General features: G+C 68.2%; 98 protein-coding genes, 1 pseudogene and 2 riboswitches (2 of these 101 cut by a window edge). Of the genes and pseudogenes, 56 read left to right on the forward strand and 43 right to left on the reverse strand.

The features are described 5' to 3' along the window. Both LMJ29_RS17695 and LMJ29_RS17700 read left to right on the forward strand, forming a co-directional pair. Positions 1–872, forward strand: the 3' portion of a protein-coding gene (locus LMJ29_RS17695; protein WP_229606842.1) for a lipid A biosynthesis lauroyl acyltransferase. Its footprint begins 61 nt before the window's first position; the window shows 872 of its 933 coding nt (coding positions 62–933); its start codon lies off the left edge, out of view; its stop codon occupies positions 870–872. 2 nt (positions 873–874) lie between these two features. Then, positions 875–2,062 carry a patatin-like phospholipase family protein gene (locus LMJ29_RS17700; protein WP_229606843.1) on the forward strand — a complete coding sequence of 396 codons (1,188 nt, stop codon included), beginning with the start codon at positions 875–877 and terminating at the stop codon, positions 2,060–2,062. Positions 2,063–2,064: 2 nt separating this feature from the next. On the opposite strand, the gene LMJ29_RS17705 is transcribed toward LMJ29_RS17700, so the two are convergent. The 4 genes from LMJ29_RS17705 to LMJ29_RS17720 form a co-directional block, all read right to left on the reverse strand. Further along, a complete protein-coding gene (locus LMJ29_RS17705; RefSeq protein ID WP_229606844.1) occupies positions 2,065–2,925 on the reverse strand; it encodes a pirin family protein in 861 nt (286 codons plus the stop codon). Between the two features lie 102 nt (positions 2,926–3,027). Beyond that, entirely contained in the window at positions 3,028–3,735 is a 708-nt protein-coding gene (locus tag LMJ29_RS17710; protein ID WP_229607225.1) for an MlaA family lipoprotein, read from the reverse strand. Positions 3,736–3,802: 67 nt separating this feature from the next. After that, the gene (locus LMJ29_RS17715; protein ID WP_229606845.1) at positions 3,803–5,098 is read right to left on the reverse strand and encodes a lipase family protein; all 1,296 of its coding nucleotides are present in this window, start codon (positions 5,096–5,098) and stop codon (positions 3,803–3,805) included. Between the two features lie 286 nt (positions 5,099–5,384). Next, complete coding sequence (locus tag LMJ29_RS17720; RefSeq protein ID WP_229606846.1) at positions 5,385–5,729, reverse strand: pilin assembly protein; 345 nt, start codon at positions 5,727–5,729, stop codon at positions 5,385–5,387. Between the two features lie 126 nt (positions 5,730–5,855). Here LMJ29_RS17720 and ppc point away from each other — a divergent pair, with 126 nt between their 5' ends. From ppc to LMJ29_RS17755, 7 genes are all read left to right on the forward strand, one after another. Continuing rightward, on the forward strand, positions 5,856–8,492 hold the full coding sequence (gene ppc / locus LMJ29_RS17725) for a phosphoenolpyruvate carboxylase (RefSeq protein WP_229606847.1): 2,637 nt from the start codon (positions 5,856–5,858) through the stop codon (positions 8,490–8,492). Between the two features lie 304 nt (positions 8,493–8,796). Continuing rightward, positions 8,797–9,444 (forward strand): adenylate kinase, encoded by a 648-nt coding sequence (gene adk, locus LMJ29_RS17730; protein ID WP_229606848.1) that lies wholly within the window; start codon positions 8,797–8,799, stop codon positions 9,442–9,444. A 90-nt stretch (positions 9,445–9,534) separates the two neighbouring features. Next, a complete protein-coding gene (gene tsaB, locus LMJ29_RS17735) occupies positions 9,535–10,209 on the forward strand; it encodes a tRNA (adenosine(37)-N6)-threonylcarbamoyltransferase complex dimerization subunit type 1 TsaB (protein WP_229606849.1) in 675 nt (224 codons plus the stop codon). Between the two features lie 7 nt (positions 10,210–10,216). Next, positions 10,217–11,071, forward strand: a complete 855-nt coding sequence (locus LMJ29_RS17740) for a DUF72 domain-containing protein (protein ID WP_229606850.1) — start codon at positions 10,217–10,219, stop codon at positions 11,069–11,071. Between the two features lie 189 nt (positions 11,072–11,260). Then, positions 11,261–12,109, forward strand: coding sequence for a DMT family transporter (locus LMJ29_RS17745; RefSeq protein WP_229606851.1), 849 nt, complete (start codon positions 11,261–11,263; stop codon positions 12,107–12,109). 50 nt (positions 12,110–12,159) lie between these two features. After that, positions 12,160–12,933 carry a class I SAM-dependent methyltransferase gene (locus LMJ29_RS17750; RefSeq protein WP_229606852.1) on the forward strand — a complete coding sequence of 258 codons (774 nt, stop codon included), beginning with the start codon at positions 12,160–12,162 and terminating at the stop codon, positions 12,931–12,933. 57 nt (positions 12,934–12,990) lie between these two features. Then, positions 12,991–13,782, forward strand: coding sequence for an NYN domain-containing protein (locus LMJ29_RS17755; RefSeq protein ID WP_229606853.1), 792 nt, complete (start codon positions 12,991–12,993; stop codon positions 13,780–13,782). 71 nt (positions 13,783–13,853) lie between these two features. On the opposite strand, the gene LMJ29_RS17760 is transcribed toward LMJ29_RS17755, so the two are convergent. After that, positions 13,854–14,513 (reverse strand): class I SAM-dependent methyltransferase, encoded by a 660-nt coding sequence (locus LMJ29_RS17760; protein WP_229606854.1) that lies wholly within the window; start codon positions 14,511–14,513, stop codon positions 13,854–13,856. Positions 14,514–14,518: 5 nt separating this feature from the next. Continuing rightward, on the reverse strand, positions 14,519–14,824 hold the full coding sequence (locus LMJ29_RS17765; protein WP_229606855.1) for a hypothetical protein: 306 nt from the start codon (positions 14,822–14,824) through the stop codon (positions 14,519–14,521). Between the two features lie 117 nt (positions 14,825–14,941). On the opposite strand from LMJ29_RS17765, the gene LMJ29_RS17770 reads away from it, so the two are divergent. Then, entirely contained in the window at positions 14,942–15,265 is a 324-nt protein-coding gene (locus tag LMJ29_RS17770) for a ComEA family DNA-binding protein (RefSeq protein ID WP_229606856.1), read from the forward strand. Between the two features lie 72 nt (positions 15,266–15,337). Here LMJ29_RS17770 and LMJ29_RS17775 read toward each other — a convergent pair whose 3' ends face one another. Both LMJ29_RS17775 and LMJ29_RS17780 read right to left on the reverse strand, forming a co-directional pair. Further along, on the reverse strand, positions 15,338–15,787 hold the full coding sequence (locus LMJ29_RS17775) for a bacteriohemerythrin (RefSeq protein WP_229606857.1): 450 nt from the start codon (positions 15,785–15,787) through the stop codon (positions 15,338–15,340). A gap of 370 nt (positions 15,788–16,157) precedes the next feature. Then, on the reverse strand, positions 16,158–16,607 hold the full coding sequence (locus LMJ29_RS17780) for a bacteriohemerythrin (RefSeq protein WP_229606858.1): 450 nt from the start codon (positions 16,605–16,607) through the stop codon (positions 16,158–16,160). Positions 16,608–16,894: 287 nt separating this feature from the next. After that, positions 16,895–17,179, forward strand: a riboswitch (cobalamin riboswitch). Between the two features lie 248 nt (positions 17,180–17,427). On the opposite strand from LMJ29_RS17780, the gene cobO reads away from it, so the two are divergent. The 9 genes from cobO to LMJ29_RS17825 all read left to right on the forward strand — a co-directional run bounded on the left by cobO (position 17,428) and on the right by LMJ29_RS17825 (position 26,060). Then, positions 17,428–18,030, forward strand: a complete 603-nt coding sequence (gene cobO, locus LMJ29_RS17785) for a cob(I)yrinic acid a,c-diamide adenosyltransferase (RefSeq protein WP_377655741.1) — start codon at positions 17,428–17,430, stop codon at positions 18,028–18,030. 121 nt (positions 18,031–18,151) lie between these two features. After that, a complete protein-coding gene (locus LMJ29_RS17790) occupies positions 18,152–19,447 on the forward strand; it encodes a cobyrinate a,c-diamide synthase (protein WP_229606859.1) in 1,296 nt (431 codons plus the stop codon). Positions 19,448–19,490: 43 nt separating this feature from the next. Next, positions 19,491–20,171 carry a 5,6-dimethylbenzimidazole synthase gene (gene bluB, locus LMJ29_RS17795; RefSeq protein ID WP_229606860.1) on the forward strand — a complete coding sequence of 227 codons (681 nt, stop codon included), beginning with the start codon at positions 19,491–19,493 and terminating at the stop codon, positions 20,169–20,171. Continuing rightward, positions 20,168–21,076, forward strand: coding sequence for an adenosylcobinamide-phosphate synthase CbiB (gene cbiB, locus LMJ29_RS17800; protein WP_229606861.1), 909 nt, complete (start codon positions 20,168–20,170; stop codon positions 21,074–21,076). Before bluB ends, cbiB begins: the two co-directional genes overlap by 4 nt. Beyond that, positions 21,069–22,103 carry a threonine-phosphate decarboxylase CobD gene (gene cobD, locus LMJ29_RS17805; RefSeq protein ID WP_229606862.1) on the forward strand — a complete coding sequence of 345 codons (1,035 nt, stop codon included), beginning with the start codon at positions 21,069–21,071 and terminating at the stop codon, positions 22,101–22,103. The genes cbiB and cobD overlap by 8 nt, the downstream gene beginning before the upstream one ends. A 148-nt stretch (positions 22,104–22,251) precedes the next feature. Beyond that, positions 22,252–23,718 carry a cobyric acid synthase gene (locus LMJ29_RS17810; protein ID WP_377655863.1) on the forward strand — a complete coding sequence of 489 codons (1,467 nt, stop codon included), beginning with the start codon at positions 22,252–22,254 and terminating at the stop codon, positions 23,716–23,718. Between the two features lie 208 nt (positions 23,719–23,926). Further along, on the forward strand, positions 23,927–24,448 hold the full coding sequence (gene cobU, locus LMJ29_RS17815) for a bifunctional adenosylcobinamide kinase/adenosylcobinamide-phosphate guanylyltransferase (RefSeq protein ID WP_229606863.1): 522 nt from the start codon (positions 23,927–23,929) through the stop codon (positions 24,446–24,448). Next, on the forward strand, positions 24,445–25,500 hold the full coding sequence (gene cobT / locus LMJ29_RS17820) for a nicotinate-nucleotide--dimethylbenzimidazole phosphoribosyltransferase (RefSeq protein WP_229606864.1): 1,056 nt from the start codon (positions 24,445–24,447) through the stop codon (positions 25,498–25,500). The genes cobU and cobT overlap by 4 nt, the downstream gene beginning before the upstream one ends. Continuing rightward, positions 25,497–26,060, forward strand: a complete 564-nt coding sequence (locus LMJ29_RS17825) for a histidine phosphatase family protein (protein WP_229606865.1) — start codon at positions 25,497–25,499, stop codon at positions 26,058–26,060. The genes cobT and LMJ29_RS17825 overlap by 4 nt, the downstream gene beginning before the upstream one ends. Before the next feature lie 124 nt (positions 26,061–26,184). Here the strand turns inward: LMJ29_RS17825 and LMJ29_RS17830 are convergent, their stop codons facing one another. The 12 genes from LMJ29_RS17830 to LMJ29_RS17885 all read right to left on the reverse strand — a co-directional run bounded on the left by LMJ29_RS17830 (position 26,185) and on the right by LMJ29_RS17885 (position 42,247). After that, positions 26,185–27,018, reverse strand: a complete 834-nt coding sequence (locus LMJ29_RS17830; protein WP_229606866.1) for a DUF4824 family protein — start codon at positions 27,016–27,018, stop codon at positions 26,185–26,187. Then, complete coding sequence (locus LMJ29_RS17835; protein ID WP_229606867.1) at positions 27,015–28,088, reverse strand: DUF2157 domain-containing protein; 1,074 nt, start codon at positions 28,086–28,088, stop codon at positions 27,015–27,017. Before LMJ29_RS17835 ends, LMJ29_RS17830 begins: the two co-directional genes overlap by 4 nt. Positions 28,089–28,238: 150 nt before the next feature. Next, the gene (locus tag LMJ29_RS17840) at positions 28,239–30,569 is read right to left on the reverse strand and encodes a xanthine dehydrogenase family protein molybdopterin-binding subunit (RefSeq protein WP_229606868.1); all 2,331 of its coding nucleotides are present in this window, start codon (positions 30,567–30,569) and stop codon (positions 28,239–28,241) included. Then, positions 30,566–31,036, reverse strand: a complete 471-nt coding sequence (locus tag LMJ29_RS17845; protein ID WP_229606869.1) for a (2Fe-2S)-binding protein — start codon at positions 31,034–31,036, stop codon at positions 30,566–30,568. The genes LMJ29_RS17840 and LMJ29_RS17845 overlap by 4 nt, the downstream gene beginning before the upstream one ends. Positions 31,037–31,324: 288 nt before the next feature. Beyond that, positions 31,325–31,771, reverse strand: coding sequence for an azurin (gene azu, locus LMJ29_RS17850; RefSeq protein WP_229606870.1), 447 nt, complete (start codon positions 31,769–31,771; stop codon positions 31,325–31,327). A 186-nt stretch (positions 31,772–31,957) separates the two neighbouring features. Further along, positions 31,958–33,763, reverse strand: coding sequence for an allophanate hydrolase (gene atzF / locus LMJ29_RS17855; RefSeq protein WP_229606871.1), 1,806 nt, complete (start codon positions 33,761–33,763; stop codon positions 31,958–31,960). A 474-nt stretch (positions 33,764–34,237) separates the two neighbouring features. Next, complete coding sequence (gene uca / locus LMJ29_RS17860) at positions 34,238–37,849, reverse strand: urea carboxylase (RefSeq protein ID WP_229606872.1); 3,612 nt, start codon at positions 37,847–37,849, stop codon at positions 34,238–34,240. Between the two features lie 196 nt (positions 37,850–38,045). Then, entirely contained in the window at positions 38,046–38,681 is a 636-nt protein-coding gene (locus LMJ29_RS17865) for an urea amidolyase associated protein UAAP2 (protein WP_229606873.1), read from the reverse strand. 9 nt (positions 38,682–38,690) lie between these two features. Further along, positions 38,691–39,419 (reverse strand): urea amidolyase associated protein UAAP1, encoded by a 729-nt coding sequence (locus LMJ29_RS17870; protein ID WP_229606874.1) that lies wholly within the window; start codon positions 39,417–39,419, stop codon positions 38,691–38,693. A gap of 12 nt (positions 39,420–39,431) precedes the next feature. Next, entirely contained in the window at positions 39,432–40,271 is an 840-nt protein-coding gene (locus tag LMJ29_RS17875) for an ABC transporter ATP-binding protein (RefSeq protein ID WP_229606875.1), read from the reverse strand. Then, complete coding sequence (locus LMJ29_RS17880; RefSeq protein WP_229606876.1) at positions 40,268–41,080, reverse strand: ABC transporter permease; 813 nt, start codon at positions 41,078–41,080, stop codon at positions 40,268–40,270. Before LMJ29_RS17880 ends, LMJ29_RS17875 begins: the two co-directional genes overlap by 4 nt. A gap of 99 nt (positions 41,081–41,179) precedes the next feature. Beyond that, positions 41,180–42,247, reverse strand: coding sequence for a putative urea ABC transporter substrate-binding protein (locus LMJ29_RS17885; protein WP_229606877.1), 1,068 nt, complete (start codon positions 42,245–42,247; stop codon positions 41,180–41,182). A 63-nt stretch (positions 42,248–42,310) separates the two neighbouring features. Further along, positions 42,311–42,419, reverse strand: a riboswitch (guanidine-I (ykkC/yxkD leader). Between the two features lie 209 nt (positions 42,420–42,628). Between LMJ29_RS17885 and LMJ29_RS17890 the strand changes: the two genes are divergently transcribed. The 5 genes from LMJ29_RS17890 (at position 42,629) to LMJ29_RS17910 (ending at position 51,750) form a co-directional block, all read left to right on the forward strand. Beyond that, the gene (locus LMJ29_RS17890) at positions 42,629–43,402 is read left to right on the forward strand and encodes an adenosylcobinamide-GDP ribazoletransferase (protein WP_229606878.1); all 774 of its coding nucleotides are present in this window, start codon (positions 42,629–42,631) and stop codon (positions 43,400–43,402) included. 170 nt (positions 43,403–43,572) lie between these two features. Beyond that, positions 43,573–46,929 carry a transglutaminase family protein gene (locus LMJ29_RS17895; protein ID WP_229606879.1) on the forward strand — a complete coding sequence of 1,119 codons (3,357 nt, stop codon included), beginning with the start codon at positions 43,573–43,575 and terminating at the stop codon, positions 46,927–46,929. 241 nt (positions 46,930–47,170) lie between these two features. After that, positions 47,171–49,714: a circularly permuted type 2 ATP-grasp protein gene (locus LMJ29_RS17900; RefSeq protein WP_229606880.1), complete on the forward strand. Its 2,544-nt coding sequence runs from the start codon at positions 47,171–47,173 to the stop codon at positions 49,712–49,714. Beyond that, positions 49,711–50,625 carry a transglutaminase family protein gene (locus LMJ29_RS17905; RefSeq protein ID WP_229606881.1) on the forward strand — a complete coding sequence of 305 codons (915 nt, stop codon included), beginning with the start codon at positions 49,711–49,713 and terminating at the stop codon, positions 50,623–50,625. The genes LMJ29_RS17900 and LMJ29_RS17905 overlap by 4 nt, the downstream gene beginning before the upstream one ends. Positions 50,626–50,910: 285 nt before the next feature. Continuing rightward, complete coding sequence (locus tag LMJ29_RS17910; protein WP_229606882.1) at positions 50,911–51,750, forward strand: mechanosensitive ion channel family protein; 840 nt, start codon at positions 50,911–50,913, stop codon at positions 51,748–51,750. Between the two features lie 61 nt (positions 51,751–51,811). Here LMJ29_RS17910 and LMJ29_RS17915 read toward each other — a convergent pair whose 3' ends face one another. Then, a complete protein-coding gene (locus LMJ29_RS17915; RefSeq protein WP_229606883.1) occupies positions 51,812–53,719 on the reverse strand; it encodes an ATP-binding protein in 1,908 nt (635 codons plus the stop codon). A gap of 259 nt (positions 53,720–53,978) precedes the next feature. On the opposite strand from LMJ29_RS17915, the gene LMJ29_RS17920 reads away from it, so the two are divergent. Beyond that, entirely contained in the window at positions 53,979–54,299 is a 321-nt protein-coding gene (locus LMJ29_RS17920; protein WP_229607228.1) for an EthD family reductase, read from the forward strand. Between the two features lie 303 nt (positions 54,300–54,602). Continuing rightward, positions 54,603–55,667, forward strand: a complete 1,065-nt coding sequence (locus LMJ29_RS17925; RefSeq protein ID WP_229606884.1) for an AraC family transcriptional regulator — start codon at positions 54,603–54,605, stop codon at positions 55,665–55,667. Between the two features lie 39 nt (positions 55,668–55,706). On the opposite strand, the gene LMJ29_RS17930 is transcribed toward LMJ29_RS17925, so the two are convergent. The 4 genes from LMJ29_RS17930 to LMJ29_RS17945 form a co-directional block, all read right to left on the reverse strand. Then, a complete protein-coding gene (locus LMJ29_RS17930; protein ID WP_319942233.1) occupies positions 55,707–56,939 on the reverse strand; it encodes an OmpP1/FadL family transporter in 1,233 nt (410 codons plus the stop codon). A 204-nt stretch (positions 56,940–57,143) separates the two neighbouring features. Further along, positions 57,144–57,917, reverse strand: coding sequence for a pseudouridine synthase (locus LMJ29_RS17935; protein WP_229606885.1), 774 nt, complete (start codon positions 57,915–57,917; stop codon positions 57,144–57,146). A gap of 73 nt (positions 57,918–57,990) precedes the next feature. After that, positions 57,991–58,464 (reverse strand): GNAT family N-acetyltransferase, encoded by a 474-nt coding sequence (locus tag LMJ29_RS17940; protein ID WP_229606886.1) that lies wholly within the window; start codon positions 58,462–58,464, stop codon positions 57,991–57,993. A 197-nt stretch (positions 58,465–58,661) separates the two neighbouring features. Beyond that, entirely contained in the window at positions 58,662–59,099 is a 438-nt protein-coding gene (locus LMJ29_RS17945) for a GNAT family N-acetyltransferase (protein ID WP_229606887.1), read from the reverse strand. 99 nt (positions 59,100–59,198) lie between these two features. Here LMJ29_RS17945 and LMJ29_RS17950 point away from each other — a divergent pair. Then, a pseudogene (locus LMJ29_RS17950) lies at positions 59,199–59,352 on the forward strand (IS110 family transposase); the annotation flags it as partial. Positions 59,353–59,643: 291 nt separating this feature from the next. On the opposite strand, the gene LMJ29_RS17955 reads toward LMJ29_RS17950, so the two are convergent. From LMJ29_RS17955 to LMJ29_RS17970, 4 genes are all read right to left on the reverse strand, one after another. Beyond that, positions 59,644–60,159 (reverse strand): M23 family metallopeptidase, encoded by a 516-nt coding sequence (locus LMJ29_RS17955; RefSeq protein WP_229606888.1) that lies wholly within the window; start codon positions 60,157–60,159, stop codon positions 59,644–59,646. 249 nt (positions 60,160–60,408) lie between these two features. Next, positions 60,409–60,666 (reverse strand): hypothetical protein, encoded by a 258-nt coding sequence (locus LMJ29_RS17960; RefSeq protein ID WP_229606889.1) that lies wholly within the window; start codon positions 60,664–60,666, stop codon positions 60,409–60,411. Positions 60,667–60,831: 165 nt separating this feature from the next. Continuing rightward, entirely contained in the window at positions 60,832–61,509 is a 678-nt protein-coding gene (locus tag LMJ29_RS17965) for a TSCPD domain-containing protein (RefSeq protein WP_229606890.1), read from the reverse strand. Positions 61,510–61,644: 135 nt separating this feature from the next. After that, positions 61,645–63,786, reverse strand: coding sequence for an adenosylcobalamin-dependent ribonucleoside-diphosphate reductase (locus LMJ29_RS17970; RefSeq protein ID WP_229606891.1), 2,142 nt, complete (start codon positions 63,784–63,786; stop codon positions 61,645–61,647). A 644-nt stretch (positions 63,787–64,430) separates the two neighbouring features. On the opposite strand from LMJ29_RS17970, the gene LMJ29_RS20990 reads away from it, so the two are divergent. The 11 genes from LMJ29_RS20990 to LMJ29_RS18030 all read left to right on the forward strand — a co-directional run bounded on the left by LMJ29_RS20990 (position 64,431) and on the right by LMJ29_RS18030 (position 78,829). Then, complete coding sequence (locus LMJ29_RS20990; RefSeq protein ID WP_406640273.1) at positions 64,431–66,578, forward strand: catalase; 2,148 nt, start codon at positions 64,431–64,433, stop codon at positions 66,576–66,578. 48 nt (positions 66,579–66,626) lie between these two features. After that, a complete protein-coding gene (locus LMJ29_RS17985) occupies positions 66,627–67,247 on the forward strand; it encodes a DUF892 family protein (RefSeq protein WP_229606892.1) in 621 nt (206 codons plus the stop codon). A gap of 1,334 nt (positions 67,248–68,581) precedes the next feature. Beyond that, positions 68,582–69,733: an ABC transporter substrate-binding protein gene (locus LMJ29_RS17990; protein ID WP_229606893.1), complete on the forward strand. Its 1,152-nt coding sequence runs from the start codon at positions 68,582–68,584 to the stop codon at positions 69,731–69,733. A 166-nt stretch (positions 69,734–69,899) separates the two neighbouring features. Further along, positions 69,900–70,937 (forward strand): branched-chain amino acid ABC transporter permease, encoded by a 1,038-nt coding sequence (locus LMJ29_RS17995; RefSeq protein WP_229606894.1) that lies wholly within the window; start codon positions 69,900–69,902, stop codon positions 70,935–70,937. Next, positions 70,934–72,736 (forward strand): branched-chain amino acid ABC transporter ATP-binding protein/permease, encoded by a 1,803-nt coding sequence (locus LMJ29_RS18000; RefSeq protein WP_229606895.1) that lies wholly within the window; start codon positions 70,934–70,936, stop codon positions 72,734–72,736. Before LMJ29_RS17995 ends, LMJ29_RS18000 begins: the two co-directional genes overlap by 4 nt. Next, the gene (locus tag LMJ29_RS18005) at positions 72,736–73,527 is read left to right on the forward strand and encodes an ABC transporter ATP-binding protein (RefSeq protein WP_229606896.1); all 792 of its coding nucleotides are present in this window, start codon (positions 72,736–72,738) and stop codon (positions 73,525–73,527) included. The genes LMJ29_RS18000 and LMJ29_RS18005 overlap by 1 nt, the downstream gene beginning before the upstream one ends. Positions 73,528–73,875: 348 nt before the next feature. Next, positions 73,876–74,799, forward strand: coding sequence for an ABC transporter ATP-binding protein (locus tag LMJ29_RS18010; protein WP_229606897.1), 924 nt, complete (start codon positions 73,876–73,878; stop codon positions 74,797–74,799). Continuing rightward, positions 74,796–75,530, forward strand: coding sequence for an ABC transporter permease (locus LMJ29_RS18015; RefSeq protein ID WP_229606898.1), 735 nt, complete (start codon positions 74,796–74,798; stop codon positions 75,528–75,530). Before LMJ29_RS18010 ends, LMJ29_RS18015 begins: the two co-directional genes overlap by 4 nt. Before the next feature lie 10 nt (positions 75,531–75,540). Continuing rightward, a complete protein-coding gene (locus tag LMJ29_RS18020; RefSeq protein WP_229606899.1) occupies positions 75,541–77,373 on the forward strand; it encodes a GldG family protein in 1,833 nt (610 codons plus the stop codon). A gap of 44 nt (positions 77,374–77,417) precedes the next feature. Next, entirely contained in the window at positions 77,418–78,395 is a 978-nt protein-coding gene (locus LMJ29_RS18025; protein ID WP_229606900.1) for a DUF4340 domain-containing protein, read from the forward strand. Between the two features lie 224 nt (positions 78,396–78,619). Beyond that, positions 78,620–78,829: a cold-shock protein gene (locus tag LMJ29_RS18030; protein WP_229606901.1), complete on the forward strand. Its 210-nt coding sequence runs from the start codon at positions 78,620–78,622 to the stop codon at positions 78,827–78,829. Positions 78,830–78,881: 52 nt separating this feature from the next. Here the strand turns inward: LMJ29_RS18030 and LMJ29_RS18035 are convergent, their stop codons facing one another. The 6 genes from LMJ29_RS18035 to LMJ29_RS18060 form a co-directional block, all read right to left on the reverse strand. After that, positions 78,882–79,337, reverse strand: a complete 456-nt coding sequence (locus LMJ29_RS18035) for a barstar family protein (RefSeq protein WP_229606902.1) — start codon at positions 79,335–79,337, stop codon at positions 78,882–78,884. Further along, a complete protein-coding gene (locus tag LMJ29_RS18040) occupies positions 79,334–79,999 on the reverse strand; it encodes a ribonuclease domain-containing protein (RefSeq protein WP_229606903.1) in 666 nt (221 codons plus the stop codon). Before LMJ29_RS18040 ends, LMJ29_RS18035 begins: the two co-directional genes overlap by 4 nt. Positions 80,000–80,089: 90 nt before the next feature. Continuing rightward, entirely contained in the window at positions 80,090–80,461 is a 372-nt protein-coding gene (locus tag LMJ29_RS18045) for a hypothetical protein (RefSeq protein WP_229606904.1), read from the reverse strand. A gap of 39 nt (positions 80,462–80,500) precedes the next feature. Continuing rightward, positions 80,501–81,304, reverse strand: coding sequence for a putative RNA methyltransferase (locus LMJ29_RS18050; RefSeq protein WP_229606905.1), 804 nt, complete (start codon positions 81,302–81,304; stop codon positions 80,501–80,503). A 3-nt stretch (positions 81,305–81,307) separates the two neighbouring features. Further along, positions 81,308–82,450: a succinyl-diaminopimelate desuccinylase gene (dapE, locus tag LMJ29_RS18055; RefSeq protein ID WP_229606906.1), complete on the reverse strand. Its 1,143-nt coding sequence runs from the start codon at positions 82,448–82,450 to the stop codon at positions 81,308–81,310. 125 nt (positions 82,451–82,575) lie between these two features. Continuing rightward, positions 82,576–85,167 carry a glycosyltransferase gene (locus tag LMJ29_RS18060; protein WP_229606907.1) on the reverse strand — a complete coding sequence of 864 codons (2,592 nt, stop codon included), beginning with the start codon at positions 85,165–85,167 and terminating at the stop codon, positions 82,576–82,578. A gap of 188 nt (positions 85,168–85,355) precedes the next feature. Here LMJ29_RS18060 and tcdA point away from each other — a divergent pair, with 188 nt between their 5' ends. Beyond that, entirely contained in the window at positions 85,356–86,165 is an 810-nt protein-coding gene (gene tcdA / locus LMJ29_RS18065) for a tRNA cyclic N6-threonylcarbamoyladenosine(37) synthase TcdA (protein WP_229606908.1), read from the forward strand. A gap of 242 nt (positions 86,166–86,407) precedes the next feature. On the opposite strand, the gene LMJ29_RS18070 is transcribed toward tcdA, so the two are convergent. The 8 genes from LMJ29_RS18070 to map all read right to left on the reverse strand — a co-directional run bounded on the left by LMJ29_RS18070 (position 86,408) and on the right by map (position 94,640). Beyond that, positions 86,408–86,824 (reverse strand): SufE family protein, encoded by a 417-nt coding sequence (locus tag LMJ29_RS18070; RefSeq protein ID WP_229606909.1) that lies wholly within the window; start codon positions 86,822–86,824, stop codon positions 86,408–86,410. After that, positions 86,821–88,026 carry an aminotransferase class V-fold PLP-dependent enzyme gene (locus tag LMJ29_RS18075; RefSeq protein ID WP_229606910.1) on the reverse strand — a complete coding sequence of 402 codons (1,206 nt, stop codon included), beginning with the start codon at positions 88,024–88,026 and terminating at the stop codon, positions 86,821–86,823. The genes LMJ29_RS18070 and LMJ29_RS18075 overlap by 4 nt, the downstream gene beginning before the upstream one ends. Before the next feature lie 265 nt (positions 88,027–88,291). Next, a complete protein-coding gene (gene dapD, locus LMJ29_RS18080) occupies positions 88,292–89,326 on the reverse strand; it encodes a 2,3,4,5-tetrahydropyridine-2,6-dicarboxylate N-succinyltransferase (protein WP_229606911.1) in 1,035 nt (344 codons plus the stop codon). 37 nt (positions 89,327–89,363) lie between these two features. Continuing rightward, positions 89,364–89,714, reverse strand: a complete 351-nt coding sequence (locus LMJ29_RS18085; RefSeq protein WP_229606912.1) for an ArsC family reductase — start codon at positions 89,712–89,714, stop codon at positions 89,364–89,366. Between the two features lie 17 nt (positions 89,715–89,731). Next, positions 89,732–89,899: a hypothetical protein gene (locus tag LMJ29_RS18090; RefSeq protein WP_229606913.1), complete on the reverse strand. Its 168-nt coding sequence runs from the start codon at positions 89,897–89,899 to the stop codon at positions 89,732–89,734. Further along, positions 89,899–91,101, reverse strand: coding sequence for a succinyldiaminopimelate transaminase (gene dapC / locus LMJ29_RS18095; protein WP_229606914.1), 1,203 nt, complete (start codon positions 91,099–91,101; stop codon positions 89,899–89,901). Before dapC ends, LMJ29_RS18090 begins: the two co-directional genes overlap by 1 nt. A 13-nt stretch (positions 91,102–91,114) precedes the next feature. Then, positions 91,115–93,826 (reverse strand): [protein-PII] uridylyltransferase, encoded by a 2,712-nt coding sequence (locus tag LMJ29_RS18100; protein ID WP_229606915.1) that lies wholly within the window; start codon positions 93,824–93,826, stop codon positions 91,115–91,117. 31 nt (positions 93,827–93,857) lie between these two features. Then, on the reverse strand, positions 93,858–94,640 hold the full coding sequence (gene map, locus LMJ29_RS18105) for a type I methionyl aminopeptidase (protein WP_229606916.1): 783 nt from the start codon (positions 94,638–94,640) through the stop codon (positions 93,858–93,860). A 263-nt stretch (positions 94,641–94,903) separates the two neighbouring features. Here map and rpsB point away from each other — a divergent pair, with 263 nt between their 5' ends. The 17 genes from rpsB to LMJ29_RS18190 all read left to right on the forward strand — a co-directional run. Beyond that, on the forward strand, positions 94,904–95,641 hold the full coding sequence (rpsB, locus tag LMJ29_RS18110) for a 30S ribosomal protein S2 (protein WP_229606917.1): 738 nt from the start codon (positions 94,904–94,906) through the stop codon (positions 95,639–95,641). A gap of 127 nt (positions 95,642–95,768) precedes the next feature. After that, complete coding sequence (tsf, locus tag LMJ29_RS18115) at positions 95,769–96,638, forward strand: translation elongation factor Ts (protein ID WP_229606918.1); 870 nt, start codon at positions 95,769–95,771, stop codon at positions 96,636–96,638. A gap of 209 nt (positions 96,639–96,847) precedes the next feature. Next, positions 96,848–97,582 carry a UMP kinase gene (gene pyrH / locus LMJ29_RS18120; protein ID WP_229606919.1) on the forward strand — a complete coding sequence of 245 codons (735 nt, stop codon included), beginning with the start codon at positions 96,848–96,850 and terminating at the stop codon, positions 97,580–97,582. Positions 97,583–97,584: 2 nt separating this feature from the next. Further along, positions 97,585–98,142 (forward strand): ribosome recycling factor, encoded by a 558-nt coding sequence (gene frr / locus LMJ29_RS18125; RefSeq protein WP_229606920.1) that lies wholly within the window; start codon positions 97,585–97,587, stop codon positions 98,140–98,142. Between the two features lie 16 nt (positions 98,143–98,158). After that, entirely contained in the window at positions 98,159–98,917 is a 759-nt protein-coding gene (uppS, locus tag LMJ29_RS18130; RefSeq protein WP_229606921.1) for a polyprenyl diphosphate synthase, read from the forward strand. Further along, positions 98,911–99,726 (forward strand): phosphatidate cytidylyltransferase, encoded by an 816-nt coding sequence (locus LMJ29_RS18135; RefSeq protein ID WP_229606922.1) that lies wholly within the window; start codon positions 98,911–98,913, stop codon positions 99,724–99,726. The genes uppS and LMJ29_RS18135 overlap by 7 nt, the downstream gene beginning before the upstream one ends. Next, the gene (gene ispC / locus LMJ29_RS18140; protein ID WP_229606923.1) at positions 99,723–100,904 is read left to right on the forward strand and encodes a 1-deoxy-D-xylulose-5-phosphate reductoisomerase; all 1,182 of its coding nucleotides are present in this window, start codon (positions 99,723–99,725) and stop codon (positions 100,902–100,904) included. The genes LMJ29_RS18135 and ispC overlap by 4 nt, the downstream gene beginning before the upstream one ends. 16 nt (positions 100,905–100,920) lie before the next feature. After that, positions 100,921–102,273, forward strand: coding sequence for a sigma E protease regulator RseP (gene rseP / locus LMJ29_RS18145; RefSeq protein ID WP_229606924.1), 1,353 nt, complete (start codon positions 100,921–100,923; stop codon positions 102,271–102,273). A gap of 76 nt (positions 102,274–102,349) precedes the next feature. Continuing rightward, positions 102,350–104,695: an outer membrane protein assembly factor BamA gene (gene bamA / locus LMJ29_RS18150; RefSeq protein ID WP_229606925.1), complete on the forward strand. Its 2,346-nt coding sequence runs from the start codon at positions 102,350–102,352 to the stop codon at positions 104,693–104,695. Between the two features lie 44 nt (positions 104,696–104,739). After that, positions 104,740–105,243, forward strand: a complete 504-nt coding sequence (locus tag LMJ29_RS18155) for an OmpH family outer membrane protein (RefSeq protein WP_229606926.1) — start codon at positions 104,740–104,742, stop codon at positions 105,241–105,243. Then, positions 105,243–106,304, forward strand: a complete 1,062-nt coding sequence (lpxD, locus tag LMJ29_RS18160; protein ID WP_229607231.1) for a UDP-3-O-(3-hydroxymyristoyl)glucosamine N-acyltransferase — start codon at positions 105,243–105,245, stop codon at positions 106,302–106,304. Before LMJ29_RS18155 ends, lpxD begins: the two co-directional genes overlap by 1 nt. Positions 106,305–106,349: 45 nt before the next feature. Then, entirely contained in the window at positions 106,350–106,790 is a 441-nt protein-coding gene (fabZ, locus tag LMJ29_RS18165; RefSeq protein ID WP_229606927.1) for a 3-hydroxyacyl-ACP dehydratase FabZ, read from the forward strand. Beyond that, positions 106,787–107,563, forward strand: a complete 777-nt coding sequence (lpxA, locus tag LMJ29_RS18170) for an acyl-ACP--UDP-N-acetylglucosamine O-acyltransferase (protein ID WP_229606928.1) — start codon at positions 106,787–106,789, stop codon at positions 107,561–107,563. Before fabZ ends, lpxA begins: the two co-directional genes overlap by 4 nt. A gap of 4 nt (positions 107,564–107,567) precedes the next feature. Beyond that, on the forward strand, positions 107,568–108,701 hold the full coding sequence (lpxB, locus tag LMJ29_RS18175) for a lipid-A-disaccharide synthase (RefSeq protein WP_229606929.1): 1,134 nt from the start codon (positions 107,568–107,570) through the stop codon (positions 108,699–108,701). Beyond that, complete coding sequence (gene rnhB / locus LMJ29_RS18180; RefSeq protein ID WP_229606930.1) at positions 108,701–109,300, forward strand: ribonuclease HII; 600 nt, start codon at positions 108,701–108,703, stop codon at positions 109,298–109,300. Before lpxB ends, rnhB begins: the two co-directional genes overlap by 1 nt. Before the next feature lie 73 nt (positions 109,301–109,373). After that, on the forward strand, positions 109,374–112,892 hold the full coding sequence (gene dnaE, locus LMJ29_RS18185; RefSeq protein WP_229606931.1) for a DNA polymerase III subunit alpha: 3,519 nt from the start codon (positions 109,374–109,376) through the stop codon (positions 112,890–112,892). Positions 112,893–112,998: 106 nt separating this feature from the next. Next, positions 112,999–113,187, forward strand: the start of a protein-coding gene (locus LMJ29_RS18190) for an acetyl-CoA carboxylase carboxyltransferase subunit alpha (RefSeq protein ID WP_229606932.1). 762 nt of this gene lie beyond the right edge of the window; the window shows 189 of its 951 coding nt (coding positions 1–189); the start codon lies at positions 112,999–113,001; its stop codon lies off the right edge, out of view.

The following is a 113,187-nucleotide window of genomic DNA, read 5'->3' on the forward strand; positions in this document are numbered from 1 at the left end:
GGCTGGCGCTGCTGTGGCTGGTGGTGCAACTGCCGTATGCCTGGCTGCTCGGGCTGGGGCGTGGCCTGGGGGCGCTGATGCTGATGGGCGCCAGGTCGCGCCGGCAGATCGCCGCGCGCAACCTCGAGCTGTGCTTCCCCGAACTGTCCGCCGCCGAACGGGCGCGCCTGCTGCGCGACAACTTCGCCTCCAACGGCATCGCGTTCTTCGAGATGGCCATGAGCTGGTGGTGGCCGCGCGCGCGGCTGGCGCGACTGGCGCACATCGAGGGCCTGGAGCATTTGCAGGCGGCGCAGCGCGACGGGCAGGGGGTGATCCTGATGTCCCTGCACTTCACCACCCTGGAGATCGGCGCCGCGCTGCTCGGCCAGCGCCACACCATCGACGGGATGTACCGCGAGCACGACAACCCGCTGTTCGACTACATCCAGCGCCGTGGCCGCGAGCGTCACAACCTCGATGCCACCGCGATCGAGCGCGAGGACGTGCGCGCCATGCTCAAGGTGCTGCGCGCCGGCCGCGCCATCTGGTACGCGCCGGACCAGGACTATGGGCGCAAGCAGAGCATCTTCGTGCCGCTGTTCGGCGTGCCCGCGGCCACCGTCACCGCCACCACCAAGTTCGCCCGCCTGGGCAAGGCACGCGTGGTGCCCTTCACCCAGCAGCGGCTGGCCGACGGCTCCGGCTACCGTCTGGTGGTGCATCCGCCGCTGGAGGACTTCCCCGGCGACAGCGAGGAGGCCGACTGCCTGCGCATCAACCAGTGGATCGAGCAGGTGGTGCGCGATTGTCCCGAGCAGTACCTGTGGGCGCACCGTCGCTTCAAGACGCGCCCGGAGGGCGAGGCCAGCCTGTATCGCCGGGAGGCTTGAGCATGGCGGACGGAACGGTGCCGGCGACGGCCGACACCGCCCTGATCCTGTCCGGGGGCGGCGCGCGTGCCGCCTACCAGGTCGGCGTGCTCAGCGCCATCCGCGAGCTGCTGGCCGAGGATGCCGACAACCCCTTCCCGGTGATCGTCGGCACCTCGGCCGGCGCCATCAATGCCGTGGCGCTCGCCTGCGGCGCGCAGCGCATGCGCGCCAGCATCGAACGGCTGACCCATATCTGGCGCGGTTTCAGTACCGACCGCATCTACCGCAGCGATCTGCCCGGAGTGGCGCGCCAGGCGGCCGGCTTCGTCGCCAACAGCCTGCTCGGCCTGGACCGCGAGGTGCCGGTGGCGCTGCTCGACAACCGTCCGCTGGGCGAGCTGCTGCGCCGCGAGCTCGACCTCGACGGCATTCCCGCCGCCCTGGCCAGCGGCCAGCTGCGCGCGGTGGCGGTGACCGCCTTCGGCTACAGCTCGGGGCAGGCGGTGACCTTCTACCAGGCGGCCGGACCGATCGCGGCCTGGCGGCGACACCGGCGGCTGGGCGTGCCGGCGCAGCTGAGCCACGCCCATCTGCTGGCCAGTTCGGCGATTCCGCTGCTGTTCCCGCCGGTGCGGGTGGGACGGGAATTCTTCGGCGACGGTGCCATGCGGCAGAGCGCGCCGATCAGCCCGGCGCTGCACCTGGGCGCGCGCCGCGTGCTGGTGGTCGGCGTCAGCGGCCAGCCGCTGGCCGGCGCGGGCGATGCGGCGGCGGGCGGACCGCCGCTGCCCAACCCGCCGAGCCTGGCGCAGCTGGGCGGTCACCTGCTCAACAGTACCTTCATCGACAGTCTGGAGAGCGATATCGAGCTGCTCGAACGCCTCAACCAGGTCAGCGGCCTGGTGGCGCCGGAGCAGCGCGGTTCGTACATGCAGCCGGTGGACGTGCTGGTGATCGCGCCGAGCCGGCCGCTGGAGGAAATCGCCATGCGCCACCGCCAGCTGCTGCCGCGCGCGCTGCGCCTGTTCCTGCGCGGCCCGGGGGCGACCCGCGCCGGCGGCGCCACGGTGCTCAGCTATCTGCTGTTCGAGGCTGGCTACTGCAACGAGCTGATCGAGCTGGGTTACCAGGACGCCATGAACCGCCGGGCCGAGCTGGAGCGCTTCCTCGGCCTGCCGGTGCTGCACGCCCAGCCGGCGATGGCCTGAGGTCAGGCGAAGCGGCCGTCGCGGAAGTCCGCCAGCGCCTGCTCGATCTCCTCGCGGCTGTTCATCACGAACGGGCCGTACTGCACCACCGGCTCGCCCAGCGGCCGGCCGGCGATCAACAGGGCGCGTGCGCCCGTCGCGCTGGTCAGGTGCAGGCTGTCGCCTTCGCTCAGGCGGGCCAGCTGGCCGGCCCGCACGTTCTGGTCGCGCTGGCCGCGCACCGTCAGTTCGCCGTCGAACACGTAGACCAGCACGTTGTGGCCGCGCGGCAGCTCCGGCATCAGGCAGGCGCCGGCCGGGAAGGAGAGGTCGAACAGGTGCGGCTCGGTGTGTGGGCGCTGCACGGCGCCGGCTTGCTGCTGTTCGCCCTCGTGGAAGCTGCCGGCGATCACCCGCACGCCCACCCCGCGGCTGCTGGTCAGCCGGGGGATTTCGGCGGCGGCGAAGTCACGGTAGCTGGCCGGGCCCATCTTGTCGGCGGCCGGCAGGTTGAGCCACAGCTGGAAGCCGAACAGCCGCCCCTGCTCCTGCTCGGGCATCTCGCTGTGCACGATGCCGCGCGCGGCGGTCATCCACTGCACGCCGCCGGCCTCGAGCAGGCCGCGATTGCCCAGATGGTCCTCGTGGCGCATGCGCCCCTCGAGCATGACGGTCACGGTCTCGAAGCCGCGGTGCGGGTGGGACGGGAAGCCGCCGATGTAGTCGCGCGCATCGAACGAGTCGAAGGCGTCCAGCATCAGGAACGGATCGAAGCGCTCCAGTCCGGGGCCACCGATGATGCGGGTCAGGCGCACGCCGTCGCCGTCGGAGGTGGCGCGGCCCTGGTGCAGGTCGAGCACGTCGCGGTAGTGGGGGTAGCTCATGGCGCAGCTCCTCGATTCGGGGTGTGCGACCATTCTGGTTCAATTCGCCGGATGGATGGGTGCTGATTTTGCGTCCGAATCATCGGCTGGGTCGATCAATACTCACTCCGCGATCTGCAGGCGTCGCGCCTCGGTGTACACGTAGCGCACCTTCTCGTACTCGAACGGTGAGTTGAGCTCGCCGTAGCGGAAGGGGTTGATGTAACGGCGATCGAGGGCCATCACCCCGTAGTAGGGCGTCGCCTGCTGGGTGGCGCCGGCTTCCGCGGCGGGATCGAGGGCCGCGCCGATAGCGAAGTCGAACGCCAGTCCGCCGGTATCGCGCAGGTTCGACGGGCCGAGCAGCGGGAGCACCATGTAAGGGCCTTCCTCGACGCCCCAGTAACCGAGGGTCTGGCCGAAATCCTCGCTGCGCCGGGGCAGGCCCATACGGCTGGCCGGGTCCCACAGCCCGCCGACCCCCAGGACGGTATTGAACAGCAGGCGCGCCGTGGTGTGCAGGGCGTCGTGGCCCTGCAACTGCAGCAGGTGGTTGGCCAGGCTGGGGATTTCGCCGAGGTTGGCGAAAAAGTGGCTGACGCCGCTGCGCACGAAGCGCGGGGTGACCGTGCGGTAGACGTCGACCGCCGGCAGGTAGACCCACTCGTCGAAACGCTGGTTGAAGTGATAGACGCGGCGGTTCCAGCCTTCCCAGGGATCGTTGTTGACCAGGGCGACCAGCGTGGCGCGCTCGAATTCGCGCTGGTTGAGCTGCGGATTGAAGCGCAGCAGCTCCAGCGGACGGGTGAAACCGTCGGCGTCGGGTGTCATGTCTCCGGCGGAGGCGTCAGCGCCGAGGACCAGCAGGCCGGCCAGCAGCAGGGCGGAGAGGGAGCGCTCAGTCACGGAGGAACTCCAGCATGGCCTGGGTGTTGACGCGGTACTCCATGTTGCCGCAATGGCCGCCGCGCGGGAAAAGCGTCAGCCGCTCGCCGAGGGTCTGGCGCAGGAAGCCGAGGTCGCCGGGACCGAGGATCAGGTCGTCGCGATTGTGGAACACGGCGATCTTGCTGCTGCCGGCTAGGTAGTCACGCAGGGCGTACAGGCTGATCTGGTCGACCAGCTGGACGATGCTGCCGCCGCGCTCGCGTTTGCGCCAGAAGGGCAGCAGCTGCTCGCGGATATAGCAGTCGAAGTCGCAGAGCAGGGCGCGCTTGAAGAAGGGGGTCAGGCTGGTGCCCTCGTCCATCGGGTAGGTCGGCGGCACTATGGCGCCGCGCTGGTTGATCAGGTCGGAGGTGAAGGCCATGTCGGCGGCGGTGAAGCGGAACACCGCGCCGATCAGCATGGCCATCTCCTCGTTGGACAGGCGCTGCTGCGAGCGCTGGAAGTCGTAGAGCAGCGCCATATCGATCTGCGCCGAACCGTGCTCCTCGAAGTAGCGCGTCAGCTTGGCGAGGATCAGGTCGTAGAAGGTCTGGCTGTTGGTGATGCCCTTGACCTCGGTCTGCACCAGGCGGTCGAGGTTGGTGACCGCGGAATACACGTTGACCGGCGGATTGATCATCAGCACCCGGCGGAAGCGGAAGGCGCCCTCGCGTTCGTCGAGGTGGCTGACGAAGGCGGCGTTCAGGCCGCCCAGGCTGTAGCCGACGAGGGAGTAGTCGGTTACCGGCAGGTCCCGTTGCTGCTTGCGGATCTTGCGCATCGCCCGGTACAGGTCGACGGCGTCGCGGTCGGAGATGCCCGGCGTGGCGTCGCGCGAGGCGGCGGCCATGAAGTCCTGGCTGCACGGCGAGGACAGTTGCACGACGTGATAGCCGGCGCCGTAGAACAGGCGCTTGAGATCCTCGGTCTTGCTGTTGGTGTAGTGCGCGCCGGTGCCGGAGATGATGAACACCAGCGGCGCCGGGCCTTTCTGGCGGGCCAGGCGGTACTTGAGGGTCTTCACCGCCCAGAAGTTGTCCGGCAGCTCGCGGTGCGGGCGCAGGCGCAGGCTGTAGTCCGCCTGATCGATGTCCTCGTCGTCCGGTAGCGCGGGGCGTAGTGGCTCGGGCGTGCCGGCGATGGTCGCCTCGAAGGGATTGGCCAGTGGATAGCCGTATTCGTCCGCGCCTATCTCGCGGGCGGCCGTCGCGGCAGCAGCCAGGCCGAGGCCGGCGAGGAGGACGAGGAGGCGGACGATCAGGGGCATGCGGTCACCTTCCGTGGGAACGGGGCGTGGACAGCTTCAGACCCGGCCGCGCGCCGCGAGTTGCAGTGCGACGCGGATTCGCATTGGTGCAGCCTGCACATCGCATTGTGCCGCGCTGCGCGGCCCGGGGCAGCAGGGGCGGCGGAAAATCCCGGCCACGACCACTGGCCGGGGCGGCAATCTCCGGCCCGGCGACAACCCCCCGTGGGGCCTGTTGCGCTGCGGGCTCCGCCGGAAAATGCCCAGCGCTCGGGCAGGGTTCCGTACGGAGCCGGAAATACGACGGTCAGAAGTCGTTGTCGTCGTCGCGTTGGCTCAGCTCCTCCATATGCTTGCGCGACAGGGCGAGGAAGCGCGGCGTCAGGCCGGCATCCTCGTACACGGGATCGCCCTGTTCGTCGGTGGCCACCACCTTCTGCCCCTTGATGTAGGGAAAGCTCGCCTCCAGTTCCTGCAGGGCGACGCCGACCAGTTCGCCGAGCAGTTCCTCGGGGCGGCGCCTGGGATACATTTCGCCGAGCGCCGCCAGGCGGGCGGCCGACTCCAGATCGAGGGGAATGTGGTAGGTGGTCTTGCTAAGCCGCCCCTTGGCGCTGAGTTCCCACTCCTTCACCAAATCGCGGATCTTCATGCATGCCTCCCGGCCTTGGGCTGCCGCCCGATGGCGTTCCGTCACAGGGGTGTCCACTAAAAAGCCTAGACTGCCGGTAAGATCTTGCCGCACCAGTGGTAACGGCCGAACAGAAGGAGAGTCGCCATGGCTGAGATAGATCCACGGCTGCGCGAGGATGTGCACCTGCTCGGCGAAATGCTGGGCGATACCTTTCGCGCCGAGCGCGGCGCGGCGTTCCTCGCCAAGATCGAACGTATCCGCAAGGGCGCCAAGGCCGCGCGACGCGGCTCGGAGGAGGGCGCGCGGCAGCTCGGCGAGACCCTCGACGCTCTCGCCGAGGACGAACTGCTGCCAGTGGCGCGGGCCTTCAACCAGTTCCTCAACCTGGCCAACATCGCCGAGCAGCACCACCGCATCCGCCGTCGCCGGCCGCACGAGGCGCAGCCATTCGAGGAGCGCGTGCTCGGCGAGCTGCTGCAGCGCCTGCAGGCGGCCGGCCACGCGCCGGCGCAGCTGACCGCCCAGATCGCCGCGCTGGACATCGAGCTGGTGCTCACCGCGCATCCCACCGAGGTGACCCGGCGCACCCTGATCCAGAAGTACGACGAGATCACCGCCTGCCTGGCGGCGCGCGACCACGGCGACCTGTCGGCGCGCGAGAAGGCGGCTCTGCACCGCGATCTCTCCCGCCTGCTCGCCGAGGTCTGGCACACCGATGAGATCCGCCGCCGCCGGCCGACGCCGCAGGACGAGGCGCGCTGGGGCTTCGCGGTGGTCGAGCAGTCGCTGTGGCGAGCGTTGCCGGACTTCCTGCGCGGTGTCGACGACCTGCTCGCCGGCTGCTGCGGCACGCGCCTGCCCCTGGATGCCGCGCCGCTGCGTTTCGCCTCGTGGATGGGCGGCGACCGCGACGGCAATCCCAACGTCACCGCCGCGGTCACTGCGCAGGTGTTGCTGCAGGCCCGCCAGCTGGCCGCCGAACTGCACCTGCGCGACGTCGAGCGGCTGATCACCGAGCTCTCCATGCATCAGGCCAGCCCGGCGTTGCGCGCGCGGGTCGGCGAGGCACCGGAACCCTACCGCGCCCTGCTGCGCGAGCTGCGCGCCCGGCTGATCGCCAGCCGCGACTGGGCGGCCGCCAGCCAGCGCGATGGCCGCGCGCCGGATGCCCTGGTGCTGCAGGACAACGCCGAACTGATCGAACCGTTGCTGCTCTGCCACGCCTCGCTGACCAGCTGCGGCATGGCCAGCATCGCCGATGGTCCGCTGCTCGACAGCCTGCGCCGCGCCCACTGCTTCGGCCTGTTCCTGGTGCGCCTGGACATCCGCCAGGACGCCGGTCGCCACGTCGCGGCGCTGGACGAGATCACCGCCTGGCTCGGCCTCGGCCACTATGCGCAGTGGGACGAGGCGCAACGCCTCGAATTCCTGCAGCGCGAGCTGGCCAGCCCGCGGCCGTTGCTGCCGCAGCACTATCGGCCGGCGGCGGACACCGCCGAGGTGCTCGCCACCTGCCGGGTGGCGGCCGCCGCGCCGGCAGCGGCGCTGGGTTCCTATGTGATCTCCATGGCGGGGGCGCCGAGCGACGTGCTGGCCGTGCAGCTGCTGCTCAAGGAAGCCGGCCTGCTGCGGCCGATCCGCGTGGTGCCGCTGTTCGAGACGCTGGACGATCTGGAGCACGCCGGCGCGGTGATCGACCGCCTGCTGGCGCTGCCGATCTACCGCGCGAGCCTCGCCGGGGCCCAGGAAGTGATGATCGGCTACTCCGATTCGGCCAAGGATGCCGGTACCGTAGCGGCGGCCTGGGCGCAGTACCGCGCCCAGGAGACGCTGGTCGAGGTGTGCGCGCGCCACGGCGTCGAGCTGCTGCTGTTCCACGGCCGCGGTGGCACCGTGGGCCGTGGTGGCGGGCCGGCCCACGCCGCCATCCTCTCCCAGCCGCCGGGTTCGGTGACCGGGCGCTTCCGGGTCACCGAGCAGGGCGAGATGATCCGCTTCAAGTTCGGCCTGCCCGGCGTGGCCGAGCAGAACCTCAACCTCTACCTGGCCGCGGTGCTGGAGGCCACCCTGCTGCCGCCGCCGGCGCCCACCGCGCAGTGGCGCACGCTGATGGAGCACCTGGCCGCGGACGGCGTGGCCGCCTACCGCGAGGTGGTCCGCGAGCACCCGCAGTTCGTCGACTACTTCCGCCAGGCCACCCCCGAGCAGGAACTCGCCCGCCTGCCGCTGGGCAGCCGGCCGGCGCGCCGGCGCAGTGGCGGGGTGGAGAGTCTGCGGGCGATTCCGTGGATCTTCGCCTGGACGCAGATGCGCCTGATGCTGCCGGCCTGGCTGGGCTGGGAAACCGCCCTGGCCCGCGCGGTGGAGCGTGGCGAGGCGCAGTTGTTGCATGAGATGCGCGAGCAGTGGCCGTTCTTCCGCACACGCATCGACATGCTGGAGATGGTGCTGGTCAAGGCCGACGCCGGCATCGCCCGGCTGTACGACCAGCGTCTGGTGGCGGAGGAACTGCGCGAGTTGGGCCGCCAGTTGCGCGACCTGTTGTCGCAGGCGGTGAGCATGGTGCTGGCGTTGACCGGGCAGGCACAACTGCTGGAAGGCGACCCGGTGCTCAGACAGTCGATCAAGGTGCGCGACGCCTACCTGGACCCGCTGCATCTGCTGCAGGTCGAGCTGCTCGCCCGTTCGCGCCGGCTCGCCGTGGAGGAGGGCAGCCAGCTGGAACGGGCCCTGCTGGTGACGGTCGCGGGGATTGCCGCCGGGCTGCGCAACACGGGGTGAACCATCAAGCATGGTGGATACCCCATCTTGTGTCAGGTATGGTAGCTGTGTATTTTGGTCTGCTTTTTCACCGTCCCGATTTGTGCTACGGGCGGCTCGCGAACTCCCTGCCCGGTCCCATGAGGACCGGGCGAAGACGTGACATAGACGGCGCGACGGCCTGTCCCGGCGGCGACTCACCCAGAGGTGGATTCCCGTGCGGAAGGACCAGTCGCCTGCGGCCATGGAAGGGCCACTGTTTTCTCCCCGGCCTGCCAAGGCGTATCCGGGATAATTTTCTTACTGTTCCAGGAGCAACAAATCGATGCGAGTCATTCTGCTGGGGGCACCCGGTGCCGGCAAAGGTACCCAGGCGCGTTTCATCACCGAGAAGTTCGGTATTCCGCAGATCTCCACCGGTGACATGCTGCGCGCCGCGGTCAAGGCCGAAAGCCCGCTGGGCCTGCAGGTCAAGGAAGTGATGGCCAGCGGTGGCCTGGTCTCCGACGAGATCATCATCGGCCTGATCAAGGAGCGCATCGTCGCTGCCGACTGCGCCAACGGTTTCCTGTTCGACGGCTTCCCGCGCACCATCCCGCAGGCTGAAGCCCTGCGCGACGCCGGCGTGGAAATCGACCACGTGCTGGAAATCGCCGTGGAAGACCAGGAGATCATCAGCCGCATGTCCGGTCGCCGCGTGCACCCGGCCTCCGGCCGCACCTACCACCTGCAGTACAACCCGCCGAAGGTGGCCGGCAAGGACGACGAGACCGGCGAGGACCTGATCCAGCGCGAAGACGACCAGGAAGAGACCGTGCGCAAGCGTCTGGACGTCTACCATGCCCAGACCCTGCCGCTGGTCGGCTTCTATCAGGATCTGGCGCAGACCGCCGGCAAGCCGAAGTACTCCCGCGTCGAGGGTGTCGGCAGCGTCGAGGAAATCACCGCCAAGGTGTTCGCCGCGCTGAGCTGATCCGCTCCCGTGCTGCACGCGACGGCCCGCCCTGTGCGGGCCGTTTGCATTTACAATGCCCGCCCGTTCGCCACCCACCGGATACCCGTCATGACCACCCTGCTGGCCCTGGATACCGCCACCGAAGCCTGTTCCGTCGCCCTGCTGCACGAGGGCCGCGTGCTCAGCCGCTACGAGGTGATCCCGCGCCTGCATGCCCAGCGCGTGCTGCCGATGGTCCAGGAGCTGCTGGGCGAGGCCGGCATCCCCCTCGCCGCGGTGGATGCCATCGCCTTCGGCCGCGGCCCGGGCGCCTTCACCGGCGTGCGCATCGCCGTCGGCGTGGTCCAGGGCCTGGCCTTCGCCCTCGGTCGCCCGGTGCTGCCGGTGTCCAACCTCGCCGTGCTCGCCCAGCGCGCCCACCGCGAACATGGCGTCGGTCAGGTCGCGGCCGCCATCGACGCACGCATGGACGAGATCTACTGGGGCTGCTATCACTTGAAAGACGGCGAGATGCGCCTGGCCGGCAGCGAGGCGGTGCTGCCGCCGGAGCGTGCCGCCCTGCCGCGCGATGCCGGCGGCGAGTGGTTCGGTGCCGGTACCGGCTGGGGCTACGCCGCGCGCATCGGAGTGCCGGTCGTCGGCATGGATGCCGGCCTGCTGCCGCACGCCGAGGATCTGTTGACCCTGGCGCGCTTCGCTTGGGCGCGCGAGGAGGTGGTGGATGCCGAGCACGCCCAGCCGGTCTACCTGCGCGACAACGTGGCGACCCCCAAGCGGAGCTGAGCCCGTCGTGCGGCCGTACTTCCTCGGCTGCCCCTCATGGAGCGAGCAGGCCTGGCGTGGCGCCCTCTACCCCGCCGGACTGGCCAGCCGCGAATTCCTGCCCGCCTACTGCCGGGTGTTCAACGCGGTGGAGGGCAATACCACCTTCTACGCCCGCCCGGCCGCCACCACCCTGGCGCGCTGGGCGCAGGTGATGCCCGAAGATTTCCACTTCTGCGCCAAGCTGCCGCGCGATATCAGCCACGAGGGCGACCTGCGCGACAACCTCGGCGCCGCCGGCGACTTCCTCGCCCTGCTGGCACCCTTGGGCGCCCGCGTCTCCCCGCTGTGGCTGCAACTGCCGGCCAGCTTCGGGCCGCCGCGCCTCGCCGAACTGGCGATATTCCTCGACGGGCTGAGCGTGGCCCACGGCCTGGCGGTGGAGGTGCGCCATCCGGCGTTCTTCGCCCGCGGCGACGAGGAGAAGATGCTCAATCACCTGCTGCGCGACCGCGGCGTCGAACGCATCTGTCTCGATTCGCGCGCGCTATTCAGCTGCACCGCGCGCGATCCGGCGGTGCTCCATGCGCAGAGCCAGAAGCCGCGGGTGCCGCCACGGCCGGCGGCCTTCACCCAGTTTCCCCAGGTGCGCTTTATCGGTCATCCCGAACTGGCGGCCAACGACCCCTTCCTCGCTCCGTGGCTGGACAAGGTCGCGACCTGGATCGAGGAGGGGCGCCGGCCGCATGTGTTCCTGCACACCCCGGACAATCACCATGCTCCCGACCTGGCGCGGCGCTTTCACGAGCAGCTGACGACGCGCCTGCCGGGGTTGCCGCCGCTGCCCGAAGGTGGTGGAGGCGAACAGCTCGGTCTGCTGTAGGGGCGAATTCATGCGTCTACGCGGCCCCGTCGGGCGAATGCATGCGCCCTACAGGTCTACGCCATGCCGCGCCAAAGCGACCGAGTGGTGGGCATAACCGGCCTGCTCGCTGCCGCACCGCCCGGCCCATCGCGTGCCCAGCCCTTTCGCGCTACCCTCGGCGCACGACCACAGACCGGGAAGTCTGCCATGCCCCTGCCGCGCCTCGCGCTGCTCACCGCCCTGGCCATGCTGGCCTTCGCCGCCAACTCGATCCTCTGCCGCGTCGCCCTGCGCGATGGCCATATCGACGCCGCCAGTTTCACCGCCATCCGCCTGCTCGGCGGCGCCCTGGCGCTGTGGCTGATCGTCCGCCTGCAGGCCCGCGCGGCCCGGCCGCTGGCGGGCAACCTGCCGTCGGCGCTGGCGTTGTTCGTCTATGCCGCGGGCTTTTCCTGGGCCTATCTGCAGCTGTCCGCCGCCACCGGCGCCCTGTTGCTGTTCGGAGCGGTGCAGGCCAGCATGATCCTCTGGGGCCTGTGGCGTGGCGAGCGGCTGTCGCTGGGGCAGGGCTGCGGCCTGCTGCTGGCCTTCGTCGGCCTCGGTGTGCTGCTGTTGCCCGGCGCCAGTGCGCCGGGAGCGCTGCCTGCGGGGCTCATGCTGCTGGCCGGGGTGGCCTGGGGCGTCTACTCGCTGCGTGGCCGCGGGGTGGGCGATGCCACCGCGCATACCGCCGGCAACTTCATCCGCAGCCTGCCGCTGGTCCTGCTGCTCGGTCTTGGCGGCCTGCCCTGGGCGCATCTCGATGGCGCCGGCGTGCTCTACGCGTTGCTCTCCGGCGCGCTGGCCTCGGGCGTCGGCTACGCGCTGTGGTATGCGGTGCTGCCGGCCTTGCGTGCCACCCAGGCGGCCACCGTACAGCTCAGCGTGCCGCTGATCACCGCATTGCTCGCCGTGCTGCTGCTCGGCGAGCCCTTCAGCGCGCGCCTGCTGCTCGCCTCGGCGCTGCTGCTCGGCGGGGTGGCCTGGGTGCTGCTCGGGCGGGCGCCTGCGCGCTGAGGCGATCTTTGGCAGAATGGCGCCCCTTTCTCCGCCGTCCGGAAGTCCCGATGTCCGCCAGTCCCGTTCGCGTTCGCGTCGAAGCCCTGAGTCCCACCCATGCCGCTGCCGCACATGAATGGGCCGCGCGCCTGGGTCTGGCTGAAGCGGGCGAGGCCGAGTTCGCCCTGCAGCTGGGCGATGCCGGCCTGCAGCTGGTCGACCTCGGCCCGGACGCCCCGGGGCCGGTGCGCGTCGACTTCGTCGAGGGCGCGGCCGCCCACCGCCGCCTGTTCGGCGGCGGCAGCGGGCAGATGATCGCCAAGGCCGTCGGCATCCAGAGCGGCGTGCGCCCACGCATCCTCGACGCCACCGCCGGGCTGGGACGCGACGCCTTCGTGCTGGCCAGTCTCGGCTGCGAACTCACCCTGATCGAGCGCCAGCCGCTGGTCGCCGCGCTGCTCGAGGACGGCCTGGCGCGCGCCGCCCGCGATCCCGAGGTGGCGCCGATCGTCGCGCGGATGCAGCTGCTGACCGGCAACGCGGTCGATCTGCTGCGCGCCTGGCTGGGCGAGCCGCCGCAGGTGGTCTACCTCGACCCGATGTTCCCGCACCGCGACAAGAGCGCGCTGGTGAAGAAGGAAATGCGCCTGTTCCGTCCGCTGGTGGGCGACGATCTCGACGCGCCGGCGCTGCTCGCGGCGGCGCTGGCGCTGGCCAGCCATCGGGTGGTGGTCAAGCGCCCGCGCAAGGCGCCGTGCATCGACGGAGCCAAGCCGTCCCACCAGCTGGAGGGCAAGTCGAGCCGCTACGACATCTACCCGAAGAAGGCGCTCAAGGCCTGAGCGACGCGGGTCGGCCTGCTAGGCTGGTCGTATCGGTCCAGGGAGGAGGGCGTCCCCGTGCAGAACGTCCGCGTAGCGCTGTTCATCGATGCCGACAACTCGCCGAGCCGCAAGATCGAGGCGATCCTCGCCGAACTGGCGGTGCTCGGCGTGGTGTCCATCCGCCGCGCCTACGGCAACTGGAGGAGTCCGCGCCTGGAGTCCTGGATGCATGTGCTGCACGAGCACGCCATCCAGCCGGTCCAGCAGTTCGACCTGATCAAGGGCAAGAACGCCACCGACATGGCGATGGCCATCGATGCCATGGACGTGCTGCACGGCAAGCCGGTCGAGGTGTTCTGCCTGGTCTCCTCCGACTGCGACTTCACCCCGCTGGTGACCCGCCTGCGCGCCGAAGGCAAGCAGGTGATCGGCTTCGGCGAGCGCAAGTCGCCGGAGCCCTACGTCAATGCCTGCTCGCGCTTCGTTTATCTCGACGACATGCCGGTCGAGGTGAGCATCCAGCCGGCCGGCACCAGCGCCCAGCCCGCCGAGGCCGAGGCGCTGGAGGTGCCTTGCGTGCCGCCGGCGGTGGCGGTGGTCGGCCGGCGCAGCAACCAGGAACTCAAGGGCGACAGCAAGCTGCTGAACCTGCTGCGCAACGCCGTGCTCTACGCCGCCGATGAAGACGGCTGGGCGCCGCTCAGTCTGGTCGGCTCGCGGATCGCCAACCAGGCCTCCTTCGAGCCGCGCAACTACGGCTATTCGCGGTTGTTCGACCTATTCGCCGCCATCGACCTGTTCGAGGTCCGCCGTGTCGGCAGCCATCCGCAGGTACGCTACAAGCGGCGCAGCGTACCGGTCGCCTGAGCGCCATTAGGAGCGATTGGGGGGGCACGCCTAGCTCTAGTCGCAGGCGGCGACGGCAGGATCTGTCGGGCTCAGGAACGCGCCGAGAACAGCGCTGCGCAGCCGACCACTTCCAGCGTGACCTGATCGAAACGCCGCTCCAGCTCGTGGCGCAAGCCATCGAGATCGTCCGCCTGGTTGGCGAAGATGCCCTTGCGGTTGTAGAGCGCCATCAGGCGCTGCGCCAGCGGGCTGCGCGGCACGCCGCCGTGCAGGAGGGTCGAGCCGAACAGGCGGGCGCCCGGTTTCATCAGCGGCTTGAGGTGATCGAACAGCACCGCCTTGTCGGCGATGCCGCCGGGCAGGCAGTGCAGCAGATAATTGATCCCGATGGAGTCGAACGGTTCGTCGGTGAAGGCGATGGGTTCCAGCACGTTGCGCCGGTAGCGTTCCGGGCGGTAGCGGGCGATGCGCTGCGCAGCGTGGGCCAGGGTGTCGGCATTGAGATCCATCAGCGCCACGCGCGGGGCGGGGACCGGGAAGCGGCAGCGATCGAGGAAGTAGCCGGTGCCCACGCCGACATCCAGGTGGTTGGCCGACAGGTGCTGCTCGTAGTGCGCCTCCAGCCGTGGCGTCGGGCACTTCCAGATGAAGCGGTTGGACACGCCCAACACCACGAAATCGTAGAGCGGCAGGGTGCGCCGGGTGTAGACGGCCTGGCCGGCCTGGACCTGTTCGCGGCTGGGGGTCATGGGGCTCAGGTTTGCGGTTCGCTTTTCTGCTGGCGCAGGTTGTCGAGTTCCTTGGCGAACACTTCGTCCTGCACGCTTGGTTTCTTGCGCCAAGGGCGTTTTTCTGGCGCCAGTTGTGCAGCGTAGAGGGTGATTTCCCCCTGCTGCTCGCTCTGGAACTGTTCGACTGCCTGGGTGAGTTGGGCGCGCAACAAATCTTTCGGGTTTTGCATGAAGCCTGGTACGTAAATAAACAGGAAATACATGGATGTGTTGCAATTCTGCCAGCCTTGCAGTGGCCTCGCAAATGTCGACTGGATCAACTTGCCCATATTTCCATTATATTTTATGTGGTCTTTGAATTGACTTTCCGTTGACCTGTTTTAGTGTCGTTTGGCCGCCCGTTGTAGCGGCGGCTTTCCGCCAACCGACAAAAGGAACTGTCGATCATGTCGAAACTGCGTTATTGCGCCGCACTGCTGGCCCTGCTTTGCGGTTTTTCCCTGTCCGCCACCGCCGCTGAATCCTCCGCTGCGCCGCAGCCCGCGGCCGTCGCGGCGCCCGCTGCTCCCGCCGCCAAGGTGGATCTGAACAGCGCCGATGCCGAGACGCTGGCGCGCGAGTTGAACGGTATCGGCGAGACCAAGGCTCACGCCATCGTCGAATATCGCCAGGCGAACGGTGCGTTCGAGTCGGTGGACGAGTTATTGGAAGTGAAGGGGATCGGCGAGGCGACCCTGGAGAAGAATCGCGAGCGGTTGACCGTCAACTGACTGATCGCTGCTGTACTGTTGTGCTGATCTACAAGGGGCCGGCCTTGCGCCGGCCCTTTGCATGGGGGCCGCTCAGCCGAAGAACTTGCCGAGCATGCGGGTGATGAAGCCGCCTTCGATGGTGCGCTTGACGAAGGGCACATAGTGCTTGTCGTCGCGCTTGATATGGTTGGTCAGCCACAGGCCGATGTCGGTGCGCACTTCCCGGGCCACGCGGAAGCTGTCTTCGCCGCTGCTCAGACGATCCTGATAGGAGTGGGCGCGCGCCTTGAAGGCTTCGTGGACCTGATGGTGGGCTTCCAGCATCGGATAGCCGGCCTTCTCCATCAGGCTTTCCTCGAAGGTATTGTGGGAAATCGCGTAGTCGATCAGCGACTTGATCACGTGTTCGACTTCCTCGACATTCTGCGTCTTGATGGCGTGATCGATTTCCGACAGGTATTCGAAAATCCGCCGGTGTTGGTCGTCGATGATGTCGATGCCTGTTTCGAACTCGGCAGTCCAGGTGATGACATAGCTCATGCGTCGATTCCTTGTTCGTTGAACGGTTGAATCAGACTGGCGTGGCGCCGGAACTCCTGTCCCCTAGCCCGGCTGGGGCAAGACGGGAGCGAACGCCGACCGCCAGCGGTTGCTGGCTGTATGGCGATCAGTGGCTCAACTGCACGGCAAGACGATTGACGGCGGATTGCCTTCCGCGAATGGGAAGACGGGAACGGCGGGGAGGAACCTACGGCAGGTGGAAGTCATTGGATTCTGCTCTCTTGTTGTTTTCTTCGTTTTTCCAGGGGGTCACCCAGACACTCTGTCGGTGTCTTGATCTGGTTGGCGCACCTAAACGGTGCGCCGGGACTGCGAGTATTACCCGGCGATTCCGCGCCGGCAGGCTTGGTCAGCCAAAGAACTTGCCCAGCATCCGCGCCACGAAGCCGCCGTCGAGGCTCTTCTTCACGTAGGGCACGTAATGCTTGTCGTCGCGCTTGATGTGGTTGGTCAGCCACAGGCCGATGTCGGTGCGCACTTCGCGGGCCAGGCGGAAATGGTCTTCGCCGGCGGCCAGGCGTTGCACGTAATCGTGGGCGCGATTCTTGAAGGCTTCATGGACCTGGTGGTGGGCTTCCAGCATCGGATAGCCGGCCTTTTCCATCAGGCTTTCCTCGAAGGTGTTGTGGGACACCGCGTAATCCAGCAGAGCCTTGACCACATATTCGACTTCGCTGGTGGATTTGGCCTTGATCGCGTGGTCGATTTCCGTCAGGTACTCAAAAATCCGTTTGTGCTGTTCATCGATGATGTCGATGCCGGTGGCGAATTCGGCTGACCAAGATATGACAAACCCCATGTGGATTTTCCTCTATTTAATCTTCGCTTTATCCCTGCCGGTGGATCGATATTCGCGCCGGCGGGCGTAAGTCTGGGTTTGCGGCCTGTAGGTTGTGCTACAAGCCCGCAGGATGTTCGGAGGAGCTTGGTCGTCAGCTGCGCTCTACGTGTCTGGCATCAGGGTTTCGACAAAACCATGAGCCTGGCATGGACTTTATTGCAGGCTGACGAGGTTGTGAAGATGTTGCCGATATTTTTCTGCCATGATCGACGACGTTTATTTGACGTTCCCTTTATCTCCCTCTAACCTCCTGCCCTGCTTCAGGTGCCCCCCAGCCAAGACTCGGGAGGGTGAAACAGGGAAGCCGGTGCGCATTTTCTTTGCACTTTTATTAACGTGCACTTTATATGCCAACCCGGCGCTGCCCCCGCAACGGTAGGCGAGTCAAGAAGCCCCACGACAGGCGAAGCGGCGCAGATGCGCATCGCCCTCAGCCACTGTGTTCCGTCGGAACATGGGAAGGCGTGGCTTCAGGAGTCTTCGACACTCCACTCGCGAGCCCGGAGACCGGCCTGTCGCATCCACGGTATCGCGGAGGGCGCTACCCGTCGGCTGGGCGGCCTTCCTTGCAGTCGTCCGTTCGTCGCCTGGTCCTCCGCATGCCTTCGCAACCATGCTCGCGCGGGTGCGCGCGATGTGGAGAATGACCGATGAGCAAGCCCCTTGCCGCGCCTGTGCCTCGCCTGTCGCGTGGCGTTTCCCTCCTTTTTGCGATGCCCGAAGCCCTGTCGCGTGCCCGCCACCGGCTCGCCTCGCTGCATGCCTGCGAGGTGCTCCGATGAGCGAGCGCGACGAGCGCCACCGGGCGCGCATGCAGCGCAAGAAGGCGGTGGTCGACGCGAAGATCGCCGAGGCCGCTGCCGAGCGCGGCCTGCTGCTGGTCAACACCGGCAACGGCAAGGGCAAGAGCAGCGCGGCCTTCGGCATGCTGGCGCGCGCCCTCGGCCACGGCCTGCGTGCCGGCGTGGTGCAGTTCATCAAGGGCGCGGCCAGCACCGGCGAGGAAGCTTTCTTCCGTCGCTTTCCCGACGAGGTGCGCTATCACGTGATGGGCGAGGGTTTCACCTGGGAGACCCAGGACCGCCAGCGCGACATGCACAAGGCCGCCGAGGCCTGGGCGGTGGCTCGCGAACTGTTGCAGGACGAGCAGATTGGCCTGGTGGTGTTGGACGAGCTGAACATCGCCCTCAAGTACGGCTACCTGCAGCTCGAAACCGTACTGGCCGACCTCGCCGCGCGCCCGCCGATGCAGCACGTGGTGGTCACCGGACGCGGCGCGCCGGCCGGGTTGATCGCGGTGGCCGATACGGTCAGCGAAATCGCCCTGGTCAAGCACGCCTTCCAGGCCGGCGTGAAGGCGCAGAAAGGCGTGGAATTTTGATGCGCTTCTCCCTTGTGCGCAGCGGGGCGAATTTTTTCCCGACGAGCGGGTCATTGCAGGCTGGCCGGCCGTCGATGAGGGCGCGCCTTTCCATATTCGCCCTATCCGCATGGAGTCGCCCATGAACGATGCTCGCCGCTGTCCCGCCCTGTTGATCGCCGCCCCGGCCTCCGGGCAGGGCAAGACCACGGTCACCGCCGCGCTGGCGCGCCACTTCGTCGGGCAGGGCCTGCGTGTGCGGGTGTTCAAGTGCGGTCCGGACTTTCTCGACCCCATGATCCTTGCCCGCGCCAGCGGCGCGCCGGTCGACTCGCTGGACCTCTGGCTGGTCGGCGAGGAGGAGTGCCGGCGCCGGCTGTGGCAAGCGGCGGGGGAGGCCGAGCTGATCCTTATCGAGGGGGTGATGGGCCTGTTCGACGGCACCCCCTCGGCCGCCGAGCTGGCGCGTCGCTTCGGTGTGCCGGTGCTGGCGGTGATCGACGGGGCGGCGATGGCGCAGACCTTCGCCGCCATCGCCCACGGCCTGGCCAGCTACCAGAGCGACCTGCCGTTCGCCGGCGTGCTCGCCAACCGGGTCGGCAGCGCGCGCCATGGCGAGATCCTGCGCGACTGCCTGCCCGCGCATCTGGCCTGGTACGGCGCCCTGCCGCGCGAGGCCGCCATCGAACTGCCCCGTCGCCACCTGGGCCTGGTGCAGGCCGAGGAGCTCGCCGACCTCGACCTGCGCCTGGACGCGGCGGGCGCCGCCCTGGCGCGCAGCGCCGAGCTGGGCCTGCCGCCGGCCGTGGAGTTCCAGGCTCCGCCGCCGGAGGTCCGCTCGCCCCTGCTGCAGGGCGTGCGCATCGGCGTGGCCCGCGACGCGGCCTTCGCCTTCGTCTACCCGGCCAACCTCGACCTGCTGCGCGCGCTGGGGGCCGAGCTGGTATTCTTCTCGCCGCTCGACGACCGCCAGCTGCCCAACGTCGACAGCCTGTACCTGCCGGGCGGCTACCCCGAGCTGCATCTGGAGCGCCTGGCCGCCAACCTGCCGATGCAGGTGGCGATCCGCGCCCATCACGCCGCCGGCAAGCCGATCCTCGCCGAGTGCGGCGGCATGCTCTACCTGCTCGACGCCCTGACCGACCTCGACGGCCGGCGCGGTGCGATGCTCGGCCTGCTGCCGGGCGAGGCGCAGATGCAGCCGAAGCTGGTGAGCCTGGCCATGCAGGAGATCGAGCTGGACGGCGAACTCATCCGCGGCCACAGCTACCACCATTCGAGCATGGCGTGTGCCATGGAGCCGATCGCCCATGGCGAGTGCCCGAATCATCGGCGGGTGCGCGAGCCGCTGTATCGCAGTGGCCGGCTGACCGCCAGCTACATCCACTTCTATCTGCCCTCCGCGCCGCGCGCCGCCGCCGCGCTGCTGCGGCCCTGAGCCATCCGGAGACCCTGCAGGCCGCGCCCGGCCTCATCTGCCCATGACCGACCAGACCCCCCCGGCCCCGGCCGAAAATCCCCACGCCTTCAGCGCCGAGGAGCGTGCCGCGGTCTACCGCGCCATCGCCGCGCGCCGCGACATGCGCCACTTCAGCGGCGGCAGCGTGGCCCCCGAGCTGCTCGCCCGCCTGCTCGACGCCGCGCACCACGCGCCCAGCGTCGGCCTGATGCAGCCGTGGCGCTTTATCCGCATCACCGACCGCGAGTTGCGCCGGCAGATCCGCGCACTGGTCGAGGCCGAACGCCTGTGCACCGCCGAGGCGCTCGGCGAGCGGGGCGACGAGTTCATGCGCCTCAAGGTCGAGGGTATCGAGGACAGCGCCGAGCTGCTGGTCGCCTGCCTGATGGACGGCCGCGAGCGCTTCGTGTTCGGCCGCCGCACCCTGCCGCAGATGGACCTCGCCTCGCTGTCCTGCGCGATCCAGAACCTGTGGCTGGCGGCCCGCGCCGAAGGCCTCGGCATGGGCTGGGTGTCGCTGTTCGAGCCGGTCGCCCTCGGCGAACTGCTCGGCCTGCCGCAGGGCGCCGAGCCGCTGGCGCTGCTCTGCCTCGGCCCGGTCGACGAGTTCTATCCGCGCCCGATGCTGGTGGAGGAGGGCTGGGCGGCGGAGCGTCCGCTGGCCGAGATGCTCTACGAGAACCATTGGGGAGCGCGTCCATGAGCCTGGGACTGGCCCTGTGCGCCGGCGTGGCGCTGGACGTCGCCCTCGGCGAGCCGCGCCGCCATCATCCGCTGGTGGCCTTCGGCCGTCTGGCCAATGCCTTGGAGGCCCGCTTCAACGCCCATGGCGGCGGCTGGCGCAGCCATGGCGTCACCGCCTGGTGCCTGGCGGTGCTGCCACTCACCGCGCTCACCTGGCTGCTGGTGCAGCTGCCGCTGCTCGGCGGCCTGCTGGAAATCCTCGCCCTCTACGCGGCCCTGGGCCTGCGCAGCCTGCACGAGCACGCCCTGCCGGTGCTCGACGCCCTGCGCCGCGGCGACCTGGAGGCGGCGCGGCGCGGTGTGGGCAGGGTGGTCAGCCGCGACACCAGCGCGCTGGACGACCGTGGCGTGGCCCGCGCCGCCACCGAGTCGGTACTGGAGAACGGCAGCGACGCGGTGTTCGCCGCGCTGTTCTGGTTCGCCGTGGCCGGCGCGCCGGGCGTGGTGCTCTATCGGCTGAGCAATACCCTGGACGCCATGTGGGGCTATCGCACGCCGCGTTTCGAACGTTTCGGCTGGGCGGCGGCGCGCATCGACGATCTGCTCAACTTCGTGCCGGCGTGCCTCACCGCGCTGACCTACGCGCTGTTCGGCCAGACCCGCCGCGCGCTGGCCTGCTGGCGCCGCCAGGCGCCGCAGTGGGACAGCCCCAACGCCGGCCCGGTGATGGCCGCCGGCGCCGGTGCGCTGGGCGTCGAACTGGGCGGCGCGGCGATCTACCACGGCGAACTGCATCAGCGTCCGGTGCTCGGCGAGGGCGTGGCGGCCGATGCCGAAAGTATCGACGGGGCGCTCAGCCTGCTGCGCCGCGGTGTGGCGCTGTGGCTGGCGCTGATTCTGCTCGGAGGCTGGCTGCATGCTTGAACACGGTGGCCGGCTGCGCGCCGCCGCGCAGCGCTACGGCATCCCGCTGGCCGACTGGCTGGACCTGTCCACCGGCATCGCTGCCGAGCCCTGGCCGCTGCCGGCGATCCCGCTGGCCGCGTGGGCGCGCCTGCCGGAGGAGGACGACGGCCTGGAACAGGCTGCCTGCGCCTGCTACGGCGCGCGTCAGGCGCTGGCGGTGGCCGGCAGCCAGGCGGCGATCCAGGCGCTGCCCGAACTGTTCCCGCCTGCGCGGGTCGGCGTGCTCGGCCTCAGCTACGCCGAGCACGCCCACGCCTGGCGGCGCGCCGGCCATCGACTGCTGCGCCTGGACGCCGCGGCCATCGACGCCCAACTCGACAAGCTCGACGTGCTGGTGCTGGCCAACCCCAACAATCCCACCGGCGAGCGCTTCGCGCCGGCGCAGCTGCTCGACTGGCACGCCCGCCTGCGGGCGCGCGGCGGTTGCCTGCTGGTCGACGAGGCGTTCATCGACTGCACGCCCGAGCACAGCCTGGCGGCCCATGCCCACCTGCCGGGGCTGATCGTGCTGCGCTCGGTCGGCAAGTTCTTCGGCCTGGCCGGCATCCGCCTGGGCTTCGTGCTGGCCGAGCCCGGCCTGCTGGCCAGCCTGCGCGAGCGCCTCGGCCCCTGGGCGATCAGCGGCCCCGCGCGCTGCGTCGGCCTGGCGGCGCTGGATGCGGCCAGTGTCGGCGCGCGCCGGCGCCGTGCCGCCGAGCTGCAGCGCCAAGGTCAGGCACTGGCCGAACTGCTGCGCGCGCACGGGCTGAACCCGGCCGGCGGTACGGCGCTGTTCCAGTGGGTGCCGGTGCTGCAGGCCACCGTGCTGTACGACTTCCTCGCCCGCCGCGGCATCCTCGTTCGCCTGTTCGCCGAACCGGCCAGCCTGCGCTTCGGCCTGCCCGGCGACGAGGCGGGCTGGCAGCGCCTGCAGCAGGCGCTGCACGACTGGCAGCGCAGCGCCTCCGGCGCGCTTCGCCAAGCGCTCCACAAGGAGCACGCATGAGGCGCAGCCCAGCAGGGTGGACAACTCGCGCAGCGATTGACCACCACGCGGGTCGCCGCAGCGGCAGCGGTAGAAAACCGCTGCGCGGGTTTTCCACCCTACGACCGGCCTTGGCCGACAAGCAGAAGGACTCCCGATGACCACCCTGATGGCGCAGGGCGCGACCCTGATGGTGCAAGGCACCACCTCCGACGCCGGCAAGAGCACCCTGGTGACCGCGCTGTGCCGCTGGCTGAGTCGCCAGGGCGTGGCGGTGGCGCCGTTCAAGCCGCAGAACATGGCGCTCAACTCGGCCGTTACCGCCGATGGCGGCGAGATCGGCCGCGCCCAGGCGGTGCAGGCGCAGGCCGCGGGGCTCGCCCCACACACCGACATGAACCCGGTGCTGCTCAAGCCCAACAGCGACACCGGCGCCCAGGTGATCGTCCACGGCCGCGCGGTGACCAGCATGAACGCCGTCGCCTACCACGACTACAAGCGCGTCGCCATGCAGGCGGTGCTCGACTCGCACCATCGCCTGAGCGCGCGGTACGCGGTGGTGATGGTCGAGGGCGCCGGTTCGCCGGCGGAGATCAACCTGCGCGCCGGCGACATCGCCAACATGGGTTTCGCCGAGGCGGTCGACTGCCCGGTGATCCTGATCGCCGACATCGACAAGGGCGGCGTATTCGCCCACCTGGTCGGCACCCTAGAACTGCTGTCGCCCTCCGAGCAGGCGCGCGTCCAGGGCTTCGTGATCAACCGCTTCCGCGGCGACCTGGCGCTGCTCGAGCCCGGCCTCGACTGGCTGGAGGCGCGCACCGGCAAGCCGGTGCTCGGCGTGCTGCCCTATCTGCACGACCTGCACCTGGAGGCCGAGGACGCCATCGACGTGCGCCAGAGCGAGAAGCGCGGCGAGCGTCTCAAGGTGGTGGTGCCGGTGCTGCCGCGCATCAGCAACCACACCGACTTCGACCCGCTGCGCCTGCACCCGCAGGTGGAGTTGACCTTCGTCGGCCCCGGCCAGACCATCCCGCCGGCCGACCTGATCGTGCTGCCCGGCTCGAAGAGCGTGCGCAGCGATCTCGCCCACCTGCGCGCACAGGGTTGGGAGGCGGCGATCCAGCGCCACCTGCGCTACGGCGGCAAGGTCCTCGGGATCTGCGGCGGACTGCAGATGCTCGGCGGCGAGATCGCCGATCCGCTCGGCCTGGAAGGCGCGCCGGGGGCGAGCCAGGGCCTCGGTCTGCTCGAACTGGACACCGTGCTGGAAGCCGACAAGCAGCTGCGCAACGTGCGCGGCCGCCTGGCGCTGGAAGACGCCGAGGTCGGCGGCTACGAGATCCACGCCGGGGTCAGCCGCGGCGCCGGTCTCGCGCGTCCGGCGGTGTATCTCGCCGATGGCCGCAGCGACGGCGCGCTGAGCGAGGATGGCCAGGTGCTCGGCACCTACCTGCACGGCCTGTTCGAGACCCCGGCCGCCTGTGCCGCACTGCTGCGCTGGGCGGGCCTGCGCGAAGTGGCGATGCCCGACTACCATGCGCTGCGTGAGCGCGACATCGAGCGCCTGGCCGATCTGGTCGAGGCGCACCTTGACTGCACGCGGCTGCGCCAGCTGTGCGGACTGCCGGCATGAACGCCGGTGGCGGGGACTGCGTAGGGTGGGCAACTCGCGCAGCGATTACCCAGCAATTTGGCGCAGTTGCAGCGATCACCCACCCGCCGGGCGGCGTGGGCGCGGGTGGAAAATCGTTACGCGAGTTTTCTGTTTTCTGCGCGGTGGGCGTCCACCCTGCGGCCTGCGAATGCGCCCCTTCACCCCCTGAATCGGAAGAGACCACTCCATGCTTGAACTGATCCTCGGCGGCGCCCGCTCCGGCAAGAGCCGCCTGGCCGAACGCCTGGCGGACGAGTCTGGCCTGGCGGTTACCTACCTCGCCACCGCCCAGGCGGGCGACGACGAAATGGCCGCGCGCATCGCCCATCACCGGGCGCGCCGCCCGGCCGACTGGGCGCTGGTGGAGGAGCCGCTGCACCTGATGCAGGCGCTGCGCGAGCACGCGCGGGACGATCGCTGCGTGCTGGTCGACTGCCTGACGCTTTGGCTGACCAATCTACTATGGATTGACGAGGGCACCCATCTCGAACGCGAGCGCGACGCCCTGCTCGAGGGCATCGCCGCGCTGCCGGGGCGCATCCTCCTGGTCAGCAACGAGACCGGCCTCGGTGTGGTGCCGCTGGGCGAGCTGACGCGCCGTTACGTCGACGAGGCCGGCTGGCTGCACCAGGCGCTCGCCGAGCGTGCCCAGCGCGTGACCTTCTGTGTGGCGGGGTTGCCGATGATCCTGAAAGGGGAGACCCGATGAACGAATTCTGGTGGCAGGCCGCCTGCCAGCCCCTCGACCACGTGGCGCGGCAGAAGGCCGAGCAGCGTCAGGCGCGCCTGACCAAGCCGACCGGCGCGCTCGGCCGCCTCGAGCAACTGGCCGTCGAGCTGGCCGCGATGCAGGGCCGCGAGTGCCCGCACCTCGAACAGCCGTGGATCGCCGTGTTCGCCGGCGACCACGGGGTGGTCGCCGAGGGCGTGTCGGCCTATCCGCAGGAAGTGACCCGGCAGATGCTGCACAACTTCGTCGCCGGCGGTGCGGCGATCAGCGTGCTGGCCCATCAGCTGCAGGCCCGCATCGAGGTGATCGACCTCGGCACCGTCGGGGGCGGCGAGCCGCTGGGCGGCGTGCACAGCTACGCGCTGGGCCCCGGCACCGCCAACCTCGCCCACGGTCCGGCGATGAGCGACGAGCAGTGCCAGGCGGCGCTGGCCGCCGGCCGCGCCAGCGTCGAGCGGGCGCGCCAAGTGGGCGCCGGGCTGTATATCGGCGGCGAGATGGGCATCGGCAACACCACCGCGGCGACGGCGCTCGGCTGCGCGCTGCTCGACCTGCCGGCGCTGGCGCTGACCGGCGCCGGCACCGGCCTGGACGCCGCCGGGGTGGCGCGCAAGCAGCGGGTGATCGACAGCGCCCTGCTGCTGCACCTGCGCGACTGCGGCGATCCGCACGAGGCGCTGCGCCGGCTCGGTGGCTTCGAGATCGCCGCGCTGGTCGGCGCCTACGTCGCCTGCGGCCAGTACGGCCTGCCGGTGCTGGTCGACGGCTTCATCGCCACGGTCGCCGCGTTGTGCGCCGTGCGCCTCAATCCCGGCTGCCGGCCGTGGCTGCTGTTCGGCCATCGCGGCGCCGAGCCCGGCCATGCCCTGGTGCTGCAGGCGCTCAAGGCCGAACCGTTGCTCGAACTCGGCCTGCGCCTGGGCGAGGGCAGCGGCGCGGCGCTGGCGGTGCCGCTGCTGCGCCTGGCCTGCAGTCTGCACGCCAGCATGGCGACCTTCGCCGAGGCGCAGGTCAGCGACCGCGCGCCATGATTCTCGACCTGCTGCGCCATGGCGAGACCGAACTAGGCGGCGGCTTTCGCGGTCGCCTCGACGACGCCCTCACCACGCTCGGCTGGAGCCAAATGCACGCCGCGCTCGGCGAGCCCGCCCCCTGGCAGGCGCTGGTCAGCTCGCCGCTGCAGCGCTGCGCCGCCTTCGCCGCGCAGCTGGCCGACCGCCACGGTTTGCCGCTACAGCTGGAAAGCGGTTTGCGCGAGCTGGACTTCGGCGCCTGGGAGGGCCGCACGGCCGCCGAGCTGTGGGAGCGCGACGCCGACGCGCTGGGCCGCTTCTGGAGCGATCCCTACGGCTTCACCCCGCCTGACGGCGAGCCGCTGGTCGACTTCGAGGCGCGGGTGCTCGGAGCCATCGAGCGCCTGCAGCGCCAGCACGCCGGCCGGCATCTGCTGCTGGTCACCCACGGCGGGGTGATGCGCCTGCTGCTGGCGCGCGCCCGCGGCCTGCCGCGTGGCGACCTGTTGCAGGTGGAGGTGGGCCACGGCGCGCTGCATCGGTTGCGGGTGGGCGAGGGGCTGCGGATCAGCGAGTAGTTCCTCCGCCGGCGCCCGGGCCTTTGCGCGGGAGCCTTGCAGTAGACGTTCTGCGCGCATGGGACGCAGAGCGTCCCCGGCGGCGTGCCCCCACGGGAGCGGGGCACGCTCAGTCATCCATCGATCAGTCCGGCGTAGCTGCGCCGACCGCGGCGATCCACGGCTCCAGGCGCTGGCCGAAGGCGACCTCGATGCGCTGGCCGGGCGTCGTCGACTTGTCGCGAACCCGACTCGGCAGATCGGCCAGTGCCCGGTGCCAGTGCTGCGGCACCGTGATCCGCTCGATGCTCAGCTCGCTGAGATAGCCCTGCAGCCCCGTCGAGTTGTGCCAATGGCTGGGCCGCACCAGTCCCTGCACGATGGCGTAGCGGCTGCGGTCCGGATAGCGCTGGCGCAGGGCGTCGCGGTCGAGACCGGTGTCCACCGCGTACAGCCGGGTATCGAGCTGCAGGGTGTCCAGTTCGTCGCGCTGGTGCTTCACGCGCTGCTGCAGCTGCTTGTCCTCGGGCAGGGCGGCGAGCGCCTGGCTGGCCTGCTCCAGCTGCGCCTGCTGGCGGCGTAGCTCCTCGCGGTAGGCCGGGCCGTCCAGCTCCAGCACCACCAGCACCTCGCGCGCGGCCTGGCGCCGGCAGCGGGGTTCGCAGTCCTCCGCCGCGGGCAGCTGGAAGCCCAGCTGGCGCATCTGCGCGTCGCTCAGGCGCCGGTTGTAGCGGTTCCCCTGGTCCTCCGCGGCGCTCGGCATGCGCCAGCGCAGCTGCAGCGCCAGGCCGCTGTTCTCCTTGCGCAGCCCGGCCGACATGCCGTCCAGCTCGCGCTCGCTGAGCGCCAGGCGGCTGTCCGGGGCGCCGCTGCGGTTGTACCAGGCGCCGGCGAGGGCGAAGGCGTTGATCAGCAGGATCAGCGCCACACCGGCGAACAGGGCGTGGCGATGGGTGTAGCGATGGGCGAGGCGGCTCATGCGTTCGCACCTCCCTTGTGGCCGTGGCTCAGGCGCAGGCGGCGCAGGATCACCAGGATCAGCACCGCGACCAGGCTCAGCAGCAGGAAGAACAGGTACTTGGGCAGGATCTCCCACCACCAGTCGAACAGCTTGGTGTAGAGGAAGACGACGAAGAAGGTCAGGCCGGTATTGACCACCTCCGGCCAGTCGCGGCGGGTGCCGAGCCAGATCGCCAGGCCCGCGCCGAGGAAGCCGAGCGTCTGATAGAAACCCTCGATCAGTGCCGCATTCCAGGGCAGGTAGCTGGCCTCGCCCCAGTTGGCCAGCACCAGCATCGGCAGCAGCAGCGCCAGCAAGCCGAACACCCGATAGATCGCTGCGAAGCCGCTGAAGCCCTGCTGCGGCACCAGCAGCGGCACGGCGAAGATCAGCAGGCCGGCGGGCAGGAAGTGCTCGGGGAATTCGCCCATGCTCAGCCAGTAGACGCCGCTCCAGGTGCCGACCCGCGCGGCGACGAAGGCCAGCAGGCTGATCAGCCCGGCGGCCAGCAGCAGGCGCGCGTCGCAGGCGTAGGCCAGCAGCAGGGCATAGGCGGCCCAGGCGAGCAGGGCGTTGTCGGTGGGCGTGATGTTGAAGATCTGGCCGAGCATCACCGTGTTGAGCACCAGGCAGGCGAAGGCGACCATGGCGGCGAGCTTGCTGAAGTAGCCCGAGCCGTCGCGACCGCGCACCCACAAGGTGAGCAGCAGGCTGCCCAGGGAGGCGCCGATCAGGATGGCGACCTGGGTGGTGGCGCCGAACAGACCCCAGAACTGGTAGAACAGGAACAGCACGCTGGCCGCCAGGGCCAGCGCGCCGAGCAGGGAGGCGATGCGCATGCTCAGCGACAGGCGCTTGGCCTGACTGTCCTGGTCGATGTCGAAGCTGTGGCGATAGTCGTCGAGCAGCCGGCGGTGGTGGGCGGCGAGGCGTTCCAGTTGCGTCGGCTCGAGGCCAAGGGCCTGTTCGTCCTGCAGGCGCCGCAGTTCGCGGCGAAACGCCTGGATGTCGTCGGCCCGCTGCTGGGCCTGGTCGCGGCTGAGTGTCATGGCGAATCCTTGCTGGGCACTCGGGGGGATGGGCGAAACTCTAGCGGCAAACCGGCGTGGTCACCAGGCGGCGAACGCCAGACGGGCCGGCGTATCCACGGTCCGTCCGGGTGCGCGAGGCGAGCGGCGCCCCGCGCACCCGGCGGTCCCTCAGACCTTCCAGTCCATCAGCTGGTTGCGGATCGGCAGTTCGCGGATGCGCTTGCCGGTGGCGGCGAAGATGGCGTTGCACAGCGCCGGGGCGATCGGCGGCACGCCCGGTTCGCTGGCGCCGCCCAGCGCCGTCTCGCCTTCGGGGCGGATCAGGTGCACGGCGATTTCCCGCGGCGCCAGCGGCATGCGCGCCACCTGGTAGTTGTGCAGATTGCTCTGCTCCACCTGGCCCTCGCGGAAGGTGATCTCGCTGAGCGTGGCGTTGCCCAGGCCCATCACGCAGGCGCTCTCCATCTGTGCGCGGACGCGGTCCGGGTTGACCACCGGGCCGCAGTCCACCGCCATGGTCGCCTTGTTGACGACCAGCACGCCGTCGGTACGCACCTCGACGTCCAGCACCACCGCCACGTAGCTGACGAAGCTGTAGTGCACGGCCAGGCCCAGGCCGCGCCCCGGCGGCAATTGCTGGCCCCAGCCGGCCTGCTTGGTAGCCTCCTCGACCACCGCGCGCAGGCGCCCGGTGTCGAGCGGGTACTGGCTCGGCGACTCGCCGTAGTTGGTGGTGTCGCCGAGCAGCTCCGGGTCGATCTTGCGCGGCGCACCGATCAGCTCGAGGAGGAAGTCGCGATGGTCGCGGCCGGCCGCCGTCGCCAGCTCGGCGATGAAGCTCTGGATGGCGAAGGCGTGGGGCATGTTGAGCGCCGAGCGATACCAGCCGATCCGCGTGTGCGCCGCGGCTTCGGGGTTTTCCTGGCGCAGGTTGCGCAGGCGCGAGGGCATGCCGAGCAGGCCCATGCCCAGCTCGAACTGTTGCAGGTGCCGGGAGTCCGGCCCGAACGGCGCGGCCATGCTCGGCGCCGCGCTGCGGTGCAGCCAGGCGCTGGGAACACCCTTGTCGTCCAGCGCGCCGCGCAGGTACTGCGCCGACACGGCGTGGAAGTAGGCGTGCTGCAGGTCGTCCTCGCGGGTCCACTGCACGCGCACATGGCGGCCGGGAAGCTCCCTGGCCAGCAGCGCCGCCTCGAGGATGAAGTCGGGCGGGGACTTGCGGCCGTAGCCGCCGCCGAGCAGGGTGACGTTGACCGTCACCTTGTCGAGCGGCAGGTCCAGGCGCTTGGCGACTTGCTCGCGCGCCAACTGCGGCGACTGGCTGGGCGCCCACAGCTCGCAGGCGCCGTCCTTGAACAGGGCGGTGGCCACCGGCGGCTCCATCGGCGCCTGGGCGAGGTGGGGCAGGTAGTAGGTGGCTTCCAGCGTCTTGGTCGCCTGCATCTGCGCGGCGTCGATGTTGCCGACGTTGCGCAGGCGCTTGCCCGGCTGGCGGACGGCCTCGATGAGCGCCTTGCGATAGGCGGGCGAGTGATAGGCGGCGTTGGCGCCGTGCTCCCACTCCAGCTGAAGCGCCTCGCGCCCCTTGATCGCCGCCCAGGTGTTGCCGGCCACCACGGCGATCCCGCCGAGCGGCTGGAACCCCGAGGGGATAGGGGTGGCGGCGATCTCCACCACCCGGAGCACGCCGGGCACCTGCATGGTGGCGCTGGCGTCGTAGCTCTTCAGGGTGCCGCCGTACACCGGCGGGCGGGCGATCACCGCGTACAGCATGTCGGGGAAGCGCAGGTCGGCGCCGTAGATCGCCCGGCCGTGGACGATGTCGTCGTCGTCGACGGCGCGCTTGGCCTCCTTGCCGATGTAGCGGAATTCTTCGGCCTTCTTCAGGCGCAGCTGGTCGCGCGGCGGCACTTCGAGGGCGGCGGCGGCCTCGGCCAGCTCGCCGTAGCCCAGGCTGCGCCCGCTGGGCACGTGCAGCACCTTGTGGCCTTGCGCCTGGCATTCGCCGAGCGGCACCTGCCACTGCGCGGCGGCTGCCTGTTCGAGCATCTGCCGGGCGGCGGCGCCGCAGCGGCGCAGCGGCGCGTACCAGTGGCGCATGCTGCGCGAGCCGGTGGTGTCCTGGTTGCCGAAGCGCGCCTCGTCGCCCGGCGCCTGCACCACACGCATCATCGCCCACTCGGCTTCCAGCTCGTCGGCCACCACCATGGCCAGGCTGGTGCGCACGCCCTGGCCCATCTCGGCGCGGGTGCACACGAAGGTGACCACGCCATCCTTGGCGATGCTGAGCAGCACCTTGGGGTTGTCGACCCAGCCGTGCGGCAGGGCGTCGGCGACGAAGGCGGTCTTCTTGCCGGCGGCGAAGGCGCTGGGCATGCCCCAGTTGGCGGCGATCACCAGCGCGCCGGTGGCGGCCAGACCCTTGAGGAAACCGCGGCGGCTGAGGTTGGCGACCACCAGATCGGCAGGCTCGCCGGCATTGTGTTCGCGCTGGCTCATGCCTGGCCCTCTTGCAGCTTGCCGGCCGCGCTGGCGATGGCGGTGCGGATGCGCGTGTAGGTGCCGCAGCGGCAGATGTTGCCGACCATCGCCGCTTTGATCTGGCCGTCGTCGGGGTTGCGGTTCTCCTTGAGCATGGCGGTGGCCGCCATGATCTGTCCGCCCTGGCAATAGCCGCACTGGGCCACCGCATGCTCCCGCCAGGCCTGCTGGACCAGTTTGCCGACCGGGTCCTGGTCCACCCCCTCGATGGTGGTCACCCGCTTGCCGACCGCCTGGCCGACCGGGGTCAGGCAGGCGCGCACGGCCTTGCCGTCGAGGTGCAGGGTGCAGGACCCGCATTGGCCCATGCCGCAGCCGAATTTGGTGCCGGTGAGGCCGGCGACGTCGCGGAGCGCCCACAGCAGGGGCATGTCCTCCGGCACCTCGAGTTGGTGATCCTTGCCGTTCAGGTTCAGGGTGATCATCGCTGCGTATCCATTCTTTTTCATTCAGTGCGCAGCACCGAAGCATGCGCTCCGTCCCGACGTGGTGGTGGATCGCTGGACGGCCGATCCGCCAGGCCTGGCTGACTCTCGGTCAACCGGCAGACAGGGGTTTATACCACCTGATCGATGACCCTCGGCATGGGGGGCGAGCAGCGCACGCGTTTTTTGTCGCGGCCGGCCGCAGGTTGCAAAAAGCCCCGACCACAGGGCCGGGGCTTGAGGCAAAAGGTCGGTCGACTCGGGCCGGACCGTTCGCTGGCCGAAGAGTCACTTCACGACGAGAGTGCCCTTCATCATCGCGGAGTGGCCGGGGAAGGAGCAGAAGAACATGTACTCCTCGCCGGCCGTCAGCTTGGACACGTCGATCTTCACCGAGTCCTTCTCGCCGCCGCCGATCACCTTGGTGTGGGCGATCACTCGCGGGTCGTCGTCCTTCAGATACTCGTTATCCAGCCCGGCGGCGCTGCCGTCGGTGATTACGGGCTGCATGTCGGCGCTGGTGCTCAGCACCCAGTTGTGGCCCATCACGTTCTTGTCCATCTTGCCGGTGTGTTCGAGGTTGACGGTGAAGGTCTTGCAGCTCTTGTCCACGGTGATGGCGTTGGTGCTGAACTGCATCTGGTCGGTCGCCTGCACGTCCACTTCGCATTCATCGGCCCATAGGGGCGCGCTGAACACACCAAGCAGGAACAGGACAACGAGTTTGCGAAACATATGAGCCTCCTGGGTAGGTCGGGCTTAACGCTCCGGGCGGGATGTGCCCACGACGGGCGAGCTCCCTGCGTCGGTACAAGGCCGTGCCGACGCGGCCGGCACGGCAGGCGAGCGGGGATGCCGCTCCATCCTGAAGCATAGTCAGTGCCCCGCCGGTTCGCTGGCCGCTGGTCCGTCCGTCATGGTTCAGCGTGCCTGCAGCCACGCCCGCCAGCCGCCGCAGGCGGTGATGTCCTCGGCGCCCGCCAGCCCGTACGGCTCGCAGATGAAGCCGGTTTCCCAGCGGCCGTCTTCCAGCTCGACCTTGCCCAGGCCCAGCGGCGCCGGGATGCCGGTGAGGAAGGAGCCCAGTTGGTGGCTGGGCAGTTCCCAGACCTCGACGGCGATGGCCGCCCCCCCTTCGGCGACGCGGACCATGCCCGGGCGCAGCGGCGGGCCGCCGGCCAGGGCGTAGAGCTTGTAGCTCGGTGCGCTGCGGGTGGCCTCGAGCAGCCGGCCGCCGCGCTGGGTGAGCTGCCAGTTGAGCGGCAGGCCGGCCAGGTGCGCGCCGCACACCACCACGCGGGCCATATCGCTGCGCGCCGGAGTGGTCGGGGCGGACAGCTGCAGGGCGCGGCCGCCGGCGAGCGGCAGGCCGTGCTGGCGTTGCATGGCGTCGGCGAGGCCCAGCAGGTACTGGTCGGTGAAGGCGCGGCCGAACAGGGTCACGCCCCAGGGCAGGCCGCTCGCCATCACCCCGGTCGGCACCGCCACCGCCGCGTAGTCCAGCAGGTTCATGAAGTTGGTGTAGTAGCCCAACTCGGAGTTGCGCAGCACGGGCTCCGCGTGCAGTTCGGCGAGGCTCACCGGGCGGCCGATGGTCGGGGTCAGCACGCAGTCGAGACCTGCCATGACGCGATCGCAGATGGCCTTGAGCGCCTGCAGGCGGTACTGGGCGCGGAACGCCTCGACCGCCGTGGTGCCCGGCGCCTTGGCCAGCACCGCACGGATCACCGGCAACACCGCCTCGGGGTGGGTTTCCAGCAGTTCGCCGGCCACGCTGTAGCGCTCGGCCACCCACGGGCCCTCGTAGAGCAGGCGCGCGGCTTCGAGGAAGGGTGAAAAATCGATCTCCACCGGCGTGCCGCCGAGGCTTTCCAGCTGGCGCACGGCCGCGGCGAACTGCAGAGGCCCTTCGCTGCAGCCGAAGAACTGCAGGTCCTGCGCGCGCGGCACGCCGAAGCGGAACGGGCGCGGCGCGCCGAAGGCCGAGGCGTCGTTCCACAGCGGGTTGGCGCGGCTGTAGTCGTCGCGCAGATCGAGCCTGGCGGTCAGCGCCAGCAGCTGGCTGGCCTCGCGGGCGGTGGCGGCGAAGAAGGTCACGCAGTCCAGGGTACGGCAGGCCGGCACCACCCCGGCGGTGGAGATCAGCCCCTTGGTCGCCTTGAGGCCGACCAGGTTGTTGAGCGCCGCCGGCACCCGGCCGCTGCCTGCGGTGTCGGTGCCGAGGGCGAAGCTGGCCAGGCCGAGCGCCACCGCCAGCGCCGAGCCGGAGCTGGAGCCGCCGGCCGGATAGTCCGGGTGCACGCTGTTGCGGCACGCGCCGTAGGGCGAGCGGGTGCCGTTGAGTCCGGTGGCGAACTGGTCGAGGTTGCTCTTGCCCAGCGGCACGGCGCCGAGGGCGATCAGTTGCTCGACGATGGTCGCGCTGCGTTCGGGCACGTAGGCGAAAGCCGGGCAGGCGGCCGTCGTGGGAATCCCGGCCAGGTCGATATTGTCCTTGATGGCGAAGGGCACGCCGTACAGCGGCAGCTCGTTCGGCGCCTTGCCGTCGAGGGCGGCCAGATAGGGCTCCAGCTCCTCGGGCGACAGCAGGTGGATGAACAGCTTGAACTCGGGGTTGAGCGCTACGGCCTTGGCGCGCAGGGCTTCGATCAGCTGGCGCGGATTGGTGCGGCCGTCCACATAGGCGGCGCGCAGGGTGTCGAGGCGCAGGTCGAATTCGTGGGACATGGTCAATTTCCTTGTTGGCCCGGGCGTAGGGTGGGTTAGCCGCAACGCGGCGTAACCCACCACCGATGCCGCAGGCATCGCGATTGGGGCCGGCCTGGTGGCCGGTTGGTGGACCGATGAAGCGCGGTCCACCCTACGGTTGTCTCGGCGTTCGTAGGGTGGAAAACGGCGCAGCCTTTTCCACCGTTGGTTGTTCGGGCCGGCCTGGCGGCCGGTGGGTGGACCGGTGAAGCGCGGTCCACCCTACGGTTGTCTCGGCGTTCGTAGGGTGGAAAACGGCGCAGCCTTTTCCATCGTGCGTTGTTCGGGCCGGCCTGGTGGTCGGTTGGTGGACCGGTGAGGCGTAGTCCACCCTACGGTTGTCTCGGCGTTCGTAGGGTGGAAAACGGCGCAGCCTTTTCCACCGTGCGTTGTTCGGGCCGGCCTGGTGGCCGGTTGGTGGACCGATGAAGCGCGGTCCACCCTACGAGAGCGTCAGGCCTCCTCCAGCACCACCACCCGCTGGCCGGCGCGCACCGGCGAGCCGGGCTGCACGCGGACCTCGCGGACCACGCCGCCGACCGGGGCGGTGAGGGGGATCTCCATCTTCATCGACTCGAGGATCACCAGCACGTCGCCGGCCGCGACCGTTTCGCCCTCGCTCACCTGGACCTGCCAGAGGTTGCCGGCGATGTGGCTGTCGATACCGTGCTGGCCGGCGCCGAGCGGGCTGTCCTCGCCGAGATCCGGGCCGACTTCCTCCACCTCGAAGTGCGCCTGGCCGGAGTCGATCCAGCGCTGGCGCTCGGCGGCGAAGGCGCCGCGCTGCTGGGCGCGGAACGCGGCGATGCCCTCGGCTTCGTCATGCAGGAACTGCTGGTAGTCGGCGAGTCGCAGCTCGCTGTCCTCGATGCACAGGTCGAAACGGCCGAGCGGGAAGTCGCGGCGGATGCGCAGCAACTCGTCGGCGGATACCGGATAGAAGCGAATCTGGTCGAAGAAGCGCAGCAGCCAGGGCTTGCCGCGGAAGGCTTCCACCTCGCGGTAGCGGTTCCACATCTGCAGGGTACGGCCGACGAACTGGTAGCCGCCGGGGCCTTCCATGCCGTACACGCACATGTAGGCGCCGCCGATGCCCACCGAGTTCTCCGCGGTCCAGGTGCGCGCCGGGTTGTACTTGGTGGTCACCAGGCGGTGGCGCGGGTCGAGCGGGGTGGCCACCGGCGCGCCGAGATAGACGTCGCCGAGGCCCATCACCAGGTAGCTGGCGTCGAATACGGTCCTGTAGACCTCGTCGAGGTTTTCCAGGTCGTTGATGCGGCGGATGAACTCCAGATTGCTTGGGCACCAGGGCGCGTCCTTGCGCACCGTGGTCATGTACTTGTCGATGGCCAGTTGGCAGGCCGGGTCGTCCCAGGACAGCGGCAGGTGGACGATGCGCGACGGCACCTTCAGATCCTGCGCGGCGCACACCGCATCCCACAGGCCGGCGACCGTCTCCAGCAGCACGGCCAGCGGCAGGGTTTCCGGCTGGTAGTGGACCTGCAGCGAGCGGATGCCCGGTGTCAGGTCGATGACGCCGGCGAGTGCCTGGGCTTCGAGGGCCTGCATCAGCGCATGGCCACGGAAGCGCAGCACCAGGTCCAGCTCCGGCGCGCCGATCTCCAGCAAGAGGTGGGTGTCGCCGGACAGGCGGGCGACCAGACGGGTGTCGTCCCGGCCGATATCCAGCACGATGGGGGTTGCAGGGGCGAATTCGTTTGCCGCCTTTGCCGCCTCGATGTAGGCGAATGAATTCGCCCCTACCTCTGCGCGGCGGGCCTTGGCCAGTTCGCGGGCGGTTTCGATGCTGACCGGCACGAAGCGCAGCTTGTCGCCGGCCTTGAGCTGGCCGAGCTGCCAGAGGTCGGCCTCGATCACCGTCACCGGACAAACGAAGCCGCCCAGGCTCGGGCCGTCAGGGCCGAGGATCACCGGCATGTCGCCGGTGAAGTCCACCGCGCCGATGGCATACGGGTTGTCGTGGATATTGGAGGGGTGCAGGCCGGCCTCGCCGCCGCTGTCGCGCACCCACTCGGGTTTCGGCCCGATCAGGCGCACGCCGGTGCGGCTGGAGTTGAAGTGCACTTCCCAGTCGGTGGCCAGGAAGGTGTCGATATAGGCCGGGGTGAAGTACTCCGGCGCGCCGTGCGGGCCGTAGATCACGCGAATCTCGCGCACGGCCGGCAGCGGCGCGCACAGCTCGGCGGCCAGTGCGGCACCGGCAGTGGCATCGGCGAGCGGGGCGAGGTGCAGCACGTCGCCGGCGCGCAGCGCGCGGCCGCCGTGGCCGCCGAACTGGCCGAGGGTGAAGGTGCTCTTGCTGCCCAGATAGTCCGGCAGCTGCAGGCCGCCGCGCACGCAGAGATAGGAGCGCGCGCCACTCCCCGCGATGGTGCCGAGGGCGAGGGTGCTGCCGGCGGGAACGAACAGTGCGGTGTGCAGCGGCTGCGCCACGCCGTCCAGGGCGACGGGGATGTCGGCGCCGGTCACCGCCACCACCGCGTCGGTGTTGAAGCGCAGCAGCGGGCCGCTCATGGTGATTTCCAGGCCGGCGGCGCCTTCTGCATTACCCAGCAGGCGGTTGCCCAGGCGCAGGGCGCGGTCGTCCATCGGTCCTGACGGCGGCACGCCGACCGCCCAGTAGCCGAGGCGACCGGGGTAGTCCTGGACGGTGGTCTGGGTGCCGGCGCTGAGCACCTCGAAGGTGCTGGCCCGGTAGGCGAGGCCTTCCAGGCAGCGGGTCCAGGGATTGCCGGAGGCAAAGGGCATGTCGCTGAGGATCTGGCGCAGGTAGTCGCGGTTGGTTTCCACGCCGTACAGCAGGCTGTCCGCCAGCGCGCGATCCAGCGCGGCGCGGGTCTGCTCGCGGTCCGGTGCCCAGGCGATGAGCTTGGCGATCATCGGGTCGAAGTAGGGCGGGATCTCGCAGCCGGCTTCGACCCAGGTGTCGATGCGCAGGCGTTGGCCGTCGGCCGCCGGGAAGTCGACTGCGGTGAGCAGGCCGGGGCTGGGCTGGAAGTCGCGGCCCGGGTCCTCGGCGTACAGGCGCGCCTGGATGGCGTGGCCGCTGGGCTTCAACCCCTTCGCCAGCTCGGCCAGCGGCGGCAGGTCGCCGGCGGCCAGCTCGATCATCCAGCGCACCAGATCGACGCCCCACACCTGCTCGGTGACGCCGTGCTCGACCTGCAGGCGGGTGTTCACCTCGAGGAAGTAGAAGCGCTGGGCCTCGCTGTCGTAGACGAACTCCACGGTGCCGGCGCTGCGGTAGCTCACCGCTTTCGCCAGCTTGATCGCCGCGGCGCAGAGTTCCTCGGCCATGCCGGCCGGCAGGTTGGGCGCCGGGGTTTCCTCCAGCACCTTCTGGTTGCGCCGCTGCACCGAGCAGTCGCGCACGCCCAGGGCCAGCACCTCGCCGGCGCCGTCGCCGAACACCTGCACTTCCAGATGGCGGGCGCGCTCGATGTACTTCTCGATGAACACGCCCGAGTCGCTGAAGTTGTTCTGGCCGAGGCGCTTGACCGCCTCGAAGGCCTCGGACAGCTCGGCCGCCGAGCGGCACACGCGCATGCCGATGCCGCCGCCGCCGGCGGTGCTTTTCAGCATCACCGGGTAGCCGACCGCTTCGCCTGCCGCGAGCGCCGCGTCGAGGTTTTCCAGCAGTTCGGTGCCTTCCAGCATCGGCACGCCATGCTGTTTGGCGAGAGCCCTGGCGGTGTGCTTGAGGCCGAATACCCGAAGTTGCTCGGGCGTCGGCCCCACGAAGGCGATGCCGGCGGCCTCGCAGGCTTCGGCGAACGCGGCGTTCTCGGAAAGGAAGCCGTAGCCGGGATGGATGGCGGTGGCGCCGCTCTGCTTGGCCGCGGCGAGGATCTTGTCCACCACCAGATAGGTGGAGGAGGCCGGCCCTTCGCCCAGCGAGAAGGCCTCGTCGGCCTGCTGGATATGCAGGCTGGCGGCGTCGGCTTCGGAGTAGACGGCCACGCCGGCTACGCGCAGTTCATGGAGAGTGCGCAGGATGCGGCAGGCGATGGCGCCGCGGTTGGCGATCAGGAGTTTGGCGAACATTTCGAGGTGTCCTCGAAAGGTGGCGGGCCGTCCCGCCGAAAGTCTTCTTCGCCACGGTCGTCCGTGGCTGATATGCAGTGCCGCGCTTGGCGCGGCTCGGTGGAAAACCGCTTCGCGGGTTTTCCACGGGGTGGCCATCCACCCTACGGTTGCTTCGCGTGGCTTAGGGTGGATGACCGCGCAGCGTCATCCACCGTCAGTCCCAGATCAGTACCTCGGCCGGGGTCGGATTCCAGCCGTTGCACGGGTTGTTGAGCTGCGGGCAGTTGGAGATCAGCACGATCACGTCCATATGCGCCTTGAGCTCGACGTACTTGCCCGGCGCGGAAATGCCGTCCTCGAAGGTCAGGCCGCCTTCCGGGGTGACCGGTACGTTCATGAAAAAGTTGATGTTGGCGCCGATGTCGCGCTTGGCGAGGCGACCGTCGTGCAGGCTGGCGCGCAGGAAGTTGTCGCGGCAGCTGTGCATATAGCGTTTGTCCAGCGCGTAGCGGACCGTATTGCTCTCCTGCGCGCAGGCGCCGCCCAGGGTGTCGTGGCGGCCGCAGGTGTCGGCGACGATGGTCAGCAGCGGGTTGCCGAGGTTGGAGTAGAGCACCGTGCCGGAGGTCAGGTAGACGTTGTTCTGCCGGCGCAGGGTGCGCTGCGGGTCGTAGCGCTCGCGCGGATTCTTCGCGCTGTAGAACAGGGTGTCGACCGCCTGGTTGCCCTCAAGGTCGAGCAGGCGGACGGTCTGCCCGGCCTTGACCTCGAACAGGTAGGGCTCGCCGGCCGGGATGACGTGGCGGAACACGGCGGTTTCGGGGTGCAGGGAGCTTTCGACGAGGCTCATGTCGGGTCCTCAGATATACAGGCGTTCGGTGTTGTGGAAGCCGCGCTCGTTCTCCGCGCGCGAGGTGCGGCACAGCACGCTGATACCGTCGCTGGCGACCTTGTGCCAGGTGAGCTGCACCGGCTTGGGCGAGTAGACCGGGTTGGGATCCAGGGGGTGCTGCAGGGCGGTGAGTACCACCAGGGTGTCCATCGGCGCGAACAGCTCGACGTAGTCGCCGGCGCGCGAGTTGCCGGTCTCGAAGACGAAGGCGCCGTCTGCGTCGACGCTGACCTTGCTGAACAGGTTGAGGGTCATCAGCAGGTCCGGCAGGCCCAGGTCCCACTTGCCCAACTCCACCAGCAGGTTGTCGACGCCGTTGCGGTGGAAGCCGTTGCGCAGCTCCTGGTAGCGGCCGGCGCCGTACTTCTCGCGCACTTCGCCGGCGGACAGCACGCCGCCGAAGCTGTCGTGCCAGCCGCAGGTGTCGGCGGTGATCGCCGCCAGCACCCGGCCCATGTCCGAGTACAGGCAGTGGCCGGCGGTCAGCTTGGCGGTGTGCTGGCCCTTGAGGGTGTCCGGCAGATTGAGGCGCTCGCTCTTTTCCCGGGCGTTGAGCAGCAGCAGGCTGACGTTGGCGCCGCCTTCGAGATCGGTGATGCGCAGCAGCTGGCCGCGCTTGAGCACGAACGAGGTGTGGCCGCCGCCGGGGACGAGTTCCTCGTACAGGGTCGGGCGCAGGGTCAGGGATGCGGTCATGGCATTACTCCTTTAAAGCGCGGATGGCAGGCCGGCGCCGATATGCGCGGGCAGGGCGTCGACCGCCGCACGTACGGCGCGGCGATCGACGTTGAGGGGGATGTCGTAGGTCACCCGCGCGCCGTAGGCGTTGGGCGCGTGCGGGTCGAGGCGCACCTTGTCGAACACCAGCAGGCGCGTGCCGAGGCTGAAGCCCTCGGAGAGGTCATGGGTGACCATAAACACAGTCAGCTGAGTTTCCCGCCACAGCTCCAGCAGCAGGGCGTGCATGTCCTTGCGGATGCCGGGGTCGAGGGCGCCGAACGGCTCGTCGAGCAGCAGCATGCGCGGCTTCATCACCAGCGCCTGGGCGATGGCCAGGCGCTGCTGCATGCCGCCGGACAGCTGGGTGGCGTACTTGTCCAGCGCGTGGCCGAGGCCGACCTTCTTCAGCATCTCGGCGGCCTGTTCGCGCGCCTGACGCTTGGCACTGCCGAACAGCCGGCCGAGCAGCGGCGAGCGCGGCAGCTCGAGGCCCAGGGCGACGTTGTCGAGCACCGACAGGTGCGGGAACACCGTATAGCGCTGGAACACGATGCCGCGGCTGGCGTCCGGCTCGCCGGGCAGCGGCGCGCCGTCGAGGAGGATTTCGCCGCGGCTGGGGCGCTCCTGGCCGAGCAGCAGGCGCAGGAAGGTCGACTTGCCGCAGCCCGAGGCGCCGACCAGGGTGCAGAACTCGCCCTCGGCCACCTTGAGGTTGAGGCGTTCGATGACCACCTGGTCGCCGTATTCCTGCCAGACGTTCTTCACCTGCAGGAAGGCGCCGGCTCCGCGAGCCGCGGGCGGCGTTGCGCCCGGTTGCTTATCGCTCATGCCTTGGCTCCTTCGTACCAGGGGAAGGCCAGTCGGGTGAGCTGGCGCAGGCCCAGATCGGTCAGCCAGGCGAGCAGGGTGATCCACGCCACGTAGGGCAGGATCACGTCCATCGCCATGTAGCGGCGTACCAGGAAGATGCGGTAGCCGAGCCCGTCGGTACTGGCGATGGCCTCGGCGGCGATCAGGAACAGCCAGGCCGAGCCGAGCACCAGACGCAGGGCGATCAGCAGGCGCGGCAAGAGCTGCGGCAGCACCACGCGCAGGATCAGCGTCCAGGTGCTGGCGCCCAGGGTCTGCGCCTTGATCAGGAGTTCTGCGGGAATCTGCCGGGCCTGCTGCTCCAGGTCGCGGGCCAGCATCGGGGTGATGCCGATCACGATCAGCATCACCTTGGCCAGCTCGCCGAGACCGAAGGCGATGAACAGGATCGGCAGGATGGCCAGCGGCGGCACCATCGACAGCACGGTGAGCAGCGGGGAGAGCGGCGCGCCGAAGAGCGGCAGGGTGCCGGCGGCGATGCCCAGGCACAGGCCGGCCACGGCGGCGATGCCGATGCCCAGGCCCAGACGGGTCAGGCTGGCGCCGGTGTCCTGCCAGAACAGGTAGTCGCCGCTGCGCTTGTCGGCGGTGAAGGCCAGGCGGTCGACCGCCGCGACCATCTGCGTGGCGCTGGGCAGCAGCTTGTCGTTGGGGTTTTCCGCCAGCCGGGTCGCCGAGCCGCCGAAGTAGGCCATCAGCAGCAGGGCGAAGGGCAGCAGCACCAGCAACAGGCGGCTGCGGCCGGGGTGTCGGTTGATCAGGCGCATGGAGTGGCCTCGTGTGGAGCGGTGTCGGGCTTGGCTCCCGCGCGGACGGTTCGACGCCTCGACGTAGAAACGATCAACGCGGGAACGAGCGGCGGCGTCTTACAGCTTGCCGTCCGCCGCCATCTGCATGTAACGCGGCTCGAAGCGCAGCTTGACGTTGCCTTCGTCGCCGCGCACCACGCCGCCGGCGAAGCGCATGCCCACCGCATCGGCGCTCGGTGCGCCCTCGCCGAGCAGGCCGTGGGCGAAGGAGAACTCGGCGACCTTGCCCATGGTTTCGCGCAGGCGGCCGCTGCTGGTGAACTCCACGGCGTCCTTGGCCGAATAGAACATCTTGGTGGCGGCGAGCTGCGCCTCGAAGCCGGCCAGGTCGGTGCCCGAGGCCTTGGCCATGTGTTCGCGGGCGGCCTTGCCGGCCGGGGTGTCGGCGGCCATGGTGGCCATGATTTCGTACCAGGCGCCGGTCAGCGCCTTGCCCAGCGCCGGGTTGTCTTCGAGGGTCTCGCTGTTGACCACCATCAGGTCGATGATCTCGCCGGGGATCTCGCTGGAGTCGAACACCTTGCTGACCTTCGGCGTGGCGACCACTTCGGCGAGCAGCGGGTTCCAGGTGGCCACCGCCTTCACCTCGTCGCTGGCGAAGGCGCCGACCAGGTCGGCGTCCGAGGTGTTGACCACCTTGAGGTCCTTCTCGGACAGGTTGGCGCGCTCCAGGCCGCGGGCCAGCAGGTAGTGGGAAACCGACAGCTCGACCAGGTTGACCGGCGTGCCCTTGAGGTCGGCGAGGGTCTTGTTCTCGCCCTTGATGACGATGCCGTCGTTGCCGTTGGAGAAGTCGCCGACGATCAGCGCGGTGGAATCGACGCCGCCGGCGGCCGGGATGGTCAGGGCGTCCATATTGGTCATGGTGCAGCCGTCGAACTGCCCGGCGGTGTACTGGTTGATCGACTCGACGTAGTCGTTGAGCTGCACCACGTCGATGTCGATGCCGTACTTCTTCGCCCACTTGTCGACGATGCCTTGGGTGGTGCCGTATTCCCACGGCATCCAGCCGGCGTAGATGGTCCAGCAGACGCTGAAGTGCTCCTTGGGAGCGGCCTGGCTGGCGAAGCTGATGAGGGCGGCGAGGCTGGCGGCGAGGGCGGCTGTCAGGCGGGGCTTGCGCATGGGATACCTCCGGTTCGGTTGAGGACGGGCAGGAGCGGCGCGGCGTATTCGGATACGTCGTTCGTCTCCCGGGCTTTTGTCCCGCCGTGTAACCTCGCTGAGGTCGCCAACTCTCGGACCAGTCGCCCGCAATCCGCTGGATCGGCGGGCCGGAACCCTAGTCGGCCATTTGCAAATTGTGGTGCCGCTGCCCGCATGGCGGGTGACTCCTGCGCGGATTCCTTAAAGCGAAAGGCGTGCCAGTTTTGCCGAGGCCGCATGGCGCGCGGCCTGCGCGCGTGCTCGCGGTCTTTTTCCGCGCCTCTGGCCGCTGCCTGGGGGCGCTGCTGGTGCGATGGACGCCCCGAAATGGGGCATTTGCCGCCCCGTGGCCGGCCGCGTATGGTGGCGGCCGTTTTCCCCGGCCGCCTGGAGCCACCCGTGAGCCTGCCCTTGCCCCTGCTGATCGCCCTGCAATTTCTCACCCGCCTGCCGATCCGCCTGCCCTATATGCCCGAACCCGAGCAGCTCGGTCGTTCGCTGCTGTGGTATCCGCTGGTCGGCCTGCTGCTGGGCATCCTGCTGGCGGCGCTGGCCTGGGCGTTGGGCGGGGTGGACACGCCGCTGGCGGCGGCCCTGGTCCTCGCCCTGTGGGTGCTGGCCAGCGGCGGCCTGCACCTGGACGGCCTGGCCGACACCGCCGACGCCTGGGTCGGCGGCCTGGGCGATCGAGAGCGCACCCTGGCGATCATGAAGGACCCGTGCTGCGGGCCGATGGCCGTGGTGACCCTGGTGCTGGTGCTGCTGCTCAAGTTCGTCGCGCTATGGGCGCTGCTCGATGCCGGCCGCTGGCCGGTTCTGCTGCTGGCGCCGCTGCTCGGCCGCAGCGCGCTGCTGCTGCTGTTCCTCGGTACGACCTACGTGCGCCGGGGCGGGCTGGGCAGCGCCATGGCCGAATATCTGCCGGCGCGCGCCGGCTGGCGCGTGCTGCTGGCGGCGGGGCTGGCCTGCCTGCTCGGCGGCGGGTCCGGGGTGCTGGCGCTGGGCGTGGCGCTGGTCGCCTTCGCCCTGTGCCGGCGTGCCCTGTTGCGGCGCATCGGCGGGACCACCGGGGATACCGCCGGCGCCGTGCTGGAGCTGGTGGAGTGCGCCGTGCTGGTGGCCGTGGCGCTCTGAGGACGGCCGGCGAGGAGGGCCGAAAACGTGCACGACGGGCGGCAACTTGCGTGCATGCTGCGTCATCTTGGTGCTTTACTCTGCGCTGGACCCCGGGGACTGGCGGGTTTTGCAGCATTGGCGCAGATCTTGCCTAGTCGGGATATTGCTCTGGCACGCAGGAGGCCGCCGTGTCGATCCATGTTGCACTGCATCACGTCACCCACTATCGCTACGACCGCCCGGTCAACCTCGGACCGCAGATCGTTCGCCTGCGCCCGGCGCCGCACAGCCGCACGCGCATCCTCTCCTACGCGCTGAAGGTGCAGCCCGAGGGCCACTTCATCAACTGGCAGCAGGACCCGCAGGGCAACTACCTGGCGCGCCTGGTGTTCCCGGAGAAGACCGAGGAGTTCCGCGTCGAGGTCGACCTGGTGGCCGAGATGGCGGTGTTCAACCCGTTCGACTTCTTCCTCGAGCCCTACGCGGAAAAGATTCCCTTCGCCTACACCGAGGGCGAGCGCCTGGAGCTCGCGCCCTACCTGGCGACCCTGCCGGCCACTCCGCTGCTGGCCGACTACCTCTCGACCATCGAGCGCACGCCGACGCCCAGCGTCGACTTCCTGGTCGGCCTCAACCAGCGTTTGGCGCGCGACATCCGCTACCTGATCCGCATGGAACCGGGCGTGCAGACGCCCGAGCAGACCCTGGAGAAGGCCTCCGGCTCCTGCCGCGACTCGGCCTGGCTGCTGGTCCAGCTGCTGCGCCACCTGGGCCTGGCCGCGCGCTTCGTGTCCGGCTACCTGATCCAGCTCACCGCCGACGTCAAGGCGCTCGACGGCCCGAGCGGCACCGAGGTGGACTTCACCGACCTGCATGCCTGGTGCGAGGTGTACCTGCCGGGCGCCGGCTGGATCGGCCTCGACCCCACCTCCGGGCTGTTCGCCGGCGAGGGGCACATCCCGGTCGCCTGCAGCCCCGAGCCGTCGTCGGCGGCGCCGATCAGCGGCGGCGTCGACAAGTGCGAGGTGGAGTTCGCCCACGACATGCGCGTCGAGCGCGTCTGGGAGGCGCCGCGCGTCACCCTGCCGTACAGCGACGCGCAGTGGCAGGCCATCGACGCCCTCGGCCAGCAGGTCGACGCCGACCTGGCCGCCGCCGACGTGCGTCTGACCATGGGCGGCGAGCCTACCTTCGTCGCCATCGACTACCCCGACGACGCCGAGTGGAACACCGCCGCGCTCGGTCCCAACAAGCGCCGCCTGGCCGCCGAGCTGTTCCACCGCCTGCGCACGCACTACGCGCCGCAGGCGCTGGTGCATTTCGGCCAGGGCAAGTGGTATCCCGGCGAGCAGCTGCCGCGCTGGTCGCTCAACTGCTTCTGGCGCAAGGACGGCGAGCCGGTCTGGCGCGATCCCGCGCTGCTCGCCGACGAGGGCCTGCACTACGGCGCCGACGAGCGCCTGGCGGCGCGCTTCCTCGCCACCCTGGCCGGGCACCTGGGCCTGTCCGGCGAGCAGGTGTTCGCCGCCTACGAGGACTGGCTGTACTACCTGTGGCGCGAACGTCGCCTGCCGGTCAACGTCACCGCCGAGGACGCGCGCCTGGCCGATCCGCTGGAGCGCGAGCGCCTGCGCAAGGTGTTCGACCAGGGCCTGGAGCAGGTGGTCGGCCACATCCTGCCGCTGGCGCGCAGCGTCGACGGTTCGCGCTGGGAGTCCGGCGCCTGGTTCCTGCGCGACGAGCACTGCCGGCTGATCCCCGGCGACTCGCCACTCGGCTACCGGCTGCCGCTGGACTCGCAGCCGTGGGTCAGCCAGAGCGACTACCCCTACGTGCAGGCGGCCGATCCGAACCAGAGCTTCCCGCCGCTGCCTGGCCATACCGCGATCCGCCAGCAGCTGCGCCGGGCGCCGGCGCGGGCCGCCAGCACCCTGGCCGAGGCGGGCTACGCCGCGAGCGCCGGCGCCGGCACGGGCGGCGAGCGTGCCGCCCTGCAGGCCGAGGACGCGCCGGGGCGCTTCCAGTCCGCCGCCGGCATCGTGCGCACCGCGCTGTGCGCCGAGCCGCGCGACGGCCGCCTGTACCTGTTCATGCCGCCGCTGGCGCGCCTGGAGGACTACCTGGAGCTGGTCGCCGCCATCGAGGCGACCGCCGCCGAGCTGCGCTGCCCGGTCATGCTGGAAGGCTACGAGCCGCCGGCCGACCCGCGTCTCACCCACTTCCGCGTCACCCCCGACCCGGGCGTGATCGAGGTGAACATCCACCCGGCGGCCAGCTGGGACGAGCTGGTCGAGCGCACCGAGTTCCTCTACGAGGCGGCCCGCCTGACCCGGCTGTCGTCCGAGAAGTTCATGATCGACGGCCGCCACACCGGCACCGGCGGCGGCAACCACTTCGTGCTCGGCGGCGCCACTCCGGCCGACTCGCCGTTCCTGCGCCGCCCGGACCTCTTGCGCAGCCTGATTTCCTACTGGCACAACCACCCGTCGCTGTCCTACCTGTTCAGCGGCCTGTTCATCGGCCCGACCTCGCAGGCGCCGCGCGTCGACGAGGCGCGCAACGACGCGCTCTACGAGCTGGAGATCGCCTTTGCGCAGATGCCCGAGCCGGGCGCCGAGTGCCCGCCGTGGCTGGTCGACCGCCTGCTGCGCAACCTGCTGGTCGACGTCAGCGGCAACACCCACCGCGCCGAGTTCTGCATCGACAAGCTGTACTCGCCGGACTCCAGCAGCGGCCGCCTCGGCCTGCTCGAGCTGCGTGCCTTCGAGATGCCGCCGCACGCGCGCATGAGCCTGGCCCAGCAGGTGCTGCTGCGCGCGCTGGTGGCGCGCTTCTGGAACGAGCCGTACCGCCCGCAGCGCCTGGTGCGCTGGGGCACCGAGCTGCACGACCGCTTCCTGCTGCCGCACTTCGTCGAGCAGGACTTCCGCGACGTGCTGCACGAACTGGGCGAAGCCGGCTACGCCTTCCGTCCCGAGTGGTTCGCCCCGCATTTCGAGTTCCGCTTCCCCAGCCTCGGCGACTTCGCCGTGCAGGGCATCGACCTCGAGCTGCGCCAGGCGCTGGAGCCCTGGCACGTGCTGGGCGAGGAGGGCGCCGTCGGCGGCACCGTGCGCTACGTCGATTCCTCGCTGGAGCGCGTGCAGGTGCGGGTGACCGGCATGGCCGCGGACCGCTACGTGCTGACCTGCAACGGCGTGCCGGTGCCGCTGACGCCCACCGGCGCGGTCGGCGAGTTCGTCGCCGGCGTGCGCTTCCGCGCCTGGCAGCCGGCGTCCTGCCTGCAGCCGACCATCGGCGTGCACGCGCCGCTGGTGCTCGACCTGGTCGACACCTGGATGAACCGCTCGCTGGGCGGCTGCCAGTACCACGTCGCCCATCCGGGCGGGCGCAACTACGCGAGCCTGCCGGTCAACGCCTACGAGGCGGAAAGCCGGCGCCTGGCGCGCTTCTTCCGCCACGGTCACACGCCGGGCAAGGTCGCCGCGCCGCAGCCGGGGGAGAACCGCGAGCTGCCGATGACCCTCGATCTGCGCAGGACCTGAGTCGCGTAGGGTGGGTTAGGCCTGCGGCCGTAACCCACCAACCGGCCGCGAGGCCGGCCAGGAGCGCTGCCTGACGGCATCGTAGGGTGGGTTACGCCGCGGCGCGGCTGACCCACCCTACGATCGAGCTTTCCCCGCCCTTGGTCGCGGGATGCGCGAAAGCGAGGGCTGCTACCCTCGTCCCACCCGGTCCCTGCGGGGGCCGGGGATGCATTACAACAGGATGCCCACCGAGTACCCCATGTCCGATCTGCTTGCCCACTACCGGCGTAGCGACGCCGTCTACCACGAGCTGCTGGATGCCAAGGGCGAGGTGCGCCCGCACTGGCAACAGATGCTCGGCCATCTGCGCCGCTGCACGCCGGCGCAGCTGCGCCAGCGCCAGGCCCTGCTGGCCCGGCAGATCCAGGAGAACGGCGTCACCTACAACGTCTACGCCGACCCCGACGGCGCCGACCGGCCGTGGGAACTCGACCTGCTGCCCAACATCATCCCCGCCGAGGAGTGGCAGGAGCTGGCCGCCGGCGTGGCGCAGCGCGCGACCCTGCTCAACGGCGTGCTCGCCGACATCTACGGCCCGCAGCGGCTGATCGCCGACGGGCTGCTGCCGGCCGAGCTGGTGTTCGGCCACAACAACTACCTGTGGCCGTGCCAGGGCGTGCAGCCGCCGGGCGACACCTGGCTGCACGTCTACGCCGTGGACCTGGCGCGCGCGCCGGACGGCCGCTGGTGGGTCACCGCCGACCGCACCCAGGCGCCCTCGGGGGCCGGCTACGCGCTGGAGAACCGGCAGATCGTCTCGCGCGCCTTCCCCGAGCTGTACCGCGACCTGCGCGTGCAGTACCTGGCCGGCTACTTCCGCACCCTGCAGGAAACCCTGGCGCGCCAGGCGCCTTCTGACGGCGAGACGCCGCTGGTGGTGCTGCTGACTCCGGGCCGTTTCAACGAGACCTACTTCGAGCACCTCTACCTGGCGCGCCAGCTCGGCTATCCGCTGGTCGAGGGCAGCGATTTGACCGTGCGCGACAGCACCGTCTACCTGAAGACCCTGGACGGTCTCAAGCGCGTCCATGCCCTGCTGCGCCGCCTCGACGACGACTTCTGCGACCCGCTGGAGCTGCGCACCGACTCGGCGCTCGGCGTACCCGGCCTGCTCGATGCGGTGCGCCAGGGCCGCGTCCTGGTGGCCAACGCCCTCGGCAGCGGCGTGCTGGAGTCGCCCGGCCTGCCGGGTTTCCTGCCCGGCATCTGCGAGCGCCTGCTCGGCGAGCCGCTGCGCCTGCCGTCGATCGCCAGCTGGTGGTGCGGCGAGCCGCCGGTGTTCGAGGAGGCGCTGGAGAAGCTCGACGAGCTGCTGTTCCGCGCCGCCTTCCCGTCGCAGCAGTACAGCCCGCAGTTCGGCCCCGAGCTCGACGCCGGGCAGCGCGCCGAGCTGGCCGAGCGCATCCGCCAGCGCCCCTACGCCTACGTCGGCCAGGAGCGTCCGCTGCTTTCCCAGGCGCCGATCTGGCACGCCGCCAGCGCCCGCCTGCAGACGCGGCCGATCGGCATGCGCGTGTTCGCCGTGGCAGGCCCCGACGGCTATCGGGTGATGCCCGGCGGCCTGACCCGGGTGGCCGCCAGCGCCAGCGCCACCACCCTGTCGATGCAGCGCGGCGGGGCGAGCAAGGACACCTGGGTGCTCGGCGAGCGCCACGTCGCCAGCGAACCCTGGCAATGGATGCGCTCGCTGGGCGTGGCCGACGTGGTGCGTAGCGACCCCTACCTGCCGTCGCGGCTGGTGGAGAACCTGTTCTGGTTCGGCCGCTACTGCGACCGCTGCGAAGGTACCGCGCGGCTGTTGCGCATCATGCTGTCGCGCTACGTCGACGACGGCGACGACCCCGACGCGCTGGAGGCCGCGGTGGCGGTGGCCGAAGGCCTGGGCCTGCTGCCCGATGCCAAATCGCGCGCCGCCGGCAAGGGCAAGGACGAGGAGGATGGCGAGACCGAGGTCGAGCTGACCCTCGAACAGCGCCTGCTGCAGGCGGTGACCAGCAAGGACTGGCCGTTCAGCCTGCGCGCCAACCTGCTGCGCATGCAGTGGGCCGCCGCCAGCGTGCGTGGCCGGCTGTCGCGCGAGAACTGGCAGGCGCTGGTCGAGCTGCACCAGGAGGTGCAGGGGCTGGCCCAGGAGGAGGCCGATCCCGGCGAGCTGCTGGAGTTTCTCGACCGCCTGCTGATGTCGCTGGCCGCGCAGTCCGGCTTCGCGCTCGACGACATGACCCGCGACGACGGCTGGCGCTTCCTGATCATCGGTCGGCGCATCGAGCGCGTGCAGTTCCTCGCCGAGAGCATCGCCGGCCTGCTGCACAGCCCGGCGGTGCACGACCAGGCGGCGCTGGCCTGGCTGCTCGAGCTGGGCAACAGCAGCATCACCTATCGCACCCGCTACCTGGCGGCGCCCCAGCTGATCCCGGTGCTCGACCTGCTGCTGCTCGACGGCCAGAACCCCCACGCCGTGGTGTTCCAGCTGCGCCAGCTGCACCGCTCCCTGGAGATCCTCGGCGAGCGCCTGGAGCTGGGGACCTTGCCGGACCTCAAGGCCCTCGACGAGCGACTGTCGACCTGGAACCTCGGCCGCCTGGAGTACAACCCGTTCCACGAAGGCATCGATGTCGCCGCCCTCGACGCGCTGGGCGAGATGCTGCAGGACATCGCCGCCGCCGCCGGGCAGCTTTCCGACCACCTCGGCCTGCGCTTCTTCGTGCACGTCGACGCCAGCCAGCAGACCCAGTCGCTATGACCAGCGTTCACTACCGCATCCTTCACGACACCCACTACCGCTATGCGGCGCCGGTGTCGCTGGCCCAGCAGCTCGCCCACCTGTGGCCGCGCGAGAGCCCCTGGCAGCGCTGCGCCGCCCGCGAGCTGACGGTCAGCCCGGAGCCGACCCGCCGCGTCGACGGCCTCGACGTGTTCGGCAATCCGCTGACCCGCCTGGCCTTCGAGCGGCCGCACGACGAGCTCGAGGTCTGCGCGCGCCTGGACGTCGAGGTGCTCGCCCGGCCGACCCTGCGCCTTGCCGACTCGCCGGCCTGGGAGCGGGTCGCCCACGATCTCAGCTACTCGGGCAAGCCGCTCGGTGCCGAGGAACTGGAGGCCGAGCGCTATCGCTTCCAGTCGCCCTACGTGCACATCAAGCACGGCTTCGCCACCTTCGCCGACGACTGCTTCACCGCCGGGCGGCCGCTGCTGCTGGCGGCGCAGGCGCTGATGCGCAAGATCTTCCGCGAGTTCACCTACGATGCCGCCGCCACCCAGGTGGCCACCCCGCTGACCCAGGTGCTGGAAGAGAAGCGCGGGGTCTGCCAGGACTTCGCCCACCTGATGCTCGCCTGCCTGCGCTCGCGCGGCCTGGCGGCGCGCTACGTCAGCGGCTACCTGCTGACCCAGCCGCCGCCCGGCCGGCCGCGGCTGATCGGCGCCGACGCCTCGCACGCCTGGGTGGCGGTGTGGTGCCCGCGCCAGGGCTGGGTCGACTTCGACCCCACCAACAACCTCTTGCCGGCGCTGGAGCACATCACCCTGGCCTGGGGCCGCGACTTCGCCGACGTCTCGCCGCTGCGCGGGGTGATCCTCGGCGGCGGCAGCCACGATCCCGAGGTGCGGGTGACCGTGATGCCGCTGGCGGAGGCGCGGTCGCGCGGGATCTGAGCGCCTGCTCGCGCTCGGCGCCGCGCCGGCCCTGCTGCGTTGCAGCGCAGCGAGGCGGGTAACAGGCGCTGGCCGGCCCGCGCCCGCGCGGACGACTCGGCAGGAGCGAGTGGTGATGATCGGCAGCGGCGAACTCCGCTTTCTCGACCGATTCCGCGGAACCGCCGAGGGCACGGCGGGCTTTGGCTGGCGAGCTCGCGAACAGGCCTTACGGGCTCTGGGGCGGCGTTTTTCCGGGAAACTGCTAGCTTTTTTGGAGTCAATCACTCCGCGCAGGTGTTTCCCATGGATGAACAAACTCTGATCGTCGCCAGTACCGAGAAGGCCAGCCAGCTCTGGCAACTGGTCATCGACTACGGTTTCGCCTTCGGCGTGAAGATCATCGTCGCCCTGGTCTTCTGGGTGGTCGGTCGCTGGTTGATCCATTTCACCATCGGCCTGATGCAGCGCACCCTGACGGGCAAGCGCGTCGACCCGACCGTGCTGCGCTATCTCAGTTCGTTCCTCCTCGTCAGCCTCAACATCCTGCTGATCGTCGGCATCCTCGGCTACGTCGGCGTGCAGACCACCACCTTCGCCGCGCTGATCGCCGCGGTCGGCCTGGCCATCGGCCTGGCCTGGTCGGGCCTGTTGGCCAACCTGGCGGCCGGCGGCTTCATCATCGTGCTGCGTCCGTTCAAGGTCGGCGACGTCATCTGCGCCGGCGGCGTGACCGGCACCGTCACCGAGATCGGCCTGTTCGCCACCACGATCAATACCCCGGACAACGTGCGGACCCTGGTGGGCAACAACAAGATCTTCACCGACAACATCCAGAACTTTTCCGCCAACCGCTACCGCCGCGTCGATCTCAAGGCCCAGCTGTCCGCCACCGCCGACTGGCAGGCGGTGGCGGAGCAGCTCAGGCAGCGCGTCGCCGCCATCGACAACGTGCTGGCCGAGCCGGGGGTGGACGTGGCGATCCTCGACTTCAACCTGGTCGGCCCGGTGCTGGCGGTGCGTCCGTACTGCCACAACGACCACTACGGCCAGGTCTATTTCGAGACCAACAAGGTGATCAAGGAAACCCTGGGCGAGGCCGGCTTCCCGGGGCCGGTGCCGGCGCAGACGGTGATCGTCCAGTAGGTCGGCGGCGAGCCGGCCTGCACCTGTCCGCAGCGGGCGCGATCCTGCCGGATCGCCGCCCTCAGCCGCTCAGGAATGACTGGTGAATCTCGCTGCCATAGCGGCGGATGATGTCCAGCTTGGCCTTGTGCAGCGCCGCCGCGTCGTGGGGTTTGCCGGCGCGTTCCACCGCGCGGCGCGCCAGCTCGTCGGAAATCACGTCCATGAACAGCTCGGCCAGCAGCAGGCGGGCGGAGTCGCGGAAATGGCCGCGGCCGTCGACGTACAGCTGCACGGTCGGCGCCGCGGTGTTGATGAGGATCTTGCGCTCCTGCGGGCTGTACACCGCGCGGTCCAGCTCGTTGTCGAGGTGGCGGAACTCGTAGCCGAGGAACATGCGCTCGCCGTGGTCGTGGGGCGGCCGCCGGTAGGCGGGGTGAGCCGCCGGCGCGGCCCGCGCGGCGCCATGGTGGTGGGCGTGGTGGGCGGCCTGCTCGGCCACCACCAGTTCGCACCAGGCCCAGTAGCTGCCGGCGCGCACCAGGATCTCGCCGCGGCTGCCGGCGGTCGCGCCGCTCACCGTCCACTCCACCCTGCCACCGGCGGGCAGCTCGCCGAGCGGCATCTCGCTCGGCGCCGGGTCGATGCGCAGGCCCTCGGCCAGGCGGTACTCGAAGCGCAGCACCGCGTCGGCGGCCAGCTGGCCGGGATCGACCAGCAGGGCGACGTGGAACGGATGCCCGGCCGCGCGGTAGTAGAAGGGCGTGGAAAAGCGCAGCGCCGCCGGGCGCTCGGTCAGCGCGTCGAAGGTGCTTTCGGCGGGCGGCGGGCTGAGGCCAAGGTCCTTAATGGCGGCGCGGCTCATGCGCTCGAGCAGGTGCTCGATCATCTGGCTGGTGCGCCCGGACGCGCTGGCGTGCTCCAGGTGCCTGAGCTTCTCGCGCTCGGCCAGCACGCAGGGCGCGATCATCGCGCTGACCGCCCGGGCGAACGCCGCGACGAAGGGCTCCTTGCGGTTGAGTCCCTCGCGCTCGTCGCTGATCACCGCCATGCCCTGGCCGAGCTTTTCGAGCAGCGCCGGGCACTCCACGCTGCCGAACAGGTACTCGGTGCCCAGCTGGTTCTCGTAGTCGAACAGCTGGCAGTCGAGCACCGCCGTGCCGGACAGCACCAGCAGGCCGTTGCTGCGCTCGTCGCCGCGGCTGCTCAACTCGGCGTCGAGGGCGCGCTTGAGGGTCAGGGTGAACGGGTAGCTGTGCTCTTCGTGGACGAACTGGCCGGCTTGCGCCGGGCCGATCAGCACGGCGGCCGGCGGCTCCTGATAGCGCACCGGGCCACTCTGCTCGAGCACCTTGCCGTGCTGGGTGTGCACCAGCTCGACGGTGCGCCGGCGCAATACGTCGCGCAGGTAGAAGTTGCCGGCCAGCGCCTGCACCAGCGAGCGGAAGTGCGGGATGGTCACCTGCGGGTGGTCGGTGACGATGGTCACCCGCGTGCCGTTGCCGGGCGCGCCCAGCCGCTCGTGGTCCTTGGCGCGCGCCGGGCGGTCGCCGTCGCCGTCGTCGTACAGGTAGCCGCCGTGCTGGTCGCGAAACAGCTCGATGCGCGACAGGCGCCCGGTGCGGAGGGTCTCGATCCAGCCATAGCCCAGCCCGTAGATGGCCTGCTTGAGGCCGCGGCCGAAGTAGCCGCGCCCGCCGCCCTCGCCGCGCGCCAGCGGGCTGTGCGCCCCACCGTAGGCGAGGATGAAGCGCGCCTGGGCGAAGCTCATGCCCTCCGCCTGGTCGGCGACCGACAGCGCCGCGCCGCCCTGGTGACGCTCGTAGTGGATGCGGATCAGCCCGCTCACCGCCACACCGGCCTGCTCCAGCCGGCCGTAGCTGTCGTCGGCGTTGGTGATCAGTTCGACCAGGGCCTTTTCGACGGAGGCGAAGCGCCGCGAGTCGATGTCGATCACCCGCTGGTCCACGGGAATGGGGGAAATGGCCATGCGCGGCTCCTCGCCCGGCCTGCCGGAAGGCCGTTCAGGGAAAGGGTAGTCAATTGCCATCGGCGATGGCGCGACGGTCTTGAAGGGGGCGATGAGCGCGCCGTTCCGGGCAGGCGCGGCAGCCGCGGCGGCCTGGCTCGGCGCGGTGGTCCAGGCCGACCGCACCGCTTCGAGGGCCAGCGGCTTGCTTGCCGGAAGGGGCGCTGCGCTGCACTATCGGCGCTCGACTTTTCGGCAGTGCAACCACATGGAGGCAGGAATGATCAAAGTCAGCGTGATGTACCCCAATACCCCCGGAGCCCGCTTTGACCATGAGTACTACCGGGACACGCACATGCCGCTGGTAAAGGCGCGGATGGGCGACAGCTGCAGGTTCTACACGGTCGACAAGGGGCTGGCGGGCGGTGCGCCTGGCGCACCGGCAACCTACGTCGGCATGTGCCACATCTTCTGCGACTCCGTCGAGGCGTTTCAGGCCGGCTTCGGGCCGCACGCCAAGGAGATACTGGACGACATCCCGAACTACACCGACATCGCGCCGGTGATCCAGATCAGCGAGGTCGTGGTCGGCAAGGAATGATCGCGCCGCGCCTGCGCGATCATCGCTGAGGCAGCCGGCGCCGGGCATCGGCACCGGCTGCCTCAGCGTGTTGCCAAGCCGTCATTGCGGGGGCGGCGAAAGATAACAGGTGCCGCGCACAGGCACCGCCCGTGCACGGAACCTGCGCTTGCCGGTGCCCATCGCCCGCGTCAGACGAGCCTGCAAGCGCGCTGCGCGGGCGTTTGGCTTCAATGGGGGCCACCTTGCATGCGCCGCCGCGAACCCAACAAGGAAAGTTCGCTGGAACACGAACGCCCATCGCTCAAGGATGAGAAACCGCCAATGCCTGTCCTCGCTCGCGCCGCCATTCTCAGCAACTACCAGGAAGTTGCCGGCCATCTGGGCCTGAACTACCAGACCCTGCTCTCCCAGGCGGGCCTCTGCGCTTCGCAGATCGACGTCCCCACCAAGCGTATTCCGGTTGCCGCGGCGGTCACCCTGCTCGAGATGACGGCGCGCGTCAGCGGCTGCGAGACGTTCGGCCTGCGCATGGCCGAGTTGCGCCAACTGGCGGACTTCGGCGAGGTCAGCCTGCTGCTCAGCCACCAGCGCACCCTGGCTGACGCCCTGCAGGTGTTCGTGCAATACCGCCACCTGCTCAACGAGTCCCTGGCGATCTACATCGAGAAGGCCGACAAGACGGTGATCATCCGCGAGGAGGTGGTCACCGACCTGGCGATCCACAGCCGCCAGGCCATCGAACTGGCGATTGGCGTGATGCACCGCTTCTGCGCCGCCCTGCTCGGCGCGCACTGGCATCCGCTCAGCGTCAACTTCACCCATGCGGCGCCGGCCGATCTGGCCGTGCACCGGCGCATCTTCGGCTGCAAGCTGGTGTTCGGCAGCGAATTCAACGGCATCGTCTGCCATGCCGCCGACCTGGACCAGCCCAACCCGCGGGCCAATCCCGCCATGGCGCGCTACGCACGGCATTATCTGGATCTGCTGCAGGCCGAGGACGAACCCGATCTGGCGTTCGATGTGCGCAAGGTGATCTACCTGCTGCTGCCGATGGGGCGCGCCACCATCGCGCAGATCGCGCCGGCCCTGGGGATGAACGTACGCACCCTGCAACGCCGCCTGGAGGAATGCGGCGTCACCTTTGGCGAGCTGATCAACAAGGTGCGCTTCGACCTGGTGATCCGCTATCTCGACAATCCCGACCTTTCGTTGGGGGAGATCGCCGACATGCTCGGCTATTCCATGCCCAGCTCATTTACCCGCTGGTTCATCGCCAACTTCGGCCAGCCACCGGCGGCCTGGCGTGCCGCCCGCCGCGCGGCCAAACGCAGCACGGCAGGAGCAGGCCCGCGGAGCGTGTTCAGCATGACCGGCATCGCCACCTGAGCGGGCCGAGCGCGGGAAAACCGGCAGGCGTACGGTCGCTCAGAAGTGGTAGGCCACGTCCAGCACCAGCAGGTAGGGATTATCGGTTTCGCCCGCCACGCGTCCGCGCGCGGCCGAGGGGCCGGTGTCGACCTCGCCCTTGCCGTAATCGATCAGGTTGAGGTTGATGTCCACCATGGACCCGTCGCGGCGGGTGAGCTGCACTCCGCCGCCGACGCCCCACATGCGGTCCAGCGGCAGGGCGAGGCTGCGCTCGTCGTCGTCGGTCGGCGCGGTGACATACAGGACGCCGATGGAATAGCGCCGTCCCTGGTTGGCGGGAAAGCCGTAGCCCAGCGTCACCCCCCAGAAATCCTGGTAGGCGCCGCTCTCGTCGACGTCGAGCTCGGTGCCGTCGAGCGAGATCGACGAGGTGCCGAACTCGGAGAAGTCCACCCACATGACGTCGAAGGTGACGAAGGAGCCGGACTCCAACTCGTGATAGACGCCGGCGTTGATCCGCTGCGGCAGGGTGTTTTCCACCTCGATATCGTCGGGCAGCAGGCCTTGCTGCAACAGCGCCCCCAGCACCGGGCCCGGACTCCGGAACTTGAGGTCGCCCTCCAGGTCGGCGGTCGCCTCCGTGGTGTAGACCACGCCGAAACGGGTGCGCGCGTTCATCTCCCAGAGCGCGGAGAGGGTGACGTTGGTGCCGATGCCATCCAGTTCGGCCTCCAGCTTGCCGTCCGGGCCGCCGAGGGTATTGATGGCCACCTCGCTCTCCGACAGCGTGTAGTTGATTCCCACCGCCCCGCCGATCGACCACTGCTCGTTCAGGCGATAGGAAACCGCCGGCGTCACCGCCACGTAGACCAGCGAATAGCTGTCGGCATAGTAGCGGCCGGCCCAGTCATCGCCGTAGTCAGTGCCGAAGCCGGTGGGCACGGTCAGCGAAATGCCGGCATGCACGCGATCGGTGAGCTGGCGCACGTGGAAGCCCAGCGGAAGCAAGGCGGGAGACGCGTCGTCGTCGGGATCGCCGCCGCCGATGGTGGTGCGGCTTTCGTCGACCCCAAACTCGCCCATCCCCTGCGCCAGAGCGCCACGCAGGGTGGTGGCCCGCTCGCCGAGCCGGGACATGCCCGCAGGATTGCTTATGGAGGTTTCCGCCGTATCCGCCTTGGCCGAGATACCGGCCAGAGCGGGCATTCCGGCAATCGCCGAGGTGGCTGGCAGCAGTCCCAGCAAAACCATCAGCGTGACCCGGGCATTGCAGTGTCTGTCGAGGAGCATGGCCGCCAGTTCCCTCTCGCTGTGTCCGTTTTATTCCGCTTTGCGCATGGCCTGCGCAGGTCGCGGCTGACTTTCAGCATAGGTGAGGAAAAGCCGGCCGCTGCCCGACGTTGCGGTCCGGGAGGCGGCTCAGGCGGCAGGCGATCGCGGCCAGGCGGCTTCAGCGCGCCGTTGCCGTGGTCGTCTTCGCCGCTGTTGGGCGCGTCAGCGATCCAGCGCCGGCAAGGCCTCGCCGAAGATCGACAGTACCTGGCAGAAGCTCGCCTCGGGCGCTGCGTGCAGTTGCAGCGTTTCACCGGTGACGGGATGGCGGAAGGCCAGGCCGGTAGCCGCCAGCATCAGCCGGCTGTAGCCGAAGCGCTCGGCGAAGTAGTGGTTGTGGCGGGTGCGGCCGTAGTTGGTGTCGCCGATGATCGGGTGGCTGATGTGCTGCATGTGGCGGCGCAACTGGTGCTTGCGGCCAGTCTCGGGGTACAGCGCCACCAGGCTGTAGCGGCTGGCCGGATAGCCTTCGATCTGCACCGGGATCTCCGTGGTTGCCAGACGGCGGTAGCGGGTCACCGCCTCGCGCACCGGCTGCTCGTCCTTGTCGCGGCGGTCGATGGCGTGCTCGCGCAGCGGATGGTCGATCAGCCCTTCCTCGGCGATCCAGCCGCGCACCATGGCCAGATAGGTCTTCTGCATCTCGCCGGCCATCAGCGCCTTGCCCAGCACGCTGGCGGTGGCCGAATCGCGTGCGAACACCAGCAGCCCGGAGGTCGGGCGGTCCAGTCGATGCAGCGGATAGACGTGCTCGCCGCCGTTCAGCTCGCGGGCGTATTGCAGCGCGAATTCGGTTTCATGGCGATCGATCGGGCTGCGATGCACCAGCAGCCCGGCCGGCTTGTGCACGGCCAGCAGCCAGTCGTCCCGGTAGATCTCGGTGAGCGGATTGGCCGGTGGCAGACGGGCGGGAGCGGGCTGATCGAGGGCGGACACGGGCAGGGCTGGCTGGGGAAAAGGGCAGGGGAAGGTACGGGGTTTGCGGGCGTTTGGCCAGCGGAGCGGACTTTCAGCCCGCCAAGGCCAACTGCATGGGCTGGAAAGAAACACCATTTTTCGTTTGCGGGCCGGTTGTGGAGATAAAGCCCCAGCGGGAATAAACAGGAACTGCATACAGCGAGGAGTTCACGGTAAAGCCTTCGGTATTGCCCGAGCGAATGGCGCTCTCTTTGAGATGCTGCCAAAGCAGCGAGGCTATCCCTTGGCGCTGATAAGCCGGCGAAACAAAGAGATGGTGGATATGCCGATTGTCACGCAAGGCCGCGGCGCCGATCAGATCATCGCCATGCACGGCGACGAGGTAGTGGAAGTCGGGGCTGGTGATGCATCCCAGCACCGACTCTTTCGAGAAGCTCGATAAAAAGCGTGCGGACTCGCCGTCCGACGGGTCCGCCAGAAAATAATGGGCCACTGCCTGAATCAACAAGGCTATGGCCTGGGCGTCGTCTTCGCTTGCAAGGCGTATGGCGGGCGATTGGGGCATGTGGATAACTCTTGGGGAGAGCCGGCCGCCGAAGGCGCTCCGGCTCCGATGAACGGACAGGTCGATCTTACTGGGCAGGCCCGCTCGGCATCAGCGTTGCGGAGAGCGCTGCGCTCATGCCCTGGTCGAGCGTTTTCACCCTTTGATCACGAAGGTTCCGCCGTTGCGCCAAACAGTGTGCGTCTGGCTGGAGGCACTTATCGGGGCTCGCCATTGGCAAGGTATTTTTTGAAATACCCGGCCTTCGTCGCATAACCGAGTGCGCGGTAGAAGTCAGCCGCGCCAGCCGTCGCCAGAGCGGTGAGCGTGCAACCGGCTTCCGTGGCCCAGGTTTCAAATTCGGCCATGAGCATCCGCCCCACACCGCTACGCCGCTCCGTATCGAGCACCAGTATCTCGTCCACCCAGGCGGTATCGCCCGCGGCATAGAATGCGGAGTGCCTGTGGCCGGAAAGGTAGCCGACCAGGCTTTCATCGCGCACCGCCACGGCAATGCATGCATACGGATCGGCGCGTTTGCTCCGGAACATGCGGGAGTAGGTGTCTGCGCTTATGGGGGTGGGCGTCGGGAAGGCGCGCACCAGTTCCAGCAATTGTGCCTCGTCCGCTGAAGTCGCCAAACGAATCCGGATCATGTTGCAGTCCCCGCGGAGGAAGTGGGCGATAGCGAAATGTGCAATGGACCCCTTCTCACCACACCGGCGGTGCCGTCGGCGGTGTGCGGAGGAAAAGCGGTGTGCAGGCAGAGTGCAGTGGATCTGGCCAAGTCCGTTTACCAGTTGCCGAGAGCGTCCGTGCCGGGCGGGGAGTCAGCGCAAGCGGCTGAATCGCGGGGCGTTCCGTCGTTATATACAGAAGCAGGCAGAGCCGGTCGAGTGGCTGCAGGAGACTTGGGCATGGCGCATCTGGCGGCTCCTGGTGGCGCAGCGGGCCGCTCTGCTCGAGCACCCAGCCGTGCTGGGTGGGAACCGGCTCGACGGTGCGCCGGCGCCGGACAGTGCGCAGGTAGCTGTTGCCGGCCACCGCCTGCACCAGAGGGCGGAAGTAGCCGCTGGCTATGTTCGGATCGCGCGCGAACACAGCAGCCCGGAGGTCGGGCGGTCCAACCGATATGGCGGATAGGCGTGCCGCCGTCGTTCAGCCGCGGCGCGCCGCAAGTTGGTCCCGGTCGGCAGGGGATTAGCTACCACCGCCGAGGATTTCGCCCGGGTCAAGAAAGAAGATCTGCTTCCAACCTTGCGTTGCCGTACTGAAGCGCCAGGGTAGTGGGATGACCGACAATACGGCGTAGTGAAGATGGGGGGCTTTGCCAGCGGCGTTGCCGCTGGCGCCAACAGATCCGATGCGCTCTCCGGCGACCACGAACCAGGGTGCTACTGCAGGCTCTGCAAGGTGGGCATAGTAGTGAATTCGCCACTTCGGACCCAGGATGGCGATGACATTGCCACCAATACCCAACTGGCCTTTGTAAACGACGACACCCGAAGTTGCCGAGATGACCGGCTGGCCATGCTTGGCAAAGATGTCGATTCCCTTGTGCACGCCGGACTGCCCCCAAGGCTCATACCAGAAGGACTTGGGATTCCAATCCGCTCGGCTAGCGTCCTGAACCGGAATGACCGTACGCGCGGGAGCCATGAATCCCGCGACCACGATGGCTAGAAGCGCAGCCAGAATCTGAACGGCACGACGCATGCTCATGGCACCTGAGGCTGAAGCTGAAGGTAGGCAGGCTGGCGCGCTTCATGCCGGCTGACCGGTCTCGTCCACCAAGCCATGTGCCCTGTAGACGGCCATCTCGTCGCCTGCAACGAACCCGAAGATCTTCGGGCCTCCACTTCGCCGCTGGAGCAAGTACAACACGTCGAACGGAATGGAAACCTCTGTTCCGTCTCTCTTTCGATAGCAGGCAGAGTAGAAGACCCGTACCCGGTCATGATTGTCCTACAGGACCTCCGTCTCCACGCGGTCGATCTTCATGCTCGTAGTGCCGATGGCCTTGTAGAAGTCGTATCCCCTGCGCAGCGTCTGCTCGAAGGTTTTATCGTTCGCCCCGACTGCAACTTGCCCACTGATGCTGGCGGATATGAACACTTCGGCGAAGAAGTTTCGAATCGCATCCCCATCGACGCTTTCACCCAGCGAGCGTTCACAGGCGTTCGCGTACTCGCGGAAGAACTGCTGGTAATCGGGCAGGTCCACTTTCGCCTCCTGAGCTGTCGAAGCGCTATCGATCAGCAAGCTCTTGTCTGGGATACACGCCTAACGGCGAAAGTCAGCGGCTGAAGCTCTGATTGAGCGCGGTGTTGCGGGTAAAGGCGCCGCCGCACTTGCCGGCGGTGATCGCTGCAGCACCCTTGAACGCGCTCACCCGCACTTGCTATGCCCGCAGTTCAGGCAGGTCGCGCACCCCTCCAGCTTGACCACCGCCTGGGTATGGCACTGACCGCAGAGTTGGGCGCCGGGCGGGAAGCCTTCGCCGGGTTCCAGGGCGGCGGCGCCCTGGCTGGCTTCCCAGGCGGCGCGGCGTTCGGCCAGGTAGCGCTGCTGCGCCTCGTCCGGTGCCTGCGTCTGGATCATGCCGATGGCGATCAGGTGGCGCTCCAGCACGGCGCCGATCTCGGCGACGATGGAGGGCATGTAGACGCCGCCCTTCTTCAGGTAGCCGCCGCGCGGGTCGAACACCGCCTTCAATTCCTCGACCAGGAAGGTGCAGTCGCCCCCCTTGCGCAGCACCGCGGACATGATGCGGGTGAGGGCGACTATCCACTGGAAATGGTCCATGTTCTTCGAGTTGATGAAGATCTCGAAGGGGCGGTGCTGCTCGAAGGGCGTGCCGACGTTGAGCAGGATGTCGTTGATGGTCACGTACAGCGCGTGCTCGAACAGCGGCGACTTGATCTTGTAGGTGACGCCGATCAGAAGCTCCGGGCGTTCGAGGCTTTCGTCGAGCTGGACCGGCGGCTGGCCGGCGGCCTCGCCGGCGCGCAGGCTGCGGTCGACCACCTTGAAGCTCCTGATGCGCTGGCCGATCTTCACGGTCATGGGCGTTCTCCCGGCGCGCACATGGCGCGGGTAGGGTGGGGCGGGCCTTCGCCGACAACCCACCGACCGGCCGCGAGGCCGGCTTCTCGATGGCGGGTTACCCCGCGTTGCGGCCAACCCAGCTTGCCGGTGCCTTCAGTATTTACCGTAATAGCCTTCCTTGAGCGCGTCGAACAGGTTGGCGGCGCTGTTCACCTCGCCGTCGTACTCCACCAGCTCGTTGCCTTTCAGCTCGACCACGCTGCCGTCCTCCAGCTCGAAGCGGTACAGGGTGTTCTCCAGGTCGGTCTCGCGCACCAGCACGCCTTGGAAGGCGCGCGGGTTGAAGCGGAAGGTGGTGCAGCCCTTGAGGCCCTGGCGCCAGGCGTAGCGGTAGATGTCCTTGAACGCCTCGAAGGGATAGTCGGTGGGCACGTTGGCGGTCTTGGAGATCGACGAATCCACCCACTTCTGCGCCGCCGCCTGCATGTCGACGTGCTGGGTCGGGCCGATGTCGTCGGCGCCGACGAACCAGTCGGGCAGGCGGTGCGCGGGGGTGTCGCTGTCCGGGTCGGCCTGCGGATCGACCAGCGCGCGGTAGGCCAGCAGCTCAAAGCTGAGCACCTCGAGCTGTTCCTTGGCCTTGCGGCCGGGGCGGATCAGGTTGCGTACGTACTTGTGGGCGAAGCTCGGCTCGATGCCGTTGGAGGCGTTGTTGGCCAGGCTCAGGCTGATGGTGCCGGTGGGCGCGATCGAGCTGTGGTGGGTGAAGCGTGCGCCCCGTTCGGCCAGCGCGGCGACCAGCTCGGGCGCGATCTCGCCCAGGCGCTGCATGTAGCGCGAGTAGCGGGCGTGCAGCACGCGGCCCGGCACGCGGTCGCCGATCTGGTAGCCGTCGGCGAGCATTTCCGGGCGCTGGTGGAGCATCCGCGCGGTGACTTCGAATTCCTGGCTCAGCAGCGGTGCCGGCCCTTTCTCCTCGGCCAGCGCCAGCGCCGCCTGCCAGCCGACCAACGCCAGTTCGCGAGCCACGTCCTCGGTGAAGCGGCAGGCCTCGGTGCTGCCGTAGCGCAGGCGCAACATCGCCAGTGCCGAACCGAGGCCGAGAAAGCCCATGCCGTGGCGGCGCTTGGCGAGGATCTCGCGGCGCTGCGCCTTGAGCGGCAGGTTGTTGAGGTCCACCACGTTGTCGAGTAGGCGGGTGAAGATGCGCACCACCTCCTTGAAGCGCTCCCAGTCGAAGCGCGCCCGCACGCTGAACGGCTCCTCGACGAAGGCGGTGAGATTGACCGAGCCGAGCAGGCAGGCGCCGTAGGGGGGCAGCGGCTGCTCGCCGCAGGGGTTGGTGGCGCGGATCTCCTCGCACCACCAGTTGTTGTTCAGCTGGTTGACGCGGTCGATGAGGATGAACCCGGGCTCGGCGAAGTCGTAGGTGGAGGCCATCAGCATGTCCCACAGATGGCGGGCGCGCACCCAGGCATAGACCCGACAGGCCACCTCGCCGTCGTCGCGGCGCAGGTAGCCTTCCGATAGCGGCCAGTCGCGCCAGCGCACCTGCTGCGGATCGTCGAGGTCGAGGCTGGCCGCTTCGCGCGGATGCACCGGGAACAGCAGCGGCCAGTCGGCGTCGCCCTCCACCGCCTGCATGAAGTCGTCGCTGATCAACAGGCTCAGGTTGAACTGGCGCAGGCGGCCGTCCTCGCGCTTGGCGCGGATGAACTCGCGCACGTCCGGATGGGCGACGTCGAAGGTGGCCATCTGCGCGCCGCGCCGCCCGCCGGCGGAGCTGACGGTGAAGCACATCTTGTCGAACACGTCCATGAACGACAGCGGCCCGCTGGTGTGCGCGCCGGGGCCGGAGACCAGCGCGCCGTGCGGGCGCAGGGTGGAGAACTCGTAGCCGATGCCGCAGCCGGCCTTGAGGGTCAGGCCGGCCTCGTGGAGCTTGGCGAGGATGTCGTCCATCGAGTCATGGATGGTGCCGGAGACGGTGCAGTTGATGGTCGAGGTGGCCGGCTTGCGCTCCTGCGCGCCGGCGTTGGCGACGATTCGGCCGGCCGGAATGGCGCCATTGCGCAGCGCCCAGAGGAACTGCGCGTACCAGTGCTCGCGCAGCTTGGGCGCCTCGACGGCGGCCAGGGCGCGGGCGACCCGCTGCCAGGTGGCGTCGAGATCGGCCTCGGCCGAGCTGCCGTCCGGCTCGACCAGGCGATATTTCTGCGTCCAGATATCCGCCGAGGCGGCCTGCAGCGGGATGCTGCCGGTCCCCGGCGGGACGGATGCGCCGTGCTTGGCCATGCTGCCGGACCTCGCTGCGGCCGTAGGTATCCTTTCACCTTAGCCGCAGGTCGGCGCCTCATGCGCATGGGGTGATGTCCGGTTCGGCGGCGGCGAGGGGCACAAGGCCGATAGCCTTCTGGGTTCCCTTGATCGATAACCGCTCGGCCCTTACCCGGGCCGAGCGTTCGTTAGCGAACAGACGGCTCCCGGCATAGGCCGGAGAATCGGCAGCGGCAAAGTGGGCGCAAAAAATTTTCGCGTACTTTCTGATGCCGGGAGATCGCTCCGCGGGCTTCCCCCCACGAGAACTCGGCGCGTGTGGCAACACACTGAAATTACGCGAAAATTTTTCTCCAGGTGCTTAGTGATCCGAGCGGCATCTCGATTGCCCACATTCTCTATCTCACCGGAGAACAGTGATGGCTACGAACAAGAAACCCGCTCGAGCGCCGCGAGAGAAAAGCAAGGGCAATCAATCTGCTACAGAAGGACAGGGGCAGGGCGGTGTGCTCAGGACCAACGACATCGTCGCAGCGCAAGGCCATGCCAGCGATAGCCTGGCCGGCGCGATGCCCCACAACAGCAACAAGGCGCTCGAGTACGGCCACGACAACGCCGTGGCGCCGCCGCCCGGCGCGACTGCAGAGCCGGGTTCCCCTGCGTTGACCGCGAGTACCGCGACGGAGGAAAGCGCCACGGCGAAAACCGGCGGCGCAGCGCGGCCCGGAACCAACCCAACGGTCGCTTCGCTCGAGCGGGTTCGCGTCGATGCGAGCGATCGGACCTTGACGACCAATCAAGGTGTGCCCATTGGTGATAATCAGAACACCTTGAAAGCCGGATTGCGTGGGCCGTCGCTACTCGAAGATTTCATCCTGCGGGAAAAGGTCACCCATTTCGATCATGAACGTATCCCCGAGCGCATCGTCCATGCCCGTGGCTCGGGCGCGCACGGCTACTTCGAAGCCTATGACGCGCTGACCCAGTACACGCGCGCGGCGCCGTTCGCCGAGAAGGGCAAGATCACCCCCGTGTTCGTGCGCTTTTCCACGGTAGCGGGCGAGCGCGGTTCCAAGGACACCGCGCGCGACGTGCGTGGCTTCGCGGTGAAGTTCTATACCGACGAGGGCAACTGGGACCTGGTCGGCAACAACATGCCGGTCTTCTTCATCCAGGATGCGATGAAGTTTCCCGATCTGGTCCACGCCGTCAAACCGGAGCCGCATCACGCCATGCCGCAGGCGGCGTCGGCGCACGATACGTTCTGGGACTTCGTGTCGCTGATGCCCGAGTCGACCCACATGCTGATGTGGCTGATGTCGGATCGGGCGATTCCGCGCAGTTTCCGGATGATGCAGGGATTTGGCGTGCATACCTTCCGCTTGGTCAACGCCCAGGACGAGTCCGTATTCTGCAAGTTCCACTGGAAACCGCTGCAGGGCACCCATTCGCTGGTCTGGGATGAGGCGGTGAAGATATCGGGCGCCGACCCCGATTTTCATCGGCGCGACTTGTGGGAGGCCATCGAGTCGGGCGAATTCCCGGAATGGGAGCTGGGGCTGCAGATATTTACCGAGGAGCAGGCCGAGGGCTTCAGCTTCGATGTGCTCGACTCGACCAAGATCGTGCCCGAAGAGCTGGTGCCGCTGTTGCCGGTGGGGCGCCTGGTGCTGAATCGCAACCCTGACAACTTCTTCGCGGAAACCGAGCAGGTCGCGTTCTGCGCGGCGCACATCATCCCGGGCATCGACTTCTCCAACGATCCGTTGCTCGCCGGGCGAATCCATTCCTACGTGGATACGCAGATCACCCGACTCGGCGGCCCCAATTTCCACGAGATTCCGATCAACTCGCCGATCGCTCCCGTGCAGAACAACCAGCGCGATGGCATGCACCGTCAGGCCCTGCATCGCGGGCGCGTTTCCTACGAGCCGAACTCGTTGGCGGGTGGCTGCCCCTTCCAGGCCGGCACGGGCGGATTCGTGTCCTTTCCCGCGGCCGTTGCCGAAGACAAGGTCCGTGGCAAGCCGGAGAAGTTCGCCGAGCACTATGCCCAGGCCACGTTGTTCTTCGAGAGCCAGACGGCTGTCGAGAAGGCCCATATCGCCGCCGCCTTCCGCTTCGAGCTGAGCAAGGTCGGCGTCCCCGCGATCCGCGAGCGGATGGTGTCCTCGCTGGTCAATGTCTCCCAGGAACTGGCCGCACAGGTCGCGGCCGGTTTGGGCATGGCGGTGCCCGCTGCAATGCCCAGGGCCATCGCCGATCCGCAGTCGCCGGAAGTGACCGTTTCGCCGGCATTGTCGCTGATGGCGCGGCCGGGCGAGTGCGGGATCCGCACCCGACAGATCGCCGTATTGGTCGCCGATGGTGTCCACCATGTTTCCCTGCTCGCCCTTTACAACACGCTGACCGCGGCGGGGGCGGTGGTGCATTTCGTGGGGCCACGGGTGGGCATGTTCGCCGGCGCCTCCGGCGAGAAAATAGAGGCTGACAAGTCGATGGAGAACGCTCCGGGATTCCTGTTCGACGCCCTGGTGGTGCCCGATGGGCGCGAGGCGGTTCAGGCGCTCGCCGGCAACGGGCACACGATGGAGTTCATCAAGGACATGTTCAGGCATTGCAAGGCGATCCTCGCCTTGGGTGCCGGACGGGAGTTGCTGGAGATGGCCGGCATTGGGCCAATGATGGATAAGGACGAGGGTATCCTGCTGGCCGACGGCGCCGATGCGGCGCAGATCGCGCAGGCATTCGTCAATGCGGTCGCCGCACATCGCCATCCAGCCCGCGACAGCGACCCTCCAACCAAGTGATGCAACGCGACAGTTGGCGCGCTGCCTACCTGTGTTCAGGTGGAATCCATGAAAAAGAAACCGTATCTCAAGAAGCAACTGGATGAGTTGCTATATCAGGCTCTCGAGACGGAACGCGGAGGGGTAAAGATCTATGAAGCGGCGCTGTCATGTGCCCAGAACGAGGATCTGAAAGAGGAATGGACGGAGTATCTGGAGCAGACCCGCACCCATGAGCAGGTGTTGCTGAAGGTGTTCAAGGAACTGGGGCTGAATCCGGATACCGTAACCCCCGGTCGGGAAGTCGTGGCACATATCGCGGATTCGTTGCTCGCCGCGATGGAAATGGCGAAGGCGCGAGGCAATGCCGCGGCCGCGCAACTGGTGGCCGGCGAGTGCGTGCTCCTGGCGGAAACCAAGGACCACCAGAACTGGGAGCTGATCGGACATCTGGCAGAGCACGGTCAGGGCGAGGCAACGGGGGCGCTCAGGACCGCGTTCGATCTGGTGGAGCAGGAAGAGGACCATCACCTCTACCACACCAAGGGTTTCGTCCGCGAATTGTGGATCGAATCGCTCGGCTTGCCGGCAGCCCTGCCGCCCCCCGAGGAAAAAAAGAAGGTTGAAACCGCGATCGGCGCCGCGCGCGCGGAGAAGCAGCGCGACGACATGCTGAAACCCAAGCACTGAGGGAGGCCGCGGCCCCAACAGGGCCGCGGTAGCGGTGGCCCAGGCGAGCGGTGATCTCTTGGGTAGCGTGTTCATCCAAGGCGCCCCTTCTCGGGCAGCGCGGTCCACATGGGCGCCCGGGCTGCGGGCCCCCGGCAGCCGCCGGCGAGATGCCGTTGCTGCCGGCTGGGAGTTTGTCCACGTCGCCATCGGCGATGCATCCGCAAGGGGCGCAAGGGTGGCGCCATCGCGTTGCTGATAACCCTGCCGATCACCCGTGCCGAAGCGGCGGGCGGCCGGCTCCGCGCCGCCCGGTGGCGTGGAGATCGGCGTCCACCGATGGGCCGTCGGGCTCGACCAGTCGGTACTTCTGCGCATGAATGTCCCTGAGCGTGGCGGGCAGGGAACTGCTGTGCAGGGCCATGGGCCAGGCCGTCGCATGGGCCGAAGAATGCCTTCACCGTGGTCGCTCACGGCACGGCGCGCTCGGCGTTCGGCTCGCCGGCGGGCCACGCCGCCGGTGGCGGTGGGCGCCGCTACGGCACCTCCGGCGTTGCTCTCCAGGCGGGTTTGGAGCTGCGCAGGTTGAAGGTTTGGATGAAGGCGGTCATGCCGATGGCCAGACGGGCGTCGGGTCGTGGCGGGGCATCCGCAGGTCTCAGGCTGAAATCGTAATAATAACGTGAAATATCAAATTAATTTCGTGAAAAATGTGCTGTGTAGATTCGGTGCATTTTTGCCAGTCATGCCCTGTCTGTGTGCAGTTTGGTAACGGCTCGAAAAAAGCGCCGCCTGCCGGGATTTTTTATTTTTTACCTTCAAAAACAATAATTTATGAATTTTATTCGCTCATTTTTGCCTTCGATGAGTGTTTCCATGGTTAAAAAATGATCTGTTTGTGGCGATGTTCTGTGGGTGGTTTTTCTGCTTGTTGCTGGAAAAATCAGTGTAATTGGAAAGTTTTTTTGTGGTGTTTTTTGCGGATTTTATGTCTCTGAAATTGGCTGTTTTACGCGTCGGGATAGGCGGCAAAACCGCGTCCTAGCTGGGCTCCGTTGCGGTCGTAGGGCGACGGACGCGGTGGGGTGCGGCAAGTGGGCAGGGCGGGGAGGCGCTGCCGGAGGGGCGGGGGCGGGTGGTTTTCTGGCATGCATATTGCGAATTCCTCTTTGCCCACCGCCCCTGGCGGGCCGTGGCCAGCGCTGCGAGGGCTCGCGAGGCGAGCCAAGGCGTTGAGGCAGTACAACAAGAAGGAAGAAGGCTATCCGTCCGGGGCTCCCGTCCCGGTTCGTTGTCCGGTGCCAGCACCGGAACCACCGCCACCTGCATCGCCTTGCCACTCTTTGGAGAAATACATGCTCTTCAAGAAAGCCGTGTCCACCCTGCTGTTGAGCGCCGCCTGCGCGTCCTTCGCCCAGGCCGAAGTGAAAGTCGGCGTCATCACCTCGTCCACCGGCCCCATCGCCCTGGTCGGCCTGCCGCAGAAGAATTCCGTGCCCCTGCTGCCCGCCAGGGCCGGCGACCAGGAGGTGAAGTACATCGCCCTGGACGACGGCAGCGATCCCACCGCCACCGTCAAGGCGCTCAAGAAGCTGATCACCGAGGACAACGTCGACGCCATCATCGGCCCAAGCGGCTCGCCCAACGCCATGGGCCTGATCCAGTTCGTCGCCGAGGCCGGCGTGCCGCTGCTGGCGCCGGTCGGCACCGCCGCCGTGGTGCTGCCGATGAACGACGAGAAGAAGTGGGTGTTCAAGACCACCCAGAACGACGACCTGATCGCCAAGGCACTGTTCGAGCACATGGCCAAGCAGGGTGTGAAGACCCTCGGTTTCATCGGCACCGCCGATCCCTACGGCGAGAACTGGGCCAAGGTGATGGGCGGCCTGGCCGCCGAGCGGGGCATCAAGGTGGTCGCCAGCGAACGCTTCCAGCGCCAGGACACCTCGGTGACCGGGCAGAGCCTGAAGGTCCTCGCCTCCCGCCCGGACGCCGTGCTGGTGGCCGCGCCGGGCAGCGCGGCGGTGATGCCGCAGACCACCCTGTACGACCAGGGCTACCGCGGCCAGATGTACCAGACCCACGGCGCCGCGCTGCCCGACTTCCTCAAGCTCGGCGGCAAGAAGGTCGAAGGCACCATCCTCGCCGCCAGCCTGATGCTGGTGCTCGACGAGGTGGCGGACAGCCATCCCTCCAAGCAGGTCGCCCGCGACTACGTAGCGGCCTACGAGAAGCTCAACGGCAGCAAGCCGGCGACCTTCGGCGCCAACACCTACGACGCCGGGCTGCTGCTGCAGCGCGCCATTCCGCTGGCCGCCGCCAAGGCCGCGCCGGGCACTCCCGAGTTCCGCGCCGCCCTGCGCGATGCCCTGGAGCAGAGCCACGAACTGGCCGCCACCCAAGGCGTGTACAACATGACCGCCGAAGACCACAGCGGTTTCGACGAGCGTGGTCGCGAGCTCATCCAGGTGAAGAACGGCAACTGGACCCTGCTCGGTAGCAACTGATCCGCTGTGTGCCCGCGCGGCACGGCTCGGCGTTTCCCACTGAGAGTTCCCTGCCCGGCGGCCCGCACGGCGGCCGGGCGCGGTCGTCCGCTGCCCGCCGGGGCGGACGGTCGGGGGCCTGGTGGCGGCTGAGCCTGTTTCCATCCGTAGAAAAGAGTTTTTCACCATGAACTTCCAGATAGCCATGCTCCTGGGCCAGGACGGCGTCACCAACGGCGCGATCTACGCGTTGCTGGCCCTGTCGATCCTGCTGGTCTTCACCGTCACGCGGATCCTGCTGATTCCGCAGGGCGAGTTCGTCACCTACGGCGCGCTGACCATGGCCACCATCCAGGCCGGTCAGCCCACCGCGCTGGTCTGGCTGCTGCTCGGCCTCAGCGTCCTCGATTGCGCCTGCGACCTGTACGCCGCCGCGCGCTCGAGCCATGGCTTCCGTTTTCCCAGGCGCATTCCGCTCAAGCTGGGCTACGCGCTGCTGATGGTCGCCCTGATCAAGACGCTGCCCCTGGCCGAGCTGCCGATGGCCTTCCAGGTCCTGCTCACCCTGTGCCTGGTGGTGCCGCTCGGCCCGCAGATCTACCGCCTGGTGTTCCAGCCGATCGCTTCGGCCAGCGTGCTGGTGCTGCTGATCGTCTCCATCGCCGTGCACGTGACCATGGTCGGCATCGCCCTGCTGCTGTTCGGCCCCGAGGGCGCGCGCACCCGGCCGTTCTCCGAGGCAGGGCTCGAACTCGGTCCGGTGACCTTCAACAGCCAGACCCTGTGGGTGATCGCCGTGTCGCTGGCGTTGATCGTCGGCCTGTTCCTGTTCTTCGAACGCAGCCTGTACGGCAAGGCGCTGCGCGCGGCCGCGGTGAACCGCCTGGGCGCGCGGCTGATGGGCATCTCGCCGACCCTGGCGGGCAAGGCGACCTTCCTGCTGGCCACCTTCATCGGCACGCTGTCGGGCATCCTCATCGCGCCGATCACCACCCTGTACTTCGACTCCGGCTTCGTCATCAGCCTCAAGGGCTTCGTCGGCGCCATCATCGGCGGCCTGGTCAGCTATCCGCTGGCCGCTCTGGGCGCGCTGGGCGTGGGGCTGATCGAGGCCTTCTCGATGTTCTGGGCCAGTACCTACAAGGAAATCATCGTCTTCACGCTGATCATTCCGTTCCTGTTGTGGCGCTCGCTCGCCAGCCGTCATGTGGAGGAGGAAGAATGAGTCCGCGCAACCTGATCGTCGCCCTGGTGGCCGTGCTGGCGGCCGCGCCGCTGCTGCTGCCGCCGTTCTACGTGACCCTGCTCAACTACATCGGCCTCTATACCCTGGTGGTACTCGGCCTGGTGCTGCTCACCGGCGTCGGCGGCATGACCAGCTTCGGCCAGGCCGCCTTCGTCGGCCTGGGTGCCTACACCAGCGCCTATCTGACCACCGCCGAGCAGTTACCGGCCTGGCTGGCCTGGGCGGGCGCCTCGCCCTGGCTGACCCTGCTGGTCGGGCTGCTGCTCACCGCGGCGGTGGCGCTGCTGCTCGGCGCCCTGACCCTCAAGCTGTCCGGCCACTACCTGCCGCTGGGCACCATCGCCTGGGGGCTGTCGCTGTACTACCTGTTCGGCACCGTGGAGTCGCTCGGCGGCCACACCGGCGTGGGCGGCCTGCCGTCGATCGCGCTGTTCGGCGTGCTGCTGGATAAGGGCGAGAAGATCTTCTACCTGATCTGGGCGGTGCTGCTGCTGGCCATCGTGGTCACCCAGAACCTGCTCGACTCCCGCGAGGGGCGGGCGATCCGCGCGCTCAAGGGCGGCCAGGTGATGGCCGAGTCGATGGGCGTCAACACCTTCCGCGCGAAGATGGTGATCTTCCTCGTCTCGGCGCTGTTCGCCGCCGTTTCCGGCTGGCTGTACGCGCACACCCAGCGCTTCGTCAACCCGACGCCGTTCGGCCTGGGCATGGGCATCGACTACCTGTTCATGGCCCTGATCGGCGGCGTCGCCAGCGTCTGGGGCGCACTGCTCGGCACCGGCATCCTCACCCTGCTCAAGCAGTGGCTGCAGGACCTGCTGCCGCATCTGCTGGGCAACACCGGCAACTACGAGGTGATCGTCTTCGGCCTGCTGATCGTCGTGCTGATGCAGCGCGCGCCCGGCGGCCTGTGGCCGCTGCTGGTCCGCCTGCTGCCGGCACGCTTCAAGCGCCACCGCGCGCTGCCGGCGGCCGACGCCCCGGCCCGCGAGCTGCCGCGCCGGCAACTGCCGCAGGCCGGTCAGGTGATCCTCGAGGCCCGTCAGGTGACCCGGCGCTTCGGCGGCCTGGTGGCCAACAACGAGATGAGCCTGCAGGTGCACGCCGGCGAGATCCTCGCCCTGATCGGCCCCAACGGCGCCGGCAAGAGCACCATGTTCAACCAGCTCTCCGGCGTGGATACGCCGACCTCGGGCGACGTGCTGTTCATGGGCCGGCGCGTCAACGGCCTGAGTTCGCGCACCGTCGCGCGCATGGGCATGAGCCGCACCTTCCAGCATGTGAAGCTGTTGCCGAGCATGACCGTGCTGGAGAACGTCGCCATCGGCGCGCACCTGCGCGGCAGTCGCGGCGTGCTGTCCGCGGCGCTGCGCCTGGAGCGCGCCGAGGAGGCCGATCTGCTCAACGAGGCCAGGCGCCAGCTCGAGCGCGTCGGCCTCGGCGACTACCTGTACGAGGAGGCCGGCAGCCTGGCCCTCGGCCAGCAGCGCATCCTCGAGATCGCCCGGGCGCTGTGCGCCGATCCCTGCCTGCTGCTGCTCGACGAGCCGGCCGCCGGCCTGCGCCACAAGGAGAAGGAAGCCCTCGGCATCCTCCTCAGCCGCCTGCGCAGCGAGGGCATGGCGATCCTCTTGGTGGAGCACGACATGGACTTCGTCATGGGTCTGGTCGATCGCGTGGTGGTGATGGAGTTCGGTCAACGCATCGCCGAGGGGCTGCCCGAAGAGGTGCAGAAGGACCCGGCCGTGCTGGAAGCCTACCTCGGGGGAGCGGAGTGATGAATATGCAGGTAGATGCGCTGAAACAGCCGCAAAACCAGGTCGCCAGGATGCTGCTGGAGGTCAAGGACCTGAGCGTCGCCTACGGCAAGGTCGAGGCCCTGAGCAACGCCAGCCTGTGTGTCGGCGAGGGGCAGATCGTCACCGTCATCGGTCCCAACGGCGCCGGCAAGACCACCCTGCTGTCGGCGATCATGGGCGTGCTCGGCTCGCGCGGCCAGGTGCACTTCGACGGCAGCCTGGAGGCCGTGCCGGAGGTGGAGGTGCTGGTCGGCCGCGGTCTGGGCCTGGTGCCGGAGAAACGCGAGCTGTTCGCCAGCATGAGCGTGGCCGACAACCTGCTGCTGGGCGCCTTCCAGCGCCATCGCCGCGGCGATCGCAGCCACGGCCAGACCCTGCAGGAGGTCTACGAGCTGTTCCCGCGCCTGTGGGAGCGCCGCGATCAGCTGGCCGCCACCCTGTCCGGCGGCGAGCGGCAGATGCTCGCGGTCGGCCGCGCGCTGATGGCCAAGCCCAAGCTGCTGATGCTCGACGAGCCGAGCCTGGGCCTGGCGCCGCTGATCACCCGCGAGATCTTCCGCATCATCGGCGCCCTCCGCCAGCAGGGGGTGTCGATCCTGCTGGTCGAGCAGAACGCCCGCGCCGCGCTGCGCGTGGCCGACTACGCCTACGTGCTGGAAACCGGCCAGATCGCCATGCAGGGCCCGGCCCGGCAACTGGCCGACGACCCGCGGGTGATCGAGGCGTACCTCGGCCTCGCCAGCAAGCATCAGGAGATGCTGGCTTCCTGAGGCGCGCCGCCGGGCGCTCCCCGTGCCCGGCGGGCGGTCTGCGGCAATCCTCGCCGACCAGCTCGCCAGCCAACCGGCGGGCGAGCCGGCGTCGCCTCGGCAGGCCGGCACCTGCGCCGGGCGACATGCCATCGCCAGGAGCCTGCAACGTCGGCGGGCTGCTCGGCCTCAGCGTCGCGGCGCTTTGCCGCGTCGTGACCCGGCGCTGCGCAGGGCGACCGGCGGCGGGCGCCTGCGCGGCGCCGCTCCCCCTTGCATTGCCCGCGCCCGCTACCTAGAGTTCAGCCAGCATTCGATAGGCCTCCGCGGCCGTCTGGCACGGAGGCTCCAGCAGGTTATGGAGCAACCATGATCGAAATAGACAAGCTCACCAAGCGCTTTGCCCAGCAGCTCGCGGTCGACGAGCTGTCCTTCCGCGTCCGGCCCGGCGAGGTGCTGGGTTTCCTCGGCCCCAACGGCGCCGGCAAGTCGACCACCATGAAGATGCTCACCGGCTTCCTCGCCCCGACCTCGGGCACCGCGCGCATCTTCGGTTTCGACATCCAGAAGCAGACCCTCAAGGCCCAGCGGCTGATCGGCTACCTGCCCGAAGGCGCGCCCTGCTACGGCGACATGACGGTGCGCGGCTTCCTCGAATTCATCGCCGGGGTGCGCGGTTTCCGTGGCGCGCAGAAGCGCGACCGGGTCGCCGGGGCGGTGGCCCAGGTGGAGCTCGAGAAGGTGCTCGACCAGTCCATCGACACCCTGTCCAAGGGCTTCAAGCGCCGCGTCGGCCTGGCCCAGGCGATCCTCCACGATCCCAAGGTACTGATCCTCGACGAGCCCACCGACGGTCTCGACCCCAACCAGAAGCACCAGGTGCGTCAGCTGATCCAGAGCCTGGCGGCCGACAAGATCATCATCATTTCCACGCACATCCTCGAGGAAGTCACCGCGGTGTGCACCCGCGCGGTGGTGATTGCCGGCGGGCGGCTTCTCGCCGACGGCACGCCCTTCGAACTGGAGAGCCGCTCGCGCTACCACCAGGCGGTGACCCTGGTCGGCGATGCGCCGCTGGACGAGGCGGCATTGGCCGGGTTGCCGGGCGTCGCCGGCGTCGAGCGCAACCCCCGCGAGCACAGTCTCACCGTGCTGGCCTTGCCGGGCCAGGTGATCTTCCCGCAGGTCAGCGCGCTGGTGGCGGCGCGCGGCTGGCACATCCGGGAAATGGACGTGGAGCGCGGCCGCCTCGACGAGGTGTTCCGCACCCTGACCCGAGGAGAGGCGGCATGAAGCAGTTGCCGGTGGTCTTCAGGCGCGAGCTGGCGAGCTACTTCGCCACGCCGCTCGCCTACGTGTTCATCGTGATCTTCCTGGTGCTGTCCGGGGTGTTCACCTTCTATCTGGGCAGCTTCTTCGAGCGCGGCCAGGCCGACCTGTCGGCGTTCTTCACCTTCCATCCCTGGCTGTACCTGTTCCTGGTGCCCGCGCTGGCCATGCGCCTGTGGGCCGAGGAGCGCAAGAGCGGCACCATCGAGCTGCTGATGACCCTGCCGATCACCCGCGCCGAGGCGGTGGGCGGCAAGTTCCTCGCCGCCTGGGTGTTCGCCGGCATCGCCCTGTTGCTGACCTTCCCGATGGTGGTCACCGTCAACTACCTGGGCGAGCCGGACAACGGCGCCATCCTCACCGGCTACATCGGCAGCTGGCTGCTGGCCGGCGGCTACCTGGCGATCGGCTCGTGCCTGTCGGCGCTGGCCAAGAACCAGGTGATCGCCTTCATCCTCACCGCCTGCGTGTGCTTCCTGTTCATCGTCAGCGGCTTCCCGCTGGTGCTCGACGCCTTCAGCGGCTGGGCGCCGCAGGCGCTGGTCGACGCGGTGGCTTCGCTGAGCTTCCTGACCCGCTTCGACGCGATCAGCAAGGGCGTGCTCGATGCGCGCGACCTGCTGTACTTCGCCAGCCTGATCCTGGCCTGGCTGGCTGCCACCGCGGTGGTGGTCGACCTGAAGAAAGCCGACTGAGGAGAGCGCGATGAAACGCATCCTGTATTCCGGCGCCGGGCTGCTGCTGATCGCCCTGGCGTTCCTGGTGTTCAACATGGTGGCCGGCCTAGGCCTGCCCAACGCCCGCCTCGACCTCACCGAGCAGAAGCTCTACACCATCAGCGAGGGCACCGAGCGCATCCTCGGCGAGCTGGACGAGCCGGTGAACCTGTACTTCTTCTTCTCCGACAACGTCACCCGCGACCTGGTGCCGGTGCGCAACTACGCGCGGCGCGTCGAGGAGATGCTGCGCGCCTACGAGCGCGCCGCCGGCGGCAAGATCAAGCTGCACGTCATCGACCCGGCGCCGTTCTCCGCGGACGAGGACCGCGCCGCCGAGTTCGGCCTGCACGCGGTGCCGCTGCAGCAGGGCGGCGACAAGCTGTACTTCGGCCTGGCCGGCACCAATGCGCTGGACGACGTGCAGACCATCCCGTTCTTCCCGCTCGACCAGGAGGAATTCCTCGAGTACGAACTCAGCCGGCTGGTGCAGACCCTGGCCAAGCCGGCGCGGCCGGTGGTCGGCGTGCTTTCCGGCCTGCAGCTGGAGGGCGGCTTCAATCCGCTGACCGGCCAGGCCGGCACGCCCTGGATGGTGATGGAGCAGATCCGCCAGCAGTTCACCATCAAGAGCCTGCAGGCCGGCGTCGACCGCATTCCCGACGAGGTGTCGGTGCTGCTGCTGGTGCATCCCAAGCAGCTGCCGCCGCCGACCCTGTACGCCATCGACCAGTTCGTACTGCGCGGCGGCAAGCTGCTGGCCTTCGTCGATCCGTTCAGCGAGAGCGACGACGCCGGCCTGATGGGCGGCACCGGCAACGCGTCCGACCTCGAGCCGCTGTTCAAGGCCTGGGGGGTGCGCCTGCGCCCGAACGAGATCCTGCTCGACGGCAGCTACGCGATGTCCGTGGGCATCGGCCAGGGCGAGGAACAGCGCCCGATCCGCCATCCGGCCTGGCTCAGCCTGCCCAAGGCGGCGCTCGACCGGCAGGACATCACCACCGCCGCGCTGGAGAACCTGACCGTGGCCAGTGCCGGCATCCTCGAGCCGCTGGAGGGAGCGAAGACCCGCTTCACGCCGCTGCTGCACAGCTCCGAGTACGCCATGCCGATGGACGCCAAGCGCCTGGCCGGGCTGCGCGATCCGCAGGAGCTGCTGCGCGATCTGGAGCCGACCGGCGAGCGCTACGCGCTGGCCGCGCGCATCTCCGGACCGGCGCCGACCTCCTTCCCGCAGGGCATCGAGGGGCAGAAGGACGGCCTCACGCAGGCGGACGGCATCAACGTCATCGTGGTCGCCGATACCGACCTGCTCGCCGACCGCATGTGGGTGCAGGTACAGGAGTTCTTCGGCCAGCGCGTCCCGCAGCCGTTCGCCGACAACGCCGGCTTCGCCATCAACGCGCTGGACAACCTGGCCGGCAGCGACGCGCTGATCAGCGTGCGTTCGCGCGGTCGCTTCAGCCGGCCGTTCAGCGTGGTCGAGAACCTGCAGCGCCAGGCCGAGGCGCGCTTCCGGGAGCAGGAGGAGATCCTCAACCAGCGCCTGGCGCAGACCGAGCAGCGCCTGGCCGAGTTGCAGCAGGGCGACAAGCCCGACCAGGTGCTGGAGCTGACGCCCGAGCAGCAGGCGACCCTGCAGCAGTTCCTCCAGGAGCGGCTGAAGATCCGCAAGGAGCTGCGCGAGGTGCGCTACCGGCTGAATGCCGACATTGAGGGCCTGGGGCGCAGCCTGAAGTTCGTCAACATCGCGCTGGTGCCGCTGCTGCTGACCCTGGGCGTGCTGGCGCTGTGGCTGTGGCGTCGCCGCCGCGTGGCCTGAGGCGGCGCAAGGCGAGCGTAAGGCCAGAGCGTAAGGAGAGTGCAATGCAACGCAAGTCGCTATGGATTCTGTTATTGGCCGTCGCCCTGCTCGGCGCTTTGTTCGTCTGGCTGCAGCGCGGCGGCGAGGCGCCGCCTCAGGCCACCCGCGAGTTGCTGCTGCCGGCGCTGGCCGGGCAGCTGGAGCGGGTGCAGGCCGTGCAGATCCGCCACGGCGATCTGCCGGTCATCCACATCGAGCGCCGCGACGGCGTCTGGGTGGTGCCGGCCAAGGCCGGCTATCCGGCGGCGGCCGGCGAGGTCAACCGCCTGCTGCGCACGCTGGCCGAGGTGCGCAAGGTCGAGGCCAAGACCCGCAATCCGGCCAACCATGCCCAGCTCGGCCTCGCCGAGCGCGGCGAGGGCGCCGCGACCCGGGTGAGCCTCGACGGCATCGGCCCGGCCCCGGTGGAGCTGCTGCTCGGCCAGGCTTCGCGCCAGGGCGGGCAGCTGGTGCGCCTGCCGGGCGACGATCAGGTATGGCTGGTCGACCAGTCGCTGCAACTGGTGGACAGCGAGCTGGCCTGGCTGGACCGGCGCGTCAGCGCGATTCCGTTCGCCAGCGTGCGCGAGGTCGAGGTGCGGCACGCCGACGGCGAGCAGCTCAACGTCTGGCGCGCCAATCCCGAGCAGTTCAACTTCGCCCTGCGCCAGTTGCCGGCCGGCCGCAAGCTGGCCTACGAGCCGGTCGCCAACGGCATGGCCCTGCTGTTCGCCAGTCTGGACTTCGCCGACGCCGCGCCGCTGGCGCAGGTCGCCTTCAAGGGCACGCCCGAGCTGACCTTCCGCCTGGACACCTTCGCCGGCGGCGAGCTGAAGGGTTCCTTCTACCGGCAGGGCGACCAGCACTGGCTGGTGCTGGGCGAGCGCAAGGGGCTCGACGAGCAGTTGCCCGGCCTGCCGGGCTGGGCCTATCGCCTGGAGGAGCAGCAGTACCGCGCCCTCGCCAGGCGGGTGAAGGACCTGGTGGCGCCGGCAGCGTGATCTGCGGCGAGGATTGCCGCAGGTCAACGCGCGGGGGGCTTTTCTGCGCGGGCTCTTTGTTTATACTCGGGGCAGCGGTCGTCAAGAACGCCATTCGAAATACCCGCTCCAGACGCCTCGCGGCGCGGAGGTCGGATATAACAAGAAGAACGTTTTGTAACGTACCGTCCCGAGCGACTCCCATGAGGGGAGTGTTTTTTCAGCGAGTCTGGAGAGAGGTTGTAATGGCCGAACGTGAAACCGGAACCGTCAAGTGGTTCAACGACGCCAAGGGTTATGGATTCATTCAGCGCGAGAGCGGCCCGGATGTCTTCGTGCACTACCGCGCCATCCGTGGCGAAGGTCACCGCTCCCTGGTCGAAGGGCAGCGTGTGGAGTTCGCCGTAGCCCAGGGTCAGAAAGGCCTGCAGGCGGAAGACGTTTCCAAGCTCTGAACTCGAGCTGGAGATTGCGGAAGAGCCCGTCCTCATGGACGGGCTTTTTCATTCAGGCGTCCCGATCCTGTGCGAGTTGCGGCAGCGGGGCGAGGCAGTCCAGGCCGCGGGCCGGACCTTCGATCAGCAGGCACAGCGCACGGCCACGCTCGCCCCAGTGCTGGCAGGCGTCCTGCAGCAGTTCGACGAACACGGCCAGATCCTCCTCGACCAGCGTACCGGCGCCATCCAGGGGCAGATGCACGACCAGCAGTTGTCCGGCCGGCCAGTCGAGTTCGGTCAGACAGTCCCAGGCGGCGTCCCAGTTCTGTCCGTAGTAGTCGGGAAACGCCAGGACCGCGCCGAGGGCCGCCAGCAGGCTGGCGCGGTCGATGCGCGGCAGCCTTCCGAGGCTTTTGCAGCACAGCTCGACGGCCCGGCAGTCCGCTTCAGGCAGCCGCGCGACGCGATAGGCGGCGTTGCGCGAAGGATCGGCCAGGCAGGCGGCGGCGAGTTGCTGCAGGGTCATCGGCTCTGCTCCAGGACGCGGAACGAACGGTAGTGATCTTCGGTGTAGTAGAAGATCACCGGCGGGTTGCCGCCGGTGACGATGCGCCGCGGGCCGCGATGGGACAGCCCCGGCGTGCGCACCGTGTATTCGCGATAGTAGCCGCGCGGCTGGGCCGGCAGCTGGCGCTCGCGGTTCTGGAACACGGTGCCGTCCTGGCTGTGCGGGAAGGGGCCGCCCTGGCGGATCAGCGCCAGGGTCGTGGCGATCTCGCGCTGGATCGGGTCCGCGCCCTGCACCTGGGCCGGGGCGTCCTGTCCGGCAGGCGAGCGCAGCAGGTGACTGAGCGGTCCCTGGCTCAACAGCCAGCCGGCGAACAGCAGCACCAGCAGCGCGGCGCTCTTGAACAGGCCGAGCGGGTTGTGGCGCGGGCGCGCGTTCGCGGCGCGCCCGCGCGGGGCAGGGGAGGCGCCGGGCGCGACGCCCTCCAGGCTGACCCACGCGGCCTTCAGGCGACCGGACTTGTCACGCGTGGTGTCGAATTGCACCGCGTCGCCTTGCTGCGGCCGGCGCGCGGCATTGCGCACCGCGGAGATATGGAAGAACACCTCGGCCGAGCGGTCCTCGGGCTGGATGAAGCCAAAGCCTCGGTCATCGTTCCAGGAAACGACCTTGCCGTGCATCGCTGGGATTGCCTCGCGAATAGGGAATGACCCCGGGCCGTTGCGGGACCGGGGCGATCGGGGATGAGGGGAGGGGGGGCGGCGAGCGGATCAGCCGGTGCGCCACTGGATCTCGCTGACGCCCTCGCTGGTGACCTTCAGCCAGCGGTCGGCATCCTCCTCGCCCTGCTCCTCGTTCCAGCTGCCCGGCGCGCAGCGCACCTCGACGCCGAGCGCCGTACAGGCGGCCCGGGCGCAGGCGAGATCGTCTTCCCAGGGCGTGCGGTCGCTCTCCAGCAGCAGGCTGTGCCACTTGCCGACCGCCTTGGGCAGCCAGGTGACGGCAATGTCGGCGAAGCGGCACTTGTGGGTCAGGCCGCGGACCTGCCAGTCGCCGCACGGGCCGATGGCCTGCTCGAGCCATGCGGTCACCGCCGGCAGTTCGGCGTCCTTGAGGTAGATCTCGATATCCGGTTGGCGCATGTCAGGGCTTCCTGAGGGCGGGGAGGGAGGGACGGACGTTCACTGGCGCTCGATCCAGTCGTAGCGCACCGACACGGTGACCTCGAAGGGTTCGGCGAGGATGCGTTCGCGGCGTTCGGCATTGACCCGCCAGCCGTGCGGGGTCATCGCCAGCAGGTCGGCGCGCGCGTCGCGGCTGTCCAGCGCCAGGCGGAACTCCAGGGTCTGCGTGTCGGCCAGTCGCAGCGTCTCGGGCAGGTCGGCCAGATGCTTGTCGTCGACGTACTCGCGCACCTCGTCGTAGAGCTTCTGGCGCAGCTCGAGCAGGTGGTCGCGCGCCGGACCCAGGCGCAGGATGCCGCCGCCGGGGGAAAGCAGGCGGGCCGCCTCATTCCAGTCGATCGGGCTGAACACGCTGGCCAGCAGGCCGCAGGAGGCGCTGGCCAGCGGCACGCGGGCCATGCTGGCGACCATCCAGGTCAGCTGCGGCGCGCGCTTGCAGGCGCGCTTGACCGCCTCGCGGGAGATGTCCAGGGCGTAGCCGTCGGCCTCCGGCAGGGCCTCGGCCAGCTGCGCGGTGTAGTAACCCTCGCCGCAGCCGATGTCCACCCAGCGCGCCGGCGCGCGCGCGCCGGCCAGCTCGGCCAGGCGCGCGGCCAGCGGCGCGTAGTGGCCGGCGCCGAGGAAGCGCCGGCGCGCCTCGACCATGGCGGCGTTGTCGCCCGGGTCGAGGCTCTTCTTGTGCTGCACCGGCAACAGGTTCAGGTAGCCCTGGCGGGCGCGGTCGAAGCGGTGGTTGTGGGCGCACTGCACGCCGTTGTCGGCAGTGTGCAGCGCAGCGCTGCAGATCGGACAGGTGAGCATGGGTTATTCGGCCAGCAGGCGGACCAGAGTCTGGTAGTAGATCTCGGTCAGCAGGTCGAGATCGCTGGCCAGGACCCGCTCGTTGATCTGGTGGATGGTGGCGTTGACCGGGCCCAGTTCGACCACCTGGGTGCCCAGGGTGGCGATGAAGCGACCGTCCGAGGTGCCGCCGGTGGTGGAGGCGACGGTGTCGCGACCGGTGATTGCCTTGATGCTGGCGGACACCGCGTCGAGCAGGGCGCCCGGCTCGGTCAGGAACGGCAGGCCGGACAGCGACCACTCGATCTGCCACTTGAGGTCGTGCTTGTCGAGGATCGCCGCGACGCGCTGCTGCAGGCCCTCGACGGTGGACTCGGTGGAAAAGCGGAAGTTGAACAGCGCGATCAGCTCGCCGGGGATCACGTTGGTCGCGCCGGTGCCGGAATTGAGGTTGGAGATCTGGAAGGTGGTCGGCGGGAAGAACGCGTTGCCGGCGTCCCAGGTCTCGGCGGCCAGTTCGGCCAGCGCCGCGGCGGCCAGATGGATGGGGTTCTGCGCCAGGTGCGGGTAGGCGACGTGGCCCTGCAGGCCCTGGACGCGCAGCTTGCCGTTGAGCGAGCCGCGGCGGCCGTTCTTGACGATGTCGCCGACCTGCGAGGTGCTCGACGGCTCGCCGACGATGCACCAGTCCAGGCGCTCGCGGCGCGCGGCCAGGCGCTCGACCACCGCCTGGGTGCCGTGCACGGCGGGGCCTTCCTCGTCGCTGGTGATGAGGAAGGCGATGGCGCCGCGGTGCTGCGGGTGATCGGCGACGAAGCGCTCCACGGCGACGATCATGGCCGCCAGGCTGCCCTTCATGTCGGCGGCGCCGCGTCCGCAGAGCATGCCGTCGGCATCGACCAGCGCTGCGAACGGCGGGTGCTGCCAGGCGTCCAGCGGGCCGGTGGGCACCACGTCGGTGTGGCCAGCGAAGCACAGCACGGGACCCTCGCCCCCGCGGCGGGCCCAGAAGTTCTCCACGTCCTCGATGTTCATCGGCTCGACGGCGAAGCCGCAGGCGGCCAGGCGCTGCATCATCAGCTGCTGGCAGCCTTCGTCCAGCGGAGTGACGGAGGCGCGGCGGATCAGCTCGCAGGCCAGTTCGAGGGTGGGGGAGAGGGTGGTCATGCGGGCTCCGGAACAGCGTTGGATCGGGGCGCCTATCTTAAAGGAAAACGGCGCTTTTTCTGAGCGCCGTTGTCGGGGAAAGCGGGTGGCACCCCTCTCCTAGTGGAAGAGAGGGGCGCAGCGGCTCAGGTCACCGGGACTTCGTCCGCGCTCTGCTCCGGCTTGGGCAGCGAGGAGAGCAGGGCCATGACCAGGGCGGCCAGATAGGGCAGCGACTGCACCAGCAGCACTGTGACCCAGAAGAACACGTCGATGCCCGGCAGCGGCTGGGTCAGCGAGATGCCCAGGGCCGCGCCCCACAGCAGCAGCATGACGACCAGCTCTTCGCGGGCTTCCGCCAGCGCCACCAGCAGACCGTGGCTGCTGCGCATCTTCGGCGTGCGGAAGAACGGAATGCTGCTGGTGCAGAAGCCGTACAGCACCGCCTTGGCGATGGTGTGCGACAGGGCGAGGCCCGCCATCGCCGCGGCGAAGGCATCGCGCATGCGCACACCGACGGCGCGGCGGTAGAGGAACAGGATCTTGCCCAGCTTGAACACGAACAGCGCCAGCGGCGGGATGGCGAAGATCATCAGCGGCGGGTCGACGCGGTGCGGCACGATGATCATCGCCGCCGACCACAGCAGGGCGCCGAGGGTGAAGAAGATGTTCAGGCCGTCGGCGATCCACGGCAGCCAGCCGGCCACGAAGTGGTAGCGCTGGCCACGGGTCAGATCGGCGTCCCTGCCCAGCAGCAGGCTGCCGAGGTGGCGCTTCATGATCTGGATGGCGCCGTAGGCCCAGCGGAAGCGCTGCTTCTTGAAGTCGATGAAGGTGTCGGGCATCAGGCCCTTGCCGTAGCTGTTCTCGTGGTAGGCGGCCGACAGGCCCTTCTCGAACACGCGCAGGCCCAGCTCGGCATCCTCGGTGATGCACCATTCGGCCCAGCCCAGCTCGTCGAGCACCAACTTGCGGGTCATGGTCATGGTGCCGTGCTGGATGATGGCGTCACGCTCGTTGCGGGTCACCATGCCGATGTGGAAGAAGCCCTTGTACTCGGCGTAGCACAGCTTCTTGAACAGCGATTCGTGCTCGTCGCGGTAGTCCTGCGGCGACTGCACGATGGCGATCTTCGGATCGGCGAAGTGCGGCACCATGTGCTTGAGCCAATCCGGGCCGACGCAGTAGTCGGAGTCGATCACCGCGATCACCTCGGCGTCGGCGGCGGTGCGCTCCAGGGCGTAGTTCAGCGCACCGCCCTTGAAGCCGGCCAGCGGGGCGACGTGGAAGAAGCGGAAGCGCGGACCCAGGGTGGCGCAGTGGGCTTCCACCGGCTGCCACACGGCCGGGTCCTTGGTGTTGTTGTCGATCACCAGGACCTCGAAGTCCGGGTAGTCGAGGCGCGCCAGGGCGTTGAGGGTCTGTTTGACCATCTCCGGCGGCTCGTTGTAGCAGGGCACGTGGATCGACACCTTGGGCCGGTAGGCGCTGTCGCCGGTCACCGGCGGGAAGGGCCGGCGACGCTTCTGCAGCCAGACCGCCTCGGCCAGTTCGTGGGCCTCGGTGAGCAGGACGATGATCACGCCCAGGGCGCCGAGGGCGAGCAGGACGCCGACGGTGAGGCTGAACCAGTTGCTGTACTGCTGGCTGTAGTCGTAGCCGATCCACACCAGCATGGTGGCGGCGAGGAAGGCGACGATGGTCAGGAAGGTACGGCCGCGCTGGCGCAGGGAGCTGCCGTCGATCAGCAGCAGGGCCAGGGCGAGCAGGGCGAGCACGCCCGACGCGGTGGCCAGCAGGCGCCACTGGGGAATTTCCACCACGGGGCCGGCGAAGGGGAACTTGGGTTGGCGCTCGGCGTTGTAGACGCCCCAGTAGGCACCGACCGAACCTTCGTCGCTGGCCTTCCACGGCTGGTCGAAGGCCTCGATGACGAAGTAGTTGTAGCCCTTGGCGTTCAGCTTGTTGACCAGGGTGCGCAGGTAGATGGCCTGGTCGGCCTGGTTGGCCTCGGCGCCGCCGCGGGTGCGGCCGTTGCTCGGCCAGCCGACTTCCGCCAGCAGCAGCGGCTTTTTCGGGAAGGCCTTCTTCAGTTCGCGGGCACGGTCGAGAACGAAGTCGACCGAGTCTTCCTGCGGCACGAATTCCCAGTAGGGCAGCACGTGGGCGGCGATCAGGTCGACGTGCTTGGCCAGTTCCGGATATTTCTGCCAGATGTGCCACTGCTCGGCGGTGGTCACCGGGACCTTGAGCGCACCACGCACGCGGTCCAGGTAGCCGATCAGCTGCTCGGGGGTGACTTCTTCGCGGAACAGCGCTTCGTTGCCGACGACGACCCGCACCACACTGCGCTCGCGCTTGGCGATCTCGATGCCGCGCTCGATCTGCGACTCGTTGGCTGCCTCGTCGTTGGTCAGCCAGATCCCCAGGGTCACGCGCAGGCCGGCCTCTTCGGCCAGGCGCGGGATTTCCGCCAGCACGCCGTCGACCGAGTAGGTACGGATGTTGTCGGTCTGGCTGCTCAGCAGCTCCAGGTCGGCGCGGATCTCGTTCTCGCTCGGGTAGATGCTCTCCTGCGGATTCTGGTGCAGGCGGAACGGCGAGAAGGAGTAGCCGGAAATCTGGTCGGGCCAGTCCGGGGCATCCACGGGTTGGTTGAACCAGGCCCACAGGCCGGTGAACAGGGAGGCCACGGCCACGACCATGACCAGGTTGAGACCCAATTTGCGAGCAGACATGTATGCAGGGTTCCAGAAAGAGGAACAGGGAGAAAGCCGGCGGACGCCGACGCGCGCGCATCCTACTCCGTGGCCGGGGGGCTGTATAGGGGCGGTGCTGTCAGTATGACAGTCGCCGCGCCTGCCGGTTCGCTGGGCGTGGGCGAGCGGTGAATTTATAATGCCGAACGCATTTTTTCGGGGGTGTCATGCAGATCGACGAACAGCGTTTTGGCGGCATTGCCCGCCTGTACGGCCAGCTGGGCCTCGAGCGACTGGCGGCGGCCCATGTGGCGGTGGTCGGCATCGGCGGCGTGGGCTCCTGGGCCGCCGAGGCGCTGGCGCGCAGCGGGGTGGGCGAGATCTCGCTGTTCGACCTCGACGACGTCTGCGTGACCAATACCAACCGGCAGATCCACGCCCACGCCGGCAATATCGGCCGCGCCAAGGTCGAGGCGATGGCCGAGCGTATCCGCGCGATCAACCCGGACTGCGTGGTGCACACGGTGGCCGACTTCGTCACCCGCGAGACCATGGCCGAGTACATCACCGAGAACCTCGACGGGGTGATCGACTGCATCGACAGCGTGGCGGCCAAGGCCGCGCTGATCGCCTGGTGCAAGCGGCGCAAGATCCAGATCGTCACCACCGGCGGCGCCGGCGGGCAGATCGATCCGACGCAGATCCAGGTCGCCGACCTCAACAAGACCTTCAACGACCCGCTGGCCGCCAAGGTGCGCTCGACCCTGCGCCGCGACTACAACTTCTCGCGCACGCCGGGACGCACCTACAGCGTGCCTTGCGTGTTCTCCAGCGAGCAACTGCGCTATCCCAAGCCGGACGGCAGCGTCTGCCAGGCCAAGGGCTTCGTCGGCGAGGGCGTGCGTCTGGACTGCGCCGGCGGCTTCGGCGCGGTGATGATGGTCACCGCCACCTTCGGCATGGTCGCCGCGGCGCGCCTGGTGGACAAGCTGGTGGCCGGTGCGCGGCGGCCGGCGGAGCGAAGCAGGCAGGAGTAGGGTGGAAAGCGCGCACAGCGATTTTCTACCGGGCTCCGCGGGCCTCCCGAGGGTGGGCAATCGCTGGCGCTGCGGATCAGACCACTGCGTGGAGCCGTTGCAGTCGCAGGGTAGAAGACTCGCGCAGCGATCTTCTATCGATGCCCCGCGCCGCCGCTGGGGGTAATCGTCGGCACAAGCTGTCCCTCTCCTGCAGGGGCGAATTGATTCGCCCTGGCAGCCGAAGGCCAATGAGTCCGTCTCTACAGGGAGGCCTCGGTGGCCAGGGCGCGGATCCGCTGCAGCACCGCATTCAGGCCGTTGCTGCGCGAGGACGACAGCTGGCGAGCCAGGCCGAGCTGGGCGAACCAGTCGGCCACATCCACCTCGCTCAGCTCGTCCGCCGTCAGGCCATTGACCCGCAGCAGCAGCAGGGCGAGCAGGCCGCGCAGCAGGCGGGCGTCGCTGCCGGCGCGAAAGTGCAGGGCTCCGCCGATATGGCCGGGCACCAGCCACACGGTGCTTTCGCAGCCGTGCACGCGGTTCGCTTCGCAGCGCTCCTCTTCGCTCAAGGGCTCCAGACGTTCGCCCCATTGCATCAGCAGGCGCGCGCGTTGTTCCCAGCCGGGGGTGTGGGCGAAGGCATCCAGGGCTGCCTGGGCCGCGGGGGTGAGGTTCATCGCAGTAGCTCCAGTGCATGGTGGAAGGCGGCGAAGAAGCGCTCGAGGTCGTCGCCGTCGTTGTACAGGCCGAGCGAGACGCGGATCGCGCCGGGCATGCCGAGGCGCCGCAGCAGCGGCATGGCGCAGTGCTGGCCGGCGCGCACGGCGATGCCCTGCTCGCTGAGCAGGTGGGAGAGGTCGGCGTTGTGCACCCCCTCGACCACGAAGCTGGCCATCGCGGTGTGCGACTCGCTGAGCAGATGCAGGCCGTCGAAGCGGGCGAGACCAGCCAGCAGGCGCTGGTGCAGGGCGGCCTCGTGGGCGACGATGGCCTGCTCGTCCTGCGCGCCGAGATAGTCCAGTGCGGCGCCCAGGCCGACGGTGGCGGCGATGGCCGGGGTACCGGCCTCGAAGCCCAGCGGCGGCGGACGGAAGCGCGCCTCGTGGTAGTCGACGTACTGCACCATCTCGCCGCCGAACTGCCAGTGACGCAGTTGGGCGAGGGCGCGGCGCCGACCGTAGAGCACGCCGCAGCCATCCGGGGCGTACAGCTTGTGGCCGGAGAACACGTAGAAATCGCAGCCCAGGGCCTGCAGGTCGTGGCGACCGTGGACCACGCCCTGGGCGCCGTCGACCACGGTCAGCGCATCCTGGGCACGGGCCAGCGCCAGCAGCGGCGCCAACGGCTGCCAGCGGCCGAGCACATTGGACAGCTGGCTGACCGCCAGCAGACGGGTGCGCGGACCGATCAGCGCGTCGGCCTGCTCGAGATCGATGTCGCCGGCGGCGTCGAGCGGCAATACCACCAGTTTCAGGTTGCGGCGGCGGGCCAGCTGCTGCCAGGGCAGCAGGTTGGCGTGGTGTTCGAGGGCACTGACGGCGATCTCGTCGCCCTCGACGAACAGGTGCTCGAGGCCGTAGGCCAGCAGGTTGAGCCCTTCGGTACTGCCGCGGGTGAAGACGATCTCCTCCGGGCTGTCGGCGTTGAGCCACTGCGCGACCTTGCGGCGCGTGCCCTCGAAGGCCAGTGTCGCCCGTTCACCCGGCGCATGCTGGGCGCGATGCACGTTGGCGGCGCCCTCGAGGTAGTAGCCGAGCAGGGCGTCCAGCACGGCCTGCGGCTTCTGCGCGGTGGCGGCACTGTCCAAATAGGTCTGGGCGCTGGCGGTGAAGGCGGCGAAGGCCGGGAAGTCGGCGCGCCAGGGGGAGGGCAGGGACATGGTGGCTCCTGTTAGGGCCAAGGGAGGACCGCCGCTATGCGGCAGGTCCACCCTGCGGTGCTGGCACTGAAAAATTGTGTTTAAAGCGTAGCGAGCGAAGGCCAGGCAAGGCGAAATCAGGCGAGGACGCGGAGTTTACTGAGTGTAAATGAGCAGTACTCGTTTCACTCGCCCTTCGGGCCGCCCTGCGGGCGTTCAGTAAACAGCACTGTCCGAGCCTGATTTCAACGCAGCATGGCCGAGCGCAGCAGCTTTAAGTCAATTTTTAGTTGTGCGCGTGGAGCATCTCGTTGAGCTCGATCGCGGTCTTGTTGGTCTTGCACTCGACCGCGCCGGTCTGCGAGTTGCGGCGCAGCAGCAGGTCGTTCTGGCCGGCGATATCGCGGGCCTTGACCACTTCCACCAGGTTGTTCTGCTCGTCGAGCACGGCGACCTTGGTGCCGGCGGTGATGTACAGGCCGGATTCGACGGTGCAGCGATCGCCCAGCGGGATGCCGATGCCGGCGTTGGCGCCGATCAGGCAGCCCTCGCCGACGGAAATCACGATGTTGCCGCCGCCGGACAGGGTGCCCATGGTCGAGCAACCGCCACCCAGGTCCGAGCCCTTGCCGACGAACACGCCGGCGGACACGCGGCCTTCGATCATGCCCGGGCCGGCGGTGCCGGCGTTAAAGTTGACGAAGCCCTCGTGCATGATGGTGGTGCCTTCGCCGATGTAGGCGCCCAGGCGCACGCGGGCGGTGTCGGCGATGCGCACGCCGCTCGGCACCACGTAGTCGGTCATCTTCGGGAACTTGTCCACCGAGAAGACTTCCAGCAGCTCGCCCTTCAGGCGCGCTTCCAGCTGGCGCTCGGCCAGCTCGCCGAGATCGACGGCGCCTTCGTTGGTCCAGGCCACGTTGGGCAGCAGCGGGAAGATGCCGGCCAGGCTGGTGCCGTGCGGCTTGACCAGACGGTGGGAGAGCAGGTGCAGCTTGAGGTAGGCCTCCGGGGTGCTGGCCGGGGCGGCGTCCTCGGCGAGCAGCACGGCGACCAGCGGCTTGCGGCTCTCGGCCAGGCGGGTCAGCAGGCTGGCCTGCACGGTGTTGAGCGACTTGAGCGCAGCGGCCAGGTCGTGGGCCTGGTGGTTGGTCATGGCGATGGTCTGGTTGCCGCCCTGGTAGCCCAGGATGGGGGCGACGGCGGCGACCAGTTCGGCCGCCGGGTCGAGCAGCGGCTGGGCGTAGAAGACTTCCAGCCAGGCGCCCTGGCGGTTCTGGGTGCCGACGCCGAAGGCGATGCTGTAGAGATTCTGCGACATGCGAGAGCTTTCCTTTCGAGAGTGACGGGCTGCGGACTCAGGCGAGCGCCGCGGCGTAGAGTTCCGGCTTGAAGCCGAGCAGGGTGCGGTCGCCGAGGTCGAGCACCGGGCGCTTGATCATCGACGGTTGCGCGAGCATCAGCTCGATGGCGCGCACCTGGTCGAGATCGGCCTTCTGCTCGTCGGCGAGCTTGCGGAAGGTGGTGCCGGCGCGGTTGAGGACCTTGTCCCAGCCGTGCTCGGCGCACCACTTCTCGAGGCTGGCGCGGTCGACGCCGGCGACCTTGTAGTCGTGGAACTGGTAGGCGACGCCCTGGTCGTCGAGCCAGGTGCGGGCCTTCTTCATGGTGTCGCAGGCCTTGATGCCGTACAGACAGGGTTCGGTCATGGCGGGGCTCCTCGAAATCAGGCGAAAGCCGGGTACAGGCGGTAGAACGGCGAGGACAACATGAGTCGCACGCCGCCAGCCGGCACGGCCACCCCGGCAGCGCGCCCGCGGCGGTGGCAGCCGACGCCGCGCAGCAGGATGCCGAAGGCGGCGAGCGCGGTCATCACGTCGAGCGGATTGTCCATTATCCCTGGCGGCTCTCCAGATAGGCGCGGATGCGCTGGGCAGCCTCGACGCACTCGGCCAGCGGGGCGACCAGCGCCATGCGGACGCGATTGGCGCCCGGGTTGATCCCGTCCACCTCGCGCGACAGGTAGGAGCCGGGCACCACGGTGACGTGCTCGCGCTCGAACAGCTCGCGGGTGAAGGCGGTGTCGCTTCCCGGGGTCTTGGCCCACAGGTAGAAGCCGCCGTCCGGGCGCGCCACCTCGAGCACGCCGCCGAGCACCTCGAGCACCGCATCGAACTTGGCGCGGTAGAGGTCGCGGTTGGCGCGTACGTGGGTCTCGTCGTTCCAGGCCGCGATGCTGGCCAGCTGGGTCTGCACCGGCATGGCGCAGCCGTGGTAGGTGCGGTAGAGCAGGAACGGCTTGAGGATCTCGGCGTCGCCGGCGACGAAGCCCGAGCGCAGGCCCGGCAGGTTGGAGCGCTTGGACAGGCTGTGGAACACCACGCAGCGGGCAAAATCCGCGCGGCCCAGCTCGGCGCAGGCGGTCAGCAGGCCGGGCGGCGGGTTTTCCTCGTCGAAGTACAGCTCGCTGTAGCACTCGTCGGCGGCGATCACGAAGTCGTATTGGTCGGCCAGGGCGATCAGCTTCTTCAGGGTGTCCAGCGGCACCAGGGCGCCGGTGGGATTGCCCGGCGAGCAGATGAAGAGGATCTGGCAGCGCTGCCAGACTTCCGTCGGCACCGCGTCGAAGTCGGGGTTGAAGCCGTTGCCTTCCAGGCACGGCAGGTAGTGCGGCTGGGCGCCGGCGAGCAGGGTGGCGCCCTCGTAGATCTGGTAGAACGGGTTGGGGCTGACTACCAGGGCGTCCGGCTCGCGACTCACCACCGCCTGGGTAAAGGCGAACAGCGCCTCGCGGGTGCCGTTGACCGGCAGAACGTGGCGGGCGGCATCCAGCCAGCCGGCGGGCACGCCGAAGCGGCGCTCGCACCAGTGGGCGATGGCCTCGCGCAGGGCCGGCAGGCCGAGGGTGGTAGGGTAGACGGAGAGCTGGTCGAGGCTGTCGGCCAGCGCCCGGGCGACGAACTCCGGCGAGCGGTGCTTGGGTTCGCCGATGGACAGGGCGATCGGCTTCTTGTCAGCCGGCGGCTGGGCGCCGGCGAGCAGCGCGCGCAGCTTTTCGAACGGGTAGGGCTGCAGGAGGTCGAGGGCTCGGTTCATCAAGGGATCCTGTTCAGAAGCTGATGCGGGACGGTGTGATCAGGTTGTCCTGGGTGTCGGAAAGCTGGCGGACCAGGGACTCCTGCAGGCGGGCGCAGAGCTCCGGGTCGGACAGCGGCTGGTTGTGGGCGTCGGCGACGAAGAACACGTCTTCCACCCGCTCGCCCAGGGTGGCGATCTTGGCGTTGAGCACCGACAGGTCGAAGTCGAGGAAGATCTGCCCGACGCGGGCCAGCAGGCCCGGGCGGTCGGGTGCGATCACCTCGATGATGCTGAGCGGGCGCTGGGCGTCGGTGTGGATGGTCACCTGCGGGGCGAAACCGAAGCTCTTCAGCTGGCGTGGCACCCGGCGCTTGATGATGGTGCTGTAGTCCTGCGGGTTCTTCAGCGCATCCACCAGACCCTGGCGGATCTCCTTGATGCGCTGCGGGTCGTCGCCGATCGAGCCGCCGTCGGCATCCAGCACCACGTAGGTATCGAGGGTGAACTGGCTGGTGGAGGTGAGGATGCGCGCGTCCTGAATGTTCAGGTTGAGCTGGTCCATGGCCGCCACGGTCACGGCGAAGAAGTCGTGCTGGTCGGGGGCGTAGATGAAGATCTGGGTGCCGCCCTCGAATTCGCGCTGGGTGGTTTCCTTGATCAGCACCAGCGGCGCGCCGTCATGGGGATGGTGGAGGATCGCCTCGGTGTGCCAGGCGATATCCTCGGGGCTGTGGCGCAGGAAGTAGTCGTCGCCCAGTTGCGCCCACAGCTGCTCGGCGGCGTCCCCGTCGACCTGGCCGCGGCCGCGCAGCAGGTCGAGGGCTGCATGCTGGTTCTCGCGGATGCGCTCCTCGCGGTCGAGCGGGTTTTCCAGGCCGCGGCGCAGGGCGCGCTTGGTCTCGGCATACAGCTGGCGCAGCAGCGAGGCGCGCCACGAGTTCCACAGCGTCGGGTTGGTGGCGTTGATGTCGGCCACGGTCAGTACGTAGAGGTAGTCGAGATGGACCTGATCGCCGACGGCGCGGGCGAAGTCGTGGATCACCTGCGGGTCCGACAGATCCTTGCGCTGGGCGGTGGTGGACATGATCAGGTGATTCTTCACCAGCCAGGCGATCAGCCGGCTATCCCACGGCGGCAGGTGGTGACGCGCGCAGAAGTCCAGCGCGTCGCGAGCGCCCAGTTCGGAGTGGTCGCCGCCGCGCCCCTTGGCGATGTCGTGGTACAGGCCGGCGAAGTACACCAGCTCGGGCTTGGGCAGCTTGGCCATCAGTTCGCTGGCCAGCGGAAACTTCTCGGCCATGTCCGGGCGGCCGAGCTTGCGCAGGTTCTTGATCAGGTTGAGGGTGTGCGCATCGACCGTATAGATGTGGAACAGGTCGTGCTGCATCTGCCCGACGATATGGCCGAACTCCGGCAGGTAGCGGCCGAGGATGCCGTAGCGATTCATCCGCCGCAGGTTGCGGTGGATGCCCTCGTGGGACTTGAACAGCTCGACGAACAGGCTGGTGTTGCGGATGTCGTGGCGGAACTTGTCGTCGATCAGGTGGCGATGGTCGCGCAGCAGGCGGATGGTGTCCGAGCGCACGCCACGGATCTCCGGGTGCTGGGCCATCAGCACGAAGACCTCGAGGATGGCGCTGGGGCTGCGCTTGAACACGTTGGCATTGGTCGCCTCGATGAAGCCGTCGCGCACCTGGAAGCGCGCATTGAGCTGCTGGGGCAGGCCGGATTCGGGCTGTTCGAGCAGCAGCTCCTCGAGGGTCTGGTTGACCAGGTCGCTCAGTTCGGCGGCGGCCATCACCACCCGGTAGTACTTCTGCATGAACTGCTCGACCGCCAGCTTGGTATCGCTGGCCTCGAAGCCGAGCAGGCCGGCGAGGCGGCGCTGATGGTCGAACAGCAGGCGGTCCTCGGCGCGCCCGGCGATCATGTGCAGGGCGTAGCGCACCTTCCACAGGAAGGTCTGGCTGGAGGTCAGCAGGTTGTATTCGTTCTCGGTCAGCAGGCCGCGGGTGACCAGGGTCTCCAGCTTCAGGCTGCCGTACTGGCGGCAGGTGACCCAGAGGATGTGCTGCAGGTCGCGCAGGCCGCCGGGCGAGCCCTTGACGTTGGGTTCGAGGTTGTACTCGGTGTCGTTGTACTTGGCGTGGCGCGCGCGCTGCTCGGCACGCTTGGCGAGGAAGAACTCGCGGGCCGGCCACATGTACTGGGTGCCGGTGGCGGCGCGCATGCGCTGGCGCAGCTCGTCGGGACCTGCGATGGTGCGGCTTTCCATCAGGTTGGTGATCACCGTCAGGTCGGCGCGCGCCTCGCTGGCGCACTCCTCGATCGAGCGCACGCTCTGGCCGATCTCCAGGCCGATGTCCCACAGCAGGGTCAGGAAGCCCTCGATCGGCTGGCGCAGGGCTTCGTGCTGCGCGCCGTCGAGCAGGATCAGGATGTCGATGTCCGAATGCGGGTGCAGCTCGCCGCGCCCGTAGCCGCCGACCGCCACCAGGGCGACATTGCCCGCGCCGCCCCAGTCGAAGCGGGTCCAGGCCTCGCGCAGGATCTGGTCGACGAACCAGGCGCGCCCGGTGATCAGCCTGCGGATGTCGCAATTGGCGGAGAAACGCCCGTCGAGCACCTCGCCGGCCTGGCGGATGGCCTTCTTGAAGGCGCCGATCGGGCTGCTTTTCAGCGCCAGTTCGGCCTGGAACTGGCCGCGGTCGAACAGTTCGTGATCGACATCCGTCGGGTGCATGGGGCGTTCTCCTGTCGCGGGGTGGAGCGGATCAGGGCAGCTGACGGGCGATGCTGTCGTCGCCGCGCAGGGTCAGGATTTCGCAGCCGGTCTCGGTCACCAGGATGGTGTGCTCGTACTGGGCGGACAGCTTGCGATCCTTGGTGATGGCGGTCCAGCCGTCGCCGAGCAGGCGGGTCTCGTGGCGGCCCTGGTTGATCATCGGCTCGATGGTGAAGGTCATCCCTTCCTTGAGCTCGAGACCGGTGCCGGCGCGGCCGTAGTGCAGCACCTGCGGCTCCTCGTGGAACACGTTGCCGATGCCGTGGCCGCAGTACTCGCGGACCACCGAGTAGCCGTTCTTTTCCGCGTGCTTCTGGATGATCTCGCCGATATCGCCCAGGCGCGCGCCGGGGCGCACCACGGAGATGCCCTTGTACAGGCATTCCTGGGTGATCTGGCAGAGACGGGTGGCCCACTCGGGCACCTTGCCGACCATGAACATCTTGCTGGTATCGCCGAAGTAGCCGTCCTTGATCACGGTGATGTCGATATTGAGGATGTCGCCATCCTTGAGCGGCTTGTCGTTGGGGATGCCGTGGCAGACCACGTGGTTGAGCGAGGTGCAGATCGACTTGGGGAAGCCCTTGTAGTTGAGGGGGGCGGGGATGCCCTGCTGCACGTTGACGATGTAGTCGTGGCAGATGCGATCGAGCTCGTCGGTGGTGACCCCAGCCCTGACGTGGGGCTCGATCATTTCCAGCACTTCGGCGGCCAGGCGGCCGGCCACGCGCATTTTCTCGATTTCCTCGGCGGTCTTGATGGAGACGGTCATCTGTTCTCTCTGGCGCGCTGCGCCCATTCGGGTAAACAGGAAAGGTTGGCATTCTAACAGAGGCCGGCGCGGCTGCGGGCGGTGGCGTGGGGCGCGGGCGGGTTTCGTCGGGCGCGCGGGTATGGTATAAAGCGCGGCGTTTTTCGGGGTGGTCCCGGAAAAGCATCGAAACCACACACGCACCGACACAACTATCCTGGGTGCCCGCAAGGGTTGGATATTGGGGTGCGTGGAGGCACAACCCGACTTATCGAGGAAGAGAAATGTCCCAAGTCAACATGCGCGATATGCTCAAGGCCGGCTGCCACTTCGGTCACCAGACCCGTTACTGGAACCCGAAGATGGGCAAGTACATTTTCGGCGCGCGCAACAAGATTCACATCATCAACCTGGAAAAGACCCTGCCGATGTTCAACGAGGCCCTGGCCTTCGTTGAGAAGCTGGCAGCTGGCAAGAACAAGATCCTGTTCGTCGGCACCAAGCGCTCCGCTGGCAAGATCGTTCGCGAAGAAGCGGCCCGTTGCAACATGCCGTTCGTCGATCACCGCTGGCTCGGCGGCATGCTGACCAACTACAAGACCATTCGCGCTTCCATCAAGCGTCTGCGCGATCTGGAAACCCAGGCTCAGGACGGCACCTTCGAGAAGCTGACCAAGAAAGAAGCGCTGATGCGTTCGCGCGATCTGGAAAAGCTGGAGCGCAGCCTGGGCGGTATCAAGGACATGGGCGGCCTGCCGGACGCACTGTTCGTGATCGACGTCGACCACGAGCGCATCGCCATCACCGAAGCCAACAAGCTGGGCATCCCGGTCATCGGCGTAGTCGATACCAACAGCAGCCCGGAAGGCGTGGACTACATTATCCCGGGTAACGACGACGCCATCCGCGCCGTTCAGCTGTACCTGGGCTCCATGGCCGACGCCGTGCTGAGCGGCAAGTCCAAGGCCGGCGCCGGCGACGAGTTCGTCGAAGAGGCTCCGTCCGAAGCCGCCGAAGGCTGAGCGCACGCGCGCCGTCCAGCGTTATCCGGTGCGCAAAAAGGGGGCTAGGCCCCCTTTTTGCCACTTCCGAATTGCTACCCGGCCAGCCGGGTATACAGATTTAGAGCAACTCTAGAGGATTCCCAACATGGCAGAGATCACTGCAGCCCTGGTCAAAGAACTGCGCGAGCGTACCGGCCAAGGCATGATGGAGTGCAAGAAGGCTCTGGTTGCCGCCGGTGGCGACATCGAGAAGGCCATCGACGACATGCGCGCCTCCGGTGCGATCAAGGCTGCCAAGAAGGCTGGCAACATCGCCGCCGAAGGCGCCATCGCCGTCAAGGTCGCCGCTGACAACAAGTCGGCCGTGATCATCGAAGTCAACTCGCAGACCGACTTCCTGGCTCTGCAGGACGACTTCAAGGCCTTCGTCGCCGAGAGCATCGAGCAGGCCTTCGCCGAGAAGCTGACCGACGCTGCCCCGCTGGTCGCCGCTCGCGAGTCGGCCCGCGAAGCCCTGGTGGCCAAGTGCGGCGAGAACGTCAACATCCGTCGCCTGACCCGCGTCGAGGGCGACGTGATCGGCGCCTACCTGCACGGCCACCGCATCGGTGTGCTGGTGACCCTGAGCGGCGGCAACGCCGAGCTGGCTCGCGACATCGCCATGCACGTGGCTGCCAGCAACCCGCAGTTCCTGTCCCCGGCCGAGGTTTCCGAAGAAGCCGTTGCCAAGGAAAAGGAAATCTTCCTGGCCCTGAACGCCGACAAGATCGCCGGCAAGCCGGAAAACATCGTCGAGAACATGGTCAAGGGCCGTATCGCCAAGTTCCTCGCCGAGGCCAGCCTGGTCGAGCAGCCCTTCGTCAAGGATCCGGAAGTCAAGGTCGGTGAGCTGGCCAAGAAGGCCGGTGCCGAAGTCGTTTCCTTCGTGCGCTTCGAAGTGGGCGAGGGCATCGAGAAGGCCGAAGTCGACTTCGCTGCCGAAGTTGCTGCCCAGGTCGCTGCCAGCCAGCAGTAAGATGACCTGATGCTGTTGGAGAAAAGGCTGCCCGCTTCCGCGCGCAGCCTTTTCTTTGCGGCATGGCCGGCACAGGCCTGCCGGAAGTCGAGCAAGGGACGCCGTTTTTTTGTGCCATGGGGGCACGGGTTCTTTTCGGCGCGGTCAAAGCCGCGTCGGAATGCGAAGAGCGTCGGCTTTTCGCAACATCATACTGCCAGGAGATTCGTATGGCCCAGCTGAGTGGTCGCCAAGCCCGCTACAAACGTATTCTGCTCAAGCTCAGCGGAGAGGCGCTGATGGGCAGCGAGGACTTCGGCATCGATCCCAAGGTTCTCGATCGCATGGCCCTGGAAATCGGCCAGTTGGTGGGCATCGGCGTCCAGGTCGGGTTGGTCATCGGCGGTGGCAATCTGTTCCGCGGCGCGGCGCTGAGCGCGGCGGGCATGGATCGGGTCACCGGTGACCACATGGGCATGCTGGCCACGGTGATGAACTCGCTGGCCATGCGCGATGCGCTGGAGCGTTCGAATATCCCCGCCCTGGTCATGTCTGCCATCTCCATGGTCGGCGTCACCGATCACTACGATCGACGCAAGGCCATGCGCCACCTGCAGAGCGGCGAAGTGGTGATCTTCTCCGCCGGTACCGGCAATCCGTTCTTCACTACCGATTCGGCGGCCTGCCTGCGCGGTATCGAGATCAATGCCGACCTGGTGCTCAAAGCCACCAAGGTCGATGGCGTGTACACTGCCGACCCGTTCAAGGATCCCAATGCCGAAAAGTTCGAGCGTCTCACCTATGATGAGGTGCTCGACCGCAAGCTGGGCGTGATGGACCTGACTGCCATCTGTCTGTGCCGCGATCACAAGATGCCGCTGCGGGTGTTCAACATGAACAAGCCCGGAGCCTTGCTTAACATAGTTGTCGGGGGCGCCGAAGGCACCCTGGTCGAGGAGGGTTGAGAATGATCAACGAGATCAAGAAGGACGCGCAGGAGCGCATGAAGAAGTCGCTGGAGTCGCTGGATCACGCCTTTGCCAAGATCCGCACCGGCCGTGCCCACCCGAGCATCCTGGACAGCGTCATGGTGTCCTACTACGGCGCCGACACCCCGCTGCGCCAGGTGGCCAACGTGGTTGCCGAAGATTCGCGCACCCTGGCCCTGACCGTGTTCGACAAGAGCATGATCCAGGCCGTCGAGAAGGCCATCATGACTTCCGATCTGGGGCTCAACCCGGCGACCGCCGGCACCACCATCCGTGTGCCGATGCCGGCACTGACCGAGGAAACCCGCAAGGGCTACACCAAGCAGGCCCGCGCCGAGGCGGAGAGCGCCCGCGTGGCGATTCGCAACATCCGCCGCGATGCCCTGGCCCAGCTCAAGGATCTGGTCAAGGAGAAGGAAATCAGCGAAGACGAAGAGCGTCGTGCGGCCGATGAAGTGCAGAAGCTCACCGACAAGGCTGTCGGTGACGTCGAGAAGGCCCTGGAGGCCAAGGAAGCCGATCTGATGGCCGTCTGACGGCCGGATGAGAGTCATGGACAAGACAATGCAAGTCGCCTCGGTGCCGCGGCATGTCGCCATCATCATGGATGGCAACAACCGCTGGGCGAAGAAGCGCTTCATGCCCGGCGTCGCCGGCCACAAGGCCGGCGTCGACGCGGTGCGCTCGGTGATCGAGGTATGCGCGGAGGCGGGCGTCGAGGTGCTGACCCTGTTCGCCTTCTCCAGCGAGAACTGGCAGCGCCCGGCGGACGAAGTCGGTGCGCTGATGGAGCTGTTTCTCATCGCCTTGCGCCGCGAGGTGAAGAGGCTTGCGGCCCATGGCATCCGCCTGCGCATCCTCGGCGAGCGCGCGCGCTTCCAGCCCGAGTTGCAAAAAGCGATGGCCGAGGCCGAGGCGCAGACCGCCGAAGGCGGCGGCATGTTGCTGCAGGTGGCGGCCAACTATGGCGGTCAGTGGGATATCACCCAGGCTGCGCAGCGCCTGGCGCGCGAGGTGGCGGCCGGTCACCTGCCGGTCGACGAGATCACTCCCGATTTGCTGCAGCGTTGCCTGACGACCGGCGAGCAACCGCCGGTCGATCTGTGCATTCGCACCGGCGGTGAGCAGCGCATCAGCAATTTCCTGCTCTGGCAGGTGGCCTACGCCGAACTGTACTTCTCCGAGCTGCTCTGGCCGGACTTCAAGCATGAGGCCATGCGCGCGGCGCTGGCCGATTTTTCCCGGCGTCAGCGCCGCTTTGGCAAGACCAGTGAGCAGGTTGCCGCGGAACAACGGAAGCCCACATGCTGAAACAGCGCATCATCACCGCCCTGTGGCTGCTGCCGCTCGCCCTGGGTGGCTTCTTTTTGCTGCACGGTGGCTGGTTTGCCCTGTTCATCGGTCTCATCGTCTGTGCCGGGGGCTGGGAGTGGGCGCGTCTCGCCGGCCTTGAGGCGCAACCGCTGCGCCTGGGCTATGCCGGGGCGGTGGCGGTGCTGTTGCTGGTGCTCTATCAGCTGCCGCAGCTGGCCGGGCTGGTGCTGACGCTGGCGGTGCTCTGGTGGCTGGCCGCCATCGGTCTGGTGCTCGGCTATCCGGCCAGCAGTCGGTTCTGGCAGGCGCTACCGGTGCGCCTGGCGATTGGTCTGCTGATCCTGCTGCCGGCCTGGCAGGGCCTGCTGCTGCTCAAAGAGTGGCCGCAGGGCAACAGCCTGATCCTCGCGGTGATGCTGCTGGTGTGGACGGCGGATATCGGCGCCTACTTCAGTGGTCGGCGTTTCGGCCGGCGCAAGCTGGCGCTGCAGGTCAGTCCGGGCAAGAGCTGGGAGGGGCTGTATGGCGGCCTGGCCGGCAGTCTGGCGCTGACCCTGCTGGTCGGGCTGTACCGCGACTGGACGGCGCGCGATCTGCTGATGGCGCTGCTCGGCGCGGCACTGGTGGTGTTGATTTCGGTGGTCGGCGATCTGACCGAGAGCATGTTCAAGCGTCAGTCCGGCATCAAAGACAGCAGCAACCTGCTGCCCGGGCACGGCGGCGTGCTGGATCGTATCGACAGCCTGACGGCGGCGGTGCCGATGTTCGCCGTGCTGCTCTGGCTGCATGGCTGGGGTAGCCTGTGAAACAGATAACCGTCCTCGGCGCGACCGGGTCCATCGGTCTTTCCACCCTTGACGTCATCGCCCGTCACCCGCACGACTACCGTGCGTTCGCCCTGACCGGCTTCAGCCGGCTGGCCGAGCTGGAACGCTTGTGCCTGCTGCACCGGCCGCGCTATGCGGTGGTGCCGACGGTCGAGGCGGCCGCTGCCCTGCAGGGTAGCTTGCGCGCCGCCGCGGTCGATACCGAGGTGCTGGTCGGCGAGGCCGGCTTGTGCGAAGTGGCCGCCCATCCCGAGGTGGACGCGGTGATGGCGGCCATCGTCGGTGCGGCCGGCCTCCAGCCGACCCTGGCGGCGGTACAGGCCGGCAAGCGCGTGCTGCTCGCCAACAAGGAGGCGCTGGTGATGTCCGGCGCGCTGTTCATGCAGGCGGTGCAGGCGCACGGCGCCGAGCTGCTGCCGATCGACAGCGAGCACAATGCCATCTTCCAGTGCATGCCCGGCGACTATGCGCGTGGCCTCGGCAAGGTCGGCGTGCGCCGCATCCTGCTCACCGCCTCCGGCGGCCCGTTCCGCAGCTGGCCGCTGGAGCGCATCGGCGAAGCGACGCCCCAGCAGGCCTGCGCCCATCCCAACTGGGCGATGGGCCGCAAGATCTCGGTCGATTCGGCGAGCATGATGAACAAGGGGCTGGAGCTGATCGAGGCCTGCTGGCTGTTCGATGCCTCTCCGGCCCAGGTCGAGGTGGTGATCCACCCGCAGAGCGTGATCCATTCGCTGGTCGACTACGTCGACGGCTCGGTGCTGGCGCAGCTCGGCAATCCGGACATGCGCACGCCCATCGCCCATGCCCTGGCCTGGCCGCGGCGCATCGACTCCGGGGTGGCGCCGCTGGATCTGTTCGCCATCGCTCGTCTCGACTTCGAGGCGCCGGACGAGCGGCGTTTCCCCTGCCTGAAGCTGGCGCGCCAGGCCGCCGAGGCGGGCGGCACGGTGCCGGCGCTGCTCAATGCCGCCAACGAAGTGGCGGTGGCGGCATTCCTTGACGAGCGCATCCGCTTCGATGACATTGCCCGAATGATCGAGGCGGTGTTGAACCGCATTCCCGGTGTCGCCGTCCAGGAACTGGGCGCGGTGCTGCAGGCCGATGCCGACGCGCGCACCGTCGCGCAGGACTGGCTGGGCCGCTACGGACGCTGAGTCCGGAGGTATCCTGATGAGCGCGCTGTATATGATCGTCGGCACCCTGGTCGCCCTGGGCGTGCTGGTCACTTTCCACGAATTCGGCCACTTCTGGGTGGCGCGGCGCTGCGGAGTGAAGGTGCTGCGCTTCTCGGTAGGCTTCGGCATGCCCCTGCTGCGCTGGCATGACCGTCACGGCACCGAGTTCGTCGTCGCCGCGGTGCCGCTGGGCGGCTACGTCAAGATGCTCGACGAGCGCGAGGGCGAGGTTCCGCCGGCGCTCCTTGAGCACGCCTTCAACCGCAAGAGCGTCGGCCAGCGCTTCGCCATCGTGGCGGCGGGGCCGGTGGCCAACTTCCTGCTCGCCCTGCTGTTCTTCTGGGTTCTCGCCATGCTCGGCGGGCAACAGGTGCGCCCGGTGGTCGGGAGCGTCGCGGCCGGCAGCCTGGCCGCGCAGGCCGGAGTGCAGCCGGGAGCCGAGGTGCTGGCGGTGGACGGCGAGCCGGCCCGCGGCTGGAACGAGGTCAACCTGCAGCTGATCCGCCGCCTCGGCGAAAGCGGCAGCCTGCGCCTGCGCCTGCTCGAACCGGGTTCGACCATGGAGAGCGAGCGCAGCCTCCAGCTGGACGCCTGGCTGCGTGGCGTCGAGGAGCCCGATCCGCTGGAAGCGCTCGGCATTCGCCCGTGGCGGCCGCAGATCGCTCCCGTGCTGGCCCAGCTGGATCCGGAAGGGCCGGCGCAGGCTGGCGGCCTGCAGCTTGGCGACCGACTGCTGAGCATCGATGGGGCGGCTCTGGATGACTGGCAGCAGGTGATCGACGCCGTGCGCGCGCAGCCCGGGCAGCGGGTGAGCTTCATGGTCGAGCGCGACGGCAAGACCTTCGAACTTGCCCTGACCCTGGCGGCGCGGGGCGAGGGTGAGGCGCGCAGCGGCTATCTCGGTGCCGGGGTGAGCGGCGGCGAATGGCCGGCGGAGATGCTCCGCGAGGCGCGCTACGGGCCGCTGGAAGCCGTGGCCGAGAGCCTCCGGCGCACCTGGTCGATGAGCCTGATGACCCTTGATTCGATTGGCAAGATGTTGTTCGGCGAGCTCTCGGTAAAAAACTTGAGTGGCCCGATAACGATTGCTAAAGTGGCGGGCGCTTCGGCCCAGTCCGGGGTGGGGGATTTCCTGAACTTCCTTGCCTATCTGAGTATCAGCCTCGGCGTGCTCAACCTGTTGCCGATCCCCGTTCTCGATGGCGGGCACCTGCTCTTCTATCTGGTCGAGTGGGCCCGCGGCCGGCCGCTGTCGGAGCGAGTGCAGGCGCTCGGTGTGCAGATTGGCATCAGTCTGGTCATCGGTCTGATGCTGCTCGCGCTGTTTAATGACATCAGCCGGCTGTAACTTGCCATGCATTGCGGAGCTGCCGCCTGTGGCGGCAGTTCCTTTTTAGTCAGTCTGAAAAGATAGAAAGGACTTCATGAAACGCTTGTTGCTACCGGCGGTTATTGCCGCGCTGATGACCGCCGAGGTTCACGCCGAGTCCTTCACCATCTCCGATATCCGCGTCAACGGCCTGCAACGGGTCTCCGCCGGCAGCGTGTTTGGCGCCCTGCCGCTCAATGTAGGCGATGCGGTCGACGACAATCGCCTGGTGGACGCCACCCGCTCCCTGTTCAAGACCGGTTTCTTCCAGGATATCCGCCTGGGTCGCGAGGGCAACGTACTGGTGGTCGACGTGGTCGAGCGCCCGTCCATCTCGGCGATCGAGATCGAGGGTAACAAGGCCATCTCCACCGAGGATCTGCTCAAGGGGCTCAAGCAGTCGGGCCTGGCCGAAGGCGAGATCTTCCAGCAGGCGACCCTCGAAGGCGTGCGCAACGAGCTGCAGCGCCAGTACGTGGCCCAGGGCCGCTACTCGGCCACCATCGAGACCAAGGTGGAGTCCCAGCCGCGCAACCGGGTGGCGCTGAAGATCGAGATCAACGAGGGTTCGGTCGCCGCCATTCAGCACATCAACGTCGTCGGCAACAAGGTGTTCTCCACCGAGGAACTGACCGGCCTGTTCGAGCTGCGCACCACCAACTGGCTGTCGTTCATCCGCAACGACGACAAGTATTCCCGCGAGAAATTGTCCGGCGACCTCGAGCGCCTGCGCTCCTACTACCTGGATCGCGGCTACATCAACATGGACATCACCTCGACCCAGGTGTCCATCACGCCGGACAAGAAGCACGTCTACGTCACCGTCAACATCGACGAGGGCGAGAAGTACACGATCCGCGACGTCAAGCTGGCCGGCGACCTGCGCGTGCCGGAAGAGGAAGTGCGCAAGCTGCTGCTGGTCAAGGAAGGCCAGGTGTTCTCGCGCAAGGTGATGACCAGCACCTCCGAGCTGATCACCCGCCGCCTCGGCAACGAGGGCTATACCTTCGCCAACGTCAACGGTATTCCCGAACCGCACGACGACGACCATACCGTGTCGGTGACCTTCGCCGTCGATCCGGGCAAGCGCGCCTACGTCAACCGCATCAACTTCCGCGGCAACACCAAGACCGAGGACGAGGTGCTGCGCCGCGAGATGCGCCAGATGGAAGGCGGCTGGGCTTCCACCTACCTGATCGACCAGTCCAAGACCCGCCTCGAGCGCCTGGGCTACTTCAAGGAAGTCAACGTCGAGACTCCGGCGGTACCGGGAGCCGACGACCAGATCGACGTCAACTACAGCGTCGAGGAGCAGCCGTCCGGCTCGATCACCGCCAGCGTCGGTTTCGCCCAGAGCGCCGGCCTGATCCTCGGTGGCTCGATCAGCCAGAACAACTTCCTGGGAACCGGCAACAAGGTCAACATCGGCCTCAACCGCAGCGAATACCAGACCCGCTACAACTTCGGCTTCACCGACCCCTACTGGACCGAAGACGGCGTCAGCCTCGGCTACAACATGTTCTACCGCACCACCGACTACGACGACTACGACGTCGACGTGTCGACCTACTCGGTGGACAGCCTCGGCGCCGGCGTCAACCTCGGCTATCCGATCAGTGAAACCTCGCGTCTGACCTATGGCCTGTCGGCGCAGCAGGACGACATCAGCCCCGGCGACTACACCGTCCAGGAAATTTTCGACTTCATCGAGCAGGAAGGCGACAGCTACACCAACTTCAAGGGCTCGATCGGCTGGTCGGAGTCGACCTTGAACCGCGGCGTGTTCGCCAACCGTGGTCATTCGCAGAGCCTGCAGGGCGAAATCACCCTGCCGGGCAGCGACTTGTCGTTCTATCGCATCGACTACAGCGGTCAGATCTTCGCGCCGCTGTGGAAGAAGGACTATGCGCTGCGCTTCCATACCCGTCTGGGCTACGCCGACAGCTATGGTTCCACCAGCGAACTGCCGTTCTACGAGCACTATTACGCCGGCGGCTTCAACTCGGTGCGCGGCTTCGAGGACAGCAGCCTCGGCCCGCGCAGTACCCCGAACGCGGCCGACCCGGACCAGGATCCGCAAGCCTTCGGCGGCAACGTGCTGGTGCAGGGCGGCGCGGAGTTCCTGTTCCCGATGCCCTTCGTCAAGGACCAGCGTTCCCTGCGTACCGTACTGTTCTGGGACGTTGGCAACGTATTCGACACCAACTGCAGCAGCGCCCAGGAAGCGCGCGGCGAGGTCGGCTGCGACCTCGGCCTCAGCGACATGGCCAGTTCGGTGGGTGTCGGCCTGACCTGGTTGACCGCCCTCGGTCCGCTAAGCTTCAGTCTCGGCATGCCGGTCAAGGAACCGGAGAACTCCGATACCCAGGTATTCCAGTTCTCTCTGGGACAGACTTTCTAAGCCCGCGGGCTCATTATCCAAGCGATTCGTTGCAGGAGTTCATTGTGCGCAAGTTGACTCAAGTTGTACTGATGGCCGCCGCTCTGCTGAGCATGCCTGCCTTCGCCGAGATGAAGGTGGCGGTCCTCAACTATCAAATGGCCCTGCTCGAATCGGATGCGGCGAAGAAATACGCCGTCGACGCCGAGAAGAAGTTCGGTCCCCAGCTTGACCGTCTGAAGACCCTGGAGAGCGACGCCAAGCGCATCCAGGACCGCCTGATGAAGGAAGGCGAGAAGCTGCAGACCAGCGAGCGCGAGCGCCTCGAGCTCGAGTTCAAGCAGAAGGCTCGTGACTTCCAGTTCCAGTCCAAGGAACTCAACGAGGCCAAGGCCATCGCCGACCGCGACATGCTCAAGCAGCTCAAGCCGAAGCTGGACCAGGCGGTCGAAGAAGTGATCAAGCAGGGCAACTATGACCTGGTGCTGGAACGTGGGGCAGTGGTGGAGGTCAAGCCGCAGTTCGACATCACCAAGCAGGTGATCGAGCGCATGAACAAGCTGCGCTAATCATGAGTGCTCCTGTCTATACCCTGGGCGAGCTGGCCCAGCGCGTCGGCGCCGAGCTGCGCGGGCCGGCCGAGCGGCAGATCAGCGGTCTGGCCGCTCTGCAGGAAGCTGGCCCGCAGCAGCTGACCTTCCTGGCCAATGCGCAGTACCGCAAGCACCTTGCCACTTCCGAGGCCGGTGCCGTGTTGCTGACGCCGGCCGATGCCGAAGGTTTCGCCGGCGCCGCCCTGGTGCTGGCCAACCCCTACCTGGCGTTCGCCCAGCTGTCGCACCTGTTCGACCGCAAACCGATCGCGGCTCCCGGCATTCATCCGAGCGCCTGGGTGGCGGAGGATGCCGTGGTCGACCCGACCGCCGCAATCGGTCCGGGCGTGGTCGTCGAGTCCGGGGCGGTGATCGGGGCGCGGGTGAGCCTCGGTGCCCACTGCGTGATCGGTGCGCGCAGCGTGATCGGCGAGGATGGCTGGCTGGCCCCGCGGGTGACTCTTTACCACGACGTGCACATCGGCAAGCGGGTGGTCATCCAGTCCGGCGCGGTGCTCGGCGGCGAGGGCTTCGGCTTCGCCAACGACAAGGGCGTATGGACGAAGATCGCGCAGATCGGTGGCGTCACCATCGGCGACGACGTCGAGATCGGTGCCAACACCACCATCGACCGCGGCGCTCTGGCGGATACCGTGATCGGCAACGGCGTCAAGCTCGACAACCAGATCATGATCGCCCACAACGTACAGGTCGGCGACCATACCGCCATGGCCGGCTGCTGCGGCATTTCCGGCAGCACCAAGATCGGCAAGCACTGCATGATCGCCGGTGGCGTCGGCATGGTCGGCCATATCGAGGTGTGCGACCACGTGTTCGTCACCGGCATGACCATGGTCACCCGCTCGATCACCGAGCCGGGTGCCTATTCCTCGGGTACCGCCATGCAACCCGCTGGCGAATGGAAGAAGAGCGCTGCCCGTCTGCGCCATCTGGACGATATGGCCAAGCGCCTGCAGCAGCTGGAAAAGCAGTTCGCTGCCGTGACCCGAAGCGGGGATGACTCATCAGATTCGTAAGACACGCATCCCCGTGTTCCCTTTTTTGACCAAGGCTCCCACACCATGATGGATATCAACGAGATTCGCGAATTCCTGCCGCACCGCTACCCGTTCCTGCTGGTAGACCGGGTGTCCGAGCTGGATCTCGAGGAGAAGCGAATCCGCGCCTACAAGAACGTCACCATCAACGAACCGTTCTTCAATGGCCATTTCCCGGGACATCCGATCATGCCGGGCGTGCTGATCATCGAGGCCATGGCTCAGGCTGCGGGCCTGCTCGGCTTCAGCATGATGGGCGCCAAGGCTGCCGCCGACACCCTCTACTATTTCGTCGGCTCCGACAATCTGCGCTTCCGTACCCCGGTGACCCCTGGCGACCAACTGGTTCTCGAGGCCAAGTTCCTCAGCGCCAAGCGCGGCATCTGGAAATTCGAGTGCCAGGCCAGCGTCGACGGCAAGGCCGCCTGCTCGGGTGAGATCATCTGCGCGGAAACCAAGAAATGAGTTTGATCGACCCGCGCGCCATCATCGATCCGAGTGCCAGGCTGGCCGACTCCGTCGAGGTTGGCCCCTGGTCGATCATCGGGCCGAACGTGGAAATCGGCGAAGGTACCGTGATCGGCCCGCACGTGATCGTGAAGGGGCCGACGGTGATCGGTCGGCACAATCGCATCTACCAGTTTTCCACGGTCGGTGAGGACACCCCGGACCTCAAGTACAAGGGCGAGCCCACGCGCCTGGTGATCGGCGACCACAACGTGATCCGCGAGGGGGTTACCATCCATCGGGGCACCGTGCAGGATCGCTTCGAAACCACCATCGGCAGTCACAACCTGTTGATGGCCTACGTGCATATCGGCCACGACAGCGTGATCGGCGATCATTGCATCCTGGTCAACAACACCGCGCTGGCCGGCCACGTGCATGTGAACGACTGGGCGATTCTTTCCGGCTTCACCCTGGTCCACCAGTTCTGCCACATCGGCGCGCACAGCTTCTCCGGCATGGGCACCGCGATCGGCAAGGACGTACCGGCCTTCGTCACCGTGTTCGGCAGTCCGGCCGAGGCGCGCAGCATGAACTTCGAGGGCATGCGGCGGCGCGGTTTCAGCGAAGAGGTGATGCAGAGCCTGCGGCGTGCCTACAAGGTCGTCTACCGCAAGGGCCTGACGGTCGAGGAGGCGCTGGCCGAGCTGGCCGCCGACGCCGCGCAGCATCCGGAAGTGGCGCTGTTCTGCGATTCGGTGCGCAACTCCACGCGCGGCATCACCCGCTGACGACATGGCTCGTCCGCTGACCATCGCCCTCGTCGCTGGCGAGGCGTCCGGCGACATCCTCGGCGCCGGCTTGATGCAGGCCCTCAAGGCCCGCCATCCCGATGCGCGCTTCATCGGCGTCGGCGGGCCGCGCATGCAGGCCGAGGGCCTGGACTCCTGCTTCCCGATGGAGCGCCTGGCGGTGATGGGGCTGGTCGAGGTGCTGGGTCGGCTGCCCGAGCTGCTCAAGCGGCGCCGCCGCCTGATCCAGACCCTGATCGCCGAGCGCCCCGACGTGTTCGTCGGCATCGACGCCCCGGACTTCAATCTCGGTGTCGAGCTCGAGCTGCGCCAGGCCGGCATCCGTACCGTGCATTACGTCAGTCCGTCGGTGTGGGCCTGGCGGCAGAAGCGCGTGCTGAAGATCCGCCGTGCCTGCGACCTGATGCTCACCCTGTTTCCCTTCGAGGCGCAGTTCTACGAGGCGCAGCAGGTGCCGGTGTGCTTCGTCGGTCACCCGCTGGCTGACGCCATTCCCCTCGAGGCCGACCGGCTGGCGGCGCGCACTGCGCTCGGCCTGGCCGAGCGCGACGCAGTGGTAGCCCTGTTGCCGGGCAGTCGCGGCGGTGAAGTGGCGCGTCTCGGCGGACTGTTCCTCGACGCCGCCGAGCGCCTGTGTGCCCTGCGTCCGGGGCTGCGCTTCGTGCTGCCTTGCGCCAACGCCGAGCGCCGCGCCCAGCTCGAGGCGCTGTTCGGCGACCGCGAGCTGCCGATCGAGCTGCTCGACGGCCGCTCCCACGAGGCGCTGGCTGCCTGCGATGCGGTGCTGATCGCTTCGGGAACGGCCACCCTGGAGGCCATGCTGTTCAAGCGACCGATGGTGGTCGCCTACCGGGTCGCGCCGCTGACCTACCGGATCCTCAAGCGTCTGGTGAAAAGTCCGTACGTATCGCTGCCCAACCTGCTCGCCGGGAGGCTGCTGGTGCCCGAGCTGATCCAGGACGCCGCCACCCCGGAGGCTCTGGCTGCGACCCTGCTGCCACTGCTCGATGAGGGCGCGGCACAGACCGAAAGCTTCGATACCATCCATCGGGCGCTGCGTCGCGGCGCGTCCGACCGTGCCGCCGAGGCGGTATTGCAACTGCTGGAGCGCGCCTGATGCAGCTGGGTCTGGATTTCACGCTGGTCGAGGAGCTGGTCGCCGGGGTCGACGAAGTCGGCCGCGGGCCGCTGTGCGGTCCGGTGGTCACCGCGGCGGTGATCCTCGATCCACTGCGGCCGATCGAGGGGCTCAACGATTCGAAGAAGCTCAGCGAGGCTCGCCGCGAGCGGCTGTTCGACGAGATTCGCGACAAGGCGCTGGCCTGGTGCATCGGTCGCGCCGAGGTCGAGGAGATCGATCGCCTCAATATCCTGCAGGCCACCTTCCTGGCCATGCAGCGTGCCGTCGAGGGACTGCAGGTTCAGCCGCGCCTGGCGTTGATCGATGGCAATCGCTGCCCCAAGCTCCAGGTGCCCAGCGCGCCGGTGGTCGGCGGCGACGCGAAGGTTCCGGCCATCGCCGCCGCCTCGATCCTCGCCAAGGTCAGTCGCGATCGCGAGATGGCCGAGCTGGACATCCTCTTCCCGGGCTACGGCATCGCCGGCCACAAGGGTTATCCGACCCCGGTGCATCTCGAGGCGCTCAAGCGCCTCGGGCCGACATCCATTCATCGTCGCTCCTTCGCGCCGGTGCGCGCCCTGCTGGAAGACGGTTGACCTTCCCCATGCAGTGTCTGCCTAGGCCCGGTACAATTCCGGGCCTTGTCGTTTCTGTCTCCATGGAATTGTCATGACCGCCTCCTTCGTCCACCTGCGCGTGCACACCGAATACTCCCTGGTCGACGGCCTGGTACGCGTCAAGCCATTGATCAAGGCGGTGGCCGGGGCGGGCATGCCGGCGGTGGCGGTCACCGACATGAGCAACATGTGCTCGCTGGTCAAGTTCTACAAGACCGCGATGGGCGGCGGCATCAAGCCGATCTGCGGCGCCGACCTGTGGCTCTCCGGTCGTGACGAGGACGCGCCGTTGTCGCGGCTGACCCTGCTGGCGATGGACGGGCAGGGCTACCGCAACCTCACCGAGCTGATCTCGCGCGGCTGGACCGAGGGCCAGCAGAACGGCCTGGTGGTGATCCAGCGCGACTGGGTCAAGTCGGCCGCCGAGGGGCTGATCGCGCTGTCCGGCGCCAAGGAAGGGGAGATCGGCCTGGCCCTGCTCAACGGCAATCCCGCGGAGGCCGAGGCCTTGCTGGGCGAGTGGCAGGCGGTGTTTCCCGAGCGCTTCTATCTCGAGGTGCAGCGCACCAGCCGGGTCAACGACGAGGAGTACCTGCATGCCGCCGTTGCGCTGGCCGGCCGCTGCGATGCGCCGCTGGTGGCCACCAACGACGTGCGTTTCCTCAAGCCCGGCGACTTCGAGGCCCACGAGACCCGCGTGTGCATCGGCGAGGGGCGCACCCTCGACGATCCGCGCCGGCCGCGCAATTATTCCGATCAGCAGTACCTGAAGAGTCCGGCGGAGATGGCCGAACTGTTCAGCGACCTGCCCGAGGCGCTGGAGAACAGCGTCGAGATCGCCCGGCGCTGCAATATCGATGTGCGTCTGGGCAAGCACTTCCTGCCCGACTTCCCGACGCCCAACGGCATGGGCATCGACGACTACCTGCGCCACGCCTCCTACGAGGGGCTCGAGGAGCGCCTCCAGGTGCTGCTGCCGCCGGACACCCCGGACTACGAGGTCAAGCGCCAGGTCTACATCGACCGTCTGGAGTTCGAGCTGGGCACCATCATCCAGATGGGCTTCCCCGGCTACTTCCTGATCGTGGCGGACTTCATCCAGTGGGCGAAGAACAACGGCGTGCCGGTGGGACCGGGGCGTGGTTCGGGTGCCGGCAGTCTGGTCGCCTACGTGCTGAAGATCACCGACCTGGACCCGTTGGCCTACGACCTGCTGTTCGAACGCTTCCTCAACCCCGAGCGGGTCTCCATGCCCGACTTCGACGTCGACTTCTGCATGGACGGCCGCGACCGGGTGATCGACTACGTGGCTGACAAGTACGGCCGCAACGCGGTGAGCCAGATCATCACCTTCGGCTCCATGGCGGCCAAGGCGGTGGTGCGCGACGTGGCGCGCGTGCAGGGCAAGTCCTACGGCCTGGCCGACCGGCTGTCGAAGATGATCCCCTTCGAGGTCGGCATGACCCTCGAGAAGGCCTACGAGATGGAGGAGCCGCTGCGCGACTTCCTCGCCGTCGACGAGGACGCCAAGGAAATCTGGGACATGGCCCTCAAGCTCGAGGGCATCACCCGCGGTACCGGCAAGCACGCCGGCGGCGTGGTGATCGCGCCGACCAAGCTCACCGACTTCTCGCCGATCGCCTGCGACGAGGAGGGTGGCGGCCTGGTCACCCAGTTCGACAAGGACGACGTCGAGGCCGCGGGCCTGGTGAAGTTCGACTTCCTCGGCCTGCGCACCCTGACCATCATCAAGTGGGCACTGGAGACCATCAACCGCGAACAGGCGAAGAAGGGCCTGGATCCGCTGAACATCGACTTCATCCCGCTGGACGACAAGCCGACCTACCAGCTGCTGCAGCGCGCCGAGACCACCGCGGTGTTCCAGCTCGAATCGCGCGGCATGAAGGAGCTGATCAAGAAGCTCAAGCCGGACTGCTTGGAAGACCTCATCGCCCTGGTGGCGCTGTTCCGCCCGGGGCCGCTGCAGTCGGGCATGGTGGACGACTTCATCAACCGCAAGCACGGCCGCGCCGAACTCTCCTATCCACACCCCGACTACCAGTACGCGGGCCTCGAGCCGGTCCTGAAACCCACCTACGGCATCATCCTCTACCAGGAGCAGGTGATGCAGATCGCCCAGGTGATGGCCGGTTACACCCTGGGTGGCGCCGACATGCTGCGCCGCGCCATGGGCAAGAAGAAGCCCGAGGAGATGGCCAAGCAGCGCGGCGGCTTCATCGAGGGCTGCGCCAACAACGGCATCGATGGCGACCTGGCGGGCAACATCTTCGACCTGGTGGAGAAATTCGCCGGTTACGGCTTCAACAAGTCGCACTCGGCCGCTTACGGCCTGGTTTCCTACCAGACCGCCTGGCTGAAGACCCACTTCCCGTCGCCGTTCATGGCCGCGGTGATGTCGGCGGACATGCACAACACCGACAAGGTGGTGATCCTCATCGAGGAATGCCGCAGCATGAAGCTGCGCATCGACGCCCCCGATGTCAACGTTTCCGAGTTCAAGTTCACCGTCAACGAGGACGGTCGCATCGTCTACGGCCTGGGCGCGGTCAAGGGCGTCGGCGAGGGGCCGGTGGAGGCCATCGTCGAGGCGCGTGCCGCGGGGCCGTTCAAGGACCTGTTCGACTTCTGCGCGCGGGTCGATCTCAAGCGCATCAACAAGCGCACCCTGGAGGCGTTGATTCGCAGCGGCGCGCTGGATCGCCTCGGCCCGCACTACCACGACGAGCCCAAGGCCTACCAGGCGAGCCTCGATCTCAACCGCGCCGTGCTGCTGGCGGCCATGGAAGAGGCGGTGCAGGCCGCCGAGCAGAGCGCGCGCAGCGCCGACAGCGGGCACATGGACCTGTTCGGCGGCCTGTTCGCCGAAGCCGAGGCGGACGTCTACGCCAACTACCGCAAGGAGCGCGAGCTGACCCTCAAGGAGCGCCTGCGCGGCGAGAAGGAAACTCTCGGCCTGTACCTCACCGGCCATCCGATCGACGAATACGAGGGCGAGGTGCGCCGCTTCGCCCGCCAGCGCATCGTCGACCTGCGCCCGGCGCGCGATACCCAGACGGTGGCCGGGCTGATCGTCAACCTGCGGGTGATGAAGAACAAGCGTGGCGACAAGATGGGCTTTGTCACCCTCGACGACCGTTCCGGGCGCATCGAGGCCTCGCTGTTCGCCGAGGCCTTCGCCGCCGCGCAGTCGCTGCTGCAGACCGACGCGCTGGTGGTGATCGAGGGCGAGGTGAGCATGGACGACTTCTCCGGCGGCCTGCGCCTGCGCGCCAAGCGGGTGATGAGCCTCGAGGAGGCGCGCACCGGCCTGGCGGAAAGCCTGCGCATGCGGGTCGACGGCGGGCAGTTGGCGGGCGAGCGCCTGCGCTGGCTGGCCGAGCTGTGCGGTCAGCATCGCGGCGCCTGTCCGCTCACCCTCGACTACAGCGGCAAGGACGCGCGCGCCCTGCTGCAGTTCGGCGACCAATGGCGAATCGACCCGACCGACACCCTTATTCAGACTTTGCGTGACCAGTTCGGACGCGACAACGTCTTCCTGCAATACCGTTAAGGCGGGGCTAGCCTCCCGCCTGGCTCGACCCGCGTCGCCCGATCCCGTAAAGTCTGGCGTTTGTTTACCCGAGCCGTACCGTAACCCGCTCACCACGGATGCCTGCATGAACCCGAATTATCTGGATTTCGAACAGCCGATCGCCGACCTGCAAGCCAAGATCGAAGGCCTGCGCATGGTGGGCAACGACAACGAACTGAACATCAGCGACGAAATTGCCCGTCTGCAGGACAAGACCCAGACGCTGACCCAGAGCATCTTCAGCAATCTGACCAGCTGGCAGATCGCCCGTCTG

The sequence above is a fragment of the Pseudomonas oryzagri genome (assembly GCF_020831405.1).
In the GTDB taxonomy this organism is placed as follows: domain Bacteria; phylum Pseudomonadota; class Gammaproteobacteria; order Pseudomonadales; family Pseudomonadaceae; genus Geopseudomonas; species Geopseudomonas oryzagri.

What these genes read in the sequence shown, in the direction of transcription:
- LMJ29_RS17700 (WP_229606843.1), top strand. Translation starts at nt 875, where the DNA reads ATGGCGGACGGAACGGTGCCGGCGACGGCCGACACCGCCCTGATCCTG.
- LMJ29_RS17705 (WP_229606844.1), bottom strand. Translation starts at nt 2,925, where the DNA reads ATGAGCTACCCCCACTACCGCGACGTGCTCGACCTGCACCAGGGCCGC.
- LMJ29_RS17710 (WP_229607225.1), bottom strand. Translation starts at nt 3,735, where the DNA reads ATGACACCCGACGCCGACGGTTTCACCCGTCCGCTGGAGCTGCTGCGC.
- LMJ29_RS17715 (WP_229606845.1), bottom strand. Translation starts at nt 5,098, where the DNA reads ATGCCCCTGATCGTCCGCCTCCTCGTCCTCCTCGCCGGCCTCGGCCTG.
- LMJ29_RS17720 (WP_229606846.1), bottom strand. Translation starts at nt 5,729, where the DNA reads ATGAAGATCCGCGATTTGGTGAAGGAGTGGGAACTCAGCGCCAAGGGG.
- ppc (WP_229606847.1), top strand. Translation starts at nt 5,856, where the DNA reads ATGGCTGAGATAGATCCACGGCTGCGCGAGGATGTGCACCTGCTCGGC.
- adk (WP_229606848.1), top strand. Translation starts at nt 8,797, where the DNA reads ATGCGAGTCATTCTGCTGGGGGCACCCGGTGCCGGCAAAGGTACCCAG.
- tsaB (WP_229606849.1), top strand. Translation starts at nt 9,535, where the DNA reads ATGACCACCCTGCTGGCCCTGGATACCGCCACCGAAGCCTGTTCCGTC.
- LMJ29_RS17745 (WP_229606851.1), top strand. Translation starts at nt 11,261, where the DNA reads ATGCCCCTGCCGCGCCTCGCGCTGCTCACCGCCCTGGCCATGCTGGCC.
- LMJ29_RS17750 (WP_229606852.1), top strand. Translation starts at nt 12,160, where the DNA reads ATGTCCGCCAGTCCCGTTCGCGTTCGCGTCGAAGCCCTGAGTCCCACC.
- LMJ29_RS17760 (WP_229606854.1), bottom strand. Translation starts at nt 14,513, where the DNA reads ATGACCCCCAGCCGCGAACAGGTCCAGGCCGGCCAGGCCGTCTACACC.
- LMJ29_RS17765 (WP_229606855.1), bottom strand. Translation starts at nt 14,824, where the DNA reads ATGGGCAAGTTGATCCAGTCGACATTTGCGAGGCCACTGCAAGGCTGG.
- LMJ29_RS17770 (WP_229606856.1), top strand. Translation starts at nt 14,942, where the DNA reads ATGTCGAAACTGCGTTATTGCGCCGCACTGCTGGCCCTGCTTTGCGGT.
- LMJ29_RS17775 (WP_229606857.1), bottom strand. Translation starts at nt 15,787, where the DNA reads ATGAGCTATGTCATCACCTGGACTGCCGAGTTCGAAACAGGCATCGAC.
- LMJ29_RS17780 (WP_229606858.1), bottom strand. Translation starts at nt 16,607, where the DNA reads ATGGGGTTTGTCATATCTTGGTCAGCCGAATTCGCCACCGGCATCGAC.
- cobO (WP_377655741.1), top strand. Translation starts at nt 17,428, where the DNA reads ATGAGCGAGCGCGACGAGCGCCACCGGGCGCGCATGCAGCGCAAGAAG.
- LMJ29_RS17790 (WP_229606859.1), top strand. Translation starts at nt 18,152, where the DNA reads ATGAACGATGCTCGCCGCTGTCCCGCCCTGTTGATCGCCGCCCCGGCC.
- bluB (WP_229606860.1), top strand. Translation starts at nt 19,491, where the DNA reads ATGACCGACCAGACCCCCCCGGCCCCGGCCGAAAATCCCCACGCCTTC.
- cbiB (WP_229606861.1), top strand. Translation starts at nt 20,168, where the DNA reads ATGAGCCTGGGACTGGCCCTGTGCGCCGGCGTGGCGCTGGACGTCGCC.
- cobD (WP_229606862.1), top strand. Translation starts at nt 21,069, where the DNA reads ATGCTTGAACACGGTGGCCGGCTGCGCGCCGCCGCGCAGCGCTACGGC.
- LMJ29_RS17810 (WP_377655863.1), top strand. Translation starts at nt 22,252, where the DNA reads ATGGCGCAGGGCGCGACCCTGATGGTGCAAGGCACCACCTCCGACGCC.
- cobU (WP_229606863.1), top strand. Translation starts at nt 23,927, where the DNA reads ATGCTTGAACTGATCCTCGGCGGCGCCCGCTCCGGCAAGAGCCGCCTG.
- cobT (WP_229606864.1), top strand. Translation starts at nt 24,445, where the DNA reads ATGAACGAATTCTGGTGGCAGGCCGCCTGCCAGCCCCTCGACCACGTG.
- LMJ29_RS17825 (WP_229606865.1), top strand. Translation starts at nt 25,497, where the DNA reads ATGATTCTCGACCTGCTGCGCCATGGCGAGACCGAACTAGGCGGCGGC.
- LMJ29_RS17830 (WP_229606866.1), bottom strand. Translation starts at nt 27,018, where the DNA reads ATGAGCCGCCTCGCCCATCGCTACACCCATCGCCACGCCCTGTTCGCC.
- LMJ29_RS17835 (WP_229606867.1), bottom strand. Translation starts at nt 28,088, where the DNA reads ATGACACTCAGCCGCGACCAGGCCCAGCAGCGGGCCGACGACATCCAG.
- LMJ29_RS17840 (WP_229606868.1), bottom strand. Translation starts at nt 30,569, where the DNA reads ATGAGCCAGCGCGAACACAATGCCGGCGAGCCTGCCGATCTGGTGGTC.
- LMJ29_RS17845 (WP_229606869.1), bottom strand. Translation starts at nt 31,036, where the DNA reads ATGATCACCCTGAACCTGAACGGCAAGGATCACCAACTCGAGGTGCCG.
- azu (WP_229606870.1), bottom strand. Translation starts at nt 31,771, where the DNA reads ATGTTTCGCAAACTCGTTGTCCTGTTCCTGCTTGGTGTGTTCAGCGCG.
- atzF (WP_229606871.1), bottom strand. Translation starts at nt 33,763, where the DNA reads ATGTCCCACGAATTCGACCTGCGCCTCGACACCCTGCGCGCCGCCTAT.
- uca (WP_229606872.1), bottom strand. Translation starts at nt 37,849, where the DNA reads ATGTTCGCCAAACTCCTGATCGCCAACCGCGGCGCCATCGCCTGCCGC.
- LMJ29_RS17865 (WP_229606873.1), bottom strand. Translation starts at nt 38,681, where the DNA reads ATGAGCCTCGTCGAAAGCTCCCTGCACCCCGAAACCGCCGTGTTCCGC.
- LMJ29_RS17870 (WP_229606874.1), bottom strand. Translation starts at nt 39,419, where the DNA reads ATGACCGCATCCCTGACCCTGCGCCCGACCCTGTACGAGGAACTCGTC.
- LMJ29_RS17875 (WP_229606875.1), bottom strand. Translation starts at nt 40,271, where the DNA reads ATGAGCGATAAGCAACCGGGCGCAACGCCGCCCGCGGCTCGCGGAGCC.
- LMJ29_RS17880 (WP_229606876.1), bottom strand. Translation starts at nt 41,080, where the DNA reads ATGCGCCTGATCAACCGACACCCCGGCCGCAGCCGCCTGTTGCTGGTG.
- LMJ29_RS17885 (WP_229606877.1), bottom strand. Translation starts at nt 42,247, where the DNA reads ATGCGCAAGCCCCGCCTGACAGCCGCCCTCGCCGCCAGCCTCGCCGCC.
- LMJ29_RS17890 (WP_229606878.1), top strand. Translation starts at nt 42,629, where the DNA reads ATGGTGGCGGCCGTTTTCCCCGGCCGCCTGGAGCCACCCGTGAGCCTG.
- LMJ29_RS17900 (WP_229606880.1), top strand. Translation starts at nt 47,171, where the DNA reads ATGTCCGATCTGCTTGCCCACTACCGGCGTAGCGACGCCGTCTACCAC.
- LMJ29_RS17905 (WP_229606881.1), top strand. Translation starts at nt 49,711, where the DNA reads ATGACCAGCGTTCACTACCGCATCCTTCACGACACCCACTACCGCTAT.
- LMJ29_RS17910 (WP_229606882.1), top strand. Translation starts at nt 50,911, where the DNA reads ATGGATGAACAAACTCTGATCGTCGCCAGTACCGAGAAGGCCAGCCAG.
- LMJ29_RS17915 (WP_229606883.1), bottom strand. Translation starts at nt 53,719, where the DNA reads ATGGCCATTTCCCCCATTCCCGTGGACCAGCGGGTGATCGACATCGAC.
- LMJ29_RS17920 (WP_229607228.1), top strand. Translation starts at nt 53,979, where the DNA reads ATGATCAAAGTCAGCGTGATGTACCCCAATACCCCCGGAGCCCGCTTT.
- LMJ29_RS17925 (WP_229606884.1), top strand. Translation starts at nt 54,603, where the DNA reads ATGCCTGTCCTCGCTCGCGCCGCCATTCTCAGCAACTACCAGGAAGTT.
- LMJ29_RS17930 (WP_319942233.1), bottom strand. Translation starts at nt 56,939, where the DNA reads ATGCTCCTCGACAGACACTGCAATGCCCGGGTCACGCTGATGGTTTTG.
- LMJ29_RS17940 (WP_229606886.1), bottom strand. Translation starts at nt 58,464, where the DNA reads ATGCCCCAATCGCCCGCCATACGCCTTGCAAGCGAAGACGACGCCCAG.
- LMJ29_RS17945 (WP_229606887.1), bottom strand. Translation starts at nt 59,099, where the DNA reads ATGATCCGGATTCGTTTGGCGACTTCAGCGGACGAGGCACAATTGCTG.
- LMJ29_RS17955 (WP_229606888.1), bottom strand. Translation starts at nt 60,159, where the DNA reads ATGCGTCGTGCCGTTCAGATTCTGGCTGCGCTTCTAGCCATCGTGGTC.
- LMJ29_RS17965 (WP_229606890.1), bottom strand. Translation starts at nt 61,509, where the DNA reads ATGACCGTGAAGATCGGCCAGCGCATCAGGAGCTTCAAGGTGGTCGAC.
- LMJ29_RS17970 (WP_229606891.1), bottom strand. Translation starts at nt 63,786, where the DNA reads ATGGCCAAGCACGGCGCATCCGTCCCGCCGGGGACCGGCAGCATCCCG.
- LMJ29_RS17985 (WP_229606892.1), top strand. Translation starts at nt 66,627, where the DNA reads ATGAAAAAGAAACCGTATCTCAAGAAGCAACTGGATGAGTTGCTATAT.
- LMJ29_RS17990 (WP_229606893.1), top strand. Translation starts at nt 68,582, where the DNA reads ATGCTCTTCAAGAAAGCCGTGTCCACCCTGCTGTTGAGCGCCGCCTGC.
- LMJ29_RS17995 (WP_229606894.1), top strand. Translation starts at nt 69,900, where the DNA reads ATGAACTTCCAGATAGCCATGCTCCTGGGCCAGGACGGCGTCACCAAC.
- LMJ29_RS18000 (WP_229606895.1), top strand. Translation starts at nt 70,934, where the DNA reads ATGAGTCCGCGCAACCTGATCGTCGCCCTGGTGGCCGTGCTGGCGGCC.
- LMJ29_RS18005 (WP_229606896.1), top strand. Translation starts at nt 72,736, where the DNA reads ATGAATATGCAGGTAGATGCGCTGAAACAGCCGCAAAACCAGGTCGCC.
- LMJ29_RS18010 (WP_229606897.1), top strand. Translation starts at nt 73,876, where the DNA reads ATGATCGAAATAGACAAGCTCACCAAGCGCTTTGCCCAGCAGCTCGCG.
- LMJ29_RS18015 (WP_229606898.1), top strand. Translation starts at nt 74,796, where the DNA reads ATGAAGCAGTTGCCGGTGGTCTTCAGGCGCGAGCTGGCGAGCTACTTC.
- LMJ29_RS18020 (WP_229606899.1), top strand. Translation starts at nt 75,541, where the DNA reads ATGAAACGCATCCTGTATTCCGGCGCCGGGCTGCTGCTGATCGCCCTG.
- LMJ29_RS18025 (WP_229606900.1), top strand. Translation starts at nt 77,418, where the DNA reads ATGCAACGCAAGTCGCTATGGATTCTGTTATTGGCCGTCGCCCTGCTC.
- LMJ29_RS18030 (WP_229606901.1), top strand. Translation starts at nt 78,620, where the DNA reads ATGGCCGAACGTGAAACCGGAACCGTCAAGTGGTTCAACGACGCCAAG.
- LMJ29_RS18035 (WP_229606902.1), bottom strand. Translation starts at nt 79,337, where the DNA reads ATGACCCTGCAGCAACTCGCCGCCGCCTGCCTGGCCGATCCTTCGCGC.
- LMJ29_RS18040 (WP_229606903.1), bottom strand. Translation starts at nt 79,999, where the DNA reads ATGCACGGCAAGGTCGTTTCCTGGAACGATGACCGAGGCTTTGGCTTC.
- LMJ29_RS18045 (WP_229606904.1), bottom strand. Translation starts at nt 80,461, where the DNA reads ATGCGCCAACCGGATATCGAGATCTACCTCAAGGACGCCGAACTGCCG.
- LMJ29_RS18050 (WP_229606905.1), bottom strand. Translation starts at nt 81,304, where the DNA reads ATGCTCACCTGTCCGATCTGCAGCGCTGCGCTGCACACTGCCGACAAC.
- dapE (WP_229606906.1), bottom strand. Translation starts at nt 82,450, where the DNA reads ATGACCACCCTCTCCCCCACCCTCGAACTGGCCTGCGAGCTGATCCGC.
- LMJ29_RS18060 (WP_229606907.1), bottom strand. Translation starts at nt 85,167, where the DNA reads ATGTCTGCTCGCAAATTGGGTCTCAACCTGGTCATGGTCGTGGCCGTG.
- tcdA (WP_229606908.1), top strand. Translation starts at nt 85,356, where the DNA reads ATGCAGATCGACGAACAGCGTTTTGGCGGCATTGCCCGCCTGTACGGC.
- LMJ29_RS18070 (WP_229606909.1), bottom strand. Translation starts at nt 86,824, where the DNA reads ATGAACCTCACCCCCGCGGCCCAGGCAGCCCTGGATGCCTTCGCCCAC.
- LMJ29_RS18075 (WP_229606910.1), bottom strand. Translation starts at nt 88,026, where the DNA reads ATGTCCCTGCCCTCCCCCTGGCGCGCCGACTTCCCGGCCTTCGCCGCC.
- dapD (WP_229606911.1), bottom strand. Translation starts at nt 89,326, where the DNA reads ATGTCGCAGAATCTCTACAGCATCGCCTTCGGCGTCGGCACCCAGAAC.
- LMJ29_RS18085 (WP_229606912.1), bottom strand. Translation starts at nt 89,714, where the DNA reads ATGACCGAACCCTGTCTGTACGGCATCAAGGCCTGCGACACCATGAAG.
- LMJ29_RS18090 (WP_229606913.1), bottom strand. Translation starts at nt 89,899, where the DNA reads ATGGACAATCCGCTCGACGTGATGACCGCGCTCGCCGCCTTCGGCATC.
- dapC (WP_229606914.1), bottom strand. Translation starts at nt 91,101, where the DNA reads ATGAACCGAGCCCTCGACCTCCTGCAGCCCTACCCGTTCGAAAAGCTG.
- LMJ29_RS18100 (WP_229606915.1), bottom strand. Translation starts at nt 93,826, where the DNA reads ATGCACCCGACGGATGTCGATCACGAACTGTTCGACCGCGGCCAGTTC.
- map (WP_229606916.1), bottom strand. Translation starts at nt 94,640, where the DNA reads ATGACCGTCTCCATCAAGACCGCCGAGGAAATCGAGAAAATGCGCGTG.
- rpsB (WP_229606917.1), top strand. Translation starts at nt 94,904, where the DNA reads ATGTCCCAAGTCAACATGCGCGATATGCTCAAGGCCGGCTGCCACTTC.
- tsf (WP_229606918.1), top strand. Translation starts at nt 95,769, where the DNA reads ATGGCAGAGATCACTGCAGCCCTGGTCAAAGAACTGCGCGAGCGTACC.
- pyrH (WP_229606919.1), top strand. Translation starts at nt 96,848, where the DNA reads ATGGCCCAGCTGAGTGGTCGCCAAGCCCGCTACAAACGTATTCTGCTC.
- frr (WP_229606920.1), top strand. Translation starts at nt 97,585, where the DNA reads ATGATCAACGAGATCAAGAAGGACGCGCAGGAGCGCATGAAGAAGTCG.
- uppS (WP_229606921.1), top strand. Translation starts at nt 98,159, where the DNA reads ATGGACAAGACAATGCAAGTCGCCTCGGTGCCGCGGCATGTCGCCATC.
- LMJ29_RS18135 (WP_229606922.1), top strand. Translation starts at nt 98,911, where the DNA reads ATGCTGAAACAGCGCATCATCACCGCCCTGTGGCTGCTGCCGCTCGCC.
- rseP (WP_229606924.1), top strand. Translation starts at nt 100,921, where the DNA reads ATGAGCGCGCTGTATATGATCGTCGGCACCCTGGTCGCCCTGGGCGTG.
- bamA (WP_229606925.1), top strand. Translation starts at nt 102,350, where the DNA reads ATGAAACGCTTGTTGCTACCGGCGGTTATTGCCGCGCTGATGACCGCC.
- fabZ (WP_229606927.1), top strand. Translation starts at nt 106,350, where the DNA reads ATGATGGATATCAACGAGATTCGCGAATTCCTGCCGCACCGCTACCCG.
- lpxA (WP_229606928.1), top strand. Translation starts at nt 106,787, where the DNA reads ATGAGTTTGATCGACCCGCGCGCCATCATCGATCCGAGTGCCAGGCTG.
- lpxB (WP_229606929.1), top strand. Translation starts at nt 107,568, where the DNA reads ATGGCTCGTCCGCTGACCATCGCCCTCGTCGCTGGCGAGGCGTCCGGC.
- rnhB (WP_229606930.1), top strand. Translation starts at nt 108,701, where the DNA reads ATGCAGCTGGGTCTGGATTTCACGCTGGTCGAGGAGCTGGTCGCCGGG.
- dnaE (WP_229606931.1), top strand. Translation starts at nt 109,374, where the DNA reads ATGACCGCCTCCTTCGTCCACCTGCGCGTGCACACCGAATACTCCCTG.